Here is a 108525-nt window from a genome sequence, read left to right as displayed (position 1 = left end):
GCCGCGGCGACGCCCGGCAGGGGCGCGTGGTAGGCCATGGCGGCCTCGGCCATGCCGCGCGGCACGGCGCTTCCGGCTGGCGCCGGGTAGGCCGCGCCCGGGCCGTGGTGCGCGCGGAGCGCGGAGAAGGCGGTCGCCGCGACCGTGGTCGAGGCCCGGTGCCCGGCCTCGGCCAGCGCGTGGCGGCAGGCCGAGACGATCAGGCCACGCACCAGCGCCGGGTCGCGGAAGCGCACCTCGGTCTTGGCCGGGTGCACGTTGACGTCGACCTCTTCGGGCGGCAGCTCGAGAAAGAGCGCGACCAACGGGTGACGGTCGGACGCCAGGAAGTCGTGGTAGGCGCCGCGCACCGCGCCGTGCAGCAGCCGGTCGCGGACCGGCCGGCCGTTGACGAAGAGATACTGTTGCTGCGCGTTGGCGCGGTTCAGGGTCGGCAGGCCGATGTAGCCGGTCAGGCGGAGCTGCTCGCGCAGGGCCTCGATCGGCAGCGCGTTGTCCTTGAACTCCCGGGCCATCACCGCGGTCAGCCGCTTCAGGCGCCGCTCGAAGAGGTCACCCTCGGCGGCCGGCAGGCGGAGCGTGGCGCGGCCCTCGTCGGTCAGGGTGAAGCCGACCGCCGGATGGGCCATGGCGAGTCGGCGCACCGCGTCGAGCACGTGGCCCGACTCGCTGCGCGGCGTCTTGAGAAACTTGAGCCGGGCCGGCGTGGCGAAGAAGAGATCGCGCACCTCGACCCGCGTGCCCCGGGGCTGGGCGCTCGGTGTCGCCGCGCCCTTGCGGCCGCCCTCCACCGTCAGGCTCCAGCCTTCCGCCGCGCCCTTGGCGCGGCTCGCCAGCGTCAGACGGCTGACCGCGCCGATCGAGGGCAGGGCCTCGCCGCGAAAGCCCAGCGTGGCGATCTTGACCAGGTCGTCGCCCGGCAGCTTCGAGGTCGCGTGGCGCTCGACCGCCAGTTCAAGCTCCGCCGCCGACATGCCCCGGCCGTCGTCGGTGACCGAGAGGAAGGTCCGGCCGCCGTCGCGCAGCACCACGTCGATCTGCCCGGCGCCCGCGTCGAGCGCGTTCTCGACCAGTTCCTTGACCGCGGCGGCGGGGCGCTCGATCACCTCGCCGGCGGCGATCCGGTTGACCAGGGATTCCGGCAGGCGGCGCAGCCTCACGGCGCGGTCTCCGCGAGGTAGCGCCGCGCCAGCACCTTGCCTTCCTCGACGGCGGGCTGGCCGAAGGGATCGACGCCCAGAAGGTCGGCTGTGATCAGCGTCTCCAGCATGAAGTGGGCGAAGAGGCCGCCCAGGACCGCTTCGTCGAGCCGCTCCAGGGTGAAGACCCGGACCGGCCGGCCGTTGTTGGCCAGAGTGTCGGCCGTGGCCCGCGCCATGGCCGCCATGAGGTCGCCGAGCCGGCGCCCGCCCAGATAGGCGAGCGGGCTGTCCGCGACCAGCGCGGGATCGACGGCCGGACCCTCGCCTTCGGTCGCCAGACGGACCAGGGTGAACATCTTGTCCCGGGGGCCGGCGAGATAGAGCTGCAGCTGGCTGTGCTGGTCGACCGTGCCCAGCGCGTCGATCGGCGTGGTTCCCTTGCCGTCCTTGCCCAGGCTCTCGGCCCAGAGCTGGCGGTACCACTGCGAGAGGCTCGCCAGGCGATCCGCGTAGGGCATGAGCACGCTCTGGGCGATGTGGCGCTCGTTCAAGAGGCCGACCGAGATGGCAGCGCCCAGGGCCGCCGGCGAGTCCGCCGGCTGGGCCGCCGAGAGGCTCCGGCCGAGCGCCTCCTCGGCCCCGGCGCGCACCGCCGCCGCGTCCAGCCCGGCGATCATGGTCGGCAGCAGTCCGACGTTGGTCAGCACCGAGAAGCGCCCGCCGACCGCGGCCTCGTGGTCCAGGCACGGCAGGCCGAAGCGGGCCGCGATGCGGCGCAGAGGATTGTCCCCCGGGTCGCTGATCACCGTGATCCGACGCGCCAGGTCGGTGTCACCCTGCGCCTCCCGCAGGCGCTGCAGGAGCACCAGGAACTGCGCCATGGTCTCCGCCGTGCCGCCCGACTTGGAGATTACGATAAGGCCGAGCCGGGCGAGATCGGATCCTTCGATCAGGGTCTCGAAGCTGTGGGGATCGACGTTGGCGAGGAAGCGGAGCCGCGGACCGGAGGAGCGCCGCGGATCGCTCAGGGTCGCCAGCGTCTGGCCGCCCAGGGAGGAGCCGCCCATGCCGAGCACTAGGACCTCGTCGAAGGACTCGCGGTAGGCCTCGGCGACCGGCAGGCAGGCGGCCAGGTCCTGCCCGCCCCGGGGCACCGGCAGCTGCGCCAGGTCCTGCGCCCGCCAGGCGGCGCCGAGGCGCGTCAGGCTCGGCGCGGCCGCGCCCAAGGTGCGCGCCAGAGTCTCGTCGGTCAGTCCGCCCTCGCCGATGCTGGCGGCGAGGCAGGTCCCGCAATGCTGCTCATAGGTCATGGACAATCGGTCCCGGCCGGCCCAGAGCGGATCACGTTTTGGCGGAAACTCTTCGCGGTTCCCGCAAACCAGGTGAACCCGCCCGGTCGCGATCTGTTAGAGCAGATCCACCGAGTCTGCGCTAGAGCGGATCGCGATTAAAGGTATTCGCCCGGCATGGTCCCGGTGCGGCTGGAAGTGGGCGCCGCGGCGGAGAAAGGCGGAGTCGTCCGGCGTTTGCCGGAGAAGGCGTCAGCTGCCGTCGGCCGCCGGGGCCTCGCGGGTCGGGCTCACGCCCTCCGGCATGCCGACCACCACGACGGTCAGTTCCTCGGCGTCGTAGAGCCGCTTGGCGACCCGCCGAACGTCCTCCAGCGTCACCGCCTCGATCAGGTCGTTGCGCCGGTTGATGTAGTCGATCCCGAGGCTCTCCTCCTGGATCGCCAGCAGCATGCCGGCGATCCGGCCCGTGCTGCTCTGCCGCAGGGGGTAGGAGCCGGTCAGGAAGGTCTTGGCCGCCTCGAGCTCCTCGGCGGTCGGCCCGTCCTCGGCCATGCGCCCCCACTCGCTCCGGATCACCTCGAGGGTCTCGCCGACGCGGGCGTTCTGGGTGGCGACGCCGCCGCCGATCAGCGCCGCATGATCGAGTGGGCCGAGATAGCTGTAGACGGAGTAGGCGAGGCCGCGCTTCTCGCGGACCTCCTGGTAGAGGCGCGAAGAAAAGGAGCCGCCGCCCAGGATGTGGTTGACTACGTAAGCCGCGTAGAAGTCCGGATCGTCCCGCTTCAGGCCGCCGTGCGCGAAGGTCACGACGCTCTGCGGGATCTCCCGTTGCACGACGACCACCTCGCCGGCGTTCTCGAGCCCGGTATCGGCGACCCCCGGTCCGGAGGTCTCGGCCGGCAGGCCGAGGAAGGTCTTGTCCAGCAGGGTTGCGAGCTCGGCGGTGGTGAGGTCGCCGACGACGGCCACCTTGAAGCCGCCGCGGGTGAGGCGCTGCGCGGCGAAGGCCCGCAGGTCCTCCGCCGTGATCGACGCGACGCTCTCTGGCGTGCCGCGGCTCGGCCGGCCGTAGTTGTGGGTCGGGAAGAGCAGCTTGCGCAAAGTCCGTCCGGCGATCGCGCTGGGGTTCTCCAGGTCACGGCGCAGACCGGCCAGGATCTGGCCCCGGATCCGCTCAACCGGCTCGGGATCGAAGCGCGGCTCGGTCAGCGCCAGGCGCAGGAGATCGAACGCCGTCTCGCGGTTCTCGCTCAGCGTCCGCAGCTGGCCGCCGAAGGAGTCGCGCCCGGAGGAGAACGACAGGCGGATCGCCAGGTCCTCCAGGCGCGCCTGGAAGGCCTGGGAGTCGAGCGGGCCGGCGCCCTCGTCGAGCAGCCCGGAAGCCAGGTTGGCCAGGCCCTCGCGGCCGGCGGGGTCGAGCGCCGCGCCGCCCTCGAACGAGAACTCCACCGAGATGATCGGATTGGCGTGGTCCTCCACCAGCCAGGCCTCGATGCCGCCGGGGCTGACCACTCGCTGGACGTCGACCGCGCGGGCCGGAAACGCCCAGAGCAGGCCGATCAGGATGACGCCGAGAAGGCGGGTGGGCGTGGGTATGAGGCGCATGGCGGGAGGCTCGCTTACGATGTGCTGTCGGGCAGGAGGTAGGACGTCACGGAGTGGTCGTCGCGGAACACCGCCCGCGCCGCCGCGTTGACCTGCTCTGCGGTCACCGCGTCGATCCGCTCGGGCCAGGCCTCGACGTCCTCGACCGTAGAGCCGGTCGTCAGGGCGGAGCCGAAGACGCGCGCGCCCGTCCCGAGGTCGTCCCGCGCGTAGATGGCGAGCGCCTTCAAGCGCTGCTGCGCCGCCGCGACCTCTTCGGCCGTAACGCCGTCGGCGAGCAGCTTGGCGATCTCCGCCCGCAGCGCCTCTTCCAGGTCGGCCATATCGACGCCGAGGCGCGGCGAGGCGCTTACACGGAAGGAGCTGAGATCGAAGCTGGATGCGTCGTAGCCGCTGCCGGCTCTCGCGGCGAGCTTCTGTTCCACCACCAGCGCGCGGTAGAGCCGGCTCGTCGTGCCGCTGCCCAGGATCTCGTCCAGAACCTGCAGGGCATAGGCGTGCTCGCTGGCGCCCCGGTTGTAGCTCGGCGCGAGGAAGCTGACCGACATCGCGGGCTGCGAGACCCGCGGGCTCTCCAACGTAACGCTCCGCGCCGTGTTGTGGGGCGGCTCCGCGACCCGCGCGCGCTCGGGGATGTCGGCGGGGGCGATCGGCCCGTAGTACTTCTCGGCGAGCGGCCGCACGTCTTCGGCGGTCACGTCGCCGGCGACCACGAGCACGGCGTTGTTGGGGGCGTACCATTTCCGATAAAAGGCCAGCGCGCCCTCGGTGGAGAGCTGCTTGATCTCGTGCTCCCAGCCGATCACCGGCACCCGGTAGGGGTGGTTGAGGAAGAGCGTCGCGTTGGCCTGCTCCCAGAGCTGCGAGCTCGGGTTGTTGCCGACCCGGCTGCGCCGCTCCTCGAGGACCACCTGCCGTTCCGGATCGACGATCTCGTCGGTCAGTTGCAGGTTGGTCATGCGGTCGGCTTCATAGCGCATCATGATCTCGAGCCGGTCGCGGGCCACGGTCTGGAAGTAGGCCGTGTAATCGTAGCTGGTGAAGGCGTTCTGGACGCCGCCGTTCTCGGCGACGATGCGCGTGAACTCGCCGGGCTCCGTGTTCTTCGTGCCCTTGAACATGAGGTGCTCGAGGAAGTGGGCGAGACCGGACTCGCCCGGGGCCTCGTCGGCCGCGCCGACCCGGTACCAGATCATGTGGGTCACGATCGGCGCCCGCCGGTTGGTCACGACGACCACCTTGAGACCGTTGTCGAGGGTGAAGGTCTCCGGGTCGAAAACGCCCGCCTCGGCCTTGGGCGCCGCGATCGCGGCGAGGCCAAGGGCGGCGAGCAGCAGGACTGCCGCCTTGTGGAAGAAAGATCTCTGTGCTTCCGGTTGCGGCGCGGCGCGCATGGCATCTCCTTCGTGACATATTGAGTGGTCGGAGCCCGAGGCAGCGGGCCAACCGCCGTCGCTGCTATATGGCTTCGGAAATACGCCGTGCAAGCCGGGCCGGATGACCGGCCATCAAAGCTTCGCGAGGCCCGGGGCCCGGCGAAAGGCCGGCCCGTGGCTCAGGATGGCCGGTCAACCCTGAACACTTTGTAAAGCCCGCGGCCCTTGAGCTCGACCTGCCGCGCGTCCAGCAGCTGGAATTCGCCACCCAAGAGCTCGGCCGTATCGGCCGAGACCAGCACCTCGTCCGGCGGGCAGACGTCCTGAATCCGGCTGGCGACGTTAACCGTGTCGCCCCAGATGTCGTAGGCGAACTTATGCTGGCCGATCACGCCGGCGGTCAGGCTGCCGGTATGGACGCCGGTGCGCATGCGCCAGCGGCCGGCCTGATGGCCGGCGTGGGCCCGAACGATATCGCGGACCTCCAGCGCGAAGCCGACCGCGGTGCGGGCGTGCCCGGGCTCGTCGCCGGACAGTCCGGCGGCGGCGAGGTAGGCGTCGCCGATCGTCTTGATTTTCTCGATCCCCAGGCGCAGCGCGGCGGCGTCGAAGTCGGTGTAGAGCGCGTTCAGCGCCGCGACGAGCTCGGCCGCCGTCATGCTGGCCGAGATCGGCGTGAAGCCGACAAGATCGGAGAACACGACCGAGGCGCAGTCGATCGAATCGGCGATCGTCTCCGCGCCCCGGTTCAACCGGCTGATCACCGCCTCGGGAAGGATGTTGCGCAGCAGCCGGTCCGACTTCTCCTTCTCGGCCTCGATCTGACGCAGCAGAGAAGCTTGCAGGTGCGAATTGCCGCGCTGGATCTCCTGCAGCAGCTGCAGGGACTGCTCGGTGCGCAGGAGCCGGCGCTTGAGCAGACGGTTCTCCCGCTCGATCGGGTTGGATCCCTGGTCGCTCGCGGAGTCGGGCATCACCTGAGCGCCACGGACACGATGGCCTGGTTGTGGAAGCTGGCCGGTGAGTCCGGCGCGTTGGATCCGATTTCGCCGTAGCCGTAGAATCCGACCACGGGGACGGCGGGGCCGAGCCGCTTGCGAAGCTGGTGGAACTCCTGCTGAACGTCCTGCGCCAGGAACATGCGCCGCACCGCGCAAGAGCAGAAGAACACCACGGCGGGGCCGGCGTCGTCCGGAAAGGCCGACATGGTCCGCTCGATCAAGGCGCCGGCACCGCGCTCGACATCCTCGACCGTGGCGAAGGCGAGCTGCACGCGGTCGCCCTCCGCGATGCCGCCGACCACCGTGATCGTGCGCGCGTCCTCGTCGTAGGCGATCGGCGTGCGAACCGTGAATCGGTCCTCCGCTTCCAGGATCGCGAGCGGCGTGCCGAGAAAGACCCGGACGTCCTCGCCCAGCATGCCGCGGTAGAAGTCGAGAGCCGGCGCATCGTCGATCCGCAGGATGGTCGGACCGGCGGCGGCGGTGACCCGTCCCGGCTCGCCGACCGGGCGCCAGCTGGTCTCGGCGGCCGTGGCGATCTTGAGCGGGCCGGCGAGGGCGAGCAGGACGAAGGCGTCGGACAGGATCTCGTCCTCGAAGAAGATCGATGTCCGGGACCAGGGCGGATAGCTCGCCGCCGCGCCGCCGACGATCGGAATCGTGCCGTCGAAGCGCTCCAGGAGCGCGCGCAGGGCAAGATCCGGATCGCCGTCCACCGTGTCGCTCAGCATGAAGCAGAGCTGAGGGCGGGTTCCGCCCAGTTGCCGGGCAATGGCCTCGTGGGCCTCGGCGACCGCCCGGCCGGGATCGGCCGAGGGTGTCCGGCCCACGGCGATGGAAAAGCGAACGTCGGGCGAGTGGAACAGCACGAGGAGGATCGAGTCGTCCTGAAAGCCCTCGATCGTCGAGGCTTCTCCAGCCGTGGTGCAGCCGATCAGGGGAACCCCGGGCAGCGCCGCCCGAATGCGGGACACGACCTGCCGGTGGTCGAGGCCGTTGGCGACGAAGAGCAACCCGGCCGACGCCCGCTCCGATCCCAGCGCGGCCATAACCTGCGCCAGGACCGCTTCGACGGCCGGCTCCAGATCGATGTCGGCGCTGTGTCCAACCGCGACGGCGAGCAAGGCTCCTCCCGTGCATGCCCCTAGCCGGTGACGTCACCCCGCGCCCATCAAGGGACCACCGTGACCGGGGGTTCCAAGCTTTTCCGGCGACCGACTAGAAGATGTCTTCCAAGAGCGCCCGCTCGCGCCGTTCGATGACCGGGGTCTGGCCATCGGTCGACAGTCTGCCGAGCGAGGCGTTCTGTCTCAGCCGCTCCGACTCGCCTGCCGCGTCGACCACCACGCCGGCCGGGAGCGGATCGCGCCAGAAGATGATGTAGTCCATGAAACTCTTCTGCTGCTCGTTCAGGCGGTCGGTTTCCTGATCCACCGTGTCGCGGATATTGGGGTCCATGCGCTGAGTCCCGGCGGCGGCCAGGAACGCCCGCTCGCCGGGCGAGCGGGTCGCGTCTGCGGGCGGCCCGCTGCTGAACGCCGGCGCCTGGTCGTCGATGCGGAACACGGTCCGGCGGGCCTGTTGCTGGGCGGTGCCTTCCTGGGGGCGGGTCTGGCCGGGCTGCGGCGGCCGCAGGGAGTACTGCGGCGGCATGCTGAGCGGCGCGCGCGGCTGCACCCGGAATTCATCCGGCGGTTCCTTAACCATGCCGAGATCTTGTTTGACCGACGTACAGGCGGCCGTAGCGGCGAGCACCGCGATCAGCAGCCCGTTGCGAAGGCCTAGAAGTTTTCCCTTCATTCTCGATTCGCCGCTCATGCGGCGCCCAACTCTCTAGCCTAGGTTTTACTCTCGCGCGGCTCCAGGAACAAGGCGTCAAACAGGAGGATAACCACGCCCACGGTGATGCTGCTGTCGGCCACGTTGAACGCCGGCCAATGCCAGCCGGCGAGATGGAAATCAAGGAAATCGATGACGCCCGGCGCGTGCAGACGGTCGATTACGTTGCCGATGGCCCCGCCGATGATGGCGCCGATGGCGTAGGCCGGCAGGGCGCGGTCCTGCCGGGTCAACCAGACCGTGAGGCCGGTGACGATGGCGAGGGACAGCCCGCTGAGCAGCCAGGCGTGCCAGGGCGTGTCGGCGGCCAGTAGGCCGAAGCTGACGCCGGTGTTGTGGGTCAATACCAGGTTGAAGAAGCCGGTGACCGGGAAGTAGCCGCGCTCGGCGCCGCCGAAGAAGTCGACGACCCACCATTTGGTGATCTGGTCGCAGATGACCACGGCCAGCGCCAGCGCCAGCGCGCCGCCGACCCGTCGGTTCAGCACGGTCTCGCGCGCCACGGCGGTCATGCTGGCGCGGGCGCCCGGTCGAGGACCGCCTCGGCGCAGCGCCCGCAGGTCCCGGGCGCCGCGGGGTTGCTGCCGACCTCAGGCAGCACCCGCCAGCAGCGCTGGCACTTCTCGCCCTCGGCCAGTTCGACCACCGTCGCGACGCCGGGTACCTCGTCCAGGACGAAAGCGCCGTTTGGCGCCTCGCCCTCGACCAGGGAGAAGTCCGAGGTAATGGCGATCTCCGCCAGGTCGAGTCCGTCGAGTGCTCCGTTCAGGTCGGCCCGCTGCGAATAGACCCGGGGATGGGCCTGGAGCGAGGAGCCGATGCGCTTCTCGGCCCGCTCGATCTCGAGCGCCCCAGTCACCACGCGGCGCAGCTCGCGCACCTTGCTCCAGCGGGCGTCCAGCGCCTCGTCGCGCCAGTCCTTCGGGATCTCCGGAAAGACCCGCAGATGCACGCTTTCCTCGGGCCCGGCGCCCCCGGCTTGATTGGGCGTCCTGGCCAGCCAGGCCTCCTCGGCGGTGAAGCAGAGGATCGGCGCCAGCCAGGCGGTCAGGCAGCCGAACAGGTGGTCGAGCACGGTGCGACAGGCCCGGCGCCGGATCGCGCTAGGCTTGTCGCAGTAGAGCGCGTCCTTGCGGATGTCGAAATAGAAGGCCGAGAGGTCGACCGCGCAGAAATTGTGCAGCTGCTGATAGATGCGGTGGAAGTCGAAGTCGTGGCAGCCCTGGCGCACGACCTGGTCCAGCTCGCTCAGGCGGTGCAGCACCCAGCGATCGAGATCCGGCATCTCGGCGGCCGGCAGGCGCTCGGCCTCGGTGAAGCCGTCCAGGTTGCCGATCACGTAGCGCAGGGTGTTCCTCAGCCGCCGATAGGCGTCGATGTGATAGCCCAGGATCTCCTTGCCGATCCGGATGTCTTCCTCGTAGTTCGAGGCGACCACCCAGAGCCGCAGGATGTCGGCGCCGTTCCGGTCGATGATCTCCTGGGGCGCGATGATGTTGCCATCGCGCTTGGACATCTTGCGGCCCTTCTCGTCGAGCACGAAGCCGTGGGTCAGGACGGCGTCGTAGGGCGCCCGGCCACGGGTCCCGCAGGATTCCAGGAGCGAGGTATGGAACCAGCCGCGGTGCTGGTCCGAGCCCTCGAGGTAGAGGTCGGCCGGCCAGCGCAGCTCGGGCCGGTCCTCCAGCACGAAGCTGTGGGTCGAACCGGAGTCGAACCAGACCTCGACCACGTCGGTGATCTGCTCGTAGTCCGCGGCATTGTGGTCGTTGCCGAGGAAGCGCTGCGGGTCGCTGGAAAACCAGGCGTCGCCGCCCTCTTCCTCGAAGACCGCGGCGATGCGGTCGATCACGGCCTGATCGCGCAGCGGCTCACCGGTCTCCTTGTGCACGAAGAGCGGCAGCGGCGTGCCCCAGAGCCGCTGGCGCGAGATGCACCAGTCGGGCCGCTGCTCGATCATGGCGCGCAGGCGCTTCTGTCCGGCGGCCGGCACGAAGCGGGTCTCGTCGATCGCCTTCAGCGACTTGGCCCTGAGGTCGTTGGTCTCCATGGAGATGAACCACTGGGGCGTGTTGCGGAAGATCAGCGGCGCCCGGGAACGCCAGGAGTGGGGATAGCTGTGCCTCAGCTTGCCCTTGGCGAGCAGGCGGTCGACCGCGGCCAGCGCGCGCAGCACCGCCGGATTGGCGTCGCCCATCTTGCCGTCCTGGTCGTAGACCAGGGTGCCGGCGACCAGGGGCACGTGGTCGAAGAAGGCGCCGTCGGGCCCGACGGTCTGGGGAATCTCGATGCCGTGCTCGCGCCCCAGCGCCCAGTCGTCCGCCCCGTGGCCCGGCGCGATGTGGACGAAGCCGGTGCCCTGGTCCATGGTGACGAAGTCGCCGGGATGGAGTGGCACCTCGAAGTCGTAGCCGCCGCCGGCCTCGGGGTGGCCGTTGAAGGGGTGGTGGCAGACCAGTCCGGCCAGCTCGGCGCCTTTGCCGACCCACATCACCTCGGTCTGCTTGATGCCCGCCGTCTTGCAGAAATCGTCGAGCAGCTCGCCGCCGACCAGCAGCACCTCGCCGACCCTGGCGCGGCTGTCGTCGCCGACCTCCAAGACCTTCACGGCCAGATAGGCCTCTTCCTCGCCGTAGGCGATGGCCCGGTTGCCCGGGATGGTCCAGGGCGTGGTGGTCCAGATCACCACCGAGGCGCCCTCGAGCGCTTTGACCGTCGCCTCGACCACCGGGAAGCGCACCCAGATGGTGATCGAGGTGTGGTCGTGATACTCGACCTCGGCGTCGGCTAGGGCGGTCTTCTCGACCACCGACCAGAGCACCGGCCGGGCACCGGCGTAGAGCCCGCCGTTTATCAGGAACTTGCCGATCTCGCGGACGATCTGGGCCTCGGCGGCATAGGCCATGGTGGTGTAGGGCCGCTCGAAGTCGCCCTCGACGCCTAAGCGCTTGAACTCCTCGGTCTGGACCTTGATCCAGTGCTCGGCGAAGTCGCGGCACTCGCGGCGGAACTCGACCGGCGGCACGGCGTCCTTGTCCTGGCCGCGCTCGCGGTAGCCCTCCTCGATCTTCCACTCGATCGGCAGGCCGTGGCAGTCCCAGCCCGGGACGTAGTGGGCGTCCCTGCCGAGCATCTGCTGCGAGCGGTTGATGACGTCCTTCAGGATCTTGTTGAGCGCGTGGCCCATGTGCAGGTGGCCGTTGGCGTAAGGCGGGCCGTCGTGCAGCATGAAGGGCTCGCGTCCCTTGGAGGCTTCGCGCAGGCGCTCGAACAGTCCGATCTTCTCCCAGTGCGCCAGGATCTCCGGCTCGCGCTTGGGCAGGCCGGCGCGCATGGGGAAGTCGCTCTTGGGCAGGAAGACGGTATCTTTGTAATCCACGGTCATGGCGAGCCTTTCGCTCGGCTCCCTTCGAGGGTTGGGTCCGGCCGCGGCTAGCGGGCCAGGCTCGACCTGGCCCGGCGGCAATCCGCGGCGATTTGTGCCTTCAAAGCCTCCAGCCCGTCAAACTTCTTTTCCCCGCGCAGGAAATCGACCAGTTGGACCCTGAGGCGGCGGCCGTAGAGGTCTCCCTCGAAGTCGAAGAGATGGACCTCAAGCCGGACTTCCGTGCCGCCGACCGTCGGGCGGTAGCCCAGGTTGGCGGCGCCGTCCCGCCAGACCTTCTCGCCCGGCGCGTCGATCAGGACGCGCACCGCGTAGACGCCGAGGGCCGGCACGAAGTCCTCGCCCAGAGGCAGGTTGGCGGTCGGGAACCCGATGGTGCGCCCGCGCCGATCGCCCGGCGTCACCTCGCCGGCGATCTCCCACGGAGATCCGAGACGCCCGGCGGCCTCGCGGGGCTTCCCGGCCCGCAGCAGCGCGCGGATCTCTTCGCTAACGGCGGTCGCAGGAGACCCGTCGTTCATGTCCGTCTCGGCCCGTGCAGTGATCGTTCGCCGGGACAAAGCCTGGAGCGGACCCCGGTGTCAATGGGCCGGGGCGGTTCTGGACGGCGCGGAAGGTTGCGCGCGGTTAAGTGTCCACAGACTCTAGAGCCGGTGACCGTTGACCGCGGCGGCCTCGGTTGCCGGCTGGGCCACCTCGGCCGGCCGGGGCGAGACCTTGAGCACCGCTTCGCCCTCGATCACCACCGTGTCGCCGACCTTGCACACCGTCTCCATGATGATGCGCCGGCCCTTGTCGATCTTGTCGACCACGGTCGCCGTCGCCTCGACGTGATCGCCGATCTTGACCGGCGCCATAAACCTGAGGGACTGGCTGAGGTAGACGCAGCCCGGTCCTGGCAGGCGGGTCCCGAGAACGGCGGAGATCAGCCCGGCCGACAGCATGCCGTGGGCGATCCGGTCCTTGAACGGCGTGGCGGAGGCGAAGTCCTCGCAGAGGTGGATCGGGTTGGTGTCGCCGGTGATGTCGGCGAATCCAACGATGTCGGCATCGGTGACGGTCTTGGAGAAGACCTCCGACATGCCGACGGAAAGGTCTTCAAAGTAGTAACCGTGCTGCTCATCCATCACTGAGGGAACCTCTTTTGCACCCAATGTCACAGGAATCGGTTCCTCCTGTTGTTTTTTGCGCTGCGGCAAACTTATTGCATTGCACTCTAGACAAGAGGCGGGGACCCGACAAGGGCGTATTCCGCCGCTAATTGACGCCGCTCCGCCGTCCGGATTCGAGCCATTCCGGGCGTGCTGCGTTGCGGTACGCAGTCTAACATGGAATGCTTAACAAGGTCATAGAGCTGGACCGAATGCCCGTGCCTGTCGAGATCCTGAGCGCCTACCGTCCCGGCGCGCTCGGCCGCATCGCCGAGCTGCACGGCCGATACTATGGGGAGTACTGGGGTTTCGACCGGCGCTTCGAGATCGAGGTCGCGACCGAGCTGGCCGACTTTCTCGGCCAGGCCGATCCGGCGCGGGACGGCCTGTGGCTGGCCCTCCATGAGGGCGAGGTCGTGGGGTCGATCGTGATCGACGGCCGCGGCGACGAGGGCGCCCGCCTGCGCTGGTTCATCGTCGAGCCGGGTCACCAAGCCGGCGGCCTGGGCGGCGCCCTGCTCGACCGGGCCCTGGCGTTCTGCCGCGACCGCGGCTATGCCCGGGTCCGCCTGGCGACCTTTGGCGGCCTCGACCGGGCGCGTCGCCTCTACGAATCGCGCGGCTTCCGCTTGGTCCGGGAGTACGACGACACCGACTGGGGACCGAAGGTGACGCACCAGATCTTCGCGCTTCCTACCTAAAAGTTAAGCCAAGCCGCGCTATCCTCTTGGGCAGGGATCCCGGCGCCGCGATCACGCGGTTCCGCTAGCCACGAGGAAATCCAACCCGGGCCCGCTTGCCAGAGGCAGGGGCCCTCACCATACTTCGGCCATGCCAAGACCGACGCCAGACGCCATTTTCGAGCCCTTCCGCGAGCCGCAGCAGGCGGTCCGGCCGTGCCAGCACGCCGGCTGCCCGGAGCCGGCGGAGTACCGGGCGCCGAAGGCGCGCGATCAGTTGACCGAGTACTACTGGTTCTGCCTGGAGCATGTCCGGGAGTACAACCAGGCCTGGGACTACTTCGTCGGCATGAGCGAGGAGGAGATCGACCGCCAGCGGCGGGTCGACACGGTCTGGGAAAGGCCTTCCTGGCCTCTGGGCGGGGATCCTAGGAAGGCCGAGGAGCGTATCAGGGAAAATCTCGACAGGGACTTCGACCTGGGCGGCGAGAAAGCGGGGTACAAACCGGCAGTCCGCACGGAGGACGAGAAGGCCCTCGCCATTCTCGGCCTCAAGCGCCCGGTGACTTTTCCCGAGATCAAGGCTCGCTACAAAGAGCTTGCAAAGCAGCTTCATCCCGATGCCAATGGGGGCGACAAGGACACCGAGGAGCGGTTCAAGGCCGTCAACCAAGCCTACACGACGCTGAAAAAGAGCTTCGTCCAGTGATTTCTCGGTCGGTCGCGCCCATATAGGCCGAAACCCAGCAAGGCGGACAGTTACATATGACTTCGACAGAGACAGAGCACGGCGCGCTTCCGCCGGAAGCGAGCCCCGATATCACGGTTTCGGTCCGGCAGTGCTTCGGCCTGGACAGCGACATGCAGGTGCCGGCCTTCAGCCAGTCTAGCGACTACGTGCCCGACGTGGACGACGCCTACCGCTTCGACCACGACACCACGCTCGCCATCCTGGCCGGCTTCGCCTACAACCGCCGCGTCATCATCCAGGGTTACCACGGCACGGGCAAGTCGACCCACGTCGAGCAGGTCGCCGCCCGCCTCAACTGGCCCTGCATCCGCATCAACCTGGACAGCCACATCAGCCGGATCGACCTGATCGGCAAGGACGCCATCGTGCTGCAGGACGGCAAGCAGGTGACCGAGTTCCGCGAGGGTCTGCTGCCCTGGGCCCTGCAGCACCCGACCGCGCTCTGCTTCGACGAGTACGACGCGGGCCGCCCCGACGTCATGTTCGTCATCCAGCGAGTGCTCGAGGTCGAAGGCAAGCTGACCCTGCTGGACCAGAACCGCGTGATTCGCCCGCACCCGGCTTTCCGGCTCTTCGCCACCGCCAACACGGTTGGCCTCGGCGACACGACGGGCCTCTACCACGGCACCCAGCAGATCAACCAGGGCCAGATGGACCGCTGGAACATCGTGGCGACCCTCAACTACCTGCCTTACGAGCAGGAGGTCGACATCATCACGGCAAAGTGCCCGGCCTACGACAGCAAGGAGGGGCGCGAGAAGATTTCCGCCATGGTGGCGCTCGCCGAGCTGACCCGCAACGGCTTCATCAACGGCGACCTCTCGACCGTCATGAGCCCGCGTACCGTGATAACCTGGGCCGAGAACGCGACAATTTTCGACGACGTCGCCTTCGCCTTCCGGGTCACTTTCCTGAACAAGTGCGACGAGATGGAACGCAGCACGGTGGCCGAGTACTACCAGCGCTGCTTCGGCACCGAGCTTCCGGAAAGCGGCGTTCAGGCGACGGCTCTGGCCTGAGCCTCCGGGCGGCGGCACGGTGGCACAGAGCGAACATCCGCTGGAGCGCTTCAAGCGCGGTCTGGGCGCGACCATGCGGGCGATCGCCCGACGCGAGGACGTTCAGGTCAGCTTCGCGGCCAACAGCCAGGGCATGGTTGGCTCCGAGGCTAGGCTGACGGCGCCGTCGCGCGATCTTCCGTCCGGCGAGGTGTGCCTGGTGCGCGGCGAGGCCGACGCCCTGGCGCTGCGCCTGCGGCACCACGACAGTGCGCTGCACGCGCGTCGCCGGCCGACCAACCAGGCCGCCCGGGAGATCTTCGACGCGGTGGAGCAGGCGCGCTGCGAGGCGCTCGGCATGCGCCGCATGGCCGGCGCCGCGGTCAACCTGGATGCCGCGCTTGAGGATACCTACCGCAGCCGGGGCTTCGCGCGCGCCACGACACGCGAGGACGCGCCGCTGTGCGAAGTGCTCCGGGTCCTGGCGCGCGAGGCCATGACCGGGGTCGCGCCGCCGCCGGCGGCGCGCAAGATGGTCGAGCTTTGGCGGCCGGCCCTCGATGCGCGGATCCTCCAGGACCTCGATATCCTGAGCGCGAGCGCCGCCGACCAGGAAGCCTATGCCGAGGCCCTGCGCGGGATGCTGGAGCATCTCGACATGGACTGCAGCACCGAGGACGAGACGCTCGGCGAAGACGAGAGCGACAGCCAGGGCGACGAGGGCGAGCAGCAGCCCGAGCAGTCGCAGGGCGAGGCCGGCGAGAGCGACTCTTCTGAGCAGAGCGGCACGCTCGACAGCGAGGCTATGGAAGCCGCCGAAGGCGAGGGCACCGACCAGGAGGCCGCCGAGGCGGAAGGCGAGATGATGGCGGGCGGCGGCGAGGAAGAGCCCGGTCGTCCGGGGCAGCCGCCGCGTTTCGGCGATCGGCGCAACGACCTGGACGAGGAGGTCTACCGCGCCTTCACCCTCGAGTTCGACGAGGTGGTCGAGGCCGACGATCTCTGCGATGCCGACGAGCTGTCGCGTCTGCGCCAGCTCCTCGATCAGCAGCTCGCCCACCTCCACGGCGTGATCGGACGTCTGGCCAACCGGCTGCAGCGCCGCCTGCTGGCCAAGCAGACGCGGGCCTGGGACTTCAACCTGGAGGAGGGCCTCCTGGACACGGCCCGGCTGGCGCGCGTCGTGGTCAACCCGCATCAGCCGCTGTCCTACAAGCGGGAGAAGGAGACCGAGTTCCGCGACACGGTCGTCTCCCTGCTGATCGACAATTCCGGCTCCATGCGCGGCCGGCCGATCACCGTCGCCGCGATGAGCGCCGACATCCTGGCGCGCACCCTGGAGCGCTGCGGCGTCAAGGTCGAGATCCTCGGCTTCACAACGCGCATGTGGAAGGGCGGCCAGTCGCGCGAGCGCTGGATCGCCGCCGGCAAGCCGGCCGGCCCGGGCCGCCTCAATGACCTGCGCCACATCGTCTACAAGCCGGCCGATGCGCCCTGGCGCCGGGCCCGCAAGAGTCTCGGCCTGATGCTGCGCGAAGGCATCCTCAAGGAGAACATCGACGGCGAGGCGCTGCTCTGGGCGCACAACCGGCTGCTCGGCCGGCCCGAGCAGCGGCGCATCCTCATGGTGATCTCGGACGGCGCCCCGGTCGACGACTCGACCCTGTCGGTCAACCCGGGCAACTATCTCGAGCGCCACCTGCGCGAGGTTATCGAGTGGATCGAGACCCGCTCGCCGGTCGAGCTCCTGGCGATCGGCATCGGCCACGACGTCACCCGCTACTACCGTCGGGCCGTGACCATCGTCGACGCCGAGCAGCTCGGCGGCACCATGATGGAGAAGCTGGCCGAGATGTTCGACGAGGTGCCGGAATACGAGCGCGCGCCCCGGCGCCGCGCCGTCGGCTGACGCTGAAAACCCGCTAGCCCCACTGGCAGGTTGCTGCACAACTCTTGAGTTCTTGATCTCGGTCATCCTTCGACAGGCTCAGGATGAGGGTAAGTGCTTAAAGCTTCTCGCCCTCACCCTGAGCTTGTCGAAGGGTGATGGTTCCGACTGAGCCCTTCTTCAGCTACCTGCTTTAGGACTCGGCGCGGTAGCCGCGCCCGAACAGCGCGCGTCCCAGCCGGGCGTCGCGGCCGTAGATGTCCGGCCGGTAGTGCGCCGCACCGTCGTCGCCGACCCATACCGTGGCATAGGTGATGTAGACCGGCACCGCCTTCGGCAGGCCGACCTGCGTGGTCTCCCCGGTCGCGATCACGTCCTCGAGGCGCCAGGGGTCCCAGTCGGGATCGTCGCGCAGCAGGTAGGCGGCCAGCTCCATGGGCCGCGCCACGCGGATGCAGCCGGACGAGAAGGTGCGGATCCGGCGGCTGAACAGCTCGTCCGCCGGCGAGTCGTGGAGATAGACCGCGAAGCGGTTGGGGAACATGAACTTGATCCGGCCCAAGGCGTTGCTCGGCCCCGGGCTCTGCTGCAGCACGTAGGGGAAGCGCTCGGCCGAGACCTGGGACCAGTCGACCTCCCGGGCCTCGACCTCTCGGCCGCCGCGCAGGATGCGAAAGTCCTTCTCGGCCAGCGCGCCGGGATCCTGGCGCAGTTTCGGCAAATAGTCGCGCACCGCGATCGACTTGGGCACGGTCCAGGTCGGGTTGAGCTCCATGTAGGTCATGGAGCCGGCGAAGGCCGGGCTCTGGCGATAGCGCCGCCCGACGATGACCGGCATGGCCATCACCGGCCGGCCGCTCTCCTGCACTTCGAGGCGGAAACCGGCGAGATTGACCAGGATGGCGCGGCTGTCGGCGACCGCGGGCAGCCAGCGCAGGCGCTCCATGTTGATGATGACCTGCTGGATGCGCGCCTCGGTCGTCCGGTTCAGCCTGCGCAGGGTGGCCGGCCCGGCGACGCCGTCGGTCTCTAGGTCGTGGCGCAGCTGGAACCGGCGGACCGCGTCGACCAGGTCGAAATCCAATTCCGCGGGCCGGCGCGGCGCGACCGCCAGATCGCCGCTCGCCCAGAGGCGCTCTTGCAGGCGCGCGACCCGCCGCCCCGTCATGCCCTCCTCCAGGGGCTCGCCGCCGGGCACCGGGCGCGCGGCGGCACGGTCGCGCAGATCCGCGAGGTGACGCCGCAGGGCGCGGTAGGCCGGACGCGACGGCGCCCGGTCGGACAGGTGCCTGGCGAGATCGAAGGAGGCCTCGGCCGCCGCCAGCTCCGCCGGGACGTCGAGCCTGCCGCGCGGCAGGTGCAGGTCCGGATCGGCGGCGCGCGCGGCCGGCCGGCCGTGCCGCAGGTCGGACAGATAGCCGAGCAGTTGGCTGGTGATCAGGAGTTCGAGCTCGGCCTGGCGCCGGGGGTCCTCGGACCCGGCCCGGACCGTGATGGCGTCGACCGCGTAGCTGCCGGGCTCCAGGCCTTCCCGGGCGGCCGCGCGGAGCGCGGCGGCGATCTGCCGGGCCCGCTTCGCGCCGCGGTCCGCCCCGAGCCAGAGCGGCGCGAAGGCGCGTTCCCGGTAGATCTCGGCGAGCGGCCAACGGTCGAGGGCGCGGCCCTCGATCCGCGGCGCCTCCGCTTCGAGACGCTGCCGCAGGATCTCGGCCGGCGTCTCCGCGGCGGCCGGCGCAATCAGGACCGTCAGCAGCGCGAGCCCGGCGAGGCCGCGCCGCAGGCCGTGGAAAATACGATTGGGCATGTCCCAGCTTAGATAACGACTGGTTGACGCCGCGTTACCCGACGTCGCGGCGAGCGGTTGACAATTTCCGCGCCAGACCGCAAACGCGAAGGCATGCGCGCTCGCTTCTTTCTGCAGCTCTCCCTGACCCTCCTGGTGACTGCCGTGGCGGCGGCGGCCTGTGCGGCGGATCCCGTCGATGTTACGGCCAGGCGGGTTCTGCTGGATCCGGAGACGCCCGAAAGGGACCGGGTCGGGGTGCTCGCTTGGCGCGGCGGGCTGGAGCTCAGCGCGGCGGATCGCCGGTTCGGCGGCTTCTCCGCGATGCTGGTCGAGCCCAACGGCGGCGGGATCACGGCCTTGAGCGACCGGGGCCACTGGCTGACGGCGCGCCTGGTCTATGATTCCGGCAAGCTGGTCGGCCTACGCGACGCCGTGATGGCCCCGATCCTCGACCTCGACGGCAAGCCGCTGGCCGACCAGAAGCTGAACGACGCCGAATCGGTCATCCGGCTCTCCGACGGGGCGCTGCTGGTCGGTTTCGAGGGCCGCCACCGGATCTGGCGCTACCCGGCGCGGCCGGAGGCCAGCCCGCTCTCGGGCGGGGCCGAGCGCTTCGACGGGCCGCCGGACCTCGCCCGGGCGCCGGTCAACGGCGGCGTCGAGGCCATGCTCCAGCTGGCCGACGGCGCGATCCTGGTATTCACCGAGGAGATGCCGGCGCCCGGCGATCCCGGCGCCCTGGCCGCCTTTCTGCAGGAGGGAGACGCCTGGCGCCAAGTGAGCTACCGGCCGGGCCCGGGGGGGTTCAAACCGACCGCGGCGGCGCTGCTGCCCGACGGCGACGTGCTGGTTCTGGAACGCCGCTTCTCGCTCTTGGGCGGGCTCGGGATCCGCCTGGTGCGTCTCGAAGCCCGGCGCATCAAGCCCGGCGCCAGGCTAATAGGGGCCGAACTGGCGATGTTTCGCCCGCCGCTGGCGGTCGACAACATGGAAGCTCTGGCGGTGCGCCGGGGCGGGCCGGGGGAGACGCTGGTCTACCTGATGTCGGACAACAACTTCAATCCGCTCCAGCGCACGCTCCTGCTGCACTTCGCACTGGAAGAGTGAGGAAGACCGGGAGTTAGGACCGGCGGAGCGGCAGGTCGTCAGGCGGCGACGCTTTTCGCCTTGGCCTTCTCGATCTGCTTCTTGAGGTCGCGGGCCTTCTTGCCGAGCTTGGCCGCCGGAGTCGAGGTCAGGTAGGCGTCGAGGCCGCCGCGCTTCTCGATCGTGCGGATCGCGCTGGTCGTCAGGCGGACCTGCACGGCCTTGCCCAGCGCGTCGCTCATGAGCGAGGCCTTCTGCAGGTTCGGCAGGTAGCGCCGGCGCGTCTTGTTGTTGGCGTGGCTGACGTTGTTGCCGGTCTGCACGCCCTTGCCTGTGAAGTCGCAGCGTCTGGACATGGGGTCTTCGATCCGAATTCGCGAAAGGTGGTGGACGGGCGAACCCTAGGCTCCCCGACGAGCGGCGGTTCTAGGCCACCCGGCCCGCCGGGTCAAGGCTCTTGGCGGCCGCGGCCGGACCGCGCCAGAAAGCCCCGGATTAGGGTCCGGGCGCCGGCCTCCGGGGTCATCCGGCCGGCCGCCACCTCGGCCTCGATCCGGCCGGTCTCGCCGCCGTCGGCCTTGAGTGCGGCCATCAGCCCGTCGCCGACCTCGCGCCACAGCCAGGCCCGCGCCTGGCCCCGGCGCTTCGCCGCGAGGGCGCCATCGGGCCGGCCCCAGGCCATGGCCTCGCGGAAGCGGCCGATCGCGTCCCAGACCTCGGCGATTCCCGCCCCGGTATGGGCGGAGCAGGTCATCACGGCGGTCTGCCAGCGGGGGTCGGTCGGCCGCAGCAGGCCCAGGGCCGCGTGGTACTCGGCGGCGGTGCGCCGGGCCGCTGCCGCCAGGTCGCCGTCGGCCTTGTTGACCACGATCAGCTCGGCGAGCTCCATGATCCCCCGCTTCAGGCCCTGGAGCTCGTCGCCGCCGGAGGGCAGCAGCAGGAGGAGGAAGAGGTCGACCATGTCGGCCACGGCGGTCTCGGCCTGACCGACCCCGACGGTCTCGACCACGATCACGTCGAAGCCGGCCGCTTCGCAGAGCAGCAGGGCCTCGCGCGAGCGCCGGGCGACGCCGCCCAGGGTCGCCCCGGCCGGCGAGGGGCGGATGAAGGCTTCGCGGCGTTGCGAGAGCTCGGGCATGCGGGTCTTGTCGCCGAGGATCGCGCCGCCGCCGCGCTGTGACGAGGGGTCGACGGCGAGCACCGCGACCCTGTGACCGCGCTCGACCAGCATCAGCCCGAAGCGTTCGATGAAGCTCGACTTGCCGACGCCGGGCACCCCCGAGATCCCGATCCTGATCGCCCCGCCGGTCGCCGGCAGCAGCGCCGCCAGCAACGCCTCGGCCTCCGCCCGGTGGTCGTCCCGGCTCGACTCGATCACGGTGATCGCGCGCGCCAGGGCGCGACGGTCACCGCCGCGCAGGCGGGACGCGAGGTCGGCGGGCCGGTCGAGAGGTCTTTCCTTGGCCATGGCGGCTGAAACGCGGGTCGATGGTCCCGGACACTAATGGATTCGCCGCTCGGGACAAGCGGAGGGAAGGGCAGGCGGTCCTCTCCCCCATGAATTCTCTGCGACGCCTGGAGGCGGCGCCCTTGACCGCGCTCCGAACTTCCTGAAAACTCTCAACCAATTTCAGGTTGCAGTTTTATCAAGAAGAGCCCGTCAACCCGCAACAGGGCCCTCTCGCATCATTCGGAACGGGGCTGGCGACGATGTCTTCACTGAATGCGAAAGAAGCTTCCAAGGCCGGCGAGACGGCGTCCACTGCCGCGCCCGGCCTGCCGCAGGTCGTGATCGGCCGGCTGGCCGACCTGGCGCCCGACGGGACGCCGCTGGTCGATTTCCCCGGCAACGCCGAGGGCGCGCCGCTCGCCGCCTTGAGCGCGGCGGCCATCGGCGCCGAGTCGGTCGGCCAGGAAGTCGCCCTGCTGTTCGCCGACGGCGACCCGCGCCGGCCCTTCGTTGTCGGCCTGCTGCGGCAGCCGGCCGAGCGCGAGATCGCTGTCGAGACCGGTCAGCCGATCACGGCAAAGGTCGACGGCGAGGAGTTGGTGATCAGCGCGAAGAAGCAGATCCAGCTGAAATGCGGCCGGGCCAGCATCACCCTGACCCGCGCCGGCAAGGTCCTGATCCGCGGTGCCTACCTGCTCAGCCGTTCGTCCGGCGCGAACCGGATCAAGGGTGGCTCGGTGCAGATCAACTGAGCCGGACGGAGCAGGTAGGAATAGCATTTCGCCGCTTGGATCTTGGGAAGACTGGTAGCCCCATGTGGTCGATCGATAACCAGACGCCGTTCGCAGCCGAGAGAGCCTGGGTGAGAGATAAGACCGGGGCCGAGGTCTGGCTGGTCGGGGTAAAGGCCACATTCGATGTCTTGCCCGATGGCGGCACGGGGCTTGCGCCCGAACAAGTGCCGGTCCGCCTGTTTCCGGAGTTTCGCGGAGATCCGGGAACCAGCAGCATGCTGCACGACAGCGATCTCCTGCTCGACAAGCCCGGCACCGACGTTCTGCTCGAAGGGCAAGCCCATAGCCCCGAAGGTCCGGTGAAGTCGCTCGAGATCGGATTTCGCGTGGCTGGAATTCAGCGCCGGGCCCGCGTCGTCGGCGACCGTCGGTGGGAAAAGACCCGGGCCGGCTTGGCCATGACGCCGATCGAGCCTTTCACCAGGATGCCGCTGGCGTGGGAGCGCTCCTTCGGTGGAATTGACCTGTCAGATCCGGATCCGGAGAAGCATGCCTGGGAGCAGCGAAACCCCGTAGGCCGAGGGTTTGCGACAGAGCCGGAGCACCTTCTCGACAAGCCGCTGCCAAACATCGAGGATCCCCGGCAACCCATTAGGGCGGCCGGAGATCGGCCGGAACCCATGGGGTTCGGACCCATTGCCCATCACTGGCAGCCGCGCGTCGGGTTCTCAGGCACCTATGACGACCGTTGGCTGGAGGAACGCCAGCCGCTGCTGCCGGAGGATTTCGATTTCCGCTACCAGCACTGCGCCCCGCAGCACCAGCAATCTGCCGCAGTACTGAAGGGCGGAGAGGAGGTTGTTCTCGTCAATTTGACTCCTGGAGGCGGACGCTTGTCATTCCGCCTGCCGCGCCTGGCGTTCGTCTTTTCCACAAGATTCTCCGACGGATCCAGCGCCCAGCACCGCGGGCAGATCAAGACCGTAGCCCTTGAAGGCGACCAGCCGCGGGTTTCGATGCTCTGGGTCAGCGCCTTGCCGTGCCATCACAAGGTGCAGAAGCTGCTGTCGACCACGGTGTCCCTCAAGGAGCGCATCATGCGGCCGAGGGAAGAGGTTGATAGTGGCATGTGGCAACCGGCCTGATGGGTCTTGGAGGGGAAATGCAATCGGCGGGGATCATCGGCTACGGAGCGCAGACAGCGGTCGGCCATGACGCGCCGGCGACCGCGGCCGCCGTACGCGCCGGTCTGATCAATATCGAAGAGCACCCCTTCATGATCGACCGGGCCGGCGAGCCCATGTTCGTCGCCATGGTGCCAGAGCTCGAGGAGGCGAATGATCCCAGCGATCGCTTCACCGCCCTGGCCGCACCGGCGATCGCCGAGGCTCTTGCTCCCTTCGATCTGGCGAAGGCCCTGGACGGCGACGACGGACTCTCGGTCGCCCTGGCCTTGCCCGAGGCGCGGCCTGGGCTGACCAAGGACGCGCTGCACAGCATTGGCGAGCGTGTCGTCGACCAGGTTTCGCAGATCGCGCCGGTCTCCGATGCCCATTTCACGGCCGCGGGCCATGCCGGCAGCATAGCGGCCTTCGGCCACGCGCTCGCGGTCCTGGAGAAAGGCGCGGCGAGCCTGGTCCTGGTCGGTGGCGTCGAGAGCTACATCTTCGCCGACACGCTGGAGTGGCTAGACGACCTTGATCAGCTGCATTCCGAGAGGACGACCTGGGGATTTGCTCCCGGCGAAGCGGCCGCCTTCTGCCTGCTGGCAGCGCCGGAAGTCCTGCAGCAGATCGGCGCTTCGGCGGCAGTCGGTGTCATCGCCGAGGGCTCGGCCCAGGAGCCCAACCGGAACCTCACGGAAAGCGTTTGCGTCGGTAAGGGAATGTCGACCGCGTGGAAGGCCGCACTGATGAAACCAGGCTTTTCCGAGGCCTACATCGCCCACACCCTCTGCGATCTCAACGGAGACCCCTATCGGGGCAACGAGTACGGCTTCGCCATGTTGAGGAACCGAGAGCATTTCCTGGAGGGCGCCGATTTTCAGACTCCCGCAGAGAGTTGGGGCGACGTCGGCGCGGCCTCGGGGCCGCTGTTTGCCATCCTGACGGCAGTCGCACAGTCCAGGGGCTATGCGCCGGGGCCTTACAGCTTCGCTTTTGCAGGTTCCAACGGCGGCGCACGCGCGGCCATGGTATTGGCCGCCCATGAGGAGGCTAACTAGGGATGGCTCTGACGATCGCGGTCAACGGGCTCGGCCTGTCCCACAAGGGCAGCAACGGCTTCTCCGTCGCGACGATCCCCGATGTATGCAAGACGCCGACGCCTGGCGGTCCGGTGCCGATCCCCTATCCGAACATCGCCTTCTCCAAGAACCTGACGAAGGGCACCAAAACCGTGAAAGTCGATGGCGGCAACATGGCCGCCGTCAAGGGATCGCAATACAGCACGAGCTTTGGCGACGAACCCGGCACGGTCGGCGGAATCAAGTCGAGCACTTTCAAGAAGGAAACCGACTGGATCACTTATTCCTTCGACGTGAAGATGGACGGCAAGAACGCCTGCCGGCTCACCGACAAGAAGTTTCACAACCACAAGAACACGGTCGATCTCGCCGGCGACTTTGAAGGCATGATCGCGGTTGCGGAATTCGAGCGCATCCTGAGCGATTGTGCCAAGCAGGCAGAGGAAGAAGTCAACCAAAGAAACTACGGTGGGCCACCAACAAAAGAGCGGTGCGAAAAGGAGATAGAGTTTGAAGGCGAAAGAATGAAAACCAAACAGGCCTTGGGAATCATCAAAGGCCGGGAAGCCGAGGCTTGTGTCGCCGCCAAAATGGAAGAGCTTGGCCGAGCAGATGAAGCAAGCATTCAGCAGCCCTATAAGGGGTCGGTAGGTAACGGTACTCTCGCTACCGATGGCCCGCCCAACCCACCATACAATCCGGCAGGCAGCCAGGTGCCGGATGTGGTTCTGCATGACGCAGGTAATCCAACAGACGTGCGTGAAGTGTACGATTTCAAATTTCCCTGTCCTCCTTCAGCCAAGAAAAATCAATGGTTCACTAAGCCCGGTCAACCAACTCAAGGAGAGCGATACTTCAGTGCCTTTGGACGAAAGCCGCACATTGTGAGTCCCGGTAGAGGTGTAAGTTGTCCGCCTTTGCGCAATCCAGCATTTGGATGAGGTGTCAAGCTTATGAAATGCCCAAAAATCCGTGTGTCCGACGAGTCGGGGTTGCTGGTTGTACGAGATGGATTCATAGCAACTTTCTTCATGCGTGCCTCACATTCAGAAATAGGCCCTTCTGCCGCAGTTGCGTTCGAACGCTATATCAAGATTGTTGGCGAAGATAAGTTAAAATGGATAGCCGGAGCTGATCAATGGGAAGCGGTGGGCAATCAAAGAATAGATGACGTGCGAAAAGAGATGCGTGATGCAAAAGAAAATTGGACAAGTCACATCGATTTGGTTGACTCTGATGAAGACCCACCGAAATTTAGATTCTATTATAATGGAAAATGTCTGAGTGACCCCACGTTTGAGAGTTGGGACTCCGCAGTTTCAACTGTGAATTTCTGGTTCCCCACCGAATTCATTGAGTCGCGCGGGTTTGATTCGTTTCGCCAAGAGGTCATTTCTATCGGCGAAGCTTTACCGTTTAATACAGGGTATGGAAGTATGGCATTTGTATACAGCGAGGGCGATTCAGAATTGGCGGCGTTTTCAGCGATAAGGCAATTGGCCTTCCGGTATCCAGGATTTGACGTGTACGACCTTTTACAGTCTGGATTCCTTGCTGGAACACAAGTAAGAGGGGCTTACTGGTTAAATTTTCTAGGCCCTCCAGTGCTCGATGAGATGGGAGGGTTTTCATCTATTCAATCCAAAATCACCAATGACTTGATTAAGGTTGAAAAACTTGATTCAAACAAATGTCTTGTGACACTGGGGCCGGAACCTGAGTGTGGTGACGTGAATCGGAAGCAAGATTTGCCGCTGCATCAGGAGCTTTCCAAAGCTATTGAAGGTTTCTTGTCCAGAAACATAGGGGATTTTTCCAGATTTAGCTCGGAAGATACAGAGCGTTGGCGGCGCCGCTTTCTGGATTAATGTTCTGCGCTCCTGGCTTAGGACAGCAAGACTCAGAAGGCGGAAAACTATGAAGGCTTTGTTTCGTGGGCACGCCCGGGGCTTTGCCTATTGCATCGCCAACCATTAGATCATCGATATGTGAACTTCGATGAGTTGCGATAGCGGAACGCAGATCGGCGTCTGATAATGGTTGTCAGGAATATTCTTGCCCAGCACGCCGAGGACGCAGCGTTCTTATGGTTGCAGCGTGATACCGTCGTCCGAGCGCCACACTATGACCTCAACGATCTGGCTGGCCACGACTCGCGTCTCGAGGCCCACATCGACGGCCTGCGGGTCGCGAGCGAATTCGGCTGGACCCTCGCCCTAGAGCAAGCACAGGGCTATCAGGGGTCTGGAGAGCTCTTCGCGGCGGCCGTGCTGGCATTGGAGCAGCGGGACGAGGTGAAGGTCGACGCCGTCCTTGCCGTCGCCGAGGCGAACCCGGAGGCCGAGCGCGGCTTCATCTCGGCGCTCGGCTGGGTCGGGCGCTCGGCGCTCAAGGGCACCGGGCTCACGCTGCTGAACGGCGGCTCGCCCTTTTTGCGACGGCTCGGCATCGCGGCCTGCGCGGTGCAGCGGGTCGATCCGGGCGAGGCGCTGGACCGGGCGGTGGACGACGAGGATCCGGCGCTCCGCGCCCGTGCCCTGCGGGCGGCGGGGCAGCTTGGCCGGGCCGACCTGCTGCCGGCCCTGCTGCAACACCTGGACGATCCCGACGGCCTCTGCGCCTGCCGCGCGTCCTGGTCGGCGGTGCGCCTGGGCGACCGGGGGGCGGCGCTGGAGCGCCTCACCCTGCTGGCGATCACGGACCAGCCCTTCCAGGCCGAGGCGGCGGACCTCGTGCTGCGCGTCACCGCGCCCGAAGAGGCGCGCAAGCTGATCGCGACCCAGGAGGGCAACCCGGCGCGCCGCCGGACCCTGATCCAGGCGGTCGGGGCCGGCGGCGACCCCCATTTCGTTCCCTGGCTGATCGAGCAGATGGCGGCCCCCGAGCTGGCGCGGCCGGCGGGCGAGGCCTTCTCCATGATCTCCGGCCTCGACCTCGCCGACGAGGACCTGGAGGGCGAGTGGCCGGAAAGCTTCGAGGCGGGCCCGACGGAGAATCCCGAAGACGAGGCGGTCGCGCTCGACCCCGACGAGGACTTGCCCTGGCCGGCGCCCGACCTGATCGAGACCTGGTGGGGCGAAAACCGCGGAAGCTTCGAGAGCGGAAACCGCCACCTCGTCGGCGCGCCGATCGTGCCGGAGCACTGCGCGGAGGTTCTGCGCACCGGATATCAGCGCCAGCGCCAAGCCGCCGCCCTCGAGCTCGCGCTGATGGATCCGGACACCCTGCTCTTCGAGACCCGCGCCCCCGGCTTTCGCCAGAAGAAGTGGCTGGGCTTGAAGGGCTAACGTGAGCGCGCGCCGACAAGGCCTTTGCCCTGCCGCGGCAAACCAAAAAGGATTCACCACAGAGACACAGAGAACACAGAGGAGAAATCAACACATTTTTTTGGCGCGCTTTGCGCGCAACCAATCCCTTGGTTGGTACTCTGTGCTCTCTGTGTCTCTGTGGTGAGAAATCTAAACTCTCGGCCATAGGCGCGGCCTCGCCGCCCGAGACGTCAGCGATCGATCCGGTGCAATCGACCCCATTTCTTTGTCATGGCCGGGCTTGATCCGGCCATCCAGGGTAACCGCTGGCCGCATGCCGTGCTCGCTGGATGCCCGGATCAAGTCCGGGCATGACAGACGGGTGAGACGGCGCCGAGATGTCAAAGCCCCTCACCCCGTCCCTCTCCCCAGCGGGGATAGGGAGGGCTAGTTTTCCAGGATCTTCTTGCCTTTGATCACGACGTTCTTGCTCGCCCTCGTGGTGACGTTGCCGGAGCCCTTGGTGGTGATGTCCTTGCCGGTGATCGTGATCGTGCCGTCCTTCTTCAGCACGATCGAGGACTTGCCGCACTTCAGCGTGATGTCGTCCGTGGCCTCGAGCACGATCGACTTGCCGGCCTTGGCGTCGATGTTCTTGTCGGCGTCGATGGTCACGCGGTCCTTCTTGGAATCGATCTCGACGTCGCCGTTCGAAGCGACCACGCGGATGCCGCCGGCGACGGTGTAGACGTTGACTCCGCCGCCGCTCATCAAGGAGGCCTGGACGGCGCCGACCACCTCGGCCGTGGCCGGGGTCAGGATGCCGACGCCGGCGCCGCCGACCGCGGTGAAGGTCGAGGGCGTGATCGCCGATATGCCGGCCGGCGCGGACATGACGATGCCCGGCGCCAGCAGGCCGGTGGCGGCGCCGACCACGCCGCCGCCGACCGCGGTCAGGATGGCGATGTTGCCGGCGCCCGCCGCCGCCGCCGCCGCGCCGATGGCCTGGGCCGACGAGGTCCCGGCGTTGATCTGATTGGCGGCGTCGCCCGTGTCCCAGTAATCGTTCGACCAGGCGTTCAGGTAGATGCCGTTCTTGGCGTGGACCACGCCGTGGCCGTCGGTCGTCGCCCGGATCCCCGAGGTCGGGTTGGGCGCGCCCATGAACAGCTTGCTGTTGTCGAAGGGGGTCTCGATCAGGATCCGCTCCGAGCCCTTCTCGTCCTCGATCACCATCTGGTTCTGCGCCGCGGTGCGCAGCACCGACTGGGTCTGGTTCGACTTGGTGACCGGGCTGGCGTTCTCGGGATTGGGCACCGTGCCGGCGATGATCGGCCGGTCCGGATCGCCGTCGACGGCGGCCCAGATCACCTCCGAGCCCTTGTGCAGCGGCGTGTGAAAGCCGTAGCCCGGCCCGGAATAGGGCTGCGCCATACGGACCGGCCGAGAGGCCTTGCCGTCCTTGGTGCCGCTCAGGTCGAACGGCATGATGACCTTGTAGCGGCCCTCCTCGTCGAGTTCGGCGTACTCGCCGTCGCCGGCCGCGTCGACGTGCGCGTTCATCACGCCGTGCATCTTGGGCCAGGGGGTCTCCCGCGCCGGGCGGAAGGCCACGTCGACCGGGATCGCGGTGAACTCGTTGCGGTAGTCCTCGCCCTCCCCGGCGCCCCCCGTGGAACCCCGGGGGCCGGCGAGGCCTTCGAGGCCCGGGCTGCTCTGCCAGCCGGTGTGACGCAGACCGACCAGGACGTAGTCCTGATCGAAGTCGCCCCTGAAGTGTTCGGTCAGGCTGAAGATATGCCCGCAGCGGAACCCGGTGCTGGTGCCCGTGCCGGAGAAGACCTGCTCCTGGCAGAGCATCTCCTCGGCGCGCATCTTGGCCAGGCGGTTGCCGTCGTTGTCCGTGCGGAAATGGTCACCGTAGTCCGAATGCAGGCCGTCGGGCGGGTCCTGCACCGGCTTCGGATGCTCCGCCTTCATGTTCATGCCGGGCTTGCGGTAGTTGTAGTCCTTGATGACGACCTGCTTGGTCACGCGCTGCCGCCGGCACGACAGGGCCTGGACCGAGGCGTCCTGGGTATCCATGCCGGCGCCGGCGCGGAACGGCACGCTCTTCTCGCCGGCGATCTCGGCGAACTGCACGTTGTCGTCGCCGATCACCAGCCGCTCGCCCTCCTCGCCCTGCTCAAAGAAGTAGAAGATGCCCTCGTGCTCAAGCAGGCGCGAGATGAAGTCGAAGTCGGTCTCCCGGTACTGGACCACGTACTCCTTGGGCTGGTAGGCGTGGGTCAGCCTGAACTCGTAGTCGTCGCCGGCCAGCCCCGCCTCCTTGAGGACCTGCTCGACGATCTCCTGCACGCTCTTGTTCTGGAAGATCTGGCTCTGGCGCCGCAGCGTGGTCAGCCAGAACCGCGGCACCAGGACCGCGCGGTAGCGGGTGTAGTAGGGCACGGGGCCCAGCAGCTCGAAGCTGCTGAGGATGCCGTGGACCTTGAGCACCTCGCCGTCGCGCTCGAAGCCGATCGAGCTCTGCGCCGCCAGGATGGCGTCGAGGTCCAGCGCCTCATCCTCGGCGACGAGCTCGACCTGGAACCGGTACAAGCGGGAAATGTGTTCCTCGCCCTCGAGCCTGACCACCTTCAAGGTGCCCGCGTCGAGGGCCGCGGAATCGAAATGATAGACCGTCTTCACGGCAAGGCCTTCCCTGAAAATTGATATGGAGCGGGCGGCTTCGGCCGCCCTTTATCGCTTGCGCCCTACACGGGAACGATACGCAAGGTGTTCTAGCGATATCAAGGACCCATTCCGGCGATTGGCCGGCTGACCGGCGGCCCTTGGCGGCCGCGTCCGGCGCCATTCCCCGGCCCGCCAAAGGGTGCTAGTGTCTTCGCGGGCTAAGCGAGACAGGGAGGCGAGGCATGAAGAAGTTACCCGCGCTGCTGCTGGGTGGAACCGTGGCGGCAGGCCTCGCCATCGGACTCGGCGGGCCGGCGCTCAGCCATCTACTGTCCTGGGAGTCGGGCAAGAACAACAACCGCCTGATCGAGTTCCAGAACGAGGAGGTCGCCCCCGGCCCCGACGACAAGGTCGGCATCGCCTATTACAGCAACTCGGCCTTCAGGATCACCTCGCCGCGCGGCCTGACCATCATGGTCGACCCCTGGCGCAACGATCCCTCGGGCGCCTGGGGCCTGTGGTACCGCATGGAATTCCCCATGACCGACGTCGACATCGGCATGTCGACCCACGCCCACTTCGATCACGACGCCCTGGACCGGCTTGACGCCAACATGCTGCTCGACCGCATGGCCGGGACCTTCCAGCTGGCCGACGTCAAGATCACGGCGATCGCCGACAAGCACCAGTGCGTGGCGCCCGGCACCGTGGCCTGGACCGAGGCGGTCAAGCAGTTCGAGGGGCGCGACGACCCCTGTCCGCCGACCAACTTCCGCCACATGGACAACGCGCTCTACGTGATCGAGACCGGCGGCCTCAGGCTGCTCATGTGGGGCGACAACCGCCCGGAGCCGCCCCAGGAGGTCTGGGACAAGATCGGCCAGGTCGACATCGTCTTCGTCCCGGTGGACGGCTCCAAGCACATCCTCGACTACGAGCAGGCCGACGCCGTGGTCGAGAAGACCGGCGCCAAGATCGCCATCCCGCACCACTACCTCGTGCCCGAGACGACCTTCTTCACCTCGACCCTGACGTCGGCGGAGGAGTGGACCAAGACCCACGAGCACACCATGCTGGAGAGCGCCTCGATCGAGCTCGGCCAAGCCGACGTCAAGGGCAAGTCGGGCCACGTCATGTACTTCGGCTCCAATAACATGGTGACGGCCGGCGAGTGACGGTAACGGGACCGGCGCGGCCGACACGGCGGAGGTCCTGCGGCATTGCGGTGACAGGGCAAGGGATTTCCTGGGTGGTGTCGCGCCCGGCGGCGGTCTTCCTCGCCGTCCTATCGCTGCTGCTGTTCGCGGCCCTTATCGGCCGGGACGACGCGCGCGCTCATTTCCAGCTGAACATGAACATCCGCATCGTCCACGTGGAGCACCTGGACGAGGGGCTGAGGGTCTATCTGCGCCTGCCGCTGGCCTACGTCCTCGCCGGCCTGACCGGCCCGGAGCGCGCCGACGGCACGGTCGAGCCGGCGCCCTTCACGGTCAACGAGCTGCGCGAGGGCGCGCTCATGCACAGCATCGACCTCGAGGCCCTGCGCCGCGACCCGGCGGCGCTCGGCCGGCTGATCGTCGAGGGCCACGCGGTCACCGCCGAAGGCCGGACGCTCGAGGGCGAGGCCGCGGCGGTCCGGGTTCAGCTCGGCCTCGAGCAGAGCACCTTCTCCACCCTGGCCGAGGCCGAGCGCTCCATGGCGGGGCCGCTCTATCCCGAGGACCGGCCGCCGGCCTTCGTCGGCGACCTGGTGGTGGACGCCGTGATCACCTACCGCGCCGGCCGGGCCGTGCCCCGCTACGCCTTCGGCGGCCGGCTAGACCCGGGCCTCGAGGGCCAGGACCAGACGGCCAACGTGCTGATCGACTACTTCCCGGGCGGCGACCCCCTGATCCTGCGGGCGCGCGGGCTGCTGGCCCAGCCGATCGAGGTCTCCCGCTCGCCGCTCGCCGCCGCCGGCACCTTCGTGGTCGAAGGAATTCGCCACATCCTCGAGGGCGCCGACCACGTGCTCTTCGTGCTCTGCCTGACCATCGGCGCCGTCTCCCTGACCGACCTGCTGCTGCGGGTCACCGGCTTCACCGTCGGCCACACGGTGACGCTGATCGCCGGGTTTCTCGGCTACGTGCCGAGCGCGGCCTGGTTCGTGCCCGTCGTGGAGACCGGCATCGCGCTCTCGATCGTCTACGCCGGCACCATCGCGCTGATGCAGAAGCGCCAGGGCGCCACCTTGCTGGTGACCGCCCTGATCGGCCTGCTGCACGGCCTCGGCTTCTCCTTCGTCCTGGGCGAGATCCTCAAGGTCGACGCGCCGAACCTCTGGCAGAGCCTGCTGGCCTTCAACCTCGGCGTCGAGCTGGGGCAGGTCGCCATCGTCCTGCTCGCCTACCCGGCGATCCGCCTGCTCGGCCGCCTGGGCGAGCGCGCGGGAACCGCCGGCCGCTGGGCCGTCGCCTTGCCCTGCATCGCCGTCGCCGCCGCCTGGACGGGCCAGCGCCTGCTGCTGGTCGCCGAGTCGATTTAGCTCCGGATCTCCTCCGATCCGCCTCGTGAGCAAGCGGACCGATAGCTGGCATTATTGACCGGTTACGTCGCGGATAGGAGCGGGCACGTCCTGCCGCCGGATGATGACCGGTCAAAACCAAAAAGGACTCACCACAGAGACACCGAGAACACAGAGGAAACACCAACAGTTTTCTTGGCGCGCTTTGCGCGCAACCAACTCCCTTTTTGGTTCTCTGTGCTCTCTGTGTCTCTGTGGTGAGAAATCTTGGCCCTCGGACACGAGCACGGTTTCGCTCCCGAGACGTCGGCGATCCATCCAGTCAAATGCGTCAACTATCTATCCGGTCTGTGCCGACGAAGGGCATTCCAGACGCCGTCTAGTCGGGCGACCCCGGCCCTAGCGGCTGGCCGTAGCTGAACTCGACGAAGTTGCCGTCCGGGTCCCGGAGGCCGCAGTAGTAGCCGACGGGGTAGGGCTCCTCGCGCGGCGCCCAGGCCAGGCAGCCCGCCCGTTCCGCTCGCGCGGCCAGCGCGTCGACCGCCGCGCGGCTCTCCAGCGCGAAGCCGAAGTGGCTGTAGTCGTTCGCCGCCTGGTCGCGCCCCGGGCCGCCGGGCAGAAGGACGAAGATGAACTCCTTCTCCCGTCCCGGCTCGGCCAGCCAAACGATCCGCTCGCCCGCGTCGCCGCGCTCGTGCACGGGCCTGAGGCCGCAGAACGTCTCGTAGAACGCGATGCAGGCCTCGAGGTCACGGACGTGCAGCGCAAGATGCGTCAGGCGGGCGGTCATGGGGTGGTTGTCAGTAGACCGGCGCGCCCGGCGGCCGGACGTTCTCGATGATCTTGAGTGTCGGCCGGCTTGTCGGTCCGCAGCAAAGCAACTGCCTCGCTATGTTTGATCTGCGTCAAAGCAAAACTGCAGAATTGGTGATGAGAATTCTTACTTTCACATCGTCACCAAGAAATTTCTACCCGACAGTTGATTCACTTTTATTTTTTGGGACGGCCTATTCCAGGTTTGCGCAGGCAAACTTTTTTGCGCGCTTTGCGTGAAGGGTCGCTTCGAGTCGTTCTTTGAGTTTTATGCACCAAGCCGCGTTCTTAACGGGGCTCATTTTCACCGGTGCTTGGTGTCAGCCGGCGGCGAAGCTTTGAAATGTCGGCCAAGTGGAAGTGAGCGACGAGGTTCCATTCACAGGAACCCTTTGAGGGGAGAGTAGGATGCTTTTCGAGAAACGTAAGTTGGTATCGTGGACCGCGGGCGCGGTCCTGGCGGCAGGCCTCGCGGCCGGCGGGCTGGTGTCGAGTGCCTCGGCGCAGCAGGCCGCCGACATCGAGGTGGCTATCAATCAGGTGGCCGTCTACGCGGACACGGTGGCGAACTTCGACGCCATGAACGTGCGCATCGCCGATCCCGACGGCAACCTCGTGGTTGACGCCCGTTCGGCGGGCGAGCCGGTGGTCTGGGGCCCCTCGGCCGGCGATCCCGACGGGCTCTACCGTTACGAGGTCGTGGTGATCATGGTCGATCCCGCGGCCGCGGCTTCCGACGAGGAGGACGCCGGCGAAAGCCTGAACCGGCAGAACGGGAGCTTCGAGGTGATCGGCGGCACCATCGTCGTTCGTGAGGAGGATGACTCCTCGCTCTGGCGCGGCGCGTTGCGCTTCGCGGGCGCGGTGCTGGACGCCATCGGCGAGGCGATCATTCCCTCGGCTCGGGCGCAGGATGTCCAGATCGACGATGCGACTCCGGGTGTCTGTTTCAACGACACGGACCTAACGGCCAATCCCGCCGGCTGCAGTTCCGCCAGCGCGAATACCTATTGGATCTGGGGCGAGGGCAACCAATCCGGTGGCTTCCTCAATGTGTACAATCTGCAACAGTCTCACAGCGTCATCGACATCCAGAATTCCACAAATGACGTGAACACCTTGACGGGGGACGACAACGGCGACGTCGGCCTGGCGGACAATACCGTCTTCATCGATCGTTCGGCCGACCGTGTCGGCATCGGCACCACGATGCCGGCGGACGAGTTGCAGATCAACGCCGCCAGTCCGGCGATCCGATTCCTGGACGAGACGGTCGCCGGCGGGATCGCGTCGGTCGAGTATGACGGCGGCGCGCTTTTCTTCGAAGGCAGAAACGGCCAGGACATCTTCAGGGTCTCGGACCAGGCGCCGCTCAACGCCCTCCGCATCAATGCGGCGGGGAGAGTCGGCGTCGGCACCGGTGCTCCGGCCTCTGCGCTGGAGGTCAGGCGGTCGGACGGCACCAGTCAGATCCTGGTCGACGAGAACGCGGCGAGCGCGGCGAACCGGCAGCTGCTGCGGCTCGAGAACAACGGCAACCCGCAGATCGAGCTGAACAACGTTGCGACCGGCGTCAACTGGCGGGTCGGCATGGGGCCGGCCAACTCCTTCTTCGCCAAGAAGGGCTCGCGCGAGCTGCGCTTCACCGAGGGCGGCGCCCTCAGGCTCATCGCCTCGGGCAATACCTTCTTGCTGGCCTTGCCGAACGGCAACCTGGCGATCGACGGCACCTTGACCGAGAACTCCGACGTCAACGCCAAGCGGGACATCGAGCCGGTCGACGGGGCCACCGTGCTGAACCAGGTGGCGGCCCTGCCGGTCTCGACCTGGTCCTACAAGGACGACGAGACGGGCGTGCGCCACGTGGGGCCCATGGCCCAGGACTTCCACGCCGCCTTCGGCCTGGGTGCCAACGACACCTCGCTCTCGCCGCGCGACGTGGCCGGCGTGGCGCTCGCCGGGGTCCAAGCGCTGCAGGAAGAACTGCGGCGCAAGGACGCCGTCATCGAGGCCCTCCAGGCACGTCTCGATGCCCTGGAAGCCAAGTTGAACGAGAAGTAGGGGGTAGTGGCCGGCGCGCGCCGCCGGCACATGCTTCTGGTCAGGCGGCGGCGCTATGGCGCCGCCGCCGCTCTTCTTTCTTGATGCCTCGGATCAGTCCGATGTCCGGCCGTGTCCGCGCCCCCTGTTCCCAAATCGGGCGCATTGTCTTTCGACGCGGGAAGGCGCAGGATCCGGCGCGTTTCTGCTGAAGGATTCCGGTCATGGTGGCTCTCACGGCGGTCGAGCTGCTGGAAGCGGGCACAGCCCTGACCCTGCGCTGGGCCGACGGCTCGGCGGGCCGCTTCCACGCCTTCTGGCTGCGCGACAACGCGCTGGACGAAGCGACCCGCGCACCGGAGAACGGTCAGCGCCTGATCACCCTGCGGGACATCCCGGCCGAGACCAGAATCGCCGAGGCCCAGCTTCGGGACGGCGCGTTGGAGGTCCGCTTTGCGCCGGAAGGGAAGTGCGTAGGCTTTCCTGGAGACTGGCTGCGCGTCCACGTCTATGACCGGCCGGGACCGAGCGAACGGGGCTGGACCGCGCCCGAGATCGAGACCTGGGACGGCGGCCTCGACGCGGACGCCGTGACCGGCCGCTTCGACGCCGTCAGCCGGGATCCGGCGGCGCTCCGCCGTTGGCTCGGACACGTGCGGCGCTTCGGCTTCGCCAGGCTCACCGGCGGCCCGGTCGAGAGCGGGGCCCTGCTCGCGGTCGCCGAGCTCTTCGGCTACGTGCGCGAGACCAACTACGGCAAATGGTTCGAGGTGCGCACCGAGGTGAACCCGAGCAACCTGGCCTACACGGGACTCGGGCTGCAGGCCCATACCGATAACCCCTACCGGGACCCGGCGCCGACCCTGCAGATCCTCTACTGCCTGGAGAACTCGGCCGAGGGCGGCGAGAACCAGGTGGTCGACGGCTTTCGCGCCGCGCGACGCCTTAAGGACGAGGACCCGCGGGGCTTCGACCTGCTGGCCGATCACTGCGCGCGCTTCCACTACCACGGCGGCGGCGAGGTCAGCTTGAGCACCCGGCGGCCGATGATCGAGCTCCGGCCCGACGGCGAGCTGATCGCCGTCCGCTTCAACAACCGCAGCGCGGCGCCGATCACCGACGTGCCCTTCGACGCCATGGCGGCCTACTACGCCGCCTACCGGCGCCTGGGCGTGATCGTCGATGACCCGGCCATGGCCGTCGGCTTCAAGCTGGCACCGGGCGAATGCTTCATCGTCGACAACACCCGCGTGCTGCACGGGCGCAGCGGCTACGCCGCCGGCGGCGGAACGCGCCGGCTCCAGGGCTGCTACCCGGACAAGGACGGGCTGCTGTCGACCCTGGCCGTCCTGGAAGGAAAGGAGGCAAACCTGCCATGACCGAGTCGAAAGAGCTGACGTCCGAAACCATCGTGCCCTTCCTGGAGGAGATCTTCGAGCGGCGCGGCGCGACCGAATACCTGGGCGAACGGGTCACCATGGCCGAGCACATGCTGCAGGGCGCCCACTTCGCCGAGCACCGCGGCGAGTCCGAGGAGATCGTGGTCGCGGCCCTGCTGCACGACATCGGGCACTTCCTGGAGGAGACCGGCGGTTTCTCCTTGGAAGACACCGAGGACCGCCGTCACGAGGAGGCCGGCGCGCGCCTCCTGGCGCCCTTCTTCCCGGACCTCGTCACCGACTGCGTGCGCCACCACGTCGCCGCCAAGCGCTATCTCTGCGCCACCGAGCCGGAGTACTTCGGCGGGCTTTCCGAGGCCTCGGTCCATTCGCTGAAGCTGCAGGGCGGGCCCATGTCGGCGGCGGAGGTCGAGGCCTTCGAGCGGCAGCCGCACCTCGAGGCCATCCTCACGGTGCGGCGGCTGGACGACGAGGGCAAGATCGTCGGCATGCCGACCCCGCCCTTCGCCCATTTCGCCCCCATGGTCCGGCGCGCCGTCGCGGCCCGCGGCGGCAATTAGGCCAGGTGCGGTGCATCGCCGGATCCGCCCGAGCAGGGGGCTGAAAGAGTGCCTCGTCGGCACCATCACCCTTCGACAGGCTCAGGGTGAGGGCGGAGTGTATCAAGGGAACACCCTCATCCTGAGCCTGTCGAAGGATAACCGTGATCAAGGGCTCAGGTGATTCCCAGCACCTTGCAAAGGGCCGACTTTCACTCGTCGGTTCGCCAGGCCTCGAGGCTCTCGACCGGCTGCGGCAAGCGGCCTTTCGTCCATATCCGCCCGGCGGGAAGCGGCGCCGACGAAGCGCGTCAGGCCGCGATTGAGGAGGCGACGCCCGCGCCGCGCGGCGCGAGAATCGAGAGGTTGTCGAGAAACTGCTGGGCGCAGCGCGGCCAGCTGAACTTGAGGGCGTGTTCGCGGCAGCGCTCGCGGGGAATGTGCAGCGCCTGGCGCGCCGCCAGTGCCAGGTCCTCGTGCAGGACGCCGACGCCGGCGTTGCCGACGATGTCGAGCGGCCCGGGAACCGGATAGGCCGCCACCGGCACGCCGGCCGAGAGCGCCTCGAGCACGACGAGGCCGAAGGTGTCGGTGCGGCTCGGAAAGACGAAGACCTGGGCCGAGGCGAAGTGCCGGGCGAGCTCTTCGCCGAACTTGGCGCCGGTGAAGACCACCTCGGGATAGCGCCGGCGCAGCTCGTCGAGCTGCGGGCCGTCGCCGACCACCACCTTGCTGCCCGGCAGGTCGAGGTCGAGGAAGGCGCCGATGTTCTTCTCTACCGCGACCCGGCCGACGTAGAGGAAGATCGGTTCGGGCTGGTCGAGGAGCTTGTCCTCGCGGGGCCGGAACAGCTCGGAATCGACGCCGCGGCTCCAGGGCTTCAGGTTGACGAAGCCGCGCAGGCTGAGCTCCTTGCGCATCGAGTCCGTGGCCACCAGGCATCCGGCGGACGGCGCGTGGAATCGGCGCATCCAGTCGTAGGCCAGCCGGGTAGGAAAGCCGGTGCGGGCCTGGAGGTACTCCGGAAAGCGCGTGTGAAACGAGCTCGTGAAGCCCAGCTTCCGCTTCAGGCAGTAGCGGCGTGCCGCGATACCGAGCGGGCCCTCGGTCGCGATATGGATGGCCTGGGGCTCCGTCGCATCGAGGATCCTGGCCACGCCCCGCCCGGGGAAGAGCGCCAGCCGTATCTCCGGATAGGTCGGGCAGGGCACGGAGCGGAAGCGGTCGGGCGAGATCACCTCGATCTCGTGCCCCGCGCCTTCGAGTTCCTCTCTGACCCGCGCGAGCGTCCTGACAACGCCGTTCACCTGCGGGTGCCAGGCATCGGAAACGAGGGCTATGCGCATCAAACAGCGGCCTTCGACCGTGGGCGGGGCTGAATCGTCGTACGCGCCGAGTCTGGGCCCTCGACAGCAGGTGCCACCGGCCTCTCTGCTTGTCAAGCGGCGCCCAGATGCTCCGCCGGCGGGCGGGGCCAGGCGACAAGTCGCCGATCTGGCTTTGCGCACGCCTAGTCTGTACCGCGTTTTCTTGGGCGATATCCGGCGATCATTTGAAACTTTTTTTCACTGTTTGTGGAACCCAGGTAATGAACATCTCATCCACGATTTGGCTACTCTAGAAACACAATGAAGGATGCCGCTCTCTCCACGACTGAACGGATGATTGCGCCGCGGCGGCTCGCCGTGGTGTTCAATCCCGTGGCCGGCCGCCGCGTGCGCCGCCGCTTGGAGAGCACCCTGGCGATCCTGCGCGAGCGCGGCTGCCAGCTCGACTTGAACGAGACCAAGGGCCGCGGCCACGCGGAGCATCTCGGCGGCGCCGTCGATCCGCGCGACGCGGACGCCATCGTCGTCGCCGGCGGCGACGGGACGATCAACGAGGTGATCAACGGCATGGTCGCTCGGCGGCCGGGCGGCGACGGCCCGCCGCTGGCCGTCCTGCCGATGGGTACCGCGAACCTGATCGCGAACGAGATCGGCCTGCGGCTCGACCCCGGCGCGATCGCCGAAACCATCCTCGAGGGCGAGGCCCGCTCGGTGGTGCTCGGCCGCGCCAACGGCCGCCTGTTCACGATCACGGCCGGCGTCGGCTTCGACGCCCACGTCGTGGCCGGGGTCGACGTGAGACTGAAGCGCCTGATTGGAAAGGGCGCCTACGTCTGGGAGTCGGCCCGGCAGTTGCGCCGCTTCCCCTATCCGACCTATCGCGTCTCGATCGACGGCACGGACCACCGGGCGACCTCGGTGCTGGTAGCCAAGGGCGCCCACTACGCCGGGAACTTCATTTGCGCGCCCCTGGCCAGGCTCGACGCACCCCATTTCCAGGTCTGCCTATTCCGGCGCGGCGGCCCCTTCAACGTTCTGCGCTACGCCGCGGCGCTCGCCCTCGGCCGCCTGCCGGCGCTGCCCGACATGTCGATCGTCGAAGGCCGTGACGTCCTGATCGAGGGGCTGCAGGACGAGCCGGTTCAGGGCGACGGCGACCTGATCGCGCGGCTGCCGCTCTCCGTCGGTCTGCTGCCCGGCGGCCTCCGAATCATCATGCCCAAGAGTGCCGCCCGCGCCTGACCGGGGGCCTTACTGGCCGGCGACGGTCATGCCCTCGATCCGCAGGGTCGGCGCGTTGGTGCCGTAGCGGAAGGTCAGGTCGTCGGCCGGCGTTAGATGCGGAAACATCTCCTTGAGATTGCCGGCGATGGTCAGCTCGCTGACCGGATAAGCCAGCTCGCCGCGTTCGATCCAGAACCCGGCCGCACCCCGGCTGTAGTCGCCGGTGATGCCGTTGACGCCCATGCCCATCATCTCGGTGACATAGAGCCCCTCGTCGATGTCGGCCATGAGCGCGCTCGGGCTCTGGGCGCCCGGCGCCATGTAGAGGTTGGTGGTCGAGGGCGAGGGCGGGGCCGAGGCGCTGCGGGCGGCGCGGCCGGTGGTCTCCAGCCCCAGTTGCCGCGCCGAGGCGAGGTCGAGAATCCAGGTGGTCAGGCGCCCGTCGGCGATCACCTCGAGACGGTCGTTGGCGACTCCCTCGCCGTCGAAGGGCTTGGAGCGGAGGCCGCGCGGCCGGTGCGGATCGTCGACGATGGTGATGCCCGGCGCGAAGATCTGCTCGCCCATCTTGTCCTTCAGGAAAGAGGTGCCGCGCGCGATGGCGGCACCGTTGATGGCGCTGGCCAAGTGGCCGACCAGTCCGCCGGCCACCCGGGGATCGAAGACGACCGGCACGCGCTTGGTCGAGACCCGGCGCGCGCCCAGGCGCTTCACCGCCCGTTCGCCGGCGCGCCGGCCGATCTCGGCCGGGTCCTCGAGGTCGGCGCCGTGGACGCAGGACGAGAAGTCGTAGTCCCGCTCCATGGACAGGCCTTCGCCCGCCAGCACCGAAACCGCGACGGCGTGGCGCGAGGACGCGTAGCTCGCCGCGAAGCCGTTGGAGGTGGCGAGCGCGACCGCGCCGCGCGTCCAGCTGGCCTCGGCGCCTTCCGAGTTGGTCACGCCCTCGACCGCGCGGGCCGCTTCCTCGCAGGCGGCCGCGCGCGCGATCAGATGCTCTGTGGTCGGCTCGTCCGGATCCTCCATATCGAGCGACGGCAGATCCTCGGCCAGCTGGGCCGGCTCGGCGAGCCCGCAGTGGGGGTCCTCGGGCACCGCCCGGGCCATGGCTAGCGCGCGCTCGACCAGGGTATCCATCGCGGCCGGGTCCGTATCGGTCGAGGAGACGATGGCCTGGCGCCGGCCGACGAAGACCCGCAGGCCCAGGTCCTGGCCTTCCTCCCGCTCCAGGCGTTCGAGCGTGCCCAGGCGCTGGGCATAGGAGAGCGAAACCGAATGGGCCACCAGGCCGTCGGCGCCATCGGCGCCGGCCTTCTTGGCCTTCTTGATCACGTCGTCGAGCAGCGTGAGGGCGTGTGCCGAATCCATCTGAGCTCCCGGAATGGCGTGCTTCGTCGGGTTGTGGTCTCGGCTATATATAGCAAGGGCCGGCGCCGATGCACGCGCGTCCTGGCGAGCCGCAGAAAAGGCGCCTAGCTGGCGCCATCACCCTTCGACAAGCTCAGGGTGAGGGTGAGATGTTTCAGGCACTTACCCTCATCCTGAGCTTTGTCGAAGGATGACCTTTATCAAGTACGCAGTAGTTCTTCCGCGACCTCGCTCTGACGCCGGAAAGCGAAACACCCCGCCGGAGCCCGGCGGGGTGTTTCGCGGTTTCGAGGAGAAGCGCGCCTAATTGAGCAGGATGCGCTCCAGACGGTCCAGGTCGTTGATCACGCGCCAGGAGCCGCCGCCCGATTCCACTTTGCCCTGCCAGTCCTCGAGGCGCTCCAGGTACTCCCGCGGGTTGATGTTGTCGGTCCGGAGCTTGGTCACGTTGAGCGCGACCACGCTGTAGCCGTCGACCGCCAGCGGAATGTCCCGGTTGTAGCCCTTCTTGAGCTCTTCCTTGAGGTCCGAGAAGATCAGGATCACCTTGTTGCCCGGGTTCTTCTCGTTCAGGAACTCGGTGGCCTGAAGGATACCGCCGGTGATGTCGGTGTACTGGGCCGGCTTGGCGCGCTTGACGAAGTCGTCGACCAGATCGCGGAACTTGCGCTTCTGCTGGTTCGCCATGCTGGGCCGGTCGTCGAAGGTCACCTTGGCGACGATGTCCTTCTCGTTGAAGCTGCCGGTGTCGATCCGCGCGACCGCGAAGGAGTCGCCCGGATCGAGGCGGGCCAGGATCGCGTTGATGATCTGCTGCGCCTTCTCCAGCTCCTCGGTATAGGTGCCCGAGGTGTCGATCAGCATGTAGACGCCGCGACCCTGCGGTTCCGGTTCGGAGCAGCCGGCGAGGCCGAGAGCGAGGGTCAGGCCGGCAATCGATAGAAATCGTTTCATGATGCTCATCTTTCTCAGGGCTGTTCCCTAGCGTGTTTGCGCACATCGCCCGCATGGCTCTTGATCTGGTTCTCGATGAACAGCGGCGCGAAGATGACGATGTCGTAGGCGTCGACCAGCAGGTCGCCGATCGTGCGGAACATCTGGCCGAGCCAGCGCAGGGCGACCGACAGGCCGCGCAGGCCGCCGACGGCGCAGATGCCGAGCACGGTGCGCAGCGAATGGACGAAGGTCTCCAGCGGGATCGCGACGAAGGTCAGCGCGAAGGGCAGGATGAAGCCCATGCCCATCTGCGCCGCCGTGGTGATCCAGCCCATGCCCGTGGCGTCGGAGACCGATTCCGTGTCGCCGCGCAGCTGGGCGCTCAGGAGCAGCTCGTCCTGCAGAAGGACGTCGCGCATCAGGGCCAGGCCGGCCTCGACGCTGGCCAGGATGGTCAGGATGGTCAGGGTGATCCAGATCATCTTGATCCGCATGTTGTCGGCCAGCGCCCCGATGACCGGGAACAGGCGCGTGATGCGGAGCGATTCCATTAGGAACAGGCCGATCGAGATCTCCACCAGGATGATGACCAGGGCGGCGATGTCGGCGACCTTGAAGCCGGCGATGTAGTTGGTGCCGCCGACCATCTCGGCCATCGGCCGGGCGATCAGGTTGAAGTTGATGATGGCGCCGCCGGTGGCGATGACCAGGACGAAGAAGGAGACGAAGAACTGCACCAGCGAGGACGAGGTCAGGGTGCGCTCGGCCCGGTCGGTCTGGCGCAGGATGTTCTCGTACTGCTCGATGTGTCGGTCGATGATCTGAGTCCGCTGCAGCAGACTGGTCATCTTGCTGTCGATCTCTTTCTGGTTCTGGATCGCCTTGCGCCAGTAAGGGATCATGTCCTTGAGGCGCTGGTGGCGCTCCTCGGTCGCCTTGCGGTAGTCCTCCTTGGCCTGGGACTGGGCCTTGTTCAGCGAAGTGTGGATGCCCTCGAGGATCTGGGCGACCATGGGATCGCCCTTGGAATCGATGTTCGCGACTTTCTCGACCGCGTCGACCCAGCCCGGCGGTGTCGGCGGCACCTCCTTGCTGGCGTCGTGGTCCTCCTCCATCTTCGTGACCTGCTCGCTCAGGCGGCGGTTCAGAAGGGGACACTCCGAGAGGTCGCGCTTGACGCCCGCGTCGATGCGCTCGAACTCGCGCTCGATGACGCGCTCCGTGGCCTCGCGGCCGGCCGCCAGCAGGACCTCGCGGTTGCGCGCGGTCATGGTGTTGGCCGACTTGTTCAGGGACGTCGCGGTCATGCGCAGCCCCTTGTAGAGTCCGCGCATGATTGTTTGGATCGCCCGGTGCGCCGGCACACGCGCGAAGTACATCGCGATGACCAGCACCAGGAACCAGATGAACCAGGAGACTGGTCCGCTGAGCGAAAACACCTCCGCTAAGGGCATAGCGACCTCACTGATTTTGTATTACAGGCCGGAACGATCCCCTCTCATCGGGGGGCCTCCTCGACCTCAGATAATCGTCTGCAATCGTATTGAAACGGTTAACCCCTGATCACCACGACAAGACGCAAGTCTTGCCACTAGGCGGGCAGCAACCGACCACATTTATAACACAGAATGCGGCAAAATATTGGCGGAGCTATTATTTTGGGAGATTAGGCCGTCTTTTTAGGCACTTAGGTTTCAAACTTTCTGCCCGGGTCAAAAGTTAACAGTTTCACTCACCGCCAAGCCCGGCGGAGCCAATAAAGCGGAAGGCCGGGAAGCGCCAGCAGGAGCGTCAGAACAAAGGCCAGCACCAGGTCGAAGACGAGGCTTCCCGCCCATACAGGTGGCGCCAACGCCCGGTTCGGCAGTACGACCTCCGCCATGTAGACCGCACCGGCGCTCGTGGCAGCCATCACGAGAATGCAACAGGCGGCGGTGACCGCAAGTTTTGCCCGCATGTGCTCGGGAAGAGTTTGAATCTTGGCGAAGAGACTGGTAGCGCGCACCGCGTCGAAGAAGATGAGGCCCATGCTGATGGGTACGAACATCATGAGCAGGGTAGCAAGACGCGCGCCTCTGGTTACGTTCGACAGAGCGCCGCCGAGCAGCGCGTAGTATTCCACCGCGCCGTAGCCGACGAGGACCAGGCAGAGCGCGGCGCCGAGAAACACTAAGGGGGCCGGCATCCCGGTTGCTGGCGGTACGCGGCTCACTGCTTGGTCTCCTCGGGGCAAGGCACACCCGCCGGGCTCCGCGCGGCGGTGCGAGGAACCATAAAGACCAGGCTTCACAGATTTCTTACTGCGGGTCGCCCTACTTCCAGATCGGCGCGCCGCTGCCGGGCAGGCCGTAGTCGGCCCACTTCTCGGAGACCCTGTCGATCACTTCCTGGTCCATGCGGATCTTGGTGCCCCAGTCCCGCTTGGTCTCGGGCGGCCACTTGTTGGTGGCGTCGAGCCCGATCTTGGAGCCGAGGCCGTCCTCCGGCGAGGCGAAGTCGAGGTAGTCGATCGGCGTGTTCTCGATCACCGTGATGTCGCGCGCCGGGTCCATGCGGGTCGACATCGCCCAGATCACGTCGTCCCAGCTCCGCGGGTCGACGTCGTCGTCCACCACGATGACCCACTTGGTGTACATGAACTGCCTCAGGTAGGACCAGACGCCGAGCATGACGCGCTTGGCGTGGCCCGGATAGGCCTTCTTGATCGAGACCACGGCGACCCGGTAGCTGCAGCCCTCGGGCGGCAGCCAGAAGTCGAGGATCTCGGGGAACTGCTGCTGCAGCAGGGGCACGAAGACCTCGTTCAGCGCCTCGCCGAGCACCGAGGGCTCGTCCGGCGGCCGCCCGGTGAAGGTCGAGAGGTAGATCGGATTCCGCCGCATGGTCATGGCGGTGACTTTGAAGACCGGAAAGGGCTCGACCGCGTTGTAGTAGCCGGTGTGATCGCCGTAGGGGCCCTCGTCGCCGTAGTCCTCGAGGCTGACCTCGCCCTCCAGCACGATCTCGGCCTGGGCCGGCACCTTGAGCGGCTGGGTCTTGCAGTCGACCAGATCGACCTTGCGGCCGCGCAGCAGGCCGGCGAAGTGGTACTCCGAGAGCGTGTCGGGCACCGGGGTGACGGCCGCGATGATGGTGCCCGGGTCGGCGCCGATCACCGCCGCCGCCGGCAGGGGCTCGGGCTTCTCGGCCTTCCAGCGCGCATGGTGCTGGGCGCCGCCGCGGTGCTTCAGCCAGCGCATCAGGGTGCGCCGCCGGTCCAGCACCTGCATGCGGTAGATGCCGAGGTTGAAGGCGTCCTCCTTGCGCGCGGAGGGCCCCCGGGTCACGACCAGCGGCCAGGTGATCAGCGGCGCCGGCTCGCCCGGCCAGCAGGACTGCACCGGCAGGCGTCCGAGATCGATCTCATCGCCCTGGAGCACGATCTCCTGGCACGGCGCCCGGCTGACGCTGCGCGGCTTCATGGCCAGCACCTGCTTCAGCAGCGGCAGCTGGCTCCAGGCCTCGCGCAGGCCGCCCGGCGGCTCCGGCTGACGCAGGAAGGCGAGGGTCTCGCCGATCTCGCGCAGCGCCTCCGGCTCCCGGTCCATGCCCCAGGCGACCCGTTCCACCGTACCGAAGAGGTTGACCAGAACCGGGCTCTCGTAGCGGCGCCCGTCGGCGTCGACGGCGTTCTCGAAGAGGGCCGCCGGCCCGCCCTCGGCGAGCAGGCGGGTCTGGATCTCGGTCATCTCGAGATGGGTCGAGACCGGCGCCGCCACCCGCTTCAGGCGGCCGGTGTTCTCCAAACGGTCGATGAAGTCGCGCAGAGACTCGTAGGGCATGGGGAAGGGTTTCACCTCGGGGCAGGGGCCGCTATCACGCCCCGCGGCGGGCAGCGCGTCAAGCGCGCAGCGGCGCGGGCGCGGCCCGGCTATCCGCGTCCCGCGTCCCGCTCCGCGATCCAGAGCAGGAAGGCCGTGTCGGCGCCGCCGATCCCGACCGGCGTGACGCCGTGCATCAGGACCCCCAGCCCGTGCTCTTAATCCCAGGCGCAGCCGAATTCGAAGCCGAGGTAGGATGCGCCGTCCTTCTCCAAGGGTTGAACGTGGACACTGTGCAGGCCGATCAGGCGCGCAAGATCGCCGGGCGCCCGCAGGTCGGGCATGTCCTCGCGGCGCGGCCCGCCGGCTTCGCCGCTGTCGGCTTGAAGCGAGGGATAGGCCGCGAAGATCGCCGACAGAACCGCGGCCGAAACCTCGGGCTCGCGGCCGAGGAACCAGGCGACGAGGGCGAGCTCCGCTGCTGTCAGCGGATCGCGGCTTGCCCCGGCGCGGCCGCCGTCCGGCGCGAAGACGAGCCTGACGGCGCCGTCCGAGGCTGTCGGGGCGTTCTGGGCGCCATAGGGACCGTAACGGGACTGGAATCCGCGCCAGCTGTCGAAGGTCGCTTCGGCGACCCAGAAATCTTCGTCGAAGGTGAAGGGCAGGATGGGCGCGCCGGCGCGCTTTGGAGCGTCAGGCCTCGGTGACCTTGAAGATCGTGCCCTCGATGCCGACCACGGTGATCCTGGTGCCGGCCGGCATGTCGGTCTCCGATTCGATCTTCCAGGTCGAGTCGTCGACCCGAATCTTGCCGAGCCCGTTGATCACCGGCTCGTCCAGAGTGAACTGGCGCCCGAGATACTGCTCGCCGCGCCGGTTCAAGGTCGGCCGGTCGGTCTCGATCGGGTGCTTCCTCAGGTAGTGGCGGGAGAGCACCACGCTCGTGACCGACAGCACGCCCCAGATCAGGAACTGCATCTGCCAGCTGGTCTCGGGAAAGACCAAGAGGATCAGGCCGACGACCGCAGAGGCGGCGCCGAGCCAGACCAGGACGGCGCCCGGCGCGAAGACCTCGGCCAGCACGAAGAGCAGGGCGGCGATCCACCAATGCCAGAACTGGATCTCTTCGAAGAACATCAGGCGTTCTCTCGCCCCGGCACGGCGAAGGTGGAGCTCGAGCTCGAAGGAATGCGGCTGCCCGACGCGCCGGACCGGTTCGGCCCCGAGCCGTTGGGCCGCGTGCCGCCGCCGGAAGGCCCGCCGTCGCCGAAGCTCTCGCGCGCGATCTCGGCGATGCCGCCGATCGCGCCGATCACGCTGCTCGCCTCGAGCGGCAGGAACATGATCTTCTGGTTCGGCGAGTTGGCGAACTGCCCGAGCGCATCGACGTACTTCTGGGCCACGAAGTAGTTGATCGATTGGATGTCGCCCGAGGCGATGGCGTCGGAGACGAATTTGGTGGCGTTGGCCTCGGCCTCGGCTTCGCGTTCGCGCGCCTCGGCATCGCGGAACGCCGCTTCGCGCCGCCCCTCGGCGGCCAGGATCTGGGACTGCTTGTCGCCCTCGGCGCGCAGGATCTCGGCCTGCCGGTCGCCCTCGGCCTCGAGGACGGCGGCGCGCTTGTCGCGCTCGGCCTTCATCTGGCGGGCCATGGATTCGACCAGGTCGCGCGGCGGCGTGATGTCCTTGATCTCGATGCGGGTCACCTTCACGCCCCAGGGCTCGGTCGCGTCATCGACGATACCGAGCAGCCTGGCGTTGATCTGGTCGCGCTCCGAGAGCAGTTCGTCCAGGTCCATGGAGCCCATGACGGTCCGGATGTTGGTCATGGTCAGGTTGAGGATGGCGCGCTCCAGGTTGCGCACCTCGTAGGCCGCCTTGGCGGCGTCGAGCACCTGGTAGAAGACCACGCCGTCGACCTGGACCAGGGCGTTGTCCTTGGTGATCACCTCCTGGGAGGGGACGTCGAGCACGGTCTCCATCATGTTCATCTTGGCGCCGACGCGGTCGATCACCGGAACGATGACACCGAGCCCCGGGGGCAGGGTCCTGGTGTAGCGGCCGAAGCGCTCGATCGTGTACTCGAGGCCCTGGGGCACCGATTTGACTCCCATGGCCACCAAAACGATGGCAAGCGCGACGACGACGATGGCAAAAACCGCGAAACCGCTCAATTCGATGAACATCATCTTCGGTCCCCGTGCTGAATGTTCTTTCCGGCTGCCGCCGCCGGTCGCCGGCGCGGCGAAAGGCGATAACCTCGATATGTCCAGATGTTGTCTAGCTAAATATGGTAAACGAAGTGTCTAGGTTGAAGGCGTGACCGCCGCGACCCCTCCGGCCCGTTCTCCGAGATGATCGAAAATGTCGACCGCTGCGTGGATCAAAAATTATTGGGATCCGTACAGTATCAAGACGTTGTTTACTGCGTTCGAGATATCCAGCTAGGATAACGCGGTTGAGCGCGTTGGCTACAAACATTTGGAAGGGCGCGAGCAATGGCGCAATTCTGGGTGGTCGGCGGAGAGTACAAGGATACGACCTTCGCCGAGACCATCGGTCAGAAGGAAGAGTGGATCGGTCCTTTCGGGGACTATGAGGTGGCGCGCCAAGAGTGGGCGAAGCGGGCCTGGCAGTCGGTCGACAACTGCCACACGCGCTATCGGATCGAACGGATCGATCCCGACGCGCCGCCCCGCTGCACGGACTAGACGCCGCCCGTCCCGTGCCTTGGGCCCTGCCGGATAGCGACTCGGGACGCCTCGCGCTGGCCAAGGGCTACCCTTACGCGGTGCCCGAGCGCTGCTATCTCCTGCTGAACGGCGAGGCGCGGCCGCTCGAGGGCGGGTCAGCGGAGGCCGCCCGCTTCGACAAGCGGTTCCCGGTCATCGCGCACGGCTCGAACCGCTCGCCCGAACAGCTGCTGCGGAAGTTCGGCCGTGACGCCGAAATCCCGGTGAGCCGGGGCGTCCTGGCCGATCACGACGTGGTCTACTCGGCACACATGACCCGCTACGGCGCGATCGCGGCCAATCTGGCCCACCTGCCCGGAGTCCAGGTCTCGCTCTGGATCACCTGGCTGACCGACCGGCAGCTCCAGCGCATGCACGAGACCGAGCTGGGCGCCGAGATCTATCGCTACGGACACCTCGAGGCTGCCGCCATTGCCCTCGAGTCGGGGCCGTCCGACGGAATCGAGAGCGCCGGGGTCTACCTCGGCAGCTACGGCTACCTTTGCCGCGACGGCGCTCCGGTCGGGCTCGCCGCCGTCGCCGCCGATGGCCGGGACCACCAGAGCCTGCACCAGGAGGACGTGCTCGCCCACGTGCGCGACCGGCACCGCCCGGGGCACGACCTCGACGCCATGCTGCTGGAGGCGATCCGTGACGCTGGCGCCCGCCGCGCCCTGACCGAAGACCTGCGCCGCGAGGCCCTGCCGCCCTCGGCGCCGCACTTCCGCGAGGTCTGACGGCAGCCGACCGCCGCGTCAGGGCAGGACGCGCCAAACGACGGCGTTGCGCAGGTCGGTATCCTCCAGCTCCCGGCTGGTCTTCACGCTGTAGGCGGCGAGGCGCTCCAGGCCCTTTCCAGGCAGGTAGCTGCGGCCCGGGTCGCCCATGAGCACCAGCGCGTCCCCGGCGGCGAGCCGGCGCAGCCAGTCTTCGATCCGGCCGGCGGTCGGCTGCTCGTAGCAGACGTCCCCGGCCAGCACCACCTGCCAGCCCGGGTTGTCCCGGCCGATCAGGTCGTCTTCCACGACCGCGAGCTCGACCCCGTTGAGCACCCCGTTGAGCCGCAGCGCGGCGGCGGCGAAAGGGTCGATCTCCGCCGCCTCGACCCGCGCGGCGCCGGCCTTGGCGGCGGCGATGCCCTGGATGCCCGAGCCGGCGGCGAAGTCGAGGACCGAGCGGCCGGCGACGGTCTCGGGATGGTCCAACAGGTAGCGGGCGAGCGCCTGGCCGCCGGCCCAGGCGAAGGCCCAGAAGGGCGGCGGCAGGCCGCTCTCGGCCAGCTCGGCCTCGGTCGACTGCCACAGCGGCACGACCTCGCTGGCCAGGTGGAGCGCGATCTCGGGCACCAGCGGCGGCCGTTCCACCGCTGTGTTGAAGCGGACGAAGCTTTCCGGGTCGGCGAGGTCGACATCGCGGCTCATGCCGCGAAGCCGGCGCCGAGGATGCCCGCCAGCAGCAGCCAGCCGACGAAGCGGTTCGACTGGAAGCGCCTCATGCAATTGCCCGGATCGTCGATGTCGAGGGTCCGTATCTGCCAGGCGAAGTGCAGCGCGACCGCGGCGACGCCGACCAGGAAGGGCCAGGCCAGACCGGCCGCCAGGCCGGCCGCCAGGAAGAGCGCCTGGGTCAGGAAGTAGAAGCCGGCCAGCCAGGGCTTGGTTTTTGCGCCAAGCTTGAGGGCGGTGGACTTGACGCCGATCAGGGCGTCGTCCTCCTTGTCCTGGTGGGCGTAGATCGTGTCGTAGCCGAGGGTCCAGGCCACGCCGCCCGCGTAAAGCAGGACCGCCGGCCAGTCCAGGCCCCCAGCAACCGCCGACCAGCCGACCAGGGCGCCCCAGTTGAAGGTCAGGCCGAGCCAGGCCTGGGGCCAGTAGGTGATCCGCTTCATGAAGGGATAGCTGAAAACCAGGACCAGCGAGGCCGCGCCGAGGCCGATGGTGAAGAGGTTGAACTGCAGCAGCACGGCGAGGCCGATCGCGAGCTGCAGAACGAGGAACAGGGTCGCGTTGCGGGCCGTGACCTGGCCGCTCGGGATCGGACGCTCGGCGGTGCGCGCCACCCGGGCGTCGTAGTCGCGGTCGGCGATGTCATTGAAGGTGCAGCCGGCGCCGCGCATGACGACCGCGCCGACCGTGAAGAGCACCGCCAGCCAGAGGTCCGGCCAGCTGCCGCCGGATACCGAGGCGAGCGCCAGGCTCCACCAGCAGGGGAACAAGAGCAGCCAGGTGCCGATCGGCCGGTCGATCCGGGCCAGCCTCAGGTAGGGGCGGAGCGTCGCGGGCGCGACCCGATAGGCCCAGTGATCGCGGATGTCGCTGGCCGCGGCGGGGCTCGCCGCCGGCGTTGTCTCGGACGCGTCGCTCATGGCCTAATCATCGCAGGCTTCAGGCGGCCGTGAAAGCGGCTGGCGCTGCCGGACTCTGGTGGGAGTGCAGGCGCATGGCGGTCAAACTGGCGACGCGGCTCTACCTGGAACAGGATCTCGCCGCCGGCGCGACCCTGGGCCTCGATCACGGTCGCGCCCACTACCTGCGCAGCGTCCTTCGCCTGGGGCGCGGCGCCAGGCTCGCCCTGTTCAACGGCCGCGACGGCGAATGGTCGGCCCGGCTCGACGCCCTGGGCAAGGGCTGGGCCTCGCTTGTGGTCGAGGAGAAGCTGCGGGCGCAGACCCACGCGCCCGACCTCTGGCTCGTCTTCGCGCCGATCAAGCGGGCGCGGATCGACTTCCTGGCCGAGAAGGCGACCGAGCTCGGGGTGTCGCGGCTGCAGCCGGTCATGACCCGCTACACCGCGGTCAGCCGGGTCAACGAGGAGCGCCTGGCGGCCAACGCCCGCGAGGCCGCCGAGCAGTGCGGCCGGCTCGACGTGCCGGCGGTCGGCCGGGTGCGCGATCTCTTCGACCTCCTGGGGGAATGGCCGGCGGAGCGCCGCCTGCTGGTCTGCGCCGAATCGGGACCGGCCGAGCCGATCGCCGAGGTCCTGCGCGCCTTGAGCGAGGCCGAAAACGGCCGGGCGCCGCCCTGCGCGGTGCTGGCCGGGCCGGAAGGCGGCTTCGCGCCCGCCGAACTTGACGGGCTGGCAAATCTCCCCTTTTCTAGCCTCGTTGGGTTGGGCCCCCGCGTGCTGCGCGCCGACACCGCAGCCCTGGCGGCTCTGGCGTGCTGGCAGGCGATCCTGGGGGACGGCCGTTCAAGGCCCGGGGCGCGCGCGACCGAGGCGCTTTGAGTCCAGCATGGTCACCACCGTTCCCGCACCACGAGACGGAAGCCCCCCGAATGTCAGCCCCGCCCCAGCAAAAGGGTGAGCCGATCACGAGCAAGGCGCAGCTCGTCGCCTATCTCGAGGCCGGCAGCAAGCCCAGCACCGACTGGCGTATCGGCACCGAGCACGAGAAGTTCGGCTTCACCCAGGACGATCTTCGGCCGCTGCCCTACGAGGGCGAGCGCGGCATCGAGGCGCTGCTGACCGGCATGGAGCGCGCCTTCGGCTGGCAGGGCGTGCGCGAGAACGACAGGGTCATCGCGCTGGCCAAGGAGGCCTGCAGCATCACCCTGGAGCCGGGCGGCCAGTTCGAGCTGTCCGGCGCGCCGCTCGAGACGATCCACCAGACCTGCAACGAAGTGCATACCCACCTGGCCCAGGTGCGGCAGATCGCCCAGCCCTTGGGCATCGGGATGCTGGGCCTCGGCTTCCAGCCCAAGTGGCCGCGCGACGCGATTTCCTGGATGCCCAAAGGGCGCTACAAGATCATGCGCGAGTACATGCCGAAGAAGGGCAGCCTAGGTCTCGACATGATGACCAGGAGCTGCACGGTGCAGGTCAACCTGGATTTCTCCAGCGAGGCCGACATGGTGCGCAAGTTCCGGGTCAGCCTGGCGCTGCAGCCGGTCGCCACCGCGCTCTTCGCGAACTCGCCTTTCACCGAAGGCAAGCCGAACGGCTTCCTCAGCTACCGCAGCCATCTCTGGACCGATACAGACCCCGACCGCTGCGGCATGCTGCCTTTCGTGTTCGAGGACGGCATGGGCTTCGAGCGCTATGCCGACCACGTGCTCGACGTGCCCATGTACTTCGTCTATCGCGACGGCAAGTACCTCGACGCTAGCGGGCAGTCGTTCCGCGACTTTCTCGAGGGGCGGCTTCCCGCCTTGCCCGGCGAGCGGCCGACAACCTCGGACTGGGCCGACCATCTCTCGACGCTCTTTCCCGAGGTGCGCCTGAAGCGCTTTCTCGAGATGCGCGGTGCCGACGGCGGGCCGTGGCGCTGGCTCTGCGCCCTGCCCGCGCTCTGGGTCGGGCTGCTCTACGACTCGACGGCGCTGGACGCGGCCTGGGACCTGGTCAAGGACTGGAGCGACGCCGAGCGGGCCGAGCTACGCGATGCGGTGCCCCGCCTTGGGCTGAGAACGCCGTTCCGCGGCGGCACGATGAGCGATCTCGCGGGCCGGGTCCTGGAGATTGCCGAGCACGGCCTGAAGAGCCGGGCCCGGATCGATACCGACGGCCAGGACGAGGTGCACTACCTGGCCGCCTTGAAGCAGGTCGTCGAGAGCGGCAAGACCCCGGCCGAGGAACAGCTCGAGGCCTTCAACGGCCGCTGGCGGGGCAGCGTCGACCCGGTGTTCGAGGACTACGCCTACTAAAGACGTCTCCGCTGACGCGGAACTTCGACACCAGCGGGCTGGAGCGGCCGTCTGCCCTGCGGCCTCAGGACACGATGATGTAGGTCAGGCCGAGCAGGCTGACGCCGCCCAGCACGTTGGACAGCGCCACCGTCCCGCTGTCCCCCGTCTTGCTCTTCGGCTGGACGTCCAGGGCGATCGGCATGGTCGCCAGCATGACGGCGATCCAGGTCCAGGACGCCGGGATGCTGACCACGTAGGTCGCGATCGCCCAGACGGCCGCCGGGAAGGCGGCTAGCTTGAAGGCGCAGATCGCCGCCGTGCGCGGTGTGACCGCGGGGATCGAGAGACGCGCCAGGATGCCGCCGATGGCGAAGAGCGCGCAGGGCACGGCGGCACCGGCCACCAGGGTGATCAGCTGGTTGACCGGTCCCGGCAGCGTGATCTGCACCTGGTTGACCAGCAGGCCCGCGGCGAGCGCGATGAAGACCGGCTGCCGCGCCTCGCGCTTGACGTCCTGCCACAGGCTGTCGCCCAGCTTGGCGGTCTTGCGCCGGGCGATGCCGTCGATCGCGGTGCTCATCAGCGCCATGACCATGCCGTGGGTGCCGACCAGGATCATCAGCGTGGTCCACTTGCTGCCGAGCACCAGGATGACCGCCGGCAGGCCGAGCAGCACGACGTTGGAGCTGGTCGCGTAGGTGCCGTAGGTGCTCTGCTCGGCGACCGAGCTGTGGAACACGAAGCGGGCGACCAGGACCGCCAGGACGAAGACCAGCAGCGCGCCGCCGTAGTAGGTGGCCAGCAGCTCCCAGATGTTGCCGACGTTCTTCGGCAGGGTCGAGGTGGCCAGGGTGTGAAAGACCAGCAGGGGAATCGCCAGCGCCACCGCGAAGCGGCTGACGCCGTCCGAGACCGCGTGGCTGAGCCAGGAGAACTTGACGGCCAGGTAGCCGATCAGGACCACGCCGAGAACCGGCAGAACGAGGAGCAGAGACTTTTCCATGACAGTGCCGCCTTAGTGGTTCTTGCTTTTCCGACTCCGAGGAGCTGCGGCCCCTGCGGCCCGGTCGGGCCCAAGGGTGTCGGGCGGACCCTAATTTCGGATTAAGGGGGGTGCCCCCGGACTCGGACGCCAGACGTAAAGCGGGGGCCGGAAGTAAATGAGGGCCGCAGCTTGGGGGAGACTGCGGCCCTCGGGGTATGAGGGTACTGGAAATGGGGAAGGGCTAGGTGTGTTCATCTAATACCCAGGAAGTTAACGAAGGGTTAACAGGGTTAAACTTTTTTCGGAGACATGAAAAAAAGTCGCCGCCCGCTACCTGGCGATGCAGTGGGCCGATGCAGCGGGCTTGGTGCCCGGGCGGTTTCCTGTTTAACTGAGCGCTGAAGAGAGGGGAGCCAATCATGTCGATCAGACATAAGCCGGCGTCGATCGCGCCACCCTTTTCGTCCTACAGCCATGCCATCGAAGTGGCGGCGGGCGCCCGCTGGCTCAGCATCTCCGGCCAGGTCGGGGTCATGCCCGACGGCACCTGGAGCCAGGACCCGTCGGCCCAGATCCACCAGACCTGGCGCAACCTGCTGACCATCCTGGAAGGGGCCGGCATGGGGCCCGAGAACCTAGTCAAGGTGAACACCTACCTGACGCGGCAGGAGGACATCGCCCTGGCGCGGGAGATCCGCGAGACCTTGCTCGACGGCGCGGAGCCGGCCTCGACCCTGGTGATCGTCGCGGGCCTCGCCCATCCCGAGTGGCTGGTCGAGATCGAGGCCGTGGCCGCCTCCGAGAGCTAAAGCGCCGGCGGCCGCGCGGCCATGCTGTCCTTCAAGACGCTCCACCCCGATTTCGGGGCTCAGGTCACGGGGCTCGATCTCGCCGGGCCCCCGGCCGGTGAAGACCTGGAGGCTTTACGCGAGGCGATCGACCGCTTTTCCCTGCTCTGCTTTCCGGACCAGGTCCTGGACGACGGGAAGCAGCTCGCCCTGACCAAGGCGCTCGGCGAACCGGAGATCGACCATCTCGCCTACGGCCGGGAAGGGCGCGTGCAGTACTTCGGCACGGTCGGCAACATCGACGCGGAGGGCCGCCAGCGGGGCAACGACCATGAGATGACGCGCTATGCTACCGGGAACCAGATGTGGCACTCGGACTCCTCGTTCCGCGAGGTGCCGACCTTCGTTTCGATCAACTACGCCTACGAGGTGCCGGGGGAGGGCGGCGAGACCGAGTTCGTCAGCGCCCGGGCCGCTTACGTCCGCCTGAGCACCGCCGAGAAGGCGGCGCTGGCGCCGCTCCAGGTCGTCCACGACTACGTCTACTCACGCAGCAAGGTGGCGCCGGTCAAGCCGTCCCACGCGGACTCCCTGCCGCCGGTGCGCCAGCGCCTGGTGCGGTCCAACCCGCGGACCGGAGCGCGCAACCTCTTCATCGGCTCCCACGCCAGGGAGGTAGTCGGCCGGGACGAGGCGGAGAGCCGCCACCTGCTCGACGACCTGCTGGCGCGCGCAACCCGCGCGGAGGACGTCTACGCCCACTGCTGGCGGCCGGGCGATCTGGTGATCTGGGACAACCGCTGCCTGCTGCACCGCGGCCGGCCCTACGACGCGGACAGGTATCGCCGCAGGATGCGCCAGACCCGCGTGCGCGGCGCCGGCTCGACCCTGGACGAGAGCTTCGCCTGACCAGGCGGGATCCGGCGCCCTCAGGGCGCGGGGATCAGTTCCAGGAACGCCCCGACCACGGCTTCCGCGCAGCCGACCACGGCCTCGGCGCCGGCGGTCATGGCTCCGGCCGATTCGGTACCAGCACCGCCGGCTGAAACGGCGGCGCTGAGGATCTCGGCGGCCGTGTTCGCCACAACGCCCTCCTTCGGGCGGCGGTTCCGGCTGTCGGGCAGTTGCTCGGCTTCCGTGCCACTTCGGACCCGGAAGACGCAGAGGAAGAAGACCGAAACCACCGCAACGAAGCCGACATAGCTTTGGGCCATGTAGTTGTCGAAGAGGATCGTGAAGAACCAGTTCTGCCCGAAGATGTAGACGCCCGCCGCCGCGAGCGTGGTCACGGTCAGGAGGAAGGAGGGCAAGACCAGGGCCTTGCGGGCCCGGTGACCGAGAAGGGTTGTTCCGAGCAGGAGCGCGAACACGAAGACGTTGGAACCGGTGAATATCATCAGGTCCAGACGAAGCTTCTCGATCACCTCCTGGAACCTGGCCTTGGCCTTGGCCACGGCCTTCTCCCGCGCTTTCGCCACCACGGTGAGTGGCTCGCGCAGTTGCGACTCGACCCGCTCCTCCAGCGCCGCGCGTTCGTCGCAGGAGAAGTGGCAGAGCTTCTGGATGATCGGCGCGAGCTGCTTGGCGACATCGGACACCGCGTCGCCTTCGCCGCCGTCCCGCCCGGCCTTCCAGTTTCGATAAGCGTCCTGGAGCCGCTGGCCGGCCTTGCTCTGGATGACCGGTTCGAGCTTCTCGCGAACCTCGCCCAGAACGAAGGTTCGGGCCGTGCTCTCGACCCTGTCCGGTGCCAGAAGGATGAGCAAGAAGAGACCGCCGAAAACCAGCAGTCCGAGGATTGCGACGGTTCGGTTGAAGGTGCTCATGCGGCGCTGCCCTCCTGGCTTGCCGTTGTGTCGCCCGCGGTTATGCGGCCGTGCCGCCGACCGTCAGGCCGTCGATCAGCATGGTCGGCTGGCCGACGCCGACCGGCACGCCCTGGCCTTCCTTGCCGCAGGTGCCGATGCCGTTGTCGAGTTCCATGTCGTTGCCGATCATCTTGACCTTGGTCATGACGTCGGGGCCGTTGCCGATCAGGGTCGCGCCCTTGACCGCCGGGCCGATCTTGCCGTCCTCGACCAGGTAGGCCTCGGTGCAGGAGAAGACGAACTTGCCCGAGGTGATGTCGACCTGGCCGCCGCCGAACTGCACGGCGTAGAGACCCTTCTTCACCGAGGTCAGGATCTCGGCCGGGTCCTTGTCGCCGGAGAGCATGTAGGTGTTGGTCATGCGCGGCATGGGGATGTGCGCGTAGCTCTGGCGACGGCCGTTGCCGGTGGGCGCCATGCCCATGAGCCGGGCGTTCTGCCGGTCCTGCATGTAGCCGGTCAGGATGCCGTCCTCGATCAGGGTCGTGTAGCTGGTCGGCGTGCCCTCGTCGTCGATGGTCAGCGAGCCGCGCCGGTCGGCGATCGTGCCGTCGTCGACCACGGTCACGCCCGGCGCGGCGACCCGCTCGCCCAGCAGACCGGCGAAGGCAGAGGTCTTCTTTCGGTTGAAGTCGCCCTCCAGGCCGTGACCCACCGCCTCGTGCAACAGCACACCCGGCCAGCCGGGGCCCAGCACGACCTGCATCTCTCCGGCGGGCGCGTCGATCGAGCCGAGATTGACCAGCGCCTGGCGCAGCGCCTCGTCGGCCGCTGCCTGCCAGTAGGCGGGCTCGAACAGGCTCTCGTAGGTGATCCGGCCGCCGCCGCCGTAGCTGCCGCTCTCCATGCGATCGCCCTCGCCGACGACGACGGCGACGTTGAGACGGACCAGCGGGCGGATATCCGCGGCCCGCTCGCCGCCGGCGCGCAGGATCTGGACCGCCTGCCAATGGCCGCTGACCGAGGCGGTCACCTGGCGCACCCGCGGGTCCTTGCCGCGGGCGTAGGCGTCGATCTGCTCCAGCAGCTTGACCTTGGTCTCGAAGGGCACGAGGGCCAGGGGGTTGTTGTCGCCATAGAGCCGCGTGTTGGTGCCGAGCGGCGCCTCGGCCATTGCGCCGTCGTGGCCGCGCTGGACCGCTTGCACGGTTTCCGCCGCGCGCTTGATCGCCGCCTCGGAAAGCTCGCTCGAGTGGGCGTAGCCGGCGGCCTCGCCGGCCACGCTGCGCAGACCGAAGCCCTGCATGGTGTCGAAGCTGGCGTTCTTGAGCCTGCCGTCGTCATATCCCAGGCTTTCCGACTGGCGGTACTCGAGAAAGAGTTCGCCGTCGTCGGCGCCCTTGAGGGCATCGTCGACCGACGCTTCCAGGCGGCTGCGGTCCAGGCCGGCACGGTTGAAGAAAAGCTCGTCGGTAGCGGCCAGGTGGCTCATGGCAAACTCCTTCCGAGGGGCGCGGCCCCGTGTCTGTCTGGAAGGAGATATAGAGGCGCGGGTGCCAGATTGAAACCGAGCACCGAAGGCCGGGGTCTCTTGCTAGTGCAGCATCTCGTTCGGCCAGACCGGCACGTCGAGCGCGAAGCTGTGCTCCAGGGCGTCGACCGAACGGGTGCAGGCCGCGTCGGGGCCGTGATAGCGGACCGCGAGATCGCGCAGCGCCAAGGTCAGGGCAACCAGCACGTCGACCGGTTCGGCCTCGGACTCGAGGCAAACGGACAGCAGCTCGCTGTAGAGCTCGCGCACGGACATCATCTGCTCGAAATCCTGGTCGGACATTCTGGCCTCGCCGGTCGGTATCCGACGTCGATGGTGCCGCTAATCCTTATCGAATTCCTTAAGATGCCCCCACGCCGGCGCGGCAGAAATTGCCTAGAGCGGTTCTCTCGCCCCGAACTCTCTTCTTGAAGCCCGGGATGTGTCGCAGATCCGGGGTCTCGACCTGGGCGGGGTCGGGGCGCGGCCGAGGTGTCTCGACGGGCCGCCGCCGACCGGCAGTAACCCGGGCGGCGGGCGCGCGGCGCGGGCTGTCCGGACCCCTTGTTTTTCTTGGTCCTCTGGCCTCCTCGCGGACTTGTGAGGCCGGTTTTCTTGGGGTAGTTTCGCCCGTGTTCGATGGCGCTGTCCCGGGGGGCCGGCCGCGCGAAATCTCAGGCGTCGTCAGCTTCGTATTGAAGGTGAGGCGCGAACTTTGAGGGATCCGAAAGGCATGGCGAACGTGAATCGTTTGTGGTCCTTGATGACAGTCGCAACACTCGCTGACGCTCTGGATCGGGTGCAACGCTGGAGCCGCCGGTGCACCGCCGGCATGCTCGCGTTCGCGACGATTTTCGTTTTCGCCGATCTGCCCGTCGCCCGCGCGGCGCAGCCCGAGCCTTGGGGCCTCGGTTTCCAACCTGCCGCTTCGCCGACCGCGCAGAAGATCACCGCCATGAACGATTGGCTGTTCGTGCTGATCGTGGCGATCGCCGCTTTCGTCCTGGTACTGCTGCTCTACGTGATGTGGCGTTTCTCGGAGAAGCGCAATCCGAACCCCTCCAAGACGACCCACAACACCACGATCGAGGTGGTCTGGACCGTCATACCGGTCATCATCCTGGCGCTGATGGTCGTGCCCTCCTTCAAGCTGCTCTACTTCGCAGACCGGATCGAGGACGCCGACATGACCATCAAGGCGATCGGCCGCCAGTGGTACTGGTCCTACGAGTATCCGGACCACGGCAACTTCACCTTCGACGCCTACATGGTCCCCGATGACGAGCTCACGGGCGACCAGCCGCGGCTCCTGGCTACGGACAACGCGGTGGTGCTGCCGGTCGACACCCGCATCCGCATCCTGGTGACGGCGAGCGACGTGCTGCACAACTTCGCCATGCCCTCCATGGGCCTGAAGCTGGACGGGGTGCCCGGCCGGATCAACGAGACCTGGGTCGAGATCCTCGAGGAGGGCATGTACTACGGCCAGTGCTCGGAGCTGTGCGGCACCGGCCACGCCTACATGCCGATCATGATCAAGGCCGTGTCTAAGTCGGAGTTCGACCGTTGGGTCGAAGAGGCCAAGGAAGAGTTCGCCAGTCTGGACGAACCGGCCCCGACGCCTGAGAAGAAGACGCCCGTGCGCTTTGCGGCGACTGACGAGGCCTCCGAAGACCTTGAGAGGGACAACTAAGATGGCATACGGAAGCGAAGCACACGGCCACGCGCACCACGACCACGTGCCCGGGTTTTTCGTTCGGTGGTTCTGCTCGACCAACCACAAGGACATCGGCACGCTCTACCTGGGCTTCTCTGTGATCGCGGCCCTGATCGGCGGTGCCTTCTCGATCATCATGCGCATGGAACTGGCCGAGCCGGGCGTCCAGTATCTGGTAACCGCCGACGGCGAGCCCGACGGCCACCTGTGGAACGTTTTCATCACGGCCCACGGCCTGATCATGGTGTTCTTCGTGGTCATGCCGGCGCTGATCGGCGGGTTCGGCAACTGGATCGTGCCGCTCATGATCGGCGCGCCCGACATGGCTTTCCCGCGGATGAACAATATCTCGTTCTGGCTCCTGGTGCCGTCGTTCTTCCTGCTGCTCGCCTCGGCCGTGATCGGCGGCGGCGCGGGCACGGGCTGGACGGTCTACCCGCCGCTGTCGGGGTCGCTCGGGCACCCCAACCCGGCGGTCGACATGGCGATCTTCGCCCTGCACCTGGCCGGCGCGTCCTCGATCCTGGGCGCGATCAACTTCATCACCACGATCTTCAACATGCGCGCGCCGGGCATGACGCTGCACAAGATGCCGCTGTTCGTCTGGTCGATCCTGGTGACCGCTTTCCTGCTGCTGCTGTCCCTGCCGGTGCTCGGCGGCGCGATCACCATGCTGCTGACCGACCGTAACTTCGGCACCACCTTCTTCGATGCCGCGGGCGGCGGCGACCCGATCCTGTTCCAGCACCTGTTCTGGTTCTTCGGCCACCCGGAGGTCTACATCATGATCCTCCCGGCCTTCGGGATCATCAGCCAGATCGTGTCCACCTTCAGCCGCAAGCCGGTGTTCGGCTACCTCGGCATGGCCTACGCCATGGTGGCGATCGGCTTCGTCGGCTTCATTGTCTGGGCGCACCACATGTACACGGTGGGCCTCGATGTCGACACGCGGGCCTACTTCACCGCGGCGACCATGATCATCGCGGTGCCCACGGGCGTGAAGATCTTCTCCTGGATCGCCACCATGTGGGGCGGGTCGATCCGCTTCGACACGCCGATGATCTGGGCGATCGGCTTCATCTTCCTGTTCACCGTCGGCGGCGTGACCGGTGTGGTGCTGGCCAACGCCGGCATGGACCTGGCCTTCCACGACACCTATTACGTGGTCGCCCACTTCCACTACGTGCTGAGCCTTGGCGCCGTGTTCGGCATCATCGCCGGCATCTACTACTGGCTCGGCAAGATGAGCGGCCGCCAGTACCCCGAGTGGGCCGGCAAGCTGCACTTCTGGACCACCTTCATCGGCGTCAATCTGGCCTTCTTCCCGCAGCACTTCCTGGGCGCCCAGGGCATGCCGCGGCGCTACATCGACTACCCGGACGCCTTCGCAGGGTGGAACCTGGTCTCGTCCTGGGGTTCCTACATCTCGGCCGCCTCGACGCTGTTCTTCTTCGGCGTGCTGATCTGGACCCTGATGTACGGCAAGAAGGTGGCCGAGAACTACTGGGGCGAGGGAGCGACGACCCTGGAGTGGACTGTGTCCTCTCCGCCGCCGTTCCATACCTACGAGGAACTGCCGCGCATCAAGTAGCGCGCGGCACGACCCCCTAGGGCAGAGCGAGAGTGAGACCGTGAGCGACACGTCCTTCGACGCGACGGGGCGGCCCGGCGAGGTCCTGATCGGGACCGGGGCCGGGATCGCCCGGGTCGGCGACTTCCTCGACCTGCTGAAGCCGCGGGTGATGTCGCTCGTGGTCTTCTCGGGCTTCGCCGGCCTCTTCGTGGCGCCGGGCACGCTCCACCCGCTTCTGGCCGCGGTCGCGGTTCTGTGTATCGCGGTCGGGGCCGGCGCGGCCGGAGCGATCAACATGTGGTACGACCGGGACATCGACGCGGTCATGGCCCGGACCCGGCGGCGGCCGATTCCGGCGGGGCGCGTCGAGCCGGCCGAGGCGCTGGCCTTCGGCGTGATCCTGGCGCTTTTCTCCGTGATGCTGATGGGGCTCGCGGTCAACTGGGCGGCGGCAGCCCTGCTGGCGTTCGCCACCGGGTTCTACGTCTTCGTCTACACCGTCTGGCTGAAGCGGCGGACGCCCCAGAACATCGTCATCGGCGGCGCCGCCGGGGCCTTCCCGCCGATGATCGGCTGGGCCGCGGTCACCGGCGGGGTCAGCCTGGACTCGATCGTGCTGTTCGCGATCATCTTCATGTGGACGCCGCCCCATTTCTGGGCGCTGGCGCTCTACCGTGACGGCGACTACGCCAAGGCCGGCGTGCCGATGCTGCCCTGCGTGGCCGGCCGCCGGGCGACGGAACGGCAGATCCTGGTCTACAGCGCGCTCCTGGTGCCGCTCACCCTGGTGCCGGCGGCCATCGGCACGGCCGGCTGGGGCTATGCCGCCGCCGCGGCCCTGCTCGGCGGCCTGCTTCTCCTGCTGGCGGTCCGCCTGCAGAAGGACGAGAGCGAGCGCACCGCCCGGCAGATCTTCGGCTATTCGATCTTCTATCTCTTCGCGCTCTTCGCCGCCCTGATCGTCGACGGCGCGGCGGGAATGGTGGGATGACCCCGATGAGCGAACCTCAGGACGCTCAGGACCTCGCCCGCCGGCGGCGCCGGCGGAACCTCGTGCTGGCCGGGGCGCTGGCGACTTTCGTAATCGTCGTCTACTTCGTTTCCCTGGTCCGGATGGGAGGCAGCTGAGCCATGGCGCGCGCTGACACCTCCTCAGGCAAGAACGCCCGCCTCGCCCTGATCCTGGGCGGCCTGGTCTGCTCCATGGTCGGGCTGGCCTTCGCCTCGGTGCCGCTCTACCAGCTGTTCTGCCAGGTCACGGGCTTCGGCGGTACGACCCAGGTCTCCGAGGCCATGCCCGAAACCACTCTGGACCGGGTGATGAAGGTCCGGTTCAACGCCGACATCCACCGCGACCTGCCGTGGCACTTCCAGCCTGTGCAGAAGGAGGTGGTGGTCAAGGTCGGCGAGCCGGGACTCGCCTTCTACGAGGCCCGCAACCTGTCGAACCGGCCGATTACCGGGACCGCGACCTTCAACGTGACGCCGCTCAAGGCGGGTCAGTACTTCAGCAAGGTGCAGTGCTTCTGCTTCGAGGAGCAGCGGCTGGAGCCAGGCGAGACCGTGAGCATGGGCGTCTCCTTCTATGTCGACCCGGCGATCGCGGAAGACCCGAACCTGGACGAGGTGGCGGCTATCACCCTGTCCTACACCTTCTTCTCGCTCCCCGAGGAGGAGGACGACGAACCCGCGGACGGGGCGGCTGGCGAGCAAGACCAGGCCGCCCACCGGGAAGCGATGCAGGAACCACGCTCTTGACGAGGACTCGAGATGAGCGATAGCGGACACGGCCACGAGGCCAAGCACCCCTACCACCTGGTCGATCCGAGCCCCTGGCCGCTGCTGGGCGCCGTCGCCGCCGGCGTCCTCGCTGTCGGGCTGGTGCTCTTCATGCACGACATGGCCGGCTGGATCTGGCCGATCGGCGTGGTCCTCGTGCTCCTGACCATGGTCGTCTGGTGGCGTGACGTGGTGAAGGAGGCGACCTTCCAGGGCTTCCACACGCCGATCGTGCAGATCGGCCTGCGTTACGGCATGGCGCTGTTCATCGCCTCCGAGGTGATGTTCTTCTCCGCCTTCTTCTGGGCCTACTTCAACGCCTGGCTGTTCCCGGTCGAGGCGACTGGCTTCATGTGGCCGCCGGAGGGAATCGAGGTCTTCGATCCCTGGGGCGTGCCGCTGCTCAACACGCTGATCCTGCTGCTTTCCGGCTGCTCCGTTACCTGGGCGCACCACGCGGTGCAGAAGGGCGACCAGAAGGGCGCCGTGCAGGGCTTGGCCGTGACCGTCCTGCTGGGCGTCATCTTCACCGCCCTCCAGGCCTTCGAGTACAGCGTCGCCGCCTTCTCCTTCACCGACGGGATCTACCCCTCGACCTTCTTCATGGCGACCGGTTTCCACGGCTTCCATGTCATCGTCGGCACCTTGTTCCTGGCCGTCTGCCTCTACCGGGCGCACCTGGGCCACTTCAAGCCGGACCACCACTTCGGTCTGGAGGCGGCCGCCTGGTACTGGCACTTCGTCGACGTCGTGTGGATCTTCCTCTTCACCTTCGTCTACGTGGCAAGCATCTGAGCAGAGGGTGCCCGAGCAGCCCTACCGTTCGCGCGTCTCGCCCGTCTCCGCCGGACTCGGTTGCCGCTGCCCGCGCTGCGGGCGCGGCCGCCTGTTCGACGGCTATCTGTCGGTCGCGGAGCGCTGCACCGAGTGCCACCTGGACCTGACCAAGGCGGACAGCGGCGACGGCCCCGCCGTCTTCATCATCTTCATCCTGGGCTTCCTCGTGGTGCCGCTCGCGCTCCTGCTGGAAGCGATGGCCGCGCCGCCCTACTGGGTCCACGTGGTGATCTGGCCGATCGTCATTCTGGGCGGCGCGCTTGCCCTCCTGCGCCCCCTGAAGGGCCTGCTGATCGCCCTGCAGTACCACCACAAGGCCAGTGATTCTGGCACCCAGTCCTATGACTGAAGCGGCGCTCGGCCGGTTCCGCCCGACCTTGTGGGCCACCCTGGCGACAATCGTCAGCCTGATCGTTCTGCTCGGCCTGGGCGCCTGGCAGCTGCAGCGCCTGACCTGGAAGGATAACCTGATCGCCGAGCTCGAGACGCGCGGCGGTGCGACGCCGATCGCCTTGCCCGCGGGTCTCGTCGAGAGCGACGATCTGGAGTTCCGCGCGGTCCGCCTCGACGGCCGGGTCTTGCCGGTCGAGCCGTTCTTCCGGGGACCGACCAGCCTCAAGCGCCAGGTCGGCTACCACCTGCTGGTGCCGTTCCAACTGGATGACGGCCGCCAGGTGGTCGTCGACCTCGGCTTTCTGCCGGTCAAGACCGGCGATTGGGCGGGCGAGCTGGCCGCCGCCTGGAAGGTCATCGGGCCGGTCCTGGAAGGCGCGCCTCCGGCCACCCTCGAAGGCATCCTGCGCCGCGGCGGCTGGCAGGGCAGCGACTTCCTGCGGCCGGTCAACGATCCGGCCAACCGGGTTTGGCACTACGTCGACCTGCCGGCGATGGCCGGGCAGGCCGGGCTGGACCGGCCGGTCGAGGCCTTCTATGTCGTGGCGCTCTCCGGTGGCCTGGCGGACGACCGGCTGACCCGGGTGCGCCCGGGCGTTGACCTCAAGAACGACCACCTGGAATACGCGCTCACCTGGTTCTCCCTCGCCGGCGTCCTGGTGGTGATCTATCTGATCTTCCACTGGCGCGGCAGAGGAGTTCGCCGGTGACCGCCTATCAAACCCTCGAGACCCGGTTCCGCCGGCTCTACGCGCTGCGCCAGGCAGCGGGAATTCTGCACTGGGACATGGCGACCGTGATGCCCGACGGCGGCGCCGAGGCGCGCGGCGAGCAGCTCGCCGCCCTCGACGTGACCGGCCACGAGATGCTGGCGGCCGCCGAGATGGCCGAGCTCTTCGCCGCGGCGGACGAGGAGCGGGTCAACCTCGACGTCTGGCAGGCCGCCAACCTGCGCGAGATGGCCCGCGAGTGGCGCCACGCCACCGCGCTGGAGGCCGACCTCGTCGACGCCCTGGCGCGCGCCACTAACCGCTGCGAGATGGCCTGGCGGGAGGCGCGGCCGAAGAGCGACTTCGCCCGGGTGCTACCCGAGCTGCGCGGCCTGCTCGACCTCGTGCGTCGGTCGGCCGAGGCCAAGGCCGAGGCGCTCGGCGTGGCGCCCTACGACGCGCTTTTGGACCAGTACGAGCCGGGCGGCTCGGCGGAACAGATCGAGGCCGTGTTCGATGACCTGGCGGCCTTCCTGCCGGATTTCCTGCAGCAGGTGCTGGACCGCCAGGCCGGCGCACCGGCCCCGGAGCGGCCCGAAGGCCCATTCCCGATCGCCGCCCAGGAAGCGCTGGCGCGCAGGCTCATGGCGGCCGTGGGCTTCGACTTCGCGCACGGCCGGCTCGACGTCAGCCTGCATCCCTTCTGCGGCGGCGTGCCCGACGACGTGCGCATCACCACGCGCTACGACGAGACCGACTTCATGACCTCGCTGCTGGCCGTGCTCCACGAGACCGGCCACGCCCTCTACGAGCGCGGCCTGCCGCCAGAATGGCGGCTGCAGCCGGTCGGCGAGGCGCGCGGCATGTCGGTCCACGAGAGCCAGTCCCTGCTGGTCGAGATGCAGGCCTGCCGCGGCCCGGAGTTCCTGGCCTTCATGGCGCCGCTGGCGCGCCAGGCCTTCGGCGGCGACGGCCCGGCCTGGGAAGCAGAGAACCTGACCCGCCTCGCGAACCGGGTCGAGCGCGGCCTGATCCGGGTCGACGCCGACGAGGTGACCTATCCGCTCCACGTCATCCTGCGGTTCCGCCTCGAGCGGGCCCTGATCGCGGGCGACCTGCCGCTCGAAGACCTGCCGGGGGCCTGGAACGAGGCCATGGCGACGCTGCTCGGCGTCACGCCGCCCGACGACCGCTTGGGCTGCCTCCAGGACATCCACTGGTACAGCGGCGCCTGGGGCTACTTCCCGACCTATACCCTCGGCGCCATGACCGCGGCCCAGCTCTTCGCCGCGGCCAAGAAGGACCGTCCCGAGATCCCGGAGGCGATCGCGCGCGGCGACTTCGCGCCCCTGATGGGCTGGCAGCGCGAGAAGGTGCACGGCCAGGGATCCTCGCTGTCCACCGACGAGCTCCTGACCCGGGCGACCGGAAGCCCGCTCGACCCGGCCGTGTTCAAGGCGCACCTGAAGGCGCGCTATTTGCCCTGATCCTGTTTGCCCCGCCAGCCCCGGAAGCGGGCGAGGCGCAGGCCGCCGGTCACGGTCTCCGGGAAGTAGCGCACGTAGCACTGCAGGTCGACGTCGCACCAGACCACGCCGGCCGGCCCGTTCTCGGGCGGCTCGGCCCGCGGCGCCTGCGACAGGGCCTGGTAGAGGGGTCCCTGGTCCTCCTCCGGGACGTGGCCGACCCGGCCGACGTAGACCGGGCCCTCTTCGCATAGGCGGCCGACGGCGACGCTCTTGGCCTTGGGGACGCCAGGGTCGGTCGCGTAGCCCATCACCTGGAAGGGCTCGACCCGCCAGCTGACGATCTTGCTCCAGTAGTCCGGGCGCTTGTCCTCCAGGTAGGGCGAATCGAGCCGCTTGGCGATCACGCCTTCAAGGCCGCGCTCGTAGGCCGCCTCGTAGTAGGCCTTGCCCTGGCCGACGATCTGGTCGGTCACCAGCAGCCGGTCGTGGGGGGCGCTGCCGACCAAGTCCTCCAGGCGCCGGCGCCGCTCGCGGAGCGGCAGTGCGGTGATCTTCTCGCCGCGTTCGTAGAGCAGGTCGAAGGCGACGTAGGTCGCTTCATGGACCTCGCGCGCCATGGCGATCTTGGCCGGGTTGCTGGCGTGGGCCCGGTGCTGCAGGGCGTTGAAGGACGGCCCCTCCGGTTTGAAGACGATCACCTCGCCGTCGAGCACGCAGCCCTCGGGCAGGCCCTGGAAATCGAGCTCGGGGAACTTCGCGGTGATGATCTGCCGGTGCCGGTTCTGCAGGCGCAGCCCGTCATCGGCGATCGCCAGGCAGCGCAGCCCGTCCCACTTGATCTCGAAGCCGTAGTCCTGGCTGTCGAAGGGCTGGCCGCCGCCCTGGGCCAGCATCGGCAGGATGGTGCGCGGTATCGCCATGGGGACAGGGCGGCGCCCCGCCGCGGTCAGCCCGCGGCTTTCTTGGCGGCGCGGCGCTTCGGCGGCGCCTTGGCGGCGGACTTCGCTGCCTTGGCCGGCGCCTTTTTCGCTTTGGTCGGTGCCTCGCTGTCCTCGACGCTCTGCTTCAGGGCGTCCATCAGGCTGACGATGTTGGCCGCCTGGGGCGCGTCCTCGGCGAACTCCGCCGGGCGGCCCTCCAGCTTCGACTTGACCAGCTCGAGCACGGCGTCACCGTAGCGGTCGCTGTACTCGTCGGGGTCGAAGTCGCCCAGGTTCTGCTCGACCAGCTTCTCGGCCAGCTCCAGCAGGTTCTTGTTGGGCACCTCTTCCTTGATGTCCTCGAACACGGCCGTCTCGGAGCGCAGCTCCTTGCCGTAGCGCAGGGTGGTCAGGACCATCCCAGGGCCGCGCGGCTTGAGCGCGGCGATCCGTTCCCGCCCGCTCAGCACGATGCGCCCCAGGGCGACCACCTGCTTGCGCCGCATGGCCTCGGCGAAGACTCGGAAGGACTCCTCGGCGACCGCGCCGTCCGGGGCGACGTAGTAGTTGCCGTCGCTGTAGAGCCCGTCGATCGAGTCGGCGGGCACGAACTTCTCGATCTCGACCGTCTTGTTGGTCTCGAACTTGAGGGTCTCGAGCTCCTCCGGGTCGACGATGACGTACTTGCCCTTCTCGTACTCGTAGCCCTTGACCAGCTCGGCGCGGTCGACCGGGCCCAGCTCGGTGTCATGGGGCACCAGCTTGATCCGGCGCTTGGTGTCCTTGTGGACCTGATGGAAAGCGACCCGGCTCGAAGAGCTGGTGGTCGCGAAGAGGCTGACCGGGAAACTGACCAGCGAGATCTTGACGAAGCCCTTCCAATAGGCGCGCGCTGCCATGGCACTTCCCCTACCTGGGTTTGAAATCGCCGGCATTCTGGCGTTCGAGCCTTCAGGAAGAGTAAAAGGGGGTCGAGAGAGGGGCCATCGAGTCAGGTCCCGCCATCCCGTGTCTGGATCGCGCGGGGCCGGGTTACCACTTGAGTCTCAGGTCACTACCAAAGAGCGAGGGATCATGGCGGTATCGGGTATCGGCAAGATAGCGGGGAAAGCCGCCGGCTCGGCGGCGGGAGCGCTCGGCGAATTGATGGGTTCTGGCGTCTATCCCGAGACTGAATTCGGTCTGGCCGCTTATCTCTACGAACGCGTGCTGCAGACCGAGAAGTCCTCGGAGGCGCGGGACCGGGACTATCACCTGGAGCTCATGCGCCAGTGCCTTGCCGCGGTGCGCCGCTAGCGGCTTCTATGGCGGGTGGAAGTCCATACCCGCCGGCGGCCACGATGGGGCAGAGACCCGATCGGCCGGGGTTCCGACGCTGGCTTGCCCGGCTTGTGCGGGGCGTCTAGATTAGCGCTCCCCGCCGGGGGTCGGGACGCACGGAATGAAGTACATCTCAACCAGGGGCGCCGCCCCGGTTCTTCAGTTCGACGAGGTTCTTCTGGCCGGCCTGGCGCAGGACGGCGGCCTTTACCTGCCCGAATCCTGGCCGGTTTTCACCGAGACGGAGATCGCCGGCATGGTCGGTCTCGGCTATGCCGAGGTTGCCCGGCGCGTCATGGCGCCCTTCGTCGGCGACTGCCTGAGCGAGGAGGATCTCGCCGCCGTTCTCGAAGAGAGCTATGGCGGTTTCGGCCACGCGGCGGTCGCGCCGCTCAAGCAACTGGACACCGACCTCTGGTTGATGGAGCTGTTTCACGGCCCGACCCTGGCTTTCAAGGATTTCGCCCTCCAGGTCGTCGGCCGCCTGTTCGACGCCGTGCTCGCACGCCGCCGCCAGCGGGTGACCGTGGTCGGCGCCACGTCGGGCGACACGGGCTCGGCGGCGATCGAGGCCTGCCGCGACCGGGAGCGTGTGGAGATCTTCATGCTGCATCCTGAGGGCCGGGTCTCCGAGGTGCAGCGCCGCCAGATGACCACGGTCCAAGCGCCCAACGTGCACAACTTCGCGATCCGGGGCAGCTTCGATGACTGCCAGGACCTGGTGAAGGCCATGTTCAACGACGCGAAGTTTCGCAACGAGATGAGCCTCTCGGCCGTCAACTCGATCAACTGGGCGCGGGTCGCCCTGCAGATCGTCTACTACTTCGTCGCCGCGCTCGCCCTCGGGGCGCCGCGCCGGCCGGTCGCCTTCGCCGTGCCGACGGGCAACTTCGGCAACGTCTACGCCGGCTACGCGGCGGCGCGCATGGGCCTGCCGATCGAGCGGCTGATCGTGGGATCGAACAGCAACGACATCCTGACCCGCTTCTTCGCCTCGCGGGTCATGTCGGTGGCCGAGGTCCAGCCGACCCTGTCACCGTCCATGGACATTCAGGTCTCGAGCAATTTCGAACGGCTGCTCTTCGCCATCCTGGGCCGCGACGGTGCGGCCGTCGCCCGCACCTTGGCCGATTTCCGGTCGAGCGGCCGCTTCGCCCTGACCGACCCGGTCGACCAGGCGCCGCTCGCCCTGTTCCAGGGGCACCGCCTCGACGACGAGGAGACCCTGGCCGAGATGGGCCGGCTCCATCGCGAGACCGGCGAGCTGATCGATCCCCACAGCGCGATCGGCATCGCCGCCGCGCGGGCGGTCGAGCGCCCGGCGGGCGTGCCGGTCGTCGCCCTGGCGACGGCGCATCCGGCCAAGTTCCCGGCCGCCGTCGAGCGGGCCTGCGGCGTGAGGCCCGCCCTGCCGGCGCGCCTCGCCGACCTCATGGAGCGTCCCGAGCGCCTCACCGCGCTGCCCAACGACCTGCGCGCGATCCAGGCGGAAATCAAGAAGGCCAGCACCCTGGAATCCGTTCTATGAACCCTTGCGGTCGGCCCGTCAGCCCGGCCCTCGGCCCCTCACCGGCGCCATGACCGTCAGAGTCACGCGCCTGCCGAGCGGCCTGACCGTCGCCACCGACGCCTTCGACACGGTCGAGACCGTGACCCTGGGATCGTGGATCGGCGTCGGCACGCGCCACGAGCCGGCGGAGATCAACGGCGTCGCCCACCTGCTGGAGCATATGGCCTTCAAGGGCACCGAGCGGCGGGACGCGCAGCAGATCGCCGAGGAGATCGAGGCCGTCGGCGGGCAGCTGAACGCCTACACGGGGCGCGAGAACACGGCCTTCTACGCCAAGGTTCTGGCCGAGGACGCCGCCCTGGCGCTGGACATCATCGCCGACATCCTGCAGAACGCGCGCTTCGACCCGGAGGAGCTGGCGCGCGAGCGGGCCGTGGTCCTGCAGGAGATCGGCCAGGCCCACGACACGCCGGACGACATCATCTTCGACCACTTCCAGGAGACGGCCTACCAGGGCCAGGCGCTGGGCCGCCCCGTTCTCGGCCGCGCCGACGTCGTGGCCGGCCTGTCGCGCGAGAGCCTCTGCGGCTACATGACCGACCACTACGGCGCCGGGCAGATGATCGTGGCGGCGGCCGGCCGGATCGACCACGACGCCTTCCTCGACCTGGTGGGCCGGGCCTTCGAGGCGCTGCCTTCCGGCGGCAAGCCCGGTTGGGAGGCGGCCCGCTACGACGGGGGCGGCTATCGGGAGCAGCGTGATCTCGAGCAGGTGCACCTGCTTCTGGGCCTGGACGCGCCGGGCTATCTGGACCCTTCCTACTACGCGCTCATGGTGCTTTCGACGCTGCTCGGCGGCGGCATGTCGTCGCGGCTGTTCCAGGAGGTTCGCGAGCGCCGCGGGCTCGTCTACTCGATCTACTCCTTCGTCTCGTCGTTCCGTGACGGCGGTCTGTTCGGCGTCTACGCCGGCACGGGGGAGACGGAGGCGGCGGAACTGCTCCCCGTGGTCTGCGACGAACTGAGCCGCCTGTGCTATGATATCGAGGCCGTCGAGGTCGACCGGGCCAAGGCGCAGCTTCGGGCCAGCATCCTGATGTGCCGGGAGAGCACCGGCTCGCGCTGCGAGCAGCTGGCTCAGCAGCTTCTTTCCTACGGTCGGCCTATCGCGCCCTCGGAGATCCTGGAGAAGATCGCCCGTGTCGATGTTGCCGAACTCCGCAGCCTGGCCGGAAGTCTCCTGGGCAGCCAACCGACCTTCGCCGCGCTCGGCCCGATCGCTTCGGTCGAGGAGATGGACCGATTGGCCGCGCGTTTGACCTGAACGGGGCCATGCGGCTCGCGCCTCTCGGCCACGTCTTCTCGCGCCGGCTTCGTCTGGAACGGGACCGCGTCTACCTGCGCACGCTGCGCCAGGGCGACTGGCGGGACTGGTCGGAGCTGCGCGAGGAGAGCCGGGAGTTCCTGGTGCCCTGGGAACCGACCTGGTCGCACGATTCCCTGAGCCGGGCCGCCTTCCGGCGGCGGGTCAAGGCCTACGACCGGGAATGGCAGCAGGGGACCGCCTACAGCTTCCTGATCCTGCGCCGCGACGACGAGACGATGCTCGGCGGCGCGACGCTCTCGCACCTGCGCCGCGGCGTCGCACAGTCGGCCAGCCTCGGCTACTGGATCGGCGGCCGCCACGCCCGCCAGGGCTACATGACCGAGGCGCTGGGCGCGATCCTGGACTTCGCCTTCGACGACCTCACGCTGCACCGGGTCGAGGCGGCCTGCCTGCCCGAGAACAAGGCCAGCCGCGCGTTGCTGCAACGCAGCGGGTTCCGCGAGGAGGGCTACGCCAGGGAGTATCTGCGGATCAACGGCCGCTGGCAGGACCACGTCCTCTTCGCCCTCCTGCGCAGCGAGTGGCGCGGGCAGGCGGGCTCGGGATAGCGTTGGTCCGCCCGGTTGTCGGGGTTGCTTCGGGTCCCAGGCTCAGTTCTCAGGCGTGGCCCGCCTCGCCGGACAGCATGGAGACGTCGATGCCGAGCTTGGCGATGGCCCGTTCCCACTTGCCTTCGAGGTCCTCGTCGAACACCAGCTCCTCGTCCGGATCAACCAGCAGCCAGCTGTTCGACTGGATCTCTGCGTCAAGCTGTCCCCGGCCCCAGCCGGCATAGCCGAGCGCCAGCAGGCTGCGCCTCGGCCCCTGGCCGGAGGCCATGTCGCGCAGGATATCCACCGTCGCGGTCAGCGCCATGTCCTGGCTGACGCGCAGGGTGCCGTCCTGCTGATAGTCGGTCGAGTGGAGCACGAAGCCCCGGCCGGACTCGACCGGGCCGCCGAAGTGGATCTTGACGTTCTCGTCCGGCTCGGTGTTCTCGATCTTGAGCTGCTCGAGCAGGTCGGGGAAGGTGATCGAGCCGATCAGCCGGTTGACCACGAGGCCCATGGCCGCGTCTTCCGTGTGCGCGCAGAGGTAGATCACGGTCCTGGCGAAACGCGGATCGAGCATGCTCGGCATCGCGACCACCAGCTTCCCGGCGAGTGAAGCACCCTTCTGGCTCTCTAACGTCATACCTGTCTCTTGAACCTCTCTCTCCCGCGCTCGATGCCCGTCCGACCCGAAGCAGGCAACACAACAAAGTGACCTATTGAAGGCGACGGCCAGGGGAGATCTCACTATATATAGGCCGTCTGGAAGCGTGAAAGACCTTCGATCTTCTATCACGACAAGCGGTGTCGCGGACCATCAATTTTAGGATGTATATCAAGCGTTTAATTCTTGCCCTCCTGTGCATGGCCCTGGCCCCGGCGACGGCGCAGGCGGCGGCCTCGGCGTGGGTCGATCACGACCATGCCCGCTTCCGGCTGATATCGGCGTCGGACGGCGCCGACCCGGCGGCGCCCCTGCGCCTCGGCCTGCACTTCAAGCTGTCGCCCGGCTGGAAAATCTACTGGCGCACGCCCGGCGACGCCGGCTTCCCCCCTTCGGTCGACTGGGAGGGCTCACGCAACCTGGCCGCCGCCGAGATCCGCTGGCCCGTGCCCCACCGCTTCACCCTGTTCGGCCTCGATACCTTCGGCTACGGCGACGAGGTCGTCTTTCCCCTGAATTTGACCCCGGAACGCCCGGGCGAGGCGGTCGCCCTGCGCGCCTCTGTCAGCTACCTGGTCTGCTCGGACATCTGCGTCCCTCACGACGGCGAGGTGGCGCTCGACCTGCCCGGGGGCGGCGGCGGGCGCAGCCTGCACGCCTTCCTGATCGAACAGGCCGAGGAGCTCGTGCCCGACGACGGCACGCGCCACGGTCTCTCTCTGGAGAGCAGCGTCCTGAGCGGGACGGTGGAACAGCCCGGGCTCCGGGTCGTGGCCCGGTCCGCCGTGGCGTTCGACGCGCCCGACCTCATGGTGGAGGGACCGCCCGAGTACTACTTCGGCCGGCCCGAGGTGACGCTGCGCGACGGCGGCAAGGCGGCCGAGTTCGAGCTGCCGATCGGGCGGCAGCCCGGGCACGAGGGCGTGCTCGAGGGCAAGCGCCTGGTGCTGACCCTGGTCGACGGCCGGCGCGGCCTCGAGCAGGCCGTGGTCGCGCGCCACGGCGGAACGTCGGGCACCGACCTGGGGACCTGGCTCACCATGCTCGGCCTCGCCGTGCTCGGCGGCCTGATCCTGAACCTCATGCCCTGCGTGCTCCCTGTGCTCTCCATCAAGCTGCTCGGAGTCGCGGGCATGGCGGGGCGCGACCGCCGGGAGATCCGTCTCGGCTTCCTGGCCTCCTCGGCCGGCATCCTTGTCTCTTTCCTGGTGCTGGCCGGTTTCGTGCTGGCGCTGAAGGCCGCGGGCATGGCGGTCGGTTGGGGCATCCAGTTCCAGGATCCCGTCTTTCTCAGCACCATGGCCGCCGTGGTCACGCTCTTCGCCTTCAACCTGCTGGGCCTGTTCGAGTTCTCGCTGCCGGCTTGGCTGGGCGCCCTGGGGTCTGCCGGCCCCGATCGCGGCCTCGCCGGGCATTTCATGACCGGCGCCCTGGCCACCATCCTGGCGACGCCCTGCTCGGCGCCCTTCCTCGGCACCGCCGTGGGCTTCGCGCTGGCGCGCGGCGCGCCGGAGATCCTGGCGATCTTCGCCGCCCTCGGCGTCGGTCTCGCCTTGCCCTATCTCCTGGTCGCCCTGATGCCCGGGCTGGCGGCTCGCCTGCCGCGGCCCGGCGCCTGGATGGTCGTCCTGCGGCGGATCCTCGCCCTGGCCTTGCTCGGTACGGCGGTCTGGCTGCTCAGCGTGCTGGCCGCGCAGGCCGGGCTGGTCGCGGCGCTGCTGTCGAGCGGCTTGCTGGCGGCGATCGCGCTGGTCTTCTACGGCGGCCGCCGGCTCGGCAGGGGCGCCCTAGCCGCCGTGGTCGCGGTCCTGGCCCTGGGCGCCGTGGCGGCGCCGGCCGGCTTCGCCAGAATGGACGCCGAGGCGGTGCCCGCGGTTGCCGTGGCCCAATCCTGGCGTCCACTCGCGTTGGACGAGATCCCGCGCCTGGTCGGCGAGGGCAAAACGGTCTTCGTCGACGTGACGGCGGACTGGTGCCTGACCTGCCAGGTGAACAAGACGCTGGTCCTGGACCGGGGCGCCGTGGCGCAGCGCCTCGCCGGGTCGGAGGTGGTGACCATGCGCGGCGACTGGACCTCGCCGGACGAGGGGATCAGCCGCTATCTGGCGAGCTTCGGCCGTTACGGCATTCCCTTCAACGCGGTCTACGGCCCCGGCGTGCCGGAGGGTCGGGCGTTGCCCGAGCTGCTGACCGACTCCGCCGTGATGGAGGCCCTGGACCGGGCGGCCGGCGGCTGAAGCCGTCACCGACAGGCCGCCAAAGAGTCCTTTACCTGCAAGTGCCGCGGCTTATTCTTGGCGCCACGCTGGGGTTTCCCCGGGGCAGGAACAAGAGATGGGAGGGCTTCCTTCATGACGATCAAGGTTGGTGACAAGCTACCGAGCGCGACCCTGGCACATATGACCGGGGAAGGCCCGGCCGAGATCGGCACCGACGAGCTGTTCTCGGGCAAGAAGGTGGTGCTCTTCGCGCTGCCGGGCGCCTATACGCCGACCTGCTCGGCCAAGCACGTGCCGGGTTTTCTGGCGAACGCAGACGCGATCAAGGCCAAGGGCGTCGATACCATCGCCTGCCTGTCGGTCAACGACGCCTTCGTCATGGGCGCCTGGGGCAAGGACCAGGGTGTCGGGGACAAGATCCTGATGCTGGCCGACGGCAGTGCCGAATTCACCAAGGCCGTGGGCCTGGAGCTCGACCTGACGGCGAGGGGCATGGGCGTGCGCTCCCATCGCTACGCCATGGTTGTCGAGGACGGCGTGGTCAGGACCCTCGATGTCGAGGAAAACCCCGGCGGCCTCGACGTCTCCAGCGCGGAATCGGTACTGGGCTCGCTCTGATTGATCCGGGTCGGACCAGAGGGTCCGACCCCGGTCTTGCCAGCTAGCGCGCGGCTCTTCGGGCAGCGACGCGGGCGAGTTCGTCGACCCGCTCGTTCTCGTCGTGACCCGCGTGACCGCGCACCCAGTGCCAGTCGACCGTGTGCTGCACCAGCGCCTTCTCGAGCCGTTGCCAGAGGTCCTGGTTCTTGACCGGCTTGCCCGCCGCGGTCTTCCAGCCTTTCCGCTTCCAGCCCTCGATCCACTTGGTGATGCCGTCGCGCAGATAGGTGCTGTCCGTGGTCAGGACGACGCGGCAGGGGCGCTTCAGCGACTCCAGGGCGGCGATCGCCGCCATCATCTCCATGCGGTTGTTGGTCGTCGAGCGTTCGCCGCCGGACAGCTCCTTCTCGGTCTCGCCGTAGCGCAGCAGGGCGCCCCAGCCGCCCGGCCCAGGATTGCCGCTGCAGGCGCCGTCGGTGAAGATCTCGACCCGGTTCATCGCCGCTCTCCCTCAATCCAATCCATAGGCGCCGGGCCCCGTGACCTCCTGGTGGAAGCGCAGCTTGTTCCAATACTCCAGCGGGTCCTTGGGCTTGACCAGGGCGCCCGGCGGCTGGTTCAGCCAGTCGAACAGCCGGGTCAGCAGGAAGCGCAGCGCCGAACCGCGGGCCAGCAGGGGCAGGGCTTCCAGCTCCGCGGCGGTGATCGGTCGAACCGCGCGATAGGCCCGCAGCAGGTAGCGCGCCTTGGTGATGTTGAAGGCGTTGTCCGGCTCGAAGCACCAGGCGTTCAGGCAGACCGCGATGTCGTAGGCGAAGAGGTCGTTGCAGGCGAAATAGAAGTCGATGATCCCGGTCAGGCGGTCACCCAGGAAGAACACGTTGTCGGGGAAGAGGTCGGCGTGGATCACGCCGGCCGGCAGGTCCGCCGGCCAGGCCGCCTCGTGCTGACGGAGCTCGGCCTCGAGCGCCTCGCCCAGCCCGGGCCGGACCTCGTCGGCGCGCGCGATCGAGGCTTCGAGCAGGGGCCGCCAGCCCGCGACCGAGAGATCGTTGGCCCGGTGGCCGGGAAAGTCGCTGCCGGCGAGGTGAAGCTCGGCCAGGGCCCTGCCCAGGGCCCGGCACTGCTCCGGCAGGATACGCCGCGGCGAGAGGCCGTCCAGGAAGGTGATGACGGCGGCGGGGCGGTTGCACAGCCGCCGCAGGGTCTCGCCGTCGCGGCCGGCGACCGGGGTCGGGCAGCCGATCCCGCGGGCGGCGAGATGCTCCATCAGGCCGAGGAAGTAGGGCAGGTCCTCCGCCGCGACTCGCTTCTCGTAGAGCGTCAGGATGAAGCTGCCGGCGGTGGTGCGGAGCAGGTAGTTGGAGTTTTCGACCCCCTCGGCGATGCCCTTGAAGGCCAGCACCTCGCCCAGGTCGTAGCCGTCGAGGAAGGCCCTGAGTTCCTCGTCGGAGACTTCGGTGTAGACGGCCATGAGAAAAGGACTTGTCTCGAGCGCCGCCGGGCCGGCAGTTGCCGGCGCGCTCAGCCGGCGGCGGCGGTGGCTTCCGAGAGCACCCGGGGCAGCTTGAACTGCACGTGCTCCTCGGTGACGGTGATCTCCTCGATGGTCACCTCGTAGCGCTCGTAGCACGCGGCGATGACCTCCTCGACCAGGATCTCGGGGGCCGACGCGCCGGCGGTGATCCCCAGACTGCCGATGTTCGCCAGCTCGTCCCAGTTCACCGCGGCCGCGCCCGGCACGAGCATGGCCTTGCGGCAGCCCAGCTTGTGGGCGACCTCGACCAGGCGCGCCGAGTTGGAGGAGTTGGGCGAGCCCACGACCAGGAGGGCGTCGCAGCGTTCGGCGATCGCCTTGACCGCCTGCTGACGGTTCGTCGTCGCGTAGCAGATGTCTTCCTGCTTGGGCCCGTTGATCTCGGGGAAGCGCTTCTTCAGGACCGTGATGATCTCTTCGGTGTCGTCGACCGAGAGCGTGGTCTGGGTGATGTAGGCCAGGTTGGACGGGTCGTCTATCTCTATGGTCAGGGCCTGCTGGGTGTCCTCGATCAGCACGATCGACCCAGGCGGCAGCTGGCCCATGGTGCCGATTACCTCCGGGTGGCCCGCGTGGCCGATCAGGATGATCTGGCGCCCGTCCCGGAAGTGCCGTTCGGCCTCGCGATGCACCTTGCTCACCAGGGGGCAGGTGGCGTCGACGTAGAACAGGTTTCGGCGGTCCGCCTCGGCGGGCACCGACTTCGGCACGCCGTGGGCGGAGAAGATCACCGGCAGGCGATCGGGCACCTCGTCGAGCTCCTCGACGAAGACCGCGCCCTTGGCCTCAAGGGTCTCGACCACATAGCGGTTGTGAACGATCTCGTGGCGCACATAGACCGGCGGTCCGAACTTGTCGAGCGCCCGCTCGACGATTTCGATAGCCCGTTCGACGCCGGCGCAGAAACCGCGTGGATTGGCCAGCAGTATCTTGAGCTTGGGCTTGGTCATGTCTGCTCCGATCGATCTGTCCCGTAGCGCGGCGCTCGAGCCCCTGCCGCGGCTTCCAAATTCCTATTCAGGCTTGCCCTCGGCCCGATGGGCGGGTACTTCCGACGGAGCCTTAGTTGCGAAGGGGTGATAAGGCCGCCGCTCGGCGGCGTCAACACGCCGCCGGCAAGGTAGTACAGGCAACGGCTGGAAGGAAGAGCCATGACCGAACCGATTCCCGCGCAGAAGGCGCCCTTCAAGGTCTCCGTCGAGGCCGGGCGCAAGTACTTCTGGTGCGCCTGCGGGCTCAGCAAGAAGCAGCCGTTCTGCGACGGCTCGCACACGGGGACAGATCTGGCGCCGGTGCTCTACCAGCCGGAGAAGTCGGAAGACGTGTGGTTCTGCGGGTGCAAGGCCAGCGGCCGGAAGCCGCTCTGCGATGGCTCGCACAACGCCCTGTAGTTCGCCCGACGGCAGGACGGCCCGCCGGTCCGCGCCGGCCCACGTCCTGCTGGTCCTGCTCCTGGGGGTGCTGACCGCCTGCTCGAGCGACGGGCCGCGCCTGTTCTGCCCGCTCGGCGTCCCGGTGCGCGACGCCTCCTACATGGTGCGCTACGACGGCCAGGGGCGGGATCTGACCAACGTGCTGTTCGAGGCCGAGCTGATCGATGTCTTGGTCCTCTGCTCCATCGACCAGGACGACGAGAGCGCCGAAGTCGAGCTCGAGGTGGTGGTGACCATCCGGGCCATACGCGGCCTGGCGGACCAGTCGCGCGAGGCCAACTTCAACTACTTCGTGGCCGTGATCGACCCGAAGAGAAACGTGATGGCGCGCGAGGCCTTCGACATGACGGTGCCCTTCGAGGGCAGCCAGTCGCGGCTCAGGGTGGAGGACCGGCTGGAAACGGAGTTCACCATCCCGTCGGCGGAGGTCTCCAGGGACTACAAGGTCTACGTCGGCCTCGAGCTGACGCCGGAGGAAGTTGAGCTCAATCGCAGCCGACGCTGAGCGCTCCCGGGCCTGTCGCGGCCCTCGACGGCGTTATCCGCCTGGCGGTCCACTCGGCCCGACGGTGCGCGAGCGCGCGACGGTTGACTTTGACGCGCGCTGGTCTAGCTTTCCCTTGATTGGCCAGTGACCATTCGCGGGAGAGACGCGTCGCGGCCGGCGGCCGCGACCGGCGCCGAAGGAGCAACCGCCCCGGAAACTCTCAGGCAAAGGGACCGCGAAATGGAGGCGCCTCTGGAAAGCAGACACGGCACCCGAACAGCGTGACGGGCCGTGTCTCACCGAAGGGGTAAGCCGATGCCGGCGGTTTCCGGACAGGGTTCCGGGACCGGCCATCGGTGAATCTCTCAGGTCCGACGACAGAGGGGGTAGGGGATGCCACCCAGTGGCATGCCCGGCCCTGATGCTTGGACCGAGGAACGCCGTGACATGCCGACCAGCGAGACGGCCCCTTTGAAGCAGACGCCGCTCCACGAGCTGCATCTGGAGCTGGGCGCCAAGATGGTGCCCTTCGCCGGCTACGCCATGCCGCTGCAGTATCCGACCGGCATTCTGAAGGAGCACGGCCACACCCGCAGCCTGGCCGGCCTGTTCGACGTCTCCCATATGGGCCAGGTCCGTCTGGCCGGCCCGGCGGCGGCCGAGGCGCTTGAAACCCTGGTGCCGGTGGACGTGGTGGACCTGGGCGAGGGGCGCCAGCGCTACGCCTTCTTCACCAACGAGGCCGGCGGCATACTCGACGATCTCATGATCACGCGGACCGGCGATCATCTCTTCCTGGTGTTGAACGCCGACCGCAAGCGCGCCGACCTTGCCCATATCGAGGCCCATCTGGCCGGTCGCTGCGCGGTCGAGCCGCTGGAGGACCGGGCCCTGCTGGCGCTGCAGGGGCCGGCGGCGGGGGCGGTCATGGCCCGCCTGGCGCCGGCCGCCGCCGAGCTCCGCTTCATGACCGGCGCCAGCGTCGAGATCGACGGCGCGGCGTGCTTCGTCACCCGCTCCGGCTACACCGGCGAGGATGGCTTCGAGATCTCGGTCTCGGCCGACGGCGCCCCGCGACTGGCGCTTCACCTGCTGGCCCAAGAAGAGGTTGCGCCGATCGGACTCGGCGCCCGAGATTCGCTGCGCCTGGAAGCCGGCCTCTGCCTCTACGGGCACGATATCGACGAGGCGACGACCCCGGTCGAGGCGGCACTGGTCTGGGCCCTCTCCAAGGCGCGCCGACCGGGCGGCGCGCGGCCGGGCGGCTATCCCGGCGCGGCGGTGATCGGTCGCCAGCTTGCGGAGGGCGCGGCGCGCAGGCGGGTCGGCCTGCGGCCCGAAGGCCGCGCGCCGATCCGCGAGGGCATCGAACTGACGACTCTCGACGGACGGCCGATCGGCCGCGTGACCAGCGGGGGCTTCGGCCCCACGGTCGGCGGGCCGGTCGCCATGGGCTATGTCGAGACGGCCTCGGCCGCGCCGGGCACGAAGCTGTCGGCGATGATCCGGAACAAGGCGCAGCCTTGCGAGGTCGTCAAGATTCCCTTTGTCGAGCAACGTTACCATCGAGGTTGAACCAAAGCGGGGGCCGGACAGGCATGAGCGATCTCAAGTTCACGGAAGACCACGAGTGGATCCGCATCGACGGCGACATCGGCACCGTCGGCATCACGGACTACGCCCAGGAGCAGTTGGGCGATGTCGTCTTCGTCGAGGTGCCGGAGGTCGGCAAGGATCTGACCAAGGGGGACGAGGCGGCGGTCGTCGAGTCGGTCAAAGCGGCCAGCGAAGTCTACGCCCCGCTTGACGGCCAGGTGACCGAAGTGAACGAGGCCCTGGCCGACGAGCCCTCGCTGGTCAACAGCGCGGCGATGGCGGACGGCTGGTTCTACAAGCTCAAGCTGGCGGACACGGGGCAGCTCGAGGGGCTCATGGACGAGGCCGCCTACAAGGAATTCGTGGCCGGCCTGGACTGACCGGTCCGGCGCCCGGCCCCCCGGCGGGGCGCCGAACCTGAAAACGCCGAACCGAGAACCGAAGGAGCGACGCGACATGGCGGAAGCGAGACGCAGCCTGGACGATCTGAAGATGAAGGAGGACTTTGTCCGCCGCCATATCGGGCCGGGCCAGTCGCAGACCGAGGAGATGCTGGCCGAGCTCGGCCTGCCGTCGCTGGCCGCGCTGGTCGACAAGACCGTTCCCGCGTCGATCCGCTCGTCCGAGCCCCTCAAGCTGGGGAACGCCATGAGCGAGCGGATGACGCTCTCGACCCTGCGCCGCATGGCGGCCCGCAACCGGGTCTTCATCTCGATGATCGGCATGGGCTACCACGGCACGGTCACGCCGACGGTGATCCTCAGGAACGTTCTGGAGAACCCGGGCTGGTACACCGCCTACACGCCCTACCAGGCCGAGGTCAGCCAGGGCCGGCTCGAGGTCCTGCTCAACTTCCAGCAGATGATCATGGACCTGACCGGGATGGAGCTGGCCAACGCCTCGCTGCTCGACGAGGCGACGGCCGGGGCCGAGGCCATGGCCATGGCGCACCGGGTCTCCAAGAACAAGTCCGAGCGCTTCTTCGTCGACCGCGACTGCCACCCGCAGACCCTGGCCGTGGTCGAGACCCGGGCCCGGGCGCTCGGCATCGAGGTCGTGGTGGGCGATCCCTACGGCGAGCTGGACGGGCAGGACTTCTTCGGCGTGCTCCTGCAGTACCCGGGGTCGAGCGGCGAGGTGCGCGATATGCGGCCGGTCGCTGAGGCGGCCCGGGCGCGCAAGGCCCTGGTCTGCGTCGCCGCCGATATCCTCAGCCTGGCGCTGCTGACGCCGCCGGGCGAGCTGGGCGCCGACATCGTCTTCGGCAGCGCCCAGCGGTTCGGCGTTCCCATGGGCTACGGCGGGCCGCACGCGGCCTTCTTCGCCACGCGCGAGGCCTACAAGCGGCAGACACCGGGCCGCATCATCGGCGTCTCGGTCGACAGCCAGGGCCAGCCCGCCCTGCGCATGGCGCTGCAGACCCGCGAGCAGCACATCCGCCGGGAGAAGGCGACCAGCAACATCTGCACCGCCCAGGTTCTCCTGGCCGTGATCGCCGCCCTCTACGGCGTCTACCACGGGCCCGACGGCATCCGGACCATCGCCCAGCGAGTCCACCGCATGACCACGATCTTGGTCGCCGGTCTCCACCGGCTCGGCTTCGAGATCGCGAACCGGCACTTCTTCGACACGGTGACCGTGCGCGTGCCCGGCCAGGCCGGCCGGCTCGCGGCCAAGGCCCGCGAGTCGCGGATCAACCTGCGCGTGGTCGACGCCGACCACCTCGGCATCACCTTCGACGAAACGACCAAGAGGATAGATCTGGAGGCGCTGTGGCGGGTCTTCGGCACCCGGGCTGACCGCGAGCTCGACATCGAGGCGCTCGACGCCGAGGTGGTCGACCGCCTGCCCGAGGACCTGTGCCGGTCCAGCGCCTTCATGACCCACCCGGTGTTCCACCTGTACCACGCCGAGACCGAGATGCTGCGCTATCTGCGCTGGCTCGCGGCCAAGGACATCGCGCTCGACCGCTCGATGATCCCGCTCGGCTCCTGCACCATGAAGCTCAACGCCACCACGCAGATGATCCCCATCACCTGGCGCAACTTCTCGGCCATCCATCCCTTCGCGCCGCTCGACCAGACCCAGGGCTACCAGCAGCTGTTCGAGGAACTGGAGGAGATGCTCTGCGAGTTGACCGGCTTCGACGCCGTCTCGCTGCAACCCAACGCCGGCTCCCAGGGCGAGTATTCCGGTCTCCTGACCATCCGGCGCTATCACGAGAGCCGCGGCGAGGGGCATCGCGACATCTGCCTGATCCCGAGCTCGGCCCACGGCACCAACCCGGCCTCGGCCCACATGGCCGGTCTCGAGGTCGTCGTCGTGGCGAGCGACGAGAAGGGCAACGTCGATCTGGCCGATCTCGAAGCCAAGGCCAAGACGCACGCCGACAGGCTTGCCGCCCTGATGATCACCTATCCCTCGACCCACGGCGTCTTCGAGGAGGCGATCGTCGAGATCTGCAAGGTGATCCACGACCACGGCGGCCAGGTCTACATGGACGGCGCCAACCTCAACGCCCTGCTCGGCCTGGCCAAGCCGGGCAAGTTCGGCGCCGACGTCATGCACATGAACCTGCACAAGACCTTCTGCATCCCCCACGGCGGCGGCGGACCGGGCATGGGGCCGATCGGCTGCGTGAGCCACCTGGCGCCTTTCCTGCCCGATCACCCGGTGGTCGAGGGGGTCAACCCGGCACAGCACCGCGGCGAAGGCACGATCGGGACGATCTCGGCGGCGCCCTGGGGCTCGCCCAGCATCCTGCCGATCTCCTGGGCCTACATCGCCCTGATGGGCGGCCCCGGCCTGACCCGCGCGACCGAGATCGCGATCCTCAACGCCAACTACATCGCCAAGCGCCTGGCGCCGCATTACCCGGTGCTCTACACCGGCGCCCACGGCATGGTGGCCCACGAGTGCATCATCGACCTCAGGCCGATCAAGGAGAGCTGCGGTATCACGGTCGAGGACGTGGCCAAGCGCCTGGTCGACTACGGCTTCCACGCGCCCACCATGTCGTTCCCGGTGGCCGACACCCTGATGATCGAGCCGACCGAGAGCGAGGCCAAGCGCGAGCTCGACCGCTTCTGCGACGCCATGATCCAGATCCGCCGCGAGATCGCCGACGTCGAGTCGGGCAAGGCCGATCCCGAGAACAACCTGCTCAGGAACGCGCCCCACACCCACCGGCTGCTGCTGGAGGGCGACTGGACCAAGCCCTATACCAAGGAGGCCGCCTTCTTCCCCCTGCCGGCGCTGCGCGCGGACAAGTTCTGGCCGCCGGTCGGCCGGATCGACAACGTCGCCGGCGACCGCCACCTGGTATGCAGCTGCCCGCCCATGGAGGCCTATCAGGAGGCGGCGGAGTAGGGGCGGCGCTTGGCGCGGGTCGATTTAGCGTAGGTAACGATCGCCCTGGCTTGGATACATCACCGCGGCGTCTTCTCCGGCATCGCCGGTCTCGTTCAACGGACGCAGGCGGCTTTCCGTTAGTGCGCCGGCCCGTTCGAGAATTGGATAGGCCACCGACGTGAGGTGGCTGTTGATGCGTTTCAGGTCGCGCAGAATATCCATGTGATAAGCGCTGCTTTCGATCGACTCCGGTCGTCCGGCGCCGATCCGCCAGTAGTGGCGCTCGACGAAATCCTGTTCCAGGGCGCGAATGTCGACCTTCTGTTCCAGCAGTTGGCGGGCCAGGTCGGTATCGCCCGACATGAACACGTTCATCGCCAGCTTGAAGTTGGCTGAAATGCGTTCGTGCATGACCTTGATCTCGGCCAGACCCTCCTTCGAGAAACTTGCCCCCGCCTTGTTCCGGCGGGCGGCGACGTCCATGAGATTCTTGTCGATGATGTCGCCGATGTGCTCGAGGTTGGCCGTGAACATGAGGATCTGAACGGCCTGCCTGCTCTCGAAGGTATCAAGCTCGTTCTCGTTGATCTTGGTGAGATACAGCTTTATCGCCTCGTGCAGCCGGTCGACGACCTCTTCCGTGGCTTCCACGGCCTTGACGGTCTTCATATCGTCACCGGTGAGCGCATCGATGCTGCGGAGCAGCATCTGTTCGACCTCGTCGCCCATCCGGAGCGCTTCACGGGCTGCCAGCGCGATCGACTCGGCGGGTGTATCGAGAGCGTCATCGTCGAGATAACGGGGGCGGCCGTTCTCCGCCGCGGCTTGCTCTTCGGGAACCAGGCGTTCCGTCAGCTTGGCGACCACCTCGACGAAAGGCAGGAAGATGAGAGCGAGGGCGACGTTGAAGATGGTGTGGAAGTTGGCGACCATATGGCCGGGGTCGTCGCTGATCAACGCGAGATAGGGCTGAAGCCAGGGCAGCAGCATCAGCCCGAGCGCGACCCCCGCGAGTTTGATCAGAACATTGCCGAGCGGCACCCGGCGCGTCTTCGGCGGCGCACGCCAATTGAGGGCCAACGCGACGAGGGCACTGCCGAGATTGGCACCGATGACGAAGGCCAGCGCGAGATGAACGCTGATGACCTGAATCGCCGCCATGGAGGCGACCAGGATAATGAAGGCGACGCTCGAGTGCGCGGCCCACGTCAAGAGCGCGGCGGCCACGACCGCCAGCACCGGCTCCGCGGTCAATGGCCCCAGCAAGACGGCGACCGCCTCGGAATCGCGAAGCGGCGCGGAAACCGTCGAAATCAGTTTCAAGGACAGCAGCATCAGTCCGAGACCGATGGCGATCCGCGACAAGGCGCGGCGCTTGGAATCGTCGCTGAGATTGAATCCGATCACGCCGACGGCGATGAGCAGCGGCGAGAGCCAGAGGAGATCGAACGACAGGACCTGTACGACCAGGGTTGTCCCGACGTCGGCACCGAGCATGACCGCGATGGCGACGCCAACCGTGATGAAGCCCCGCCCGGCGAAGGATGACGCGATCAGAGCGGTCGCCGTGCTGCTCTGGAGGATGGCGGTGATGCCGAGACCGCCGGCGAACGCGGCGAGGCGGTTGCTGACCGCGCCGGCCAGGGTTCTGCGAAGCCGCGCGCCGAAACCCCGGGTCACACCCGTGCGGACCATGCGGATGCCCCATAGCAGCAAGGCGATCCCACCGAGCAAGTTGATCAAGGTTTCCATCGTGGCGGTGCCGACTGCCTCCGTGCAGGGGGACTGCTAGGGTTTACGCGTCTGTGACGTCAGACCTGAAGACTCGCTTGTCGACAGCCTGGCGGGCCGGCGGCGTTCTGGACACTTGCGGCAGTGAACGAGGGTGTGCGATGCCGTCGGGCATGTCCGTGAGGAGGCCGTCCACCTTACTCTCGAGACCGTGGTGCGCCGAGGCCGGACGACCGACCTTAGCGATTGGTCCCGACGGCTCGCCTCTCTTCGGGCAACCCCTTTGTCCTGGCTGCCGATGGAGCCAGTCGGCGCAATCCAGACCGATAACGAAAGCCAACATGCCAACGGGCTGGAATAGCCTACTAGTCTTAAGGTTGCGTTAACCTAGATTGGGGGCGCGGAGAAGCCGGATGTCCGGAAACGCGGGATGGCCCGCGCCAGAGCCTCTCAACTGGAACCCCGGCGCCGCGGAGTCAGTTCAGCTTGGCCGCGACTTCCTTGATCGAGTCGTCGATCAGGCCCGCGGCCTGCTTGTCGTCCAGCTTGTCCTGGAGCAGCTTGGCGGTCGCGCTGATCGCGATGTCCACGGCCTGTTCGCGCACTTCTTTCAGAGCCGCGGCCTCGGCCTGCTGGATCTTCTCCTCGGCCTGCTGGCGGCGTCGGGCTAGCGCCTGCTCGAGGTCCTTGGCGCCCTGCTCCTGGGCCCGCGCCACCTCTTCCTTCGCGTGCGCAAGCATGCGGTCGGCTTCCTCGATGGCGTCGCGCTGCTTGCGCTTGTACTCGGCCAGAAGGTTCTGCGCCTCGACCCTGAGGGCGTCGGCCTCGTCGAGCTGCGCCTTGATCCTGGCGGCCCGTTCGTCGAGCCCCTTGGTCACGAAACGCAGCCCGGGCCGGAACAGCGCGCCGATAAAAATGGCGAAGCCGATCGCGACCCAGAAGGTGGGATCCTCGAACATCACTCCCCTTTCCGGCCCGCCGCTCCCGCGCTCGCCTCGACCGCCGACCTGGCATCCTCGGCGCTGACCTTGAGCCCGACCAGGTGCTGGGCTGCGGCCGCCACCACCTCGGCGGCTGCGGCGCCGAGGCCCGCCTTGGCTTCCTCTCTGGCCTTGACGATCTGCGCTTCGGCATCGGCGACCTGCTCTGCCAGCTGCGCCGACAGGGCGTCGTGCTGCCTGGCCGATTCACCGGCCAGGGAGTCCTGGGCCTCGCGTACCAGGGCCTGAGCCTTGGCCTCGGCTTCGGCACGCGCCTTCTCGTACTCGGCCAGGACGCCTTCGGCTTCCTGCTTGAGAGCGGCGGCCTTCTCCAGGTCGTCGTCGATGCGCCGCTGCCGGGCTTCCAGCACGTCGGTCACGCGCGGCAGCACCAGCTTGGTTATGCCGATGTAGAGCAGCGTGAAGGTGACCACCAGCCAGAAGAGCTGGGTCGCGAAGACATTCGGATCGAACTGAGGCATGGGCTGTGAGCCTCGCCGGTTTCGTGTCGCCTGCTAGAAGACGAAGAGCAGGAGAAGTGCGATCAGCAGGGCGTAGAGCGCGACCGCCTCGACCAGGGCGAAGCCAATCCACATGAAGCCCTGAACCGTCGGGATCGCCGAGGGATTGCGTGTCCCGGCCGAGATCATCGAGGCGAAGATGTTGCCGATGCCGGCGCCCACACCACCGAGGCCGACGACCGCGAGGCCCGCACCGATCAACTTTGCGGCTTCTGCTTCCATTTCCTTGTTTCCCCTTCAGGTTCCAAACGGGTTGTCGAGCTCGTAGGTCGAGCCCTTAGTGGAGGTGCAGCGCGTCGTTCAGGTAGACGCAGCTGAGGACGGTGAAGACGTAGGCCTGCAGAAAGGCGATGATGAACTCGAGCCCGGTCAGGCCGATAACCAGGGCGAGCGGCACGACACCGACGACGCCGAGCGGGAAGACGAAGCTGGCGAAGACCTTCAACATGGTGTGGCCCGCCGTCATGTTGGCGAAGAGACGGAGCGCCAGGCTGATCGGCCGCGCGAAGTACGAGAGGATCTCGATCGGGATCAGCAGCGGCGCCATCGCGATCGGCACGCCCGAGGGCAGGAAGAAGCTGAAGAAGTGCAGGCCGTGCTTGGCGAAGCCGATCGCCGTCACGCCGATGAAGACGACCATCGCCATGGTGAAGGTCACGGCGATGTGGCTGGTGAAGGTGAAGCTGTAAGGCACCATGCCGAGCATGTTGCCGGCCAACACGAACATGAAGAGCGTGAAGATCAGGGGGAAGTACTTGCGTCCCTCCTGTCCCACGTTGTCACGGATCATGTTGGCAACGAACTCGTAGGTGAGCTCCGCGAGCGACTGCCAGCGGCCGGGGATCAGCGCGCCGCGGCGCATGCCGAAGGAAAGGAACGCCAGCACGAGCAGGACGGCGATCACCATCACGAGCGACGAGTTCGTGAAGGTGTAGAAGGGGAGCGCCTCGAGCGTCTCGCCGTGAGCGCCGAGCGGTTTGATCACGAACTGCTCGATCGGGCTATGCCCGTTGCCGCCTTCCGCTCCGTTCCCTGCCGCCATCCGGTCCGACCCTCTCTTCCGTCATCCCCGCTCGTCGCCGTCTTCGGGTGGCTGCTCGCGCTTGTAGCCGACGGCAAAGCCCATGCCGCTTGCGGCGCGATAGGCGTTCAGGATGCCGGCTGCTCCCCCGAAGAAGAAAAACAAGATCAAGAACAGAGGTTTAGTCCCCAGCCACCAATCCAACCCGAGACCGGCCCCGACCCCTAGCAGTAGGGCCGCGAGAAGATCCATGGCCAAACGGAAACCAAAACCCATCCCAGTGCCCCCGGGACGGCTCGTGCGACCGGCCTTGCGATCCTTTTCGGCCCGCTGTCTGGACTGCGCCGCTTCGAGGCGCTTGTCCAGGCTTGTCAGGGCCTTGGGATCGTCGGGTTCGGTCATGAGGCCTAGGCCTCCGCGCCGTGCCCAGAAAGCGCGGGAACCTTAGTTTTGGCCTCGGACAGTGTCAAGGCGGATTCAAGCGCGCGGAAAGGCTGAAACGGCAAGGGTTTCCGCATGTTTTCGCCGCACGCTGCCGGGCTCCGGACAGACATGAAGTCAACCTTCCTCAGCGCCGTCCGCCCCGCGCCATCCCGCGGCCAGCTTGCCGTGCAGCAGGGGTGCCGCCGCGACCCACCAGCCGGGCTCCCGGCCGGTCAGGAGAGCCGCGGCCCGCCGCGCCTCCTCGGCTGTTGCGAAGATCGCGAAGCAGGTCGCGCCGCTGCCCGACATGCGCGCGAGTCGGGCGCCTGGCAGGTCGGCCAACGCCGCCAGGACGCGGTCGATCTCCGGCACGAGAGAGCGAGCGGGGGGCTCCAGGTCGTTGCGCCGTTCCTCGAGCGCGGCGATCAGGTCGCCCAAGGTCTTGACGTCGGGGGGCCAGTCGTGCGGCTCCGAGAAGGCGCCGCGCCTCGCCTCGAACACGGCAGGGGTCGCCAAGGCAATGCCGGGGTTGGCCATGACCAGCCATGCCGGCGGCAGCGGCGGCGCGCGCTGGATGATCTCGCCGCTGCCGCGCACCAGTGCCGGGCGGCCGAACAGGCAGACCGGCACGTCGGCGCCGAGGGTGATCCCGAGCTCGCGCAGCCGGGCTTCGCCGAGACCGAGACGCCACAGCTCGTTCAGACCGTCGAGCGCCGCGGCGGCGTCGGCCGATCCGCCGCCCACGCCGGCGGCGACGGGAATGCGCTTGTCGAGCACGATGCGGGCGCCCACCGTCTTGCCGGCCGACTGGCGCAGCGCGCGGGCGGCCGCGACGACCAGATTGTCCGCGCCGGCCGAGAGCGCGGCGCCGTGGGGTCCTCCGATTTCGAGTGTCAGGTCGTTCGCGGGAAACATCTCGAGGCGGTCGCCCGTGCCGGCGAAAACGATCAGGCTGTCGAGCTCGTGGTAGCCGTCGCCGCGGCGTCCGGTGACCTCGAGGAAGAGATTGAGCTTGGCCCAGGCCCTGCGCACCAAGCCGGTCGCCATGTGATCCCCGGATGCCTCCGAGCCGCGGGACCGCGCGTGGCGGACCAGAGAGCGGCCCTGCGATTTTTTAGATGTCGTTGGCGACCGCTTCCAAGCCGCCCTGGATCTTGCCTTCGATCTCGGGGACCACGTCGGACTCGGGCTCGAGACTGAGCGCCCGGCGCCACTGAAACCGCGCTTCGTGGTGACGCTGGACCTTCCAGTAGGCGTCGCCCAGGTGGTCGTTGATGACCGGGTCCTGGGGCTTGAGCTCGACGGCGCGCTCGAGATAGATCACGGCCTTCTCGTAGTCGCCCAGGCGGTAGTAGACCCAGCCCAGGCTGTCGGTGATGTAGCCGTCGTCCGGCTCCAGCTCGACGGCCCGGATCAGCATCTGCTTGGCCTCTTCCAGCCGGGTCTTCTGCTCGACCCAGGAATAGGCAAGATAGTTCATGACGTAGGGCTGCTCGGGATTGAGGTCGAGCGCCATCAGCAGGTCCTTCTCAGCGCGCGCCCACTGGCCCGAGCGTTCCAGCGCAATGCCTCTGAAGTAGTGCATTTTCCAGTGGATCGCCTTGGACTCCGCGAGGCGGTCGAAGGCCCGGTCGTAGGCGTCGACCGCTTCGCCGAAGCGCTCCTGCGCGCGCAGCATGTTGCCGACCCGGAACAGCGGCTCGAAGTGCGTCGGGCTCTCCGCCGCCAGACCTTCCAGCTCGCGGATCGCTTCGTCGTCCTTGTCCTGGCGCTGCAAGGCCTCGGCTACGCGCAGGCGGACCGTCCAGCTGAACGGCGAATCCGCCGGTATCGAGCGGTAGACCGCGATCGCCTCGGTGTCGCGGCCCTGGTTCTCGAGGATCTCGCCGAGCAGGATCCAGGCGACGTCGAAATCGGGCCGCAGCTGCAGAGCCAGATGGACGTAGAGCAGGGCCTGGTCCGCATAGCGCTGCTGGCTGATCAGCGTGCCGAGATTGAACAGGACCTCGGCGATCCCCTCCTTGTAGTTCGCGATCTCCGGCTCGGGCTTGCGGTTCTTGACCAGCCGGGTGTAGGCCTCGGAGAAGATCCGGTGGCCGGAGTTGGACGTCTCGAACCCGTCGTAGAGCGCCTGGGCCGCCCCCGCCTCGCCGGTCCGTTCGAAGAAGTTGCCGGTCAGCCAGGTGAGCCGCAGCGAGTTGCGCGACACGCTCTCCAGGGTGGCGGCATAGGCATCCCCGGCCGCCTCGGTCTGGCCGGCCACGTCGTTCATCAGGGCGAGATGCAGGTTACGATAGGCCTGGAGCCCGTCGACCGCGTCGAGCTTCTTGATCTCTTCGCGCGCTTCCGCGACATCGCCGGCGCCGAGCGCCAGCCAGGCGCCGATCATCGAGCCGGTGATGCGGTTCAGGCCGTTGCCCGGCAGGCCGTCGATCATCGCCGAGGCCGTCTCCAGGTCGTCCTTTTGAACCGCTTCCATGGCCAGAACCAGGCGCGGCAGGGAGTCGAGCGGGTCGATCTGATAGAGTTGGCGCGCCAGGGCGTAGGACTCGGCCTGCCGCCCGCTCGCCGCCACGAGGAAGAAGGCACGCTGCAGGACCTCACGGTTCGCCGGCTCGGCGGCGAGCGCCTCGAGCATGTAGTCGGCCCCGGCCGCGAGGTCGCCGCGCTCCGTGGCGATGTAGCCGGCGAGGAAACTGCCGTAGGGCGATCGGGGAGGGGGCAGGAGGTTGATTTCGCCGTCGGCCGCCGCCAGCTGGAACGACGCCGTCCCCGCGGACTTGATCTCCTGCTGCTCCGGCGTCGCGCAAGCGGCGAGCACAAGAGCCAGGGAACCGGCTGCGATCAGCTTGGAGCGACCCGCCACGGCTGGTCTCAGATAATCCGACACGGCCAAACCAATCTCCTTAATTATTCTAAAATCATTCTAGCCGATGGAGACCCGCCGCCACAACGTCTCAGTCGACACAATCTCTTGACGAACATCGGCATTTTCCGCTGTGCACAGGCGCCCAGACCTCCATTGGTGAGCCTTTCCGCCGCTTCCCGTGGTTAAGGAAACGCGCCGCCGGTGAGCGGATTTTTTTCCGCCGCCAGGCCGGCGGCTCGGGCGGTCGGCTCAACTCGCCCCGTCACATATTGGGATAGTTCGGCCCGCCGCCACCCTCCGGCGTGACCCAGTTGATGTTCTGCGTCGGATCCTTGATGTCGCAGGTCTTGCAGTGAACGCAGTTCTGCGCGTTGATCTGCAGGCGTGGGTCGGTGCCGTCCTCGTTGCGGACGATCTCGTAGACGCCCGCGGGGCAGTAGCGCTGCTCGGGTGCGTCGTAGAGCGCCAGGTTGTGCGCCACCGGCACGCTCGCGTCGCGCAGCGTCAGGTGGACCGGCTGGTCCTCTTCGTGGTTGGTTCCCGAGAGGAACACGGAGGAGAGCTTGTCGAAGGAGACGACGCCGTCCGGCTTGGGGTAGGCGATCTTGGGCATCTCCGCGGCCGGCTTCAGCGACTCGTGATCCTTGTGCCCGTGCTTGAAGGTCCAGGGCGCCCGACCTCCCAGGACCCTGAGGTCGAGCCCGCCGTAAATCATGGAACCGAACAGGCCCCACTTGCTGAACGCCGGCCGGAAGTTGCGCGCCTTGTAGAGCTCTTCGTGGAGCCAGGAGGCCTTGAACTTCTCGGGATAGCTGTCGAGCAGGCCGTAGCCCTGGTCGCCGCCCGACAGTTTCTCGAAGGCCGCCTCGGCGGCCAGCATGCCGCTCTTCATGGCGGCGTGACTGCCCTTGATCTTGGGCACGTTGAGGAAGCCGGCGGAACAGCCGATCAGGGCGCCGCCAGGGAAGACCAGCTTCGGGATCGACTGCAGGCCGCCCTCGTTGAGCGCCCGCGCGCCGTAGGCGATGCGCTTGCCGCCTTCCAGCATCGGCCGGATCGCCGGATGGGTCTTGAAGCGCTGGAACTCGTCGAACGGCGAGAGGTGCGGGTTGGCGTAGTCGAGACCGACCACGTAGCCGACGTAGGCCTGGTTGTTCTCCAGGTGATAGATGAAGGAGCCGCCCCAGGTGCTCCGGTCCATGGGCCAGCCGGCCGTGTGGATGACCGTGCCGGTCTTGTGCTTGGCCGGGTCGAGCTCCCAGAGCTCCTTGAGGCCGATGCCGTAGGTCTGCGCCTCGCAGTCCTCGCGCAGTCCGAAGCGTTCCATCAGGCTCTTGGAGAGCGAGCCCCGGCAGCCCTCGGCGAAGAAGGTGTATTTCGCCCTCAGCTCCATGCCCGGCTGGTGGCTGTCCTTCTGCTGGCCGTCCTTGCCGATCCCGAGGTCGCCGGTGGCGACGCCGGTGACCCGGCCCTGATCGTCGTAGAGCACCTCGGCGGCGGCGAAGCCCGGATAGACCTCGACGCCCAGCGCCTCGGCCTGCTCCGCCAACCAGCGGCAGACGTTGCCCAGCGAGATCACGTAGTTGCCGTGGTTCTGCATCTGCGGCGGCAGCAGCCAGACCGGCACGCTGAAGCTGCCCTTCTCGCCGAGCAGCATGAACTTCTCTTCGCCGACCGGGGCGTTGAGCGGCGCGCCATTCTCCTGCCAGTCGGGCAGCAGCTCGTTGAGGGCGCGCGGCTCGAAGACCGCGCCCGAGAGGATGTGGGCGCCGACCTCCGAGCCCTTCTCCAGGACGCAGACCGAGAGTTCGTTGCCGCTCTCGGCGCCGAGCTGGCGCAGGCGGATCGCGGCGGCCAGGCCTGCGGGGCCGGCGCCGACGATCACCACGTCGTAATCCATGTATTCCCGTTCCATCGCCCTTCACTCCCAAGCGGCGGCATGACGACCGCACTTTATACGCAATAGACATCGATATAGCCGACACCCCCGGGCCAGGCAAAGGCCATCGTCCCGCCGGCGCGGCGGTGATAAGCTGGCGGGATGCAGAGGGATCGAGACGCCGATCTCGAGGCGCTCAGGTGGCAGATCGAGGCCGGCGCGGACGAGACGATCGGCGACACGCCGCGGGACCGCAGGGCCCCCGACCAGGAGCCGAACGGCAGCCCGGCGCGCCACGAAAGGCCGCGCGCCGGCGCCGCGCCGCGCGCCCGGCCGGCGGCCGACGCCGGTCAGCCGGTCTGGACACCGGAGCCGCTCCGGCCCGACGCCGGCCTGCCGCTCTCCGCCGACGATGCCGTGCGCTCCGCCCACGACCTGGCTCGCGGCGCCGAGACCCTGGACGCGCTCGAGAAGGCGCTCGCCGCTTTCGACGGCTGCCCGCTCAAGGAGACCGCCATGAACCTGGTCTTCGCGGACGGCAATCCGGATGGCCGGGTGATGTTGATCGGCGAAGGGCCCGGGGCCGAGGAGGACCGGCGCGGGCTGCCCTTCGTCGGCGCGTCCGGCCAGTTGCTCGACCGCATGCTGGCCTGCATCGGCCTCGACCGGGCCTCGGTCTACATCAGCAACGTCCTGTTCTGGCGCCCGCCGGGCAACCGGACGCCGACCGACGCCGAGGTCGCCGCCTGCCTGCCCTTCGTCGAACGCCATATCGAGCTGGCCCGTCCCGACTTTCTGGTGCTGCTCGGCGGCATGTCGGCAAAGACTCTGCTCGCCCGCACCGAGGGCATCCTGAGGCTGCGCGGCCATTGGCGGCCCTACCAGCACGCCGGCATGGCGACCCCGATCCCCGCCCTGCCAACCCTCCACCCGGCCTACTTGCTGCGCCAGCCCCAGCAGAAGCGCCTCGCCTGGCGCGACCTGCTGTCCCTGGCCCAGGCACTCAAGGCCGGCGTCAATCCGCTGGACCGGCGCGGCTAGGCCCTGTTAACCATAGGGCCACAGAAATGACACACGCCCAGACCGCTCTTCGCATCGCCCTCGGCTGTCCGCCGTGGAGTATCCGCTAAAGTGTTGATCGATATTGAATGTTCGCAACGCGGCGGCCTCTTGGGCAGGGCGAGGGCGGGCAGGGCGAGAGGCGGTGCCCGGGCGTTTCGGGAATCGTCGCGGCCGAAGCCCCACTTCGCCGCGCTTTCGTCGTAAGATTGGCCTGCGCCTGCCGCAATTCAACGTCACTTTGGGGCTCAGTTTTGTCACCGGTTATCGATCACTTCGTTAAGGGTACATGAACGCCGTCGCGGCATAGTTCCACCCAGCAAGCCGATCCCTTCAACCCAGGACCCAGCGCGAGGACCTCTGTAAGTGCCTAACCAGCATCGAGTCTCACTGCTCTGGCTGCCGCTGCTCTTGGTCTTGTTGAGCGGCCTCGTTCCGGCCCGGGCGGCATCGCCCCAGGGCGGCCCGACGCTCGGCGCACCGCCGCCGGCCCCGGCGCCGGCCAGGGCCGAGGCCGCCGCCGGCACGCCCTCGCTTCCGACCGAGGCCGAGCCGCTCGATCCGATCGGACTGCCGGAAGTGCTCTCCGACGCCGATGCCGCGCTCTACCGCGAGATCTTCGAGCTGCAGCGACGCGGCAAGTGGAAGACCGCCGACAAGCGCATCAAGAAGCTCGGCGACCGCGTGCTGATGGGCCACGTCCTGGCACAGCGCTACCTGCACCCGACGGCCTACCGTTCCAAGTACATGGAGCTGAAGCGCTGGATGGGACGCTATGCCGACCACCCCCAGGCCCGGCAGATCTACAAGCTGGCGCTGAAGCGCCGGCCTAAGAACTACAAGATGCCGCGCCGCCCCGTGGCGCACGACTCGGCCTATAGCCAGAAGGTCAGCTACGGCCCGCCGCCCTACCGCTCGACCAAGCGCCTGACCAAGAAGCAGCGCCGCGAGGCGCGGCGCATCAAGTGGCAGGTGCGGCGCCATGCCATCCGCACCCGCCTGACCGTCGCCGAAAACCTGCTGAAGAGCAAAAGGACACGCCGCCTGCTCGACCACGTGGAGCTGGACGACGGTTACACCGACGTCGCCTCGGCCTGGTTCTACTACGGCCGGCCGGAGCGGGCCTTCGCGCTCGCCGATCCGGCGGCGAAGCGCTCGGGCCAGGAGGTGCCGATCGCCCACTGGATCGCCGGCCTCGCCGCCTGGCAGCTCGGCAAGATGCCGGAGGCGGCGAAACACTTCGAGCAGCTCGCGCTGTCCCAGGTCGCCTCGGACTGGAACTCGGCGGCCGGCGCCTACTGGGCAGCGCGGTCCCACCTGAAGCTCGGCCAGCCCGAGAAGGTGAGTCGCTGGCTCAAGCTCGGCGCCCGCTCGCCGCTTACCTTTTACGGCCTGCTGTCGCGCCGGGCGCTGGGCGTCGAGACCCGCTTCGACTTCAGCCCCCACGAGCTGACCGAGAACGGCATCCGAATCCTCATGGAGACCAAGGAGAGCCGCCGCGCGCTCGCCCTGCTCCAGGCCGGTCAGCGCCACAGGGCCGAGCGCGAGCTCCTGCGCCTGCGCAACTGGACCGAGCCCAAGGCGGTCGAGGCCCTGCTCGGTGTGGCCGAGCGCACTCAGATGCCTGCCCTCTCCTTCCGGCTCGCCTACCGGCTTACCGAGTCTGGGCATACCCGGAACTCCGGCGAGATGCTCGAGGCGGCGCTCTTCCCGATCCCGCCGTGGCAGCCGAAGAGCGGCTTCAAGGTCGACCGGGCCCTGATCTACGCGCTGATGCGCCAGGAGTCGGCCTTCAACCCCCGGGCCAAGAGCCGGGACGGCGCGCGCGGCCTGATGCAGCTGATGCCGGCGACGGCCAGCTTCATGGCCCGCAAGCGCTACCGCGGCCGCAAGCGCAACCAGCTCTTCGAGCCCTCGCTCAACCTCGAGCTCGGGCAGCGCTACGTCTCCTACCTGCTGGGCAAGGAGATCGTCGACGCCAATCTTTTCCGCCTGACCACGGCCTACAACGCCGGTCCGGGGAATCTGGCCCGCTGGCAGCGCCGGATGAAGTACGAGGACGATCCCCTCATGTTCATCGAGAGCCTGCCGGCGCGCGAGACCCGCTTGTTCATCGAGCGGGTGCTGACTAACTTCTGGATATACCGGGCCCGACTGGGGCAGCCCGCGCCTTCGCTGGACGCGGTCGCCTCGGGCGACTGGCCCGGCTACGCCGCGCTCGACGGCGCCAATCCGGAGGTTGCCCGCTTTGTCTCAGGATCAAACTAGACCCTTTCTGCCGGTCAGAATCGCCCTCATCACGGTCTCCGACAGCCGCACACTGAAGGACGACAAGTCCGGCCGGCTGCTCGAGGAGATGGCGACCGAGGCCGGCCACGTCGTGGTCGGCCGCGAGGTGATTCGCGACGACTCCGCCGGTATCGAGGCGCGCCTGCGCGCGCTGATTGCCGACGAAACGGTCGACGTGGTGATCACCACGGGCGGCACCGGGGTCACCGGCCGCGACGTCACGCCCGAGGCCTTCCAGGCGGTCATGGAGAAGGAGATCGAGGGCTTCGGCGAGCTGTTCCGCTGGATCAGCTTCCAGAAGATCGGCACCTCGACGATCCAGAGCCGCGCCATGGCGGGCGTGGCCGGCGGCACCTACCTCTTCGCCCTGCCCGGTTCCCCCGGCGCCTGCCGCGACGGCTGGCAGGAGATCCTCAGCAAGCAGCTCGACGTCCGCACCCGCCCCTGCAACCTGGTCGAGCTCATGCCCCGCCTGAAGGAGCACCTCGAGCCGGCGGGATAGGGGCCGGGCGCTCTCGGGTCCCTTGAGGCCTTGCCGCCGGGGTATTCGAAGCTAAGCTCCAGGATCCCTCCGAGCTCGAGCAGCCCCCGTGCCCGGTTTCACTCTCCTCGACAGCCTCGCCTTCGCGCTCTTCGGCGCGAGCTGGGTCGGCTATGGGCTCTTCGCCGACCACAGCCGCTGGCACCGGCGCAGCATCATGTATCTGATGGACGCCTACCGCGAGCGCTGGATGCTGGCCATGCTAAGCCGGGAGAACCGCATGGTCGACGCCAACATCATCGGCGGGCTGCAGAGCGGCGCGGCCTTCTTCGCCTCGACCACGATCTTCGCCCTGGGCGGACTGATCGCCGCCCTCGGTGCGGGCGAGCAGGCGGTCGGCATCCTCGCCAGCCTGCCCCTGGTCGAGGCCACCACGCCGGAGATCTGGCGCGCCAAGGTGCTGCTGCTGATCCTGGTCATGGCCTACGCCTTCTTCAAGTTCGCCTGGGCCTTCCGCCTGCACAACTATTTCTCGATCCTGCTCGGCGCGGCGCCGGCCGAGGATCCCGCGCCCGGCCCCGAGGCCGTGGACCAGGCCAGGCGGGCGGCCAGGATCGGCGCCCTCTCGGCGCAGCACTTCAACCGGGGCCTGCGCGCCTACTTCTTCGCCCTGGCGGCGCTCGCCTGGTTCCTCCACCCGCTGCTCTTCATGGCCGCGACCGCCTACGTGATCTATGTCCTGCACCGCCGCGAGTTCCGCTCCAAGTCCCTGAGGGCGCTGAGAGACTAGAGGTAGCGCGAGCCCTCGGGCAGGCAGCTTCGCGGCACGGTCACCGTCAGCTCGCCCAGGAGCAGGAACGACAGGGTCTTGCCGTGGAGGTCCTGGGAGAGGGAGCTGTTCACCCCGCCTTCCAGCGCGTCGTCGATCACCAGGTTGAGGGCCGTCAGGTTCGGCAGGGCGTAGCGGGTGACCGCGGTCGCGCCCTTGTGCCGGAAGAGTTCGAGCACGCGCTCTTCCGTGACTTGTTCAAGCAAGTGGCGGAAGGCCTCGGGCCGGTAGGCGACGACCGAGATGTTCGATCGGTTGCCCTTGTCGCCGGCCCTGGCGTGGGCCACCGCGTGGAGCGGCACGGTCACCACGTCGCCGGTCACGGCAGAACCTCCCCCGGCAGAACCTCCCCGGGCAGAACCTCCCCGGGCAGAACTTCCTCGGCGCGCGCCTGGGCCTCGACCGGGCCGCGCGGCACCAGGACCGAGGCCGTGTTGACCTGGCCGGTCACCGAGCAGCGGTAGCCGCCGCCGGCGGCGGGGCCGGAGCAGAACAGGCTCAAGACCTCGTCGTTGACGTATTGCGCTGTCTCCTTGTTCGGCGTCCGAACCGCGGCGCGCAGGCGGTACTCCCCGTCGGCCGGCGCGTTCCGGCTGCGCTGCCGGTCCGAGGCCGTATTGTCGTGGACCGCGCCGGTGCCGACGATCTCGACCCGCAGGGGCTCCGCGACGCCGTGCCGCCGGCAGCGGGTGCGCACGATATCGGCGGCCAGCCGGGCGCGGGCCAGAGCGTTCGGCCCGGCGTAGATCAGTTCCGCCTCGCCGAGCCAGCCGCCGTCGGCCGAGAGCGTCGCCTTGAGGGTCTCGGGCGGCGGGCGGCCGCGCGCGCCCCTGACGCGGATCCGGTCCTTCCCGGCCTCTTCGAGGGTCACGCCCGTGACGTCGAGCGTCACGTCGGGTGTCAGGTAGGCCGCCGGGTCGTGCATCTCGTAGAGGATCTGCTCGGTCACGGTCGCCTTGTTGACCAGGCCGCCGGTGTTCTCCGCCTTGGTGACGACGATCTCGCCGTCCTCCCGGAACTCGCCGATCGGGAAACCGAGGTCGTCCATGCCCGGCACGTCCTTGAAGCCGGGGTCGCAGAAGTAGCCGCCGGTGACCTGGCCGCCGCACTCCAGCAGGTGCCCCATCAGGGTGCCGGCGGCCAGCATCCCCCAGTCGTCCTCCGCCCAGCCGAACTCGTGGATCAGGGGCCCCAAGACCAGGGCCGCGTCGGTGGTCCGCCCGACCAGCACCACGTCGACGCCGAGTGCCAGGGCCTCGGCCACGGGGCGGGCGCCGAGATAGGCATTGGCGGCGACGATCTCCCGGCCCTCCAGGGTGACGCCCTCGACGGTCGGCAGGGCGGCGACGTCGCCCGGCGTCATGAAGCCGAGCAGGTCGTCGCCCAGGACCACGGCGACCCTGAGGCCCTCGACACCGAGTTCGCGGGCGATCTCGTGCACCTTGCGGGCGCCGCCCAGGGGGTTGGCGTTGCCCAGGTTGGCGACGATGCGCACGCCGTGCGCCTTGCAGGCGGCCAGCACGCCCTTCACGTAGGGCTCCAGGTAGGGTGAGTAGCCGAGCTCGGGCTTGCGCATCCGAATGCGCTGGGCGATGGCCAGCGTGCGCTCGCCCATGACCTCGAAGTTCAGGTAGCGCGGCCCGTCGCGCCGCTTCAGGGTCTCGACGACCGCCGCGCCGGCGTCCAGGCGGTCGCCGGCGAAGCCGGCGCCGTTGCCGATGTAGACCGTCTTCACGCCCGACGCTCCCTCGTCTGGTTGCGTGTCGTTCGGACCGGTGCCAAGCTCCGTCCGGGCTGAGAAGTGTAGGGGTCGAATGGAAACGAGGAAACTGGGAAGGACCGGCCTCGAGGTGTCGCTGCTGACCTTCGGCTGCGGCGCGGTCGGCGGCCTGATGACCAAGGGCGAAGCGGCCGACCAGATGCGGGCTGTGCGCGCCGCCCTGGACCTCGGGATCAACTTCTTCGACACGGCGCCGACCTACGGCAACACGGCCTCCGAGACCAACCTTGGGCGTATCCTGACCGAGCTCAAGCCCGACATCGTGCTCGGCACCAAGGTCCGGTTTCTGCCCGGGGAGAAGGACAACATCGAGGCGGTCGTGGCCGCTTCGATCGAGGACAGCCTGCGGCGGCTACGGCGCGATCACGTCGACCTGTTTCAGCTCCACAACCCGATCACCGCGGCGGCCGAGGGCGAAGACCTGACGCCGGAGCAGGTGCTCGACGAGGTGGTGCCCGCCTTCGAGAAGATAAAGCGCCAGGGCAAGGTCCGCTTCACCGGGATCACCGCGGTTGGCGACACGGCCGCCCTCCTGAAGGTGGTGGACTCGGGCGCCTTCGACACGGCGCAGATCGTCTACAACCTGCTCAATCCCAGCGCCGGCGAAGCGGTCGGGCCGGGCTATCCGGGGCAGGACTACCAGGGCCTGCTCGGCCGCGCGACGGCGGCCGGCATGGGGACCATCGTGATCCGCACGCTGGCGGGCGGCGCGCTGTCGGGCTCGGAGGCGCGCCATCCGCTCGGCATGCCGGTGGTCGTGCCGATCGGCTCCGGCGCGGACTACGCCACCGACGTGGCCCGCGCCCGCCGCATGGCCCCGGCGGCGGCCAAGTCGGGCAATCCGGATCTGGTCGAGCTGGCGATCCGCTACGTCGCGGGCCATCCGCAGGTCTCCACGCTCCAGGTCGGCATCGCCACGGTCGAGCAGTTCGAGGGCGCCGCGGCGGCCGTGAACAAGGGCGCGCTGGCGCCCGGGGTGCTGGAGGAGATTGGCCGCGTGCAGGCCGAATTCGAGAGGGAGGAGTGAGCGCTCCGGTGACCCGGGCAGAGCTGGAGGCGCTCAAAGACAAGATCGCCTCTATGCGCGCGCCGATTATGGCTTGTCTTCCGCAGACGGGAGAACGGTCCACCCGGCCGGACGAAAGCCGACTGGGCGGCTGGCCCTGTTGGCCAGAAGACGAAGCCTTGCCCAAGGATGCGAACGGCGAAGCCATGATGTTTCTGGCGCAGATTAACTTTGCCGAGATGCCGCCTTTGGAGCCCTTTCCTGAGAGTGGTTTGATGCAGATCTTCGTCTCTTGCGGCGACTCCTACGGGTGCAAGTTTCCTTCTCGGCACCGAGACGGCTTTACGGTGCACTATCGCGCGGGAACCGACGGCCTCTTTTCGCTCGACCCCTATGAGGATGAAGGTGTGCCGTTCTCCGTGTTCGACAAGAGGAACCTGCACTGGATGGGACAGCCCTTCGTTTTCGAGCGCCGCGATATGGTCCCGCCACTCAATCACTATTTGATAGAGCCGGACTATGACGCTCTCTGGCAGAGAACGATTTTTGCTGATTCCGACGTCTTGGACGAACTCTTCGAGGAGAACCCGGGTCCTGACATCTATCTCGGCGGCTTTCCGCGCTTTACCCAGCTTGATTTTCGCGCGCCCGATCGTCCGGTAGGCTACGACGAACCCGCGCCCGTTGATCTGGCCGCCTACGACCAGGTCGTTATGCAGTGCGGCGCGCCCGAAGGCGTGACGTGGGGCGACGTGGGCGAAGCCTGTTTCCTGATGCGCTCGGAAGACCTGAGGAAGCGCGCCTTCGACCAGGCAATCTATTACTGGGACTGCACCTAGTGGCTGCGTGCCGGCATCGCCGAAAATTCTTTCGTTTCTCAAATGGCGCTTTCATCCTATGCGCCATTGAGCTGGACTTGGCTTAACAGCTAGCCTCATTTGTAGCCGCCGGACCTGTCTCGGGAAGCTTCCGGCGAGGCACTCTCGGCGTCCAGGCCAGATTGGTTGGTGAGGGGGAGGGGAAAACATGAGCGAACGCTACGACGCGATCATCATCGGCGCGGGCATTATCGGCGCCGCGGTGGGCCTGGAGCTCGCCCGCAAGGGCTGGAAGACGCTCAACCTCGACAAGCTGCCGGCGGCAGGCTACGGCTCGACCTCGGCCTCCTGCGCGATCATCCGCACCCACTACTCGACCCTCGACGGCACGGCCTTCGCCTACGAGGGCTACTTCTACTGGAAGGACTGGGCCCAATATCTCGGCGTCGAGGACGAGCGGGGACTGGCCGAGTTCCACGAGCGCGGCTGCCTGGTCATGAGGACCGCGGCCAACGGCTACCTCGACAAGCTGCTCGAGCATCAGCGCGCCGTCGGCATCCCCTTCGAGGAGTGGGACCCGGCGACCATCAAGGCCAGGATGCCGCACATGGACGTCGACACCTACGGCCCGCCCAAGCGGCCCGACGACGAGGGTTTCGGCGCGTCCACCGGCGGTCCGCTCCGCGGCGCGGTCTTCTTCCCCTGCGCCGGCTACATCTCGGACCCGCAGCTCGCCACCCACAACATCCAGCGGGCGGCCGAGGCCGCCGGCGGCCACTTCCGATTCAACGCCGAGATCACCGAAATCCGCAAGACCGCCGAGGGCCGGGTCGCCGGCGTGACGCTGGCCGACGGCAGCGAGATCGACGCCCCCGTGGTGGTGAACGTCGCCGGGCCGCATTCCCAGAAGGTCAACGAGATGGCCGGGGCCACGGCGGACATGAACATCGCGACCAAGGCCCTGAAGCAGGAGGTCGTGCACGTGCCCATGCCGGTCGAGAACTGGGACGAGATCGGCATCGTGACCTCGGACAGCGACATCGCCTGCTACACCCGGCCGGAGAAGGGCAACTTCCTCCTGATCGGCAGCGAGGACCCGGAATGCGACCCGCGGGAGTTCGTCGACCCGGACGACTACGACGAGAACTTCTCCGAGCAGTGGAACGTCCAGGTCATGCGCACCGCCCAGCGCATCCCCGCGCTCGGCATCCCCAGCCGCATGAAGGGCGTGGTCTCGCTCTACGACGCCTCGGACGACTGGATCCCGATCTACGACAAGAGCTGCGTGCCGGGCTTCTACATGGCCTGCGGCTCGAGCGGCAACCAGTTCAAGAACGCGCCGCCCGCGGGCGCGATGATGGCGGCGCTGATCGAGCAGGTCGAGGCCGGCCGGGATCACGACGCCGAGCCGGTGCAGTTCCACATGCCCTACACCGACCGGACCATCGACGTCGGCTTCTACAGCCGGCGGCGCACGATCAATCCCGAGAGCAGCTTCTCGGTCCTGGGCTGAGCCGGGCCAGGTCGGCGGCGGTGTCGACGTCGTCCAGTTCCTCCAGGAAGGCGACCCGCTGCCCACCGAGCCCGGCCAGCGTATCGGACAGGGCGTGGGGGCCGCCCCAGCGCACGCCGCGAAACGGCAGGGCGAGCCTGGGCCGCCGGCGCGCGCCGATCAGCCAGTAGCCGCCATCGCTGGCGGGGCCGAACACCCAGTCGTTGCGGCCGAGCGCGGCGAAGGCCTGGGCCACATGGGCGCCGGAGATCTCCGGGATGTCGGTGCCGACGATCACCACCGGCCCGGGCGGCAGGGCCTGGAAGACGCGTCCCATGCGCCGGCCCAGGTCGCCGCGGCCCTGGGCCAGCAGGCGGGCCGGCGTCGCCCAGAGTCCGCGCGGCCGGCCGGCCTCCCGGTCGGGCGTCACGGCCAGCCAGGTGGTCCAGTTCGGGCTGCGCGCGACGCGGCGCAGCAGGCCGGCGGTGGTCAGGCGGTGAAAGCGCAGGGCCGCGACCGGGCCCAGGTCCCGGGCGAGGCGCCGCTTGACCCGGCCGAGCCGGGGCGCGCGGGCGAAGACCACCAGGTGGTTCTGGAGGCTCATCCGTAGAGCCGCTTCAGCCAGGCCGGCGGCAGCCCGGCGAAGTAGAGCAGCAGGATACTGAGGTTGCGCAAGGGGCGCAGCAGCCAGCCGCCCTTGCGGTAGCGCGCCGCCGAAGTGATCGCTTCGCCCTCCAGCATGATCAGACGCCGGCGCCCGAGGCGGCGCGCGAAATCCACGTCCTCCATGAGCGCCAGGGGGCGGTAGCCGCCGAGGCTGCCGTAGAGGCTCTTGGCGATCAGCAGTCCCTGGTCGCCGTAGGGCAGGCCCAGTCTGCGCGCCCGCCAGTTGGCGACGGCCTCGACCCGGCGCGCCTGGGGCGCCGGGTCGTCGAGCACCAGGCGGAAGTAGCCGGCGCGCCGCTCGTTCCGCGGCACGGCCATGAAACGCTGCGCCGCGCCGGCCCATCCCGCTGCGAGACGCGTGTCGGCGTGGAGAAACAGCAGCCAGTCCGTGCCGGCGGCCGCGGCGGCGGTGGCGAGCTGCCGGCCCCGGTTGGCCCGCCCTGCGGAGAGCACCCGCGCGCCCCGGTCCCGCGCGACCCGCGCGGTCTGGTCCTTGGAGCCGCCGTCGCACAGCAGGACCTCGGCGACCAGTCCCTCGCGTCGGCCCGGCTCGAGCGAGTCGAGCACGGCGGGAAGGCCCTCTTCGGCGTCGAGGGCTGGAATCAGGACGGAGATCTTCGGGGCCGGTGTCATCGGCCGCTCTTTACCACGGCGCCGCCACGAGATCGAAGAGACAGATTCCTATTGCCGCCGAATCACGTAGATCCGGGTTCTCACTACGGACAGGGCTTGATTTCGATCATCTGTGTCGTCACGACGCCGCCGGATTGGAAAACCATTTCGGCTTGGCCGGTGTCCTTGAACGGCGCCAGTTTGCCAGGAAATGTCACGGTGATACCGGTTGATTTGGCTGTTGCCTCATCGACTTTACCGACAATGCCGCCCAGCACGACGTTGGCATTGGCGTTCTTCACCGGCAGGTTCTCGCCGGTAACCACGAGCGCGGCCTGGTCCTGGCAAGCGGACAGGCTCGTGGGTGCGATCGCGATGTCCTTCGGCGGATCCGATTTCGCCGGCTCCTGCGGCTTCGATGCCTTGGCGGGCCTTTTCAGGAGGCTGGTTGCCTCCGCGCCTGGCGTTGCGGACTCGCAGGTCTTCTCACCGGTTCGGGCGCCCGTGATAAAAACCTCGCTGGTAGCGACCCCGTCCCGGGTCGCGACGGTCATCTCGAGTTCGGTGATGCCCGCGCCATCCGCGTTCTGAGACGTGCTCAGGGCGAAGTACTTGCCGATGTCGACTTTCGCGCTGATGCCCCGCATGTTTGGAAGGACACGGGGTTGTTCAAGCAGCTGCCCGCCCAGATAGACCTGGGGTGTGCGCCAGAGGTTGGAGCCCTCGATCACAAACTGGACCTCTTCAGCGCAGGCCGAGAGGGTCGAGGGATGGATCTGGGCGATCGTCGGCTGATTGGCCAGGATGCGCCCCCTGGCGCTCAAGACGAACTCGGTCAACCCGTTGAACGCTTCGATCGAGGTCGGCAGAGGCACGGTGATCTCGCGGCTGTTTGGCCTGCAGGCGGGTTCGTCCTTACAGGACGCGAAGACATCTTCACCGAGATTCCAGTTTCCGACCCAGGCCGTCTCGACGGTAAGGTCGATCGAAGGCCACCAGGCCGGTGCCGAGATATCAGCGACCACGTCGAAGCGGGCGGGTCGGTGCACCAGCTCGATGATCTGCCTCTTCTCGTTGACCTCCATGCGGGGGCCGAACAGCCAGCCGAATTGTACGTTCTGGGACGGGCCGGTCGCGTTATGGTCCTTCTTGGTCTTGTTGGCGAATCCGATGACCAGAGGGAGGCGCTCCAACGCGTCGACCTTGCCGGATACCGAGCGCATGTAGCCCAAGCCGGCGTCGACCCCGACGCCGGAACTAGGTAGCGCGGCCGCCAGCGCAACCGCGGTTTCGAAAGACTGCGCCGCGCTGGCCACGGCGGAGCGGCGCTCAACCAGCTCGGCCGGGCCGACCTCGTAGATCCCGACACTCGGTGTCGTGCCCCTTCGAGCACTTCCCGAGACAAGGCAGGCGAAGAGGTAGGTCGGCCGCTCCCAGGCTTCGAACTCGCAGACGTTCCTGTTGTTGTGCTTCGCTTCTGGATTAAAGCAATCACCGCCGAAGTCGCCCTCACGACAGAGGCCGTCCCGCGAGGCCGGCAGTCGTTTTTTGCACGCTTCAGAAAGGTTTCGATCATTCTGGAGCAGCAGAATGAAATCGATGATGAAGGCCTTTACGCCGAAGGTTGTGTCGAGTTCGTTGGCCCTGATGCCGTGGGCCGCGCCTTGCAGCGCGACATCGATTGCCTTGCAGGCATCACGGGTCAACTTGGCTCTTGGATTGATGAAATAGCCCTTGATGTCACTGGCGAGGCCTATCGGGACGGGCAGATAAAGGGCGACACAACCTGGCATACTGAGTGGCTTGCTGCTCTCGAGGCACTTGTCGCCTCGATAGGTGCCCAGTTTGTGATCGATGTCGAAAAATATCGGAACGATCTCAAAAAGGCCCGTGGATACCAGCAAAGAGTAGTAGTTCGCGTCGAACTTCACGTCGAACAGCTCGCGATCTGTCTCTTGTTTTGGTTCGCGTGTCCGGAGGTGCAGCCGTGACGCGGCGTAGGAGAGCCAAGAGAAGTAGAGCTGCTGGAGCTTGTACCTGTCGAGCTTCGGCTCCTTGATGGTAATAAGCGTGGCACCCCATTGCCGGTTCGGGTGATGACCCGGAAGGACCGTCGCGTCGAACTGAAGCCGGATCAGCGCGTTTCCGATGTCGTCGTGGCGGTCGTCCAGCCGCGCGGCGTTAAGGGCCGAGCGCAGTTCGGAGCGATAGGCCTGGATGTCGAAGAAGAGGTCCCGCGGGTTGGGAGAGGCGGCGGTTTTTCGCACCGCCGGTGCCGATTCCTTCTGCAGATCGAGGAGCACCTTCTGCAGTTCGTCGAGCCGAGCTCGCAGTTTTGGGATCTGACCCTTTGCGTCCAGGTTGCCCTTCGCGGTGTCTTTTGACGGTTTCGCCTCGGTATCGGTCTTGGGATCGATCGTTTCCGTGGGTGCCGGTGCCGCTTGGACGCCTTCCAGGATCTTTTCCCGCCGCGCGATCTCGATCTCCAGGTTCTTCGCGGCGAGCTCGGTTTCCAGGTCGGCGATGCGCGACCGGCGCTGCGCGTCCGCGCCCTGGCTGGGATCGAAGGTGACGCCCAGAGCGGTCGAGAGGGCCTCGATCGAGCGGATCTCGCTGAGGACCTGCGGCTGGAACTTCGTTCTGAAATCCGGAGTCTTGGTTTTCAGTTCTTCCGCATTGATCTCCGTTTCCTTGAGCAGCTGCTCCAAGAATTCGACCTCGCTTCGACGGTCGTTGATCAGGGTCTCGCGCGAGTAGACCTGGGGGTCGCCCAGCATGATCGCTGCGGGCCGTTGGTCGCCGTCATAGTCGATGCGTTCCAGGGTATAGGGATCAGGCCCGCAGGCGCCGAGCCCCAGGCCCGCCAGGGCGCAACCGAACAGGAAGAAAGCACGCTTGCTTGCCATAATGCCATTTCCCCGTTGAAACAATTACGTCATCAATATGCCTCTGATGGTAGGTCACCGACTTGCCGTTTGCTACCAGAGATTCCAGGCAGACCAGCGTATGTTCTTGTTTTGTTCGCATCGATGGCCTAGACTTCGGCCATGGACGAGGCGATCCCGGACAAGGCGGTCAAGGGCCGCGGGGCGGTCAGCAACCAGGCCGGCCGCTACGAGCCCCACCAGAGGGTCAGGACGGCGGACGGCTGGGAGGGCGGCTGGGACCAGGACGAGCCGGAGCCGCGGGCCGATACGCTGATCTCGCCCGACGCGAGCCGCGAGATCATCGCCACCAACAAGTCGCCCGATATCCCCTTCGACCGCTCGATCAACCCCTACCGG

General features: G+C 67.9%; 101 protein-coding genes, 1 pseudogene and 1 riboswitch. Of the genes and pseudogenes, 51 read left to right on the top strand and 51 right to left on the bottom strand.

What is annotated here, in order from left to right:
• The 11 genes and pseudogenes from mutL to QNJ67_07450 form a co-directional block, all read right to left on the bottom strand.
• The coding region (gene mutL / locus QNJ67_07500; GenBank protein ID MDJ0608807.1) for a DNA mismatch repair endonuclease MutL at window positions 1-1160 on the bottom strand (1160 nt) is incomplete at its 3' end.
• A complete protein-coding gene (locus QNJ67_07495) occupies window positions 1157-2452 on the bottom strand; it encodes a glucose-6-phosphate isomerase (protein ID MDJ0608806.1) in 1296 nt (431 codons plus the stop codon). The genes QNJ67_07495 and mutL, both read right to left, overlap by 4 nt.
• A gap of 231 nt (window positions 2453-2683) precedes the next feature.
• Window positions 2684-4039, bottom strand: coding sequence for a pitrilysin family protein (locus QNJ67_07490; GenBank protein ID MDJ0608805.1), 1356 nt, complete (start codon window positions 4037-4039; stop codon window positions 2684-2686).
• A gap of 14 nt (window positions 4040-4053) precedes the next feature.
• Complete coding sequence (locus QNJ67_07485; GenBank protein MDJ0608804.1) at window positions 4054-5433, bottom strand: pitrilysin family protein; 1380 nt, start codon at window positions 5431-5433, stop codon at window positions 4054-4056.
• 161 nt (window positions 5434-5594) lie between these two features.
• Window positions 5595-6389, bottom strand: coding sequence for an adenylate/guanylate cyclase domain-containing protein (locus tag QNJ67_07480; protein MDJ0608803.1), 795 nt, complete (start codon window positions 6387-6389; stop codon window positions 5595-5597).
• Entirely contained in the window at window positions 6389-7540 is a 1152-nt protein-coding gene (locus QNJ67_07475; protein MDJ0608802.1) for an FIST N-terminal domain-containing protein, read from the bottom strand. Before QNJ67_07475 ends, QNJ67_07480 begins: the two co-directional genes overlap by 1 nt.
• A 94-nt stretch (window positions 7541-7634) precedes the next feature.
• Window positions 7635-8216, bottom strand: coding sequence for a DUF3035 domain-containing protein (locus tag QNJ67_07470; GenBank protein MDJ0608801.1), 582 nt, complete (start codon window positions 8214-8216; stop codon window positions 7635-7637).
• A 38-nt stretch (window positions 8217-8254) separates the two neighbouring features.
• Window positions 8255-8767: a signal peptidase II gene (lspA, locus tag QNJ67_07465; protein MDJ0608800.1), complete on the bottom strand. Its 513-nt coding sequence runs from the start codon at window positions 8765-8767 to the stop codon at window positions 8255-8257.
• On the bottom strand, window positions 8764-11640 hold the full coding sequence (ileS, locus tag QNJ67_07460; GenBank protein ID MDJ0608799.1) for an isoleucine--tRNA ligase: 2877 nt from the start codon (window positions 11638-11640) through the stop codon (window positions 8764-8766). Before ileS ends, lspA begins: the two co-directional genes overlap by 4 nt.
• Window positions 11641-11687: 47 nt before the next feature.
• A pseudogene (locus QNJ67_07455) lies at window positions 11688-12122 on the bottom strand (riboflavin kinase).
• 162 nt (window positions 12123-12284) lie between these two features.
• On the bottom strand, window positions 12285-12767 hold the full coding sequence (locus QNJ67_07450; protein MDJ0608798.1) for a MaoC family dehydratase: 483 nt from the start codon (window positions 12765-12767) through the stop codon (window positions 12285-12287).
• Between the two features lie 236 nt (window positions 12768-13003).
• On the opposite strand from QNJ67_07450, the gene QNJ67_07445 reads away from it, so the two are divergent.
• The 4 genes from QNJ67_07445 (at window position 13004) to cobT (ending at window position 17129) form a co-directional block, all read left to right on the top strand.
• The gene (locus QNJ67_07445) at window positions 13004-13492 is read left to right on the top strand and encodes a GNAT family N-acetyltransferase (protein MDJ0608797.1); all 489 of its coding nucleotides are present in this window, start codon (window positions 13004-13006) and stop codon (window positions 13490-13492) included.
• Window positions 13493-13622: 130 nt separating this feature from the next.
• Complete coding sequence (locus QNJ67_07440; protein ID MDJ0608796.1) at window positions 13623-14180, top strand: J domain-containing protein; 558 nt, start codon at window positions 13623-13625, stop codon at window positions 14178-14180.
• Window positions 14181-14236: 56 nt separating this feature from the next.
• Window positions 14237-15241, top strand: coding sequence for a cobaltochelatase subunit CobS (gene cobS, locus QNJ67_07435; GenBank protein MDJ0608795.1), 1005 nt, complete (start codon window positions 14237-14239; stop codon window positions 15239-15241).
• Between the two features lie 19 nt (window positions 15242-15260).
• Window positions 15261-17129, top strand: coding sequence for a cobaltochelatase subunit CobT (gene cobT, locus QNJ67_07430; protein ID MDJ0608794.1), 1869 nt, complete (start codon window positions 15261-15263; stop codon window positions 17127-17129).
• 172 nt (window positions 17130-17301) lie between these two features.
• On the opposite strand, the gene QNJ67_07425 is transcribed toward cobT, so the two are convergent.
• Complete coding sequence (locus tag QNJ67_07425; GenBank protein ID MDJ0608793.1) at window positions 17302-18912, bottom strand: L,D-transpeptidase family protein; 1611 nt, start codon at window positions 18910-18912, stop codon at window positions 17302-17304.
• A gap of 93 nt (window positions 18913-19005) precedes the next feature.
• On the opposite strand from QNJ67_07425, the gene QNJ67_07420 reads away from it, so the two are divergent.
• The gene (locus tag QNJ67_07420) at window positions 19006-20001 is read left to right on the top strand and encodes an esterase-like activity of phytase family protein (GenBank protein MDJ0608792.1); all 996 of its coding nucleotides are present in this window, start codon (window positions 19006-19008) and stop codon (window positions 19999-20001) included.
• A gap of 38 nt (window positions 20002-20039) precedes the next feature.
• Here QNJ67_07420 and rpmB read toward each other — a convergent pair whose 3' ends face one another.
• Entirely contained in the window at window positions 20040-20336 is a 297-nt protein-coding gene (gene rpmB / locus QNJ67_07415; protein MDJ0608791.1) for a 50S ribosomal protein L28, read from the bottom strand.
• A gap of 92 nt (window positions 20337-20428) precedes the next feature.
• Window positions 20429-21448 (bottom strand): methylmalonyl Co-A mutase-associated GTPase MeaB, encoded by a 1020-nt coding sequence (gene meaB, locus QNJ67_07410; protein ID MDJ0608790.1) that lies wholly within the window; start codon window positions 21446-21448, stop codon window positions 20429-20431.
• Between the two features lie 242 nt (window positions 21449-21690).
• On the opposite strand from meaB, the gene QNJ67_07405 reads away from it, so the two are divergent.
• From QNJ67_07405 to QNJ67_07380, 6 genes are all read left to right on the top strand, one after another.
• Complete coding sequence (locus tag QNJ67_07405) at window positions 21691-22182, top strand: DUF6484 domain-containing protein (GenBank protein ID MDJ0608789.1); 492 nt, start codon at window positions 21691-21693, stop codon at window positions 22180-22182.
• A 62-nt stretch (window positions 22183-22244) separates the two neighbouring features.
• The gene (locus tag QNJ67_07400; GenBank protein MDJ0608788.1) at window positions 22245-23309 is read left to right on the top strand and encodes a DUF2169 domain-containing protein; all 1065 of its coding nucleotides are present in this window, start codon (window positions 22245-22247) and stop codon (window positions 23307-23309) included.
• A 17-nt stretch (window positions 23310-23326) separates the two neighbouring features.
• Window positions 23327-24388 (top strand): hypothetical protein, encoded by a 1062-nt coding sequence (locus QNJ67_07395; GenBank protein ID MDJ0608787.1) that lies wholly within the window; start codon window positions 23327-23329, stop codon window positions 24386-24388.
• 2 nt (window positions 24389-24390) lie between these two features.
• The gene (locus tag QNJ67_07390; protein MDJ0608786.1) at window positions 24391-25350 is read left to right on the top strand and encodes a DUF4150 domain-containing protein; all 960 of its coding nucleotides are present in this window, start codon (window positions 24391-24393) and stop codon (window positions 25348-25350) included.
• Between the two features lie 33 nt (window positions 25351-25383).
• Complete coding sequence (locus tag QNJ67_07385; protein MDJ0608785.1) at window positions 25384-26277, top strand: DUF3396 domain-containing protein; 894 nt, start codon at window positions 25384-25386, stop codon at window positions 26275-26277.
• 168 nt (window positions 26278-26445) lie between these two features.
• The gene (locus QNJ67_07380; protein ID MDJ0608784.1) at window positions 26446-27696 is read left to right on the top strand and encodes a TIGR02270 family protein; all 1251 of its coding nucleotides are present in this window, start codon (window positions 26446-26448) and stop codon (window positions 27694-27696) included.
• A gap of 408 nt (window positions 27697-28104) precedes the next feature.
• Here QNJ67_07380 and tssI read toward each other — a convergent pair whose 3' ends face one another.
• Window positions 28105-30348: a type VI secretion system tip protein TssI/VgrG gene (gene tssI, locus QNJ67_07375; GenBank protein ID MDJ0608783.1), complete on the bottom strand. Its 2244-nt coding sequence runs from the start codon at window positions 30346-30348 to the stop codon at window positions 28105-28107.
• Window positions 30349-30575: 227 nt separating this feature from the next.
• On the opposite strand from tssI, the gene QNJ67_07370 reads away from it, so the two are divergent.
• Together QNJ67_07370 and QNJ67_07365 are read left to right on the top strand one after the other, a co-directional pair.
• Window positions 30576-31508 carry an MBL fold metallo-hydrolase gene (locus QNJ67_07370; GenBank protein ID MDJ0608782.1) on the top strand — a complete coding sequence of 311 codons (933 nt, stop codon included), beginning with the start codon at window positions 30576-30578 and terminating at the stop codon, window positions 31506-31508.
• Between the two features lie 74 nt (window positions 31509-31582).
• A complete protein-coding gene (locus QNJ67_07365) occupies window positions 31583-32857 on the top strand; it encodes a HupE/UreJ family protein (protein ID MDJ0608781.1) in 1275 nt (424 codons plus the stop codon).
• A gap of 358 nt (window positions 32858-33215) precedes the next feature.
• Here the strand turns inward: QNJ67_07365 and QNJ67_07360 are convergent, their stop codons facing one another.
• A complete protein-coding gene (locus tag QNJ67_07360) occupies window positions 33216-33626 on the bottom strand; it encodes a VOC family protein (protein ID MDJ0608780.1) in 411 nt (136 codons plus the stop codon).
• Between the two features lie 431 nt (window positions 33627-34057).
• Here QNJ67_07360 and QNJ67_07355 point away from each other — a divergent pair, with 431 nt between their 5' ends.
• The 3 genes from QNJ67_07355 to QNJ67_07345 all read left to right on the top strand — a co-directional run bounded on the left by QNJ67_07355 (window position 34058) and on the right by QNJ67_07345 (window position 37649).
• Window positions 34058-35710, top strand: a complete 1653-nt coding sequence (locus QNJ67_07355) for a tail fiber domain-containing protein (GenBank protein MDJ0608779.1) — start codon at window positions 34058-34060, stop codon at window positions 35708-35710.
• A gap of 203 nt (window positions 35711-35913) precedes the next feature.
• Window positions 35914-37068, top strand: coding sequence for a TauD/TfdA family dioxygenase (locus QNJ67_07350; GenBank protein ID MDJ0608778.1), 1155 nt, complete (start codon window positions 35914-35916; stop codon window positions 37066-37068).
• Window positions 37065-37649 (top strand): HD domain-containing protein, encoded by a 585-nt coding sequence (locus tag QNJ67_07345; protein ID MDJ0608777.1) that lies wholly within the window; start codon window positions 37065-37067, stop codon window positions 37647-37649. The genes QNJ67_07350 and QNJ67_07345 overlap by 4 nt, the downstream gene beginning before the upstream one ends.
• A gap of 290 nt (window positions 37650-37939) precedes the next feature.
• Here the strand turns inward: QNJ67_07345 and QNJ67_07340 are convergent, their stop codons facing one another.
• Window positions 37940-38974, bottom strand: coding sequence for a glycosyltransferase family 1 protein (locus tag QNJ67_07340; protein MDJ0608776.1), 1035 nt, complete (start codon window positions 38972-38974; stop codon window positions 37940-37942).
• Window positions 38975-39256: 282 nt separating this feature from the next.
• On the opposite strand from QNJ67_07340, the gene QNJ67_07335 reads away from it, so the two are divergent.
• Entirely contained in the window at window positions 39257-40198 is a 942-nt protein-coding gene (locus tag QNJ67_07335; GenBank protein ID MDJ0608775.1) for a diacylglycerol kinase family lipid kinase, read from the top strand.
• 9 nt (window positions 40199-40207) lie between these two features.
• On the opposite strand, the gene QNJ67_07330 is transcribed toward QNJ67_07335, so the two are convergent.
• The 8 genes from QNJ67_07330 to QNJ67_07295 all read right to left on the bottom strand — a co-directional run bounded on the left by QNJ67_07330 (window position 40208) and on the right by QNJ67_07295 (window position 48473).
• Entirely contained in the window at window positions 40208-41548 is a 1341-nt protein-coding gene (locus QNJ67_07330; protein ID MDJ0608774.1) for a TldD/PmbA family protein, read from the bottom strand.
• Between the two features lie 303 nt (window positions 41549-41851).
• Complete coding sequence (locus QNJ67_07325) at window positions 41852-42502, bottom strand: hypothetical protein (GenBank protein MDJ0608773.1); 651 nt, start codon at window positions 42500-42502, stop codon at window positions 41852-41854.
• Between the two features lie 14 nt (window positions 42503-42516).
• Window positions 42517-43938 (bottom strand): hypothetical protein, encoded by a 1422-nt coding sequence (locus QNJ67_07320; GenBank protein MDJ0608772.1) that lies wholly within the window; start codon window positions 43936-43938, stop codon window positions 42517-42519.
• A 278-nt stretch (window positions 43939-44216) separates the two neighbouring features.
• Window positions 44217-44696 carry a hypothetical protein gene (locus tag QNJ67_07315; protein MDJ0608771.1) on the bottom strand — a complete coding sequence of 160 codons (480 nt, stop codon included), beginning with the start codon at window positions 44694-44696 and terminating at the stop codon, window positions 44217-44219.
• 100 nt (window positions 44697-44796) lie between these two features.
• Window positions 44797-46305 carry a UbiD family decarboxylase gene (locus tag QNJ67_07310; protein ID MDJ0608770.1) on the bottom strand — a complete coding sequence of 503 codons (1509 nt, stop codon included), beginning with the start codon at window positions 46303-46305 and terminating at the stop codon, window positions 44797-44799.
• Window positions 46306-46502: 197 nt separating this feature from the next.
• Entirely contained in the window at window positions 46503-46628 is a 126-nt protein-coding gene (locus tag QNJ67_07305) for a hypothetical protein (protein ID MDJ0608769.1), read from the bottom strand.
• Window positions 46629-46977: 349 nt separating this feature from the next.
• Complete coding sequence (locus QNJ67_07300; protein ID MDJ0608768.1) at window positions 46978-47421, bottom strand: NfeD family protein; 444 nt, start codon at window positions 47419-47421, stop codon at window positions 46978-46980.
• Window positions 47421-48473, bottom strand: coding sequence for an SPFH domain-containing protein (locus QNJ67_07295; GenBank protein MDJ0608767.1), 1053 nt, complete (start codon window positions 48471-48473; stop codon window positions 47421-47423). Before QNJ67_07295 ends, QNJ67_07300 begins: the two co-directional genes overlap by 1 nt.
• Before the next feature lie 309 nt (window positions 48474-48782).
• On the opposite strand from QNJ67_07295, the gene QNJ67_07290 reads away from it, so the two are divergent.
• Both QNJ67_07290 and QNJ67_07285 read left to right on the top strand, forming a co-directional pair.
• Window positions 48783-48995: a DUF4170 domain-containing protein gene (locus QNJ67_07290; GenBank protein ID MDJ0608766.1), complete on the top strand. Its 213-nt coding sequence runs from the start codon at window positions 48783-48785 to the stop codon at window positions 48993-48995.
• Between the two features lie 14 nt (window positions 48996-49009).
• Window positions 49010-49753 carry a hypothetical protein gene (locus QNJ67_07285; protein MDJ0608765.1) on the top strand — a complete coding sequence of 248 codons (744 nt, stop codon included), beginning with the start codon at window positions 49010-49012 and terminating at the stop codon, window positions 49751-49753.
• An 18-nt stretch (window positions 49754-49771) separates the two neighbouring features.
• On the opposite strand, the gene QNJ67_07280 is transcribed toward QNJ67_07285, so the two are convergent.
• Entirely contained in the window at window positions 49772-50437 is a 666-nt protein-coding gene (locus tag QNJ67_07280) for a 50S ribosomal protein L11 methyltransferase (GenBank protein MDJ0608764.1), read from the bottom strand.
• A complete protein-coding gene (gene ubiA, locus QNJ67_07275; protein ID MDJ0608763.1) occupies window positions 50434-51381 on the bottom strand; it encodes a 4-hydroxybenzoate octaprenyltransferase in 948 nt (315 codons plus the stop codon). Before ubiA ends, QNJ67_07280 begins: the two co-directional genes overlap by 4 nt.
• A gap of 74 nt (window positions 51382-51455) precedes the next feature.
• Here ubiA and QNJ67_07270 point away from each other — a divergent pair, with 74 nt between their 5' ends.
• Window positions 51456-52241, top strand: coding sequence for a 16S rRNA (uracil(1498)-N(3))-methyltransferase (locus QNJ67_07270; GenBank protein MDJ0608762.1), 786 nt, complete (start codon window positions 51456-51458; stop codon window positions 52239-52241).
• 50 nt (window positions 52242-52291) lie between these two features.
• Window positions 52292-53659, top strand: coding sequence for a glutamate--cysteine ligase (locus QNJ67_07265; GenBank protein MDJ0608761.1), 1368 nt, complete (start codon window positions 52292-52294; stop codon window positions 53657-53659).
• A gap of 64 nt (window positions 53660-53723) precedes the next feature.
• On the opposite strand, the gene QNJ67_07260 is transcribed toward QNJ67_07265, so the two are convergent.
• The gene (locus QNJ67_07260; GenBank protein ID MDJ0608760.1) at window positions 53724-54644 is read right to left on the bottom strand and encodes an AEC family transporter; all 921 of its coding nucleotides are present in this window, start codon (window positions 54642-54644) and stop codon (window positions 53724-53726) included.
• A 401-nt stretch (window positions 54645-55045) separates the two neighbouring features.
• Here QNJ67_07260 and QNJ67_07255 point away from each other — a divergent pair, with 401 nt between their 5' ends.
• Together QNJ67_07255 and QNJ67_07250 are read left to right on the top strand one after the other, a co-directional pair.
• Window positions 55046-55435 carry a RidA family protein gene (locus QNJ67_07255; GenBank protein ID MDJ0608759.1) on the top strand — a complete coding sequence of 130 codons (390 nt, stop codon included), beginning with the start codon at window positions 55046-55048 and terminating at the stop codon, window positions 55433-55435.
• 21 nt (window positions 55436-55456) lie between these two features.
• Complete coding sequence (locus tag QNJ67_07250) at window positions 55457-56323, top strand: TauD/TfdA family dioxygenase (protein ID MDJ0608758.1); 867 nt, start codon at window positions 55457-55459, stop codon at window positions 56321-56323.
• Between the two features lie 20 nt (window positions 56324-56343).
• Here the strand turns inward: QNJ67_07250 and QNJ67_07245 are convergent, their stop codons facing one another.
• The 3 genes from QNJ67_07245 to QNJ67_07235 all read right to left on the bottom strand — a co-directional run bounded on the left by QNJ67_07245 (window position 56344) and on the right by QNJ67_07235 (window position 59056).
• Window positions 56344-57240, bottom strand: coding sequence for a hypothetical protein (locus tag QNJ67_07245; protein MDJ0608757.1), 897 nt, complete (start codon window positions 57238-57240; stop codon window positions 56344-56346).
• Between the two features lie 40 nt (window positions 57241-57280).
• The gene (gene tldD / locus QNJ67_07240) at window positions 57281-58714 is read right to left on the bottom strand and encodes a metalloprotease TldD (protein ID MDJ0608756.1); all 1434 of its coding nucleotides are present in this window, start codon (window positions 58712-58714) and stop codon (window positions 57281-57283) included.
• 102 nt (window positions 58715-58816) lie between these two features.
• Entirely contained in the window at window positions 58817-59056 is a 240-nt protein-coding gene (locus tag QNJ67_07235; protein ID MDJ0608755.1) for a hypothetical protein, read from the bottom strand.
• 529 nt (window positions 59057-59585) lie between these two features.
• Here QNJ67_07235 and coxB point away from each other — a divergent pair.
• The 9 genes from coxB (at window position 59586) to QNJ67_07190 (ending at window position 67249) form a co-directional block, all read left to right on the top strand.
• Entirely contained in the window at window positions 59586-60446 is an 861-nt protein-coding gene (coxB, locus tag QNJ67_07230) for a cytochrome c oxidase subunit II (protein MDJ0608754.1), read from the top strand.
• A gap of 1 nt (window position 60447) precedes the next feature.
• Window positions 60448-62061, top strand: coding sequence for a cytochrome c oxidase subunit I (gene ctaD, locus QNJ67_07225; GenBank protein MDJ0608753.1), 1614 nt, complete (start codon window positions 60448-60450; stop codon window positions 62059-62061).
• Window positions 62062-62146: 85 nt separating this feature from the next.
• Window positions 62147-63034: a heme o synthase gene (locus QNJ67_07220; protein ID MDJ0608752.1), complete on the top strand. Its 888-nt coding sequence runs from the start codon at window positions 62147-62149 to the stop codon at window positions 63032-63034.
• A gap of 5 nt (window positions 63035-63039) precedes the next feature.
• A complete protein-coding gene (locus QNJ67_07215; protein ID MDJ0608751.1) occupies window positions 63040-63171 on the top strand; it encodes a hypothetical protein in 132 nt (43 codons plus the stop codon).
• Window positions 63172-63174: 3 nt separating this feature from the next.
• On the top strand, window positions 63175-63801 hold the full coding sequence (locus tag QNJ67_07210) for a cytochrome c oxidase assembly protein (GenBank protein ID MDJ0608750.1): 627 nt from the start codon (window positions 63175-63177) through the stop codon (window positions 63799-63801).
• A 12-nt stretch (window positions 63802-63813) separates the two neighbouring features.
• The gene (locus QNJ67_07205) at window positions 63814-64617 is read left to right on the top strand and encodes a cytochrome c oxidase subunit 3 (GenBank protein ID MDJ0608749.1); all 804 of its coding nucleotides are present in this window, start codon (window positions 63814-63816) and stop codon (window positions 64615-64617) included.
• A gap of 7 nt (window positions 64618-64624) precedes the next feature.
• Window positions 64625-65008 (top strand): DUF983 domain-containing protein, encoded by a 384-nt coding sequence (locus QNJ67_07200; protein MDJ0608748.1) that lies wholly within the window; start codon window positions 64625-64627, stop codon window positions 65006-65008.
• A complete protein-coding gene (locus QNJ67_07195) occupies window positions 65001-65762 on the top strand; it encodes an SURF1 family cytochrome oxidase biogenesis protein (protein MDJ0608747.1) in 762 nt (253 codons plus the stop codon). Before QNJ67_07200 ends, QNJ67_07195 begins: the two co-directional genes overlap by 8 nt.
• Complete coding sequence (locus QNJ67_07190) at window positions 65759-67249, top strand: carboxypeptidase M32 (protein MDJ0608746.1); 1491 nt, start codon at window positions 65759-65761, stop codon at window positions 67247-67249. The genes QNJ67_07195 and QNJ67_07190 overlap by 4 nt, the downstream gene beginning before the upstream one ends.
• Here QNJ67_07190 and QNJ67_07185 read toward each other — a convergent pair.
• Both QNJ67_07185 and QNJ67_07180 read right to left on the bottom strand, forming a co-directional pair.
• Complete coding sequence (locus tag QNJ67_07185; protein MDJ0608745.1) at window positions 67237-68151, bottom strand: hypothetical protein; 915 nt, start codon at window positions 68149-68151, stop codon at window positions 67237-67239. The two genes, QNJ67_07190 and QNJ67_07185, sit on opposite strands and share 13 nt — an antisense overlap.
• Window positions 68152-68177: 26 nt before the next feature.
• A complete protein-coding gene (locus tag QNJ67_07180; GenBank protein ID MDJ0608744.1) occupies window positions 68178-69050 on the bottom strand; it encodes a Ku protein in 873 nt (290 codons plus the stop codon).
• Window positions 69051-69225: 175 nt separating this feature from the next.
• Here QNJ67_07180 and QNJ67_07175 point away from each other — a divergent pair, with 175 nt between their 5' ends.
• From QNJ67_07175 to QNJ67_07160, 4 genes are all read left to right on the top strand, one after another.
• Window positions 69226-69447 (top strand): hypothetical protein, encoded by a 222-nt coding sequence (locus tag QNJ67_07175; GenBank protein ID MDJ0608743.1) that lies wholly within the window; start codon window positions 69226-69228, stop codon window positions 69445-69447.
• A 145-nt stretch (window positions 69448-69592) separates the two neighbouring features.
• Window positions 69593-70999, top strand: coding sequence for a threonine synthase (gene thrC / locus QNJ67_07170; protein ID MDJ0608742.1), 1407 nt, complete (start codon window positions 69593-69595; stop codon window positions 70997-70999).
• Window positions 71000-71048: 49 nt separating this feature from the next.
• Window positions 71049-72305, top strand: a complete 1257-nt coding sequence (locus QNJ67_07165; protein MDJ0608741.1) for a pitrilysin family protein — start codon at window positions 71049-71051, stop codon at window positions 72303-72305.
• A gap of 8 nt (window positions 72306-72313) precedes the next feature.
• Window positions 72314-72916, top strand: a complete 603-nt coding sequence (locus QNJ67_07160) for a GNAT family protein (protein ID MDJ0608740.1) — start codon at window positions 72314-72316, stop codon at window positions 72914-72916.
• Between the two features lie 49 nt (window positions 72917-72965).
• On the opposite strand, the gene QNJ67_07155 is transcribed toward QNJ67_07160, so the two are convergent.
• Window positions 72966-73541: a YqgE/AlgH family protein gene (locus tag QNJ67_07155; GenBank protein ID MDJ0608739.1), complete on the bottom strand. Its 576-nt coding sequence runs from the start codon at window positions 73539-73541 to the stop codon at window positions 72966-72968.
• 185 nt (window positions 73542-73726) lie between these two features.
• On the opposite strand from QNJ67_07155, the gene QNJ67_07150 reads away from it, so the two are divergent.
• Together QNJ67_07150 and QNJ67_07145 are read left to right on the top strand one after the other, a co-directional pair.
• The gene (locus tag QNJ67_07150) at window positions 73727-75799 is read left to right on the top strand and encodes a protein-disulfide reductase DsbD family protein (protein MDJ0608738.1); all 2073 of its coding nucleotides are present in this window, start codon (window positions 73727-73729) and stop codon (window positions 75797-75799) included.
• Between the two features lie 114 nt (window positions 75800-75913).
• On the top strand, window positions 75914-76399 hold the full coding sequence (locus QNJ67_07145; protein ID MDJ0608737.1) for a peroxiredoxin: 486 nt from the start codon (window positions 75914-75916) through the stop codon (window positions 76397-76399).
• Window positions 76400-76442: 43 nt separating this feature from the next.
• On the opposite strand, the gene rnhA is transcribed toward QNJ67_07145, so the two are convergent.
• The 3 genes from rnhA to ispH are packed head-to-tail and all read right to left on the bottom strand — an operon-like array spanning window position 76443 to window position 78868.
• Window positions 76443-76880: a ribonuclease HI gene (rnhA, locus tag QNJ67_07140; protein ID MDJ0608736.1), complete on the bottom strand. Its 438-nt coding sequence runs from the start codon at window positions 76878-76880 to the stop codon at window positions 76443-76445.
• A 12-nt stretch (window positions 76881-76892) separates the two neighbouring features.
• A complete protein-coding gene (gene thrB / locus QNJ67_07135) occupies window positions 76893-77855 on the bottom strand; it encodes a homoserine kinase (GenBank protein ID MDJ0608735.1) in 963 nt (320 codons plus the stop codon).
• Between the two features lie 50 nt (window positions 77856-77905).
• Window positions 77906-78868: a 4-hydroxy-3-methylbut-2-enyl diphosphate reductase gene (gene ispH, locus QNJ67_07130; GenBank protein ID MDJ0608734.1), complete on the bottom strand. Its 963-nt coding sequence runs from the start codon at window positions 78866-78868 to the stop codon at window positions 77906-77908.
• Window positions 78869-79069: 201 nt separating this feature from the next.
• Here ispH and QNJ67_07125 point away from each other — a divergent pair, with 201 nt between their 5' ends.
• The 5 genes from QNJ67_07125 (at window position 79070) to gcvP (ending at window position 84803) form a co-directional block, all read left to right on the top strand.
• The gene (locus QNJ67_07125) at window positions 79070-79309 is read left to right on the top strand and encodes a CDGSH iron-sulfur domain-containing protein (GenBank protein MDJ0608733.1); all 240 of its coding nucleotides are present in this window, start codon (window positions 79070-79072) and stop codon (window positions 79307-79309) included.
• Window positions 79287-79856, top strand: a complete 570-nt coding sequence (locus QNJ67_07120; protein ID MDJ0608732.1) for a hypothetical protein — start codon at window positions 79287-79289, stop codon at window positions 79854-79856. Before QNJ67_07125 ends, QNJ67_07120 begins: the two co-directional genes overlap by 23 nt.
• Window positions 79857-79983: 127 nt before the next feature.
• A riboswitch (glycine riboswitch) is annotated at window positions 79984-80084 on the top strand.
• 201 nt (window positions 80085-80285) lie between these two features.
• On the top strand, window positions 80286-81413 hold the full coding sequence (gcvT, locus tag QNJ67_07115; GenBank protein MDJ0608731.1) for a glycine cleavage system aminomethyltransferase GcvT: 1128 nt from the start codon (window positions 80286-80288) through the stop codon (window positions 81411-81413).
• Window positions 81414-81436: 23 nt separating this feature from the next.
• A complete protein-coding gene (gene gcvH / locus QNJ67_07110; protein ID MDJ0608730.1) occupies window positions 81437-81814 on the top strand; it encodes a glycine cleavage system protein GcvH in 378 nt (125 codons plus the stop codon).
• Between the two features lie 76 nt (window positions 81815-81890).
• Window positions 81891-84803 (top strand): aminomethyl-transferring glycine dehydrogenase, encoded by a 2913-nt coding sequence (gcvP, locus tag QNJ67_07105; protein MDJ0608729.1) that lies wholly within the window; start codon window positions 81891-81893, stop codon window positions 84801-84803.
• Window positions 84804-84827: 24 nt separating this feature from the next.
• Here gcvP and QNJ67_07100 read toward each other — a convergent pair whose 3' ends face one another.
• The 9 genes from QNJ67_07100 to QNJ67_07060 all read right to left on the bottom strand — a co-directional run bounded on the left by QNJ67_07100 (window position 84828) and on the right by QNJ67_07060 (window position 94245).
• A complete protein-coding gene (locus QNJ67_07100) occupies window positions 84828-86537 on the bottom strand; it encodes a Na/Pi cotransporter family protein (protein MDJ0608728.1) in 1710 nt (569 codons plus the stop codon).
• A gap of 455 nt (window positions 86538-86992) precedes the next feature.
• A complete protein-coding gene (locus QNJ67_07095; protein ID MDJ0608727.1) occupies window positions 86993-87475 on the bottom strand; it encodes a F0F1 ATP synthase subunit B in 483 nt (160 codons plus the stop codon).
• Window positions 87475-87978 (bottom strand): F0F1 ATP synthase subunit B', encoded by a 504-nt coding sequence (locus tag QNJ67_07090; protein ID MDJ0608726.1) that lies wholly within the window; start codon window positions 87976-87978, stop codon window positions 87475-87477. Before QNJ67_07090 ends, QNJ67_07095 begins: the two co-directional genes overlap by 1 nt.
• 33 nt (window positions 87979-88011) lie before the next feature.
• Window positions 88012-88239, bottom strand: a complete 228-nt coding sequence (locus QNJ67_07085) for a F0F1 ATP synthase subunit C (GenBank protein MDJ0608725.1) — start codon at window positions 88237-88239, stop codon at window positions 88012-88014.
• A 55-nt stretch (window positions 88240-88294) separates the two neighbouring features.
• Window positions 88295-89059, bottom strand: coding sequence for a F0F1 ATP synthase subunit A (locus QNJ67_07080; GenBank protein MDJ0608724.1), 765 nt, complete (start codon window positions 89057-89059; stop codon window positions 88295-88297).
• A gap of 21 nt (window positions 89060-89080) precedes the next feature.
• Window positions 89081-89440 carry an AtpZ/AtpI family protein gene (locus QNJ67_07075; protein MDJ0608723.1) on the bottom strand — a complete coding sequence of 120 codons (360 nt, stop codon included), beginning with the start codon at window positions 89438-89440 and terminating at the stop codon, window positions 89081-89083.
• 156 nt (window positions 89441-89596) lie between these two features.
• Window positions 89597-90508 (bottom strand): 4-(cytidine 5'-diphospho)-2-C-methyl-D-erythritol kinase, encoded by a 912-nt coding sequence (locus QNJ67_07070; GenBank protein MDJ0608722.1) that lies wholly within the window; start codon window positions 90506-90508, stop codon window positions 89597-89599.
• Window positions 90509-90575: 67 nt separating this feature from the next.
• Entirely contained in the window at window positions 90576-92351 is a 1776-nt protein-coding gene (locus QNJ67_07065; GenBank protein MDJ0608721.1) for a tetratricopeptide repeat protein, read from the bottom strand.
• Between the two features lie 241 nt (window positions 92352-92592).
• Window positions 92593-94245: an electron transfer flavoprotein-ubiquinone oxidoreductase gene (locus QNJ67_07060; GenBank protein ID MDJ0608720.1), complete on the bottom strand. Its 1653-nt coding sequence runs from the start codon at window positions 94243-94245 to the stop codon at window positions 92593-92595.
• A gap of 126 nt (window positions 94246-94371) precedes the next feature.
• Here QNJ67_07060 and QNJ67_07055 point away from each other — a divergent pair, with 126 nt between their 5' ends.
• The 4 genes from QNJ67_07055 to QNJ67_07040 all read left to right on the top strand — a co-directional run bounded on the left by QNJ67_07055 (window position 94372) and on the right by QNJ67_07040 (window position 98828).
• Complete coding sequence (locus tag QNJ67_07055; GenBank protein ID MDJ0608719.1) at window positions 94372-95250, top strand: uracil-DNA glycosylase; 879 nt, start codon at window positions 94372-94374, stop codon at window positions 95248-95250.
• Window positions 95251-95634: 384 nt separating this feature from the next.
• Window positions 95635-97536, top strand: a complete 1902-nt coding sequence (locus QNJ67_07050) for a lytic transglycosylase domain-containing protein (GenBank protein ID MDJ0608718.1) — start codon at window positions 95635-95637, stop codon at window positions 97534-97536.
• Entirely contained in the window at window positions 97517-98059 is a 543-nt protein-coding gene (gene moaB, locus QNJ67_07045; GenBank protein ID MDJ0608717.1) for a molybdenum cofactor biosynthesis protein B, read from the top strand. Before QNJ67_07050 ends, moaB begins: the two co-directional genes overlap by 20 nt.
• A gap of 88 nt (window positions 98060-98147) precedes the next feature.
• On the top strand, window positions 98148-98828 hold the full coding sequence (locus tag QNJ67_07040) for a DUF599 family protein (protein ID MDJ0608716.1): 681 nt from the start codon (window positions 98148-98150) through the stop codon (window positions 98826-98828).
• Here QNJ67_07040 and QNJ67_07035 read toward each other — a convergent pair.
• Together QNJ67_07035 and QNJ67_07030 are read right to left on the bottom strand one after the other, a co-directional pair.
• Entirely contained in the window at window positions 98825-99190 is a 366-nt protein-coding gene (locus tag QNJ67_07035) for a hypothetical protein (protein MDJ0608715.1), read from the bottom strand. The two genes, QNJ67_07040 and QNJ67_07035, sit on opposite strands and share 4 nt — an antisense overlap.
• On the bottom strand, window positions 99187-100602 hold the full coding sequence (locus tag QNJ67_07030; GenBank protein ID MDJ0608714.1) for a DUF1446 domain-containing protein: 1416 nt from the start codon (window positions 100600-100602) through the stop codon (window positions 99187-99189). Before QNJ67_07030 ends, QNJ67_07035 begins: the two co-directional genes overlap by 4 nt.
• Window positions 100603-100681: 79 nt before the next feature.
• Between QNJ67_07030 and QNJ67_07025 the strand changes: the two genes are divergently transcribed.
• The 3 genes from QNJ67_07025 (at window position 100682) to QNJ67_07015 (ending at window position 103984) form a co-directional block, all read left to right on the top strand.
• Window positions 100682-101674 carry an aldo/keto reductase gene (locus tag QNJ67_07025; GenBank protein MDJ0608713.1) on the top strand — a complete coding sequence of 331 codons (993 nt, stop codon included), beginning with the start codon at window positions 100682-100684 and terminating at the stop codon, window positions 101672-101674.
• Window positions 101671-102492, top strand: coding sequence for a DUF1963 domain-containing protein (locus QNJ67_07020; protein MDJ0608712.1), 822 nt, complete (start codon window positions 101671-101673; stop codon window positions 102490-102492). The genes QNJ67_07025 and QNJ67_07020 overlap by 4 nt, the downstream gene beginning before the upstream one ends.
• A gap of 187 nt (window positions 102493-102679) precedes the next feature.
• Window positions 102680-103984, top strand: coding sequence for an FAD-dependent oxidoreductase (locus QNJ67_07015; protein ID MDJ0608711.1), 1305 nt, complete (start codon window positions 102680-102682; stop codon window positions 103982-103984).
• On the opposite strand, the gene QNJ67_07010 is transcribed toward QNJ67_07015, so the two are convergent.
• The 3 genes from QNJ67_07010 to QNJ67_07000 form a co-directional block, all read right to left on the bottom strand.
• Complete coding sequence (locus QNJ67_07010; GenBank protein MDJ0608710.1) at window positions 103950-104567, bottom strand: TIGR04282 family arsenosugar biosynthesis glycosyltransferase; 618 nt, start codon at window positions 104565-104567, stop codon at window positions 103950-103952. The two genes, QNJ67_07015 and QNJ67_07010, sit on opposite strands and share 35 nt — an antisense overlap.
• Window positions 104564-105262 carry a TIGR04283 family arsenosugar biosynthesis glycosyltransferase gene (locus QNJ67_07005; GenBank protein MDJ0608709.1) on the bottom strand — a complete coding sequence of 233 codons (699 nt, stop codon included), beginning with the start codon at window positions 105260-105262 and terminating at the stop codon, window positions 104564-104566. Before QNJ67_07005 ends, QNJ67_07010 begins: the two co-directional genes overlap by 4 nt.
• 83 nt (window positions 105263-105345) lie before the next feature.
• Complete coding sequence (locus QNJ67_07000) at window positions 105346-108147, bottom strand: hypothetical protein (GenBank protein ID MDJ0608708.1); 2802 nt, start codon at window positions 108145-108147, stop codon at window positions 105346-105348.
• A gap of 141 nt (window positions 108148-108288) precedes the next feature.
• On the opposite strand from QNJ67_07000, the gene QNJ67_06995 reads away from it, so the two are divergent.
• A partial coding sequence (locus tag QNJ67_06995) for a radical SAM protein (GenBank protein ID MDJ0608707.1) occupies window positions 108289-108525 on the top strand: 237 nt, incomplete at its 3' end.

Source organism: Kiloniellales bacterium, from assembly GCA_030064845.1.
GTDB lineage: Bacteria > Pseudomonadota > Alphaproteobacteria > Kiloniellales > JAKSDN01 > JASJEC01.
This window is presented reverse-complemented; position numbering and strand designations above follow the sequence as displayed.

What these genes read in the sequence shown, in the direction of transcription:
- QNJ67_07495 (MDJ0608806.1), bottom strand. Translation starts at nt 2,452, where the DNA reads ATGACCTATGAGCAGCATTGCGGGACCTGCCTCGCCGCCAGCATCGGC.
- QNJ67_07490 (MDJ0608805.1), bottom strand. Translation starts at nt 4,039, where the DNA reads ATGCGCCTCATACCCACGCCCACCCGCCTTCTCGGCGTCATCCTGATC.
- QNJ67_07485 (MDJ0608804.1), bottom strand. Translation starts at nt 5,433, where the DNA reads ATGCGCGCCGCGCCGCAACCGGAAGCACAGAGATCTTTCTTCCACAAG.
- QNJ67_07480 (MDJ0608803.1), bottom strand. Translation starts at nt 6,389, where the DNA reads ATGCCCGACTCCGCGAGCGACCAGGGATCCAACCCGATCGAGCGGGAG.
- QNJ67_07470 (MDJ0608801.1), bottom strand. Translation starts at nt 8,216, where the DNA reads ATGAAGGGAAAACTTCTAGGCCTTCGCAACGGGCTGCTGATCGCGGTG.
- lspA (MDJ0608800.1), bottom strand. Translation starts at nt 8,767, where the DNA reads ATGACCGCCGTGGCGCGCGAGACCGTGCTGAACCGACGGGTCGGCGGC.
- ileS (MDJ0608799.1), bottom strand. Translation starts at nt 11,640, where the DNA reads ATGACCGTGGATTACAAAGATACCGTCTTCCTGCCCAAGAGCGACTTC.
- QNJ67_07450 (MDJ0608798.1), bottom strand. Translation starts at nt 12,767, where the DNA reads ATGGATGAGCAGCACGGTTACTACTTTGAAGACCTTTCCGTCGGCATG.
- QNJ67_07445 (MDJ0608797.1), top strand. Translation starts at nt 13,004, where the DNA reads ATGCCCGTGCCTGTCGAGATCCTGAGCGCCTACCGTCCCGGCGCGCTC.
- QNJ67_07440 (MDJ0608796.1), top strand. Translation starts at nt 13,623, where the DNA reads ATGCCAAGACCGACGCCAGACGCCATTTTCGAGCCCTTCCGCGAGCCG.
- cobS (MDJ0608795.1), top strand. Translation starts at nt 14,237, where the DNA reads ATGACTTCGACAGAGACAGAGCACGGCGCGCTTCCGCCGGAAGCGAGC.
- QNJ67_07425 (MDJ0608793.1), bottom strand. Translation starts at nt 18,912, where the DNA reads ATGCCCAATCGTATTTTCCACGGCCTGCGGCGCGGCCTCGCCGGGCTC.
- QNJ67_07420 (MDJ0608792.1), top strand. Translation starts at nt 19,006, where the DNA reads ATGCGCGCTCGCTTCTTTCTGCAGCTCTCCCTGACCCTCCTGGTGACT.
- rpmB (MDJ0608791.1), bottom strand. Translation starts at nt 20,336, where the DNA reads ATGTCCAGACGCTGCGACTTCACAGGCAAGGGCGTGCAGACCGGCAAC.
- meaB (MDJ0608790.1), bottom strand. Translation starts at nt 21,448, where the DNA reads ATGGCCAAGGAAAGACCTCTCGACCGGCCCGCCGACCTCGCGTCCCGC.
- QNJ67_07405 (MDJ0608789.1), top strand. Translation starts at nt 21,691, where the DNA reads ATGTCTTCACTGAATGCGAAAGAAGCTTCCAAGGCCGGCGAGACGGCG.
- QNJ67_07400 (MDJ0608788.1), top strand. Translation starts at nt 22,245, where the DNA reads ATGTGGTCGATCGATAACCAGACGCCGTTCGCAGCCGAGAGAGCCTGG.
- QNJ67_07395 (MDJ0608787.1), top strand. Translation starts at nt 23,327, where the DNA reads ATGCAATCGGCGGGGATCATCGGCTACGGAGCGCAGACAGCGGTCGGC.
- QNJ67_07390 (MDJ0608786.1), top strand. Translation starts at nt 24,391, where the DNA reads ATGGCTCTGACGATCGCGGTCAACGGGCTCGGCCTGTCCCACAAGGGC.
- QNJ67_07380 (MDJ0608784.1), top strand. Translation starts at nt 26,446, where the DNA reads ATGGTTGTCAGGAATATTCTTGCCCAGCACGCCGAGGACGCAGCGTTC.
- QNJ67_07370 (MDJ0608782.1), top strand. Translation starts at nt 30,576, where the DNA reads ATGAAGAAGTTACCCGCGCTGCTGCTGGGTGGAACCGTGGCGGCAGGC.
- QNJ67_07360 (MDJ0608780.1), bottom strand. Translation starts at nt 33,626, where the DNA reads ATGACCGCCCGCCTGACGCATCTTGCGCTGCACGTCCGTGACCTCGAG.
- QNJ67_07355 (MDJ0608779.1), top strand. Translation starts at nt 34,058, where the DNA reads ATGCTTTTCGAGAAACGTAAGTTGGTATCGTGGACCGCGGGCGCGGTC.
- QNJ67_07350 (MDJ0608778.1), top strand. Translation starts at nt 35,914, where the DNA reads ATGGTGGCTCTCACGGCGGTCGAGCTGCTGGAAGCGGGCACAGCCCTG.
- QNJ67_07345 (MDJ0608777.1), top strand. Translation starts at nt 37,065, where the DNA reads ATGACCGAGTCGAAAGAGCTGACGTCCGAAACCATCGTGCCCTTCCTG.
- QNJ67_07340 (MDJ0608776.1), bottom strand. Translation starts at nt 38,974, where the DNA reads ATGCGCATAGCCCTCGTTTCCGATGCCTGGCACCCGCAGGTGAACGGC.
- QNJ67_07335 (MDJ0608775.1), top strand. Translation starts at nt 39,257, where the DNA reads ATGAAGGATGCCGCTCTCTCCACGACTGAACGGATGATTGCGCCGCGG.
- QNJ67_07330 (MDJ0608774.1), bottom strand. Translation starts at nt 41,548, where the DNA reads ATGGATTCGGCACACGCCCTCACGCTGCTCGACGACGTGATCAAGAAG.
- QNJ67_07325 (MDJ0608773.1), bottom strand. Translation starts at nt 42,502, where the DNA reads ATGAAACGATTTCTATCGATTGCCGGCCTGACCCTCGCTCTCGGCCTC.
- QNJ67_07320 (MDJ0608772.1), bottom strand. Translation starts at nt 43,938, where the DNA reads ATGCCCTTAGCGGAGGTGTTTTCGCTCAGCGGACCAGTCTCCTGGTTC.
- QNJ67_07310 (MDJ0608770.1), bottom strand. Translation starts at nt 46,305, where the DNA reads ATGCCCTACGAGTCTCTGCGCGACTTCATCGACCGTTTGGAGAACACC.
- QNJ67_07305 (MDJ0608769.1), bottom strand. Translation starts at nt 46,628, where the DNA reads ATGCCCGACCTGCGGGCGCCCGGCGATCTTGCGCGCCTGATCGGCCTG.
- QNJ67_07300 (MDJ0608768.1), bottom strand. Translation starts at nt 47,421, where the DNA reads ATGTTCTTCGAAGAGATCCAGTTCTGGCATTGGTGGATCGCCGCCCTG.
- QNJ67_07295 (MDJ0608767.1), bottom strand. Translation starts at nt 48,473, where the DNA reads ATGATGTTCATCGAATTGAGCGGTTTCGCGGTTTTTGCCATCGTCGTC.
- QNJ67_07290 (MDJ0608766.1), top strand. Translation starts at nt 48,783, where the DNA reads ATGGCGCAATTCTGGGTGGTCGGCGGAGAGTACAAGGATACGACCTTC.
- QNJ67_07280 (MDJ0608764.1), bottom strand. Translation starts at nt 50,437, where the DNA reads ATGAGCCGCGATGTCGACCTCGCCGACCCGGAAAGCTTCGTCCGCTTC.
- ubiA (MDJ0608763.1), bottom strand. Translation starts at nt 51,381, where the DNA reads ATGAGCGACGCGTCCGAGACAACGCCGGCGGCGAGCCCCGCCGCGGCC.
- QNJ67_07270 (MDJ0608762.1), top strand. Translation starts at nt 51,456, where the DNA reads ATGGCGGTCAAACTGGCGACGCGGCTCTACCTGGAACAGGATCTCGCC.
- QNJ67_07265 (MDJ0608761.1), top strand. Translation starts at nt 52,292, where the DNA reads ATGTCAGCCCCGCCCCAGCAAAAGGGTGAGCCGATCACGAGCAAGGCG.
- QNJ67_07260 (MDJ0608760.1), bottom strand. Translation starts at nt 54,644, where the DNA reads ATGGAAAAGTCTCTGCTCCTCGTTCTGCCGGTTCTCGGCGTGGTCCTG.
- QNJ67_07255 (MDJ0608759.1), top strand. Translation starts at nt 55,046, where the DNA reads ATGTCGATCAGACATAAGCCGGCGTCGATCGCGCCACCCTTTTCGTCC.
- QNJ67_07250 (MDJ0608758.1), top strand. Translation starts at nt 55,457, where the DNA reads ATGCTGTCCTTCAAGACGCTCCACCCCGATTTCGGGGCTCAGGTCACG.
- QNJ67_07245 (MDJ0608757.1), bottom strand. Translation starts at nt 57,240, where the DNA reads ATGAGCACCTTCAACCGAACCGTCGCAATCCTCGGACTGCTGGTTTTC.
- tldD (MDJ0608756.1), bottom strand. Translation starts at nt 58,714, where the DNA reads ATGAGCCACCTGGCCGCTACCGACGAGCTTTTCTTCAACCGTGCCGGC.
- QNJ67_07235 (MDJ0608755.1), bottom strand. Translation starts at nt 59,056, where the DNA reads ATGTCCGACCAGGATTTCGAGCAGATGATGTCCGTGCGCGAGCTCTAC.
- coxB (MDJ0608754.1), top strand. Translation starts at nt 59,586, where the DNA reads ATGCTCGCGTTCGCGACGATTTTCGTTTTCGCCGATCTGCCCGTCGCC.
- ctaD (MDJ0608753.1), top strand. Translation starts at nt 60,448, where the DNA reads ATGGCATACGGAAGCGAAGCACACGGCCACGCGCACCACGACCACGTG.
- QNJ67_07215 (MDJ0608751.1), top strand. Translation starts at nt 63,040, where the DNA reads ATGAGCGAACCTCAGGACGCTCAGGACCTCGCCCGCCGGCGGCGCCGG.
- QNJ67_07210 (MDJ0608750.1), top strand. Translation starts at nt 63,175, where the DNA reads ATGGCGCGCGCTGACACCTCCTCAGGCAAGAACGCCCGCCTCGCCCTG.
- QNJ67_07205 (MDJ0608749.1), top strand. Translation starts at nt 63,814, where the DNA reads ATGAGCGATAGCGGACACGGCCACGAGGCCAAGCACCCCTACCACCTG.
- QNJ67_07195 (MDJ0608747.1), top strand. Translation starts at nt 65,001, where the DNA reads ATGACTGAAGCGGCGCTCGGCCGGTTCCGCCCGACCTTGTGGGCCACC.
- QNJ67_07185 (MDJ0608745.1), bottom strand. Translation starts at nt 68,151, where the DNA reads ATGGCGATACCGCGCACCATCCTGCCGATGCTGGCCCAGGGCGGCGGC.
- QNJ67_07180 (MDJ0608744.1), bottom strand. Translation starts at nt 69,050, where the DNA reads ATGGCAGCGCGCGCCTATTGGAAGGGCTTCGTCAAGATCTCGCTGGTC.
- QNJ67_07175 (MDJ0608743.1), top strand. Translation starts at nt 69,226, where the DNA reads ATGGCGGTATCGGGTATCGGCAAGATAGCGGGGAAAGCCGCCGGCTCG.
- thrC (MDJ0608742.1), top strand. Translation starts at nt 69,593, where the DNA reads ATGAAGTACATCTCAACCAGGGGCGCCGCCCCGGTTCTTCAGTTCGAC.
- QNJ67_07165 (MDJ0608741.1), top strand. Translation starts at nt 71,049, where the DNA reads ATGACCGTCAGAGTCACGCGCCTGCCGAGCGGCCTGACCGTCGCCACC.
- QNJ67_07160 (MDJ0608740.1), top strand. Translation starts at nt 72,314, where the DNA reads ATGCGGCTCGCGCCTCTCGGCCACGTCTTCTCGCGCCGGCTTCGTCTG.
- QNJ67_07155 (MDJ0608739.1), bottom strand. Translation starts at nt 73,541, where the DNA reads ATGACGTTAGAGAGCCAGAAGGGTGCTTCACTCGCCGGGAAGCTGGTG.
- QNJ67_07150 (MDJ0608738.1), top strand. Translation starts at nt 73,727, where the DNA reads ATGTATATCAAGCGTTTAATTCTTGCCCTCCTGTGCATGGCCCTGGCC.
- QNJ67_07145 (MDJ0608737.1), top strand. Translation starts at nt 75,914, where the DNA reads ATGACGATCAAGGTTGGTGACAAGCTACCGAGCGCGACCCTGGCACAT.
- rnhA (MDJ0608736.1), bottom strand. Translation starts at nt 76,880, where the DNA reads ATGAACCGGGTCGAGATCTTCACCGACGGCGCCTGCAGCGGCAATCCT.
- thrB (MDJ0608735.1), bottom strand. Translation starts at nt 77,855, where the DNA reads ATGGCCGTCTACACCGAAGTCTCCGACGAGGAACTCAGGGCCTTCCTC.
- ispH (MDJ0608734.1), bottom strand. Translation starts at nt 78,868, where the DNA reads ATGACCAAGCCCAAGCTCAAGATACTGCTGGCCAATCCACGCGGTTTC.
- QNJ67_07125 (MDJ0608733.1), top strand. Translation starts at nt 79,070, where the DNA reads ATGACCGAACCGATTCCCGCGCAGAAGGCGCCCTTCAAGGTCTCCGTC.
- QNJ67_07120 (MDJ0608732.1), top strand. Translation starts at nt 79,287, where the DNA reads ATGGCTCGCACAACGCCCTGTAGTTCGCCCGACGGCAGGACGGCCCGC.
- gcvT (MDJ0608731.1), top strand. Translation starts at nt 80,286, where the DNA reads ATGCCGACCAGCGAGACGGCCCCTTTGAAGCAGACGCCGCTCCACGAG.
- gcvH (MDJ0608730.1), top strand. Translation starts at nt 81,437, where the DNA reads ATGAGCGATCTCAAGTTCACGGAAGACCACGAGTGGATCCGCATCGAC.
- gcvP (MDJ0608729.1), top strand. Translation starts at nt 81,891, where the DNA reads ATGGCGGAAGCGAGACGCAGCCTGGACGATCTGAAGATGAAGGAGGAC.
- QNJ67_07100 (MDJ0608728.1), bottom strand. Translation starts at nt 86,537, where the DNA reads ATGGAAACCTTGATCAACTTGCTCGGTGGGATCGCCTTGCTGCTATGG.
- QNJ67_07095 (MDJ0608727.1), bottom strand. Translation starts at nt 87,475, where the DNA reads ATGTTCGAGGATCCCACCTTCTGGGTCGCGATCGGCTTCGCCATTTTT.
- QNJ67_07090 (MDJ0608726.1), bottom strand. Translation starts at nt 87,978, where the DNA reads ATGCCTCAGTTCGATCCGAATGTCTTCGCGACCCAGCTCTTCTGGCTG.
- QNJ67_07085 (MDJ0608725.1), bottom strand. Translation starts at nt 88,239, where the DNA reads ATGGAAGCAGAAGCCGCAAAGTTGATCGGTGCGGGCCTCGCGGTCGTC.
- QNJ67_07080 (MDJ0608724.1), bottom strand. Translation starts at nt 89,059, where the DNA reads ATGGCGGCAGGGAACGGAGCGGAAGGCGGCAACGGGCATAGCCCGATC.
- QNJ67_07075 (MDJ0608723.1), bottom strand. Translation starts at nt 89,440, where the DNA reads ATGACCGAACCCGACGATCCCAAGGCCCTGACAAGCCTGGACAAGCGC.
- QNJ67_07070 (MDJ0608722.1), bottom strand. Translation starts at nt 90,508, where the DNA reads ATGGCGACCGGCTTGGTGCGCAGGGCCTGGGCCAAGCTCAATCTCTTC.
- QNJ67_07060 (MDJ0608720.1), bottom strand. Translation starts at nt 94,245, where the DNA reads ATGGAACGGGAATACATGGATTACGACGTGGTGATCGTCGGCGCCGGC.
- QNJ67_07055 (MDJ0608719.1), top strand. Translation starts at nt 94,372, where the DNA reads ATGCAGAGGGATCGAGACGCCGATCTCGAGGCGCTCAGGTGGCAGATC.
- QNJ67_07025 (MDJ0608713.1), top strand. Translation starts at nt 100,682, where the DNA reads ATGGAAACGAGGAAACTGGGAAGGACCGGCCTCGAGGTGTCGCTGCTG.
- QNJ67_07015 (MDJ0608711.1), top strand. Translation starts at nt 102,680, where the DNA reads ATGAGCGAACGCTACGACGCGATCATCATCGGCGCGGGCATTATCGGC.
- QNJ67_07010 (MDJ0608710.1), bottom strand. Translation starts at nt 104,567, where the DNA reads ATGAGCCTCCAGAACCACCTGGTGGTCTTCGCCCGCGCGCCCCGGCTC.
- QNJ67_07005 (MDJ0608709.1), bottom strand. Translation starts at nt 105,262, where the DNA reads ATGACACCGGCCCCGAAGATCTCCGTCCTGATTCCAGCCCTCGACGCC.
- QNJ67_07000 (MDJ0608708.1), bottom strand. Translation starts at nt 108,147, where the DNA reads ATGGCAAGCAAGCGTGCTTTCTTCCTGTTCGGTTGCGCCCTGGCGGGC.